Annotated in this window: 98 protein-coding genes, 3 pseudogenes and 1 riboswitch (1 of these 102 running past the window's edge); of the genes and pseudogenes, 24 read left to right on the forward strand and 77 right to left on the reverse strand. The window is 55.9% G+C overall.

Translation table 11 applies throughout. The features are described 5' to 3' along the window. The first annotated feature begins 284 nt into the window (after window positions 1-284). Window positions 285-440: a DUF1540 domain-containing protein gene (locus tag NNL35_RS01165; RefSeq protein ID WP_006677057.1), complete on the forward strand. Its 156-nt coding sequence runs from the start codon at window positions 285-287 to the stop codon at window positions 438-440. A gap of 205 nt (window positions 441-645) precedes the next feature. Here NNL35_RS01165 and NNL35_RS01170 read toward each other — a convergent pair whose 3' ends face one another. Both NNL35_RS01170 and NNL35_RS01175 read right to left on the reverse strand, forming a co-directional pair. After that, window positions 646-1,536, reverse strand: coding sequence for a formate/nitrite transporter family protein (locus tag NNL35_RS01170; protein WP_006677056.1), 891 nt, complete (start codon window positions 1,534-1,536; stop codon window positions 646-648). A gap of 277 nt (window positions 1,537-1,813) precedes the next feature. After that, window positions 1,814-3,244: an NAD(P)/FAD-dependent oxidoreductase gene (locus NNL35_RS01175; RefSeq protein WP_006677055.1), complete on the reverse strand. Its 1,431-nt coding sequence runs from the start codon at window positions 3,242-3,244 to the stop codon at window positions 1,814-1,816. A gap of 108 nt (window positions 3,245-3,352) precedes the next feature. Further along, a riboswitch (purine riboswitch) is annotated at window positions 3,353-3,452 on the reverse strand. Window positions 3,453-3,518: 66 nt separating this feature from the next. Between NNL35_RS01175 and NNL35_RS01180 the strand changes: the two genes are divergently transcribed. From NNL35_RS01180 to NNL35_RS01195, 4 genes are all read left to right on the forward strand, one after another. Continuing rightward, on the forward strand, window positions 3,519-3,791 hold the full coding sequence (locus NNL35_RS01180) for a hypothetical protein (protein WP_254552853.1): 273 nt from the start codon (window positions 3,519-3,521) through the stop codon (window positions 3,789-3,791). After that, entirely contained in the window at window positions 3,781-5,001 is a 1,221-nt protein-coding gene (locus NNL35_RS01185) for a LytTR family transcriptional regulator DNA-binding domain-containing protein (RefSeq protein WP_006677054.1), read from the forward strand. Before NNL35_RS01180 ends, NNL35_RS01185 begins: the two co-directional genes overlap by 11 nt. A 191-nt stretch (window positions 5,002-5,192) precedes the next feature. Then, a complete protein-coding gene (locus NNL35_RS01190; RefSeq protein ID WP_006677053.1) occupies window positions 5,193-6,047 on the forward strand; it encodes an ABC transporter ATP-binding protein in 855 nt (284 codons plus the stop codon). Beyond that, window positions 6,044-6,754 (forward strand): ABC transporter permease, encoded by a 711-nt coding sequence (locus tag NNL35_RS01195; RefSeq protein ID WP_006677052.1) that lies wholly within the window; start codon window positions 6,044-6,046, stop codon window positions 6,752-6,754. The genes NNL35_RS01190 and NNL35_RS01195 overlap by 4 nt, the downstream gene beginning before the upstream one ends. Before the next feature lie 39 nt (window positions 6,755-6,793). Here the strand turns inward: NNL35_RS01195 and NNL35_RS01200 are convergent, their stop codons facing one another. Beyond that, a complete protein-coding gene (locus tag NNL35_RS01200; RefSeq protein WP_006677051.1) occupies window positions 6,794-7,078 on the reverse strand; it encodes a hypothetical protein in 285 nt (94 codons plus the stop codon). 118 nt (window positions 7,079-7,196) lie between these two features. Here NNL35_RS01200 and NNL35_RS01205 point away from each other — a divergent pair, with 118 nt between their 5' ends. Together NNL35_RS01205 and NNL35_RS01210 are read left to right on the forward strand one after the other, a co-directional pair. Beyond that, entirely contained in the window at window positions 7,197-8,459 is a 1,263-nt protein-coding gene (locus NNL35_RS01205) for an MFS transporter (protein WP_006677050.1), read from the forward strand. A gap of 353 nt (window positions 8,460-8,812) precedes the next feature. Continuing rightward, window positions 8,813-9,805: a tetratricopeptide repeat protein gene (locus tag NNL35_RS01210; protein WP_006677049.1), complete on the forward strand. Its 993-nt coding sequence runs from the start codon at window positions 8,813-8,815 to the stop codon at window positions 9,803-9,805. Between the two features lie 54 nt (window positions 9,806-9,859). On the opposite strand, the gene NNL35_RS01215 is transcribed toward NNL35_RS01210, so the two are convergent. After that, window positions 9,860-10,288 (reverse strand): EamA family transporter, encoded by a 429-nt coding sequence (locus NNL35_RS01215; protein WP_006677048.1) that lies wholly within the window; start codon window positions 10,286-10,288, stop codon window positions 9,860-9,862. A 256-nt stretch (window positions 10,289-10,544) separates the two neighbouring features. Here NNL35_RS01215 and NNL35_RS01220 point away from each other — a divergent pair, with 256 nt between their 5' ends. After that, window positions 10,545-11,882: a TrkH family potassium uptake protein gene (locus NNL35_RS01220; protein ID WP_006677047.1), complete on the forward strand. Its 1,338-nt coding sequence runs from the start codon at window positions 10,545-10,547 to the stop codon at window positions 11,880-11,882. 63 nt (window positions 11,883-11,945) lie between these two features. On the opposite strand, the gene NNL35_RS01225 is transcribed toward NNL35_RS01220, so the two are convergent. Further along, window positions 11,946-13,292, reverse strand: coding sequence for a solute carrier family 23 protein (locus NNL35_RS01225; RefSeq protein WP_006677046.1), 1,347 nt, complete (start codon window positions 13,290-13,292; stop codon window positions 11,946-11,948). A gap of 264 nt (window positions 13,293-13,556) precedes the next feature. Here NNL35_RS01225 and NNL35_RS01230 point away from each other — a divergent pair, with 264 nt between their 5' ends. Further along, complete coding sequence (locus NNL35_RS01230) at window positions 13,557-14,534, forward strand: aromatic ring-hydroxylating oxygenase subunit alpha (RefSeq protein ID WP_006677045.1); 978 nt, start codon at window positions 13,557-13,559, stop codon at window positions 14,532-14,534. A gap of 77 nt (window positions 14,535-14,611) precedes the next feature. On the opposite strand, the gene NNL35_RS01235 is transcribed toward NNL35_RS01230, so the two are convergent. From NNL35_RS01235 to NNL35_RS01250, 4 genes are all read right to left on the reverse strand, one after another. After that, a complete protein-coding gene (locus tag NNL35_RS01235; protein WP_006677044.1) occupies window positions 14,612-15,121 on the reverse strand; it encodes a CcdC family protein in 510 nt (169 codons plus the stop codon). A 383-nt stretch (window positions 15,122-15,504) separates the two neighbouring features. Then, window positions 15,505-16,716, reverse strand: coding sequence for a macrolide family glycosyltransferase (locus tag NNL35_RS01240; RefSeq protein WP_006677043.1), 1,212 nt, complete (start codon window positions 16,714-16,716; stop codon window positions 15,505-15,507). A 481-nt stretch (window positions 16,717-17,197) separates the two neighbouring features. Next, entirely contained in the window at window positions 17,198-19,756 is a 2,559-nt protein-coding gene (gene hrpB / locus NNL35_RS01245; protein WP_006677042.1) for an ATP-dependent helicase HrpB, read from the reverse strand. A 349-nt stretch (window positions 19,757-20,105) separates the two neighbouring features. Next, a complete protein-coding gene (locus tag NNL35_RS01250; RefSeq protein WP_138985631.1) occupies window positions 20,106-20,294 on the reverse strand; it encodes a hypothetical protein in 189 nt (62 codons plus the stop codon). A 28-nt stretch (window positions 20,295-20,322) separates the two neighbouring features. Between NNL35_RS01250 and NNL35_RS01255 the strand changes: the two genes are divergently transcribed. Next, window positions 20,323-20,997 carry a YidC/Oxa1 family membrane protein insertase gene (locus tag NNL35_RS01255; protein WP_006677040.1) on the forward strand — a complete coding sequence of 225 codons (675 nt, stop codon included), beginning with the start codon at window positions 20,323-20,325 and terminating at the stop codon, window positions 20,995-20,997. Window positions 20,998-21,119: 122 nt separating this feature from the next. Here the strand turns inward: NNL35_RS01255 and NNL35_RS01260 are convergent, their stop codons facing one another. Both NNL35_RS01260 and pdxR read right to left on the reverse strand, forming a co-directional pair. Beyond that, complete coding sequence (locus tag NNL35_RS01260; protein ID WP_006677039.1) at window positions 21,120-21,629, reverse strand: GNAT family N-acetyltransferase; 510 nt, start codon at window positions 21,627-21,629, stop codon at window positions 21,120-21,122. A gap of 5 nt (window positions 21,630-21,634) precedes the next feature. Next, window positions 21,635-23,059, reverse strand: coding sequence for a MocR-like pyridoxine biosynthesis transcription factor PdxR (gene pdxR / locus NNL35_RS01265; RefSeq protein ID WP_006677038.1), 1,425 nt, complete (start codon window positions 23,057-23,059; stop codon window positions 21,635-21,637). A gap of 125 nt (window positions 23,060-23,184) precedes the next feature. Here pdxR and NNL35_RS01270 point away from each other — a divergent pair, with 125 nt between their 5' ends. Further along, window positions 23,185-23,829, forward strand: a complete 645-nt coding sequence (locus NNL35_RS01270; RefSeq protein WP_006677037.1) for a LysE family translocator — start codon at window positions 23,185-23,187, stop codon at window positions 23,827-23,829. Window positions 23,830-23,981: 152 nt separating this feature from the next. Here the strand turns inward: NNL35_RS01270 and NNL35_RS01275 are convergent, their stop codons facing one another. Genes NNL35_RS01275 through NNL35_RS01285 form a run of 3 tightly spaced genes read right to left on the reverse strand, consistent with a single transcriptional unit; the run spans window position 23,982 to window position 26,015 of the window. Further along, a complete protein-coding gene (locus NNL35_RS01275; protein WP_006677036.1) occupies window positions 23,982-25,202 on the reverse strand; it encodes an MFS transporter in 1,221 nt (406 codons plus the stop codon). 58 nt (window positions 25,203-25,260) lie between these two features. Further along, window positions 25,261-25,425 carry a hypothetical protein gene (locus NNL35_RS01280; RefSeq protein ID WP_254552855.1) on the reverse strand — a complete coding sequence of 55 codons (165 nt, stop codon included), beginning with the start codon at window positions 25,423-25,425 and terminating at the stop codon, window positions 25,261-25,263. Between the two features lie 2 nt (window positions 25,426-25,427). Beyond that, on the reverse strand, window positions 25,428-26,015 hold the full coding sequence (locus NNL35_RS01285; protein ID WP_006677035.1) for a TetR/AcrR family transcriptional regulator: 588 nt from the start codon (window positions 26,013-26,015) through the stop codon (window positions 25,428-25,430). 289 nt (window positions 26,016-26,304) lie between these two features. Here NNL35_RS01285 and NNL35_RS01290 point away from each other — a divergent pair, with 289 nt between their 5' ends. Continuing rightward, window positions 26,305-26,838, forward strand: coding sequence for a hypothetical protein (locus tag NNL35_RS01290; protein WP_006677034.1), 534 nt, complete (start codon window positions 26,305-26,307; stop codon window positions 26,836-26,838). A gap of 25 nt (window positions 26,839-26,863) precedes the next feature. On the opposite strand, the gene NNL35_RS01295 is transcribed toward NNL35_RS01290, so the two are convergent. The 5 genes and pseudogenes from NNL35_RS01295 to NNL35_RS01315 all read right to left on the reverse strand — a co-directional run bounded on the left by NNL35_RS01295 (window position 26,864) and on the right by NNL35_RS01315 (window position 32,955). Beyond that, window positions 26,864-28,057, reverse strand: coding sequence for a hypothetical protein (locus NNL35_RS01295; protein ID WP_006677033.1), 1,194 nt, complete (start codon window positions 28,055-28,057; stop codon window positions 26,864-26,866). Window positions 28,058-28,248: 191 nt separating this feature from the next. Next, the gene (locus NNL35_RS01300) at window positions 28,249-30,045 is read right to left on the reverse strand and encodes a S9 family peptidase (protein ID WP_006677032.1); all 1,797 of its coding nucleotides are present in this window, start codon (window positions 30,043-30,045) and stop codon (window positions 28,249-28,251) included. Window positions 30,046-30,297: 252 nt separating this feature from the next. After that, window positions 30,298-30,393, reverse strand: a pseudogene (locus tag NNL35_RS01305) (DUF2087 domain-containing protein); the annotation flags it as partial. Between the two features lie 84 nt (window positions 30,394-30,477). After that, on the reverse strand, window positions 30,478-31,470 hold the full coding sequence (locus NNL35_RS01310) for a hypothetical protein (RefSeq protein WP_006677030.1): 993 nt from the start codon (window positions 31,468-31,470) through the stop codon (window positions 30,478-30,480). A gap of 192 nt (window positions 31,471-31,662) precedes the next feature. Continuing rightward, the gene (locus NNL35_RS01315; RefSeq protein ID WP_040731356.1) at window positions 31,663-32,955 is read right to left on the reverse strand and encodes an NCS2 family permease; all 1,293 of its coding nucleotides are present in this window, start codon (window positions 32,953-32,955) and stop codon (window positions 31,663-31,665) included. A gap of 582 nt (window positions 32,956-33,537) precedes the next feature. Between NNL35_RS01315 and NNL35_RS01320 the strand changes: the two genes are divergently transcribed. Both NNL35_RS01320 and NNL35_RS01325 read left to right on the forward strand, forming a co-directional pair. Further along, entirely contained in the window at window positions 33,538-34,953 is a 1,416-nt protein-coding gene (locus tag NNL35_RS01320; protein WP_040731352.1) for an erythromycin esterase family protein, read from the forward strand. 64 nt (window positions 34,954-35,017) lie between these two features. After that, the gene (locus NNL35_RS01325) at window positions 35,018-36,481 is read left to right on the forward strand and encodes an erythromycin esterase family protein (RefSeq protein ID WP_040731350.1); all 1,464 of its coding nucleotides are present in this window, start codon (window positions 35,018-35,020) and stop codon (window positions 36,479-36,481) included. A gap of 73 nt (window positions 36,482-36,554) precedes the next feature. Here the strand turns inward: NNL35_RS01325 and NNL35_RS01330 are convergent, their stop codons facing one another. The 5 genes from NNL35_RS01330 to NNL35_RS01350 form a co-directional block, all read right to left on the reverse strand. Next, complete coding sequence (locus NNL35_RS01330) at window positions 36,555-37,094, reverse strand: hypothetical protein (protein ID WP_138985630.1); 540 nt, start codon at window positions 37,092-37,094, stop codon at window positions 36,555-36,557. A 349-nt stretch (window positions 37,095-37,443) separates the two neighbouring features. Next, window positions 37,444-38,190, reverse strand: a complete 747-nt coding sequence (locus tag NNL35_RS01335; RefSeq protein ID WP_006677026.1) for a hypothetical protein — start codon at window positions 38,188-38,190, stop codon at window positions 37,444-37,446. A gap of 14 nt (window positions 38,191-38,204) precedes the next feature. Then, a complete protein-coding gene (locus NNL35_RS01340; RefSeq protein WP_006677025.1) occupies window positions 38,205-39,506 on the reverse strand; it encodes an SPFH domain-containing protein in 1,302 nt (433 codons plus the stop codon). Between the two features lie 225 nt (window positions 39,507-39,731). After that, a complete protein-coding gene (locus NNL35_RS01345; RefSeq protein WP_006677024.1) occupies window positions 39,732-39,995 on the reverse strand; it encodes a hypothetical protein in 264 nt (87 codons plus the stop codon). 109 nt (window positions 39,996-40,104) lie between these two features. Next, window positions 40,105-40,776 carry a hypothetical protein gene (locus tag NNL35_RS01350; protein ID WP_254552857.1) on the reverse strand — a complete coding sequence of 224 codons (672 nt, stop codon included), beginning with the start codon at window positions 40,774-40,776 and terminating at the stop codon, window positions 40,105-40,107. Between the two features lie 560 nt (window positions 40,777-41,336). Here NNL35_RS01350 and NNL35_RS01355 point away from each other — a divergent pair. Continuing rightward, complete coding sequence (locus tag NNL35_RS01355) at window positions 41,337-42,320, forward strand: S66 family peptidase (RefSeq protein WP_006677021.1); 984 nt, start codon at window positions 41,337-41,339, stop codon at window positions 42,318-42,320. Window positions 42,321-42,447: 127 nt separating this feature from the next. Here NNL35_RS01355 and NNL35_RS01360 read toward each other — a convergent pair whose 3' ends face one another. Both NNL35_RS01360 and NNL35_RS01365 read right to left on the reverse strand, forming a co-directional pair. Then, entirely contained in the window at window positions 42,448-42,732 is a 285-nt protein-coding gene (locus NNL35_RS01360) for a hypothetical protein (protein WP_138985628.1), read from the reverse strand. 279 nt (window positions 42,733-43,011) lie between these two features. Beyond that, window positions 43,012-43,179 (reverse strand): hypothetical protein, encoded by a 168-nt coding sequence (locus tag NNL35_RS01365; RefSeq protein WP_006677020.1) that lies wholly within the window; start codon window positions 43,177-43,179, stop codon window positions 43,012-43,014. A gap of 365 nt (window positions 43,180-43,544) precedes the next feature. On the opposite strand from NNL35_RS01365, the pseudogene NNL35_RS30585 reads away from it, so the two are divergent. Next, window positions 43,545-43,763: pseudogene (locus tag NNL35_RS30585) on the forward strand (ISL3 family transposase); the annotation flags it as partial. A 251-nt stretch (window positions 43,764-44,014) separates the two neighbouring features. Here the strand turns inward: NNL35_RS30585 and NNL35_RS01370 are convergent. The 19 genes from NNL35_RS01370 to NNL35_RS01455 all read right to left on the reverse strand — a co-directional run bounded on the left by NNL35_RS01370 (window position 44,015) and on the right by NNL35_RS01455 (window position 66,059). After that, window positions 44,015-44,509 (reverse strand): hypothetical protein, encoded by a 495-nt coding sequence (locus NNL35_RS01370; protein ID WP_006677018.1) that lies wholly within the window; start codon window positions 44,507-44,509, stop codon window positions 44,015-44,017. Window positions 44,510-44,530: 21 nt separating this feature from the next. Further along, complete coding sequence (locus NNL35_RS01375) at window positions 44,531-47,392, reverse strand: type VI secretion system Vgr family protein (RefSeq protein WP_006677017.1); 2,862 nt, start codon at window positions 47,390-47,392, stop codon at window positions 44,531-44,533. Between the two features lie 75 nt (window positions 47,393-47,467). After that, on the reverse strand, window positions 47,468-47,893 hold the full coding sequence (locus NNL35_RS01380) for a DUF4280 domain-containing protein (protein WP_006677016.1): 426 nt from the start codon (window positions 47,891-47,893) through the stop codon (window positions 47,468-47,470). Between the two features lie 26 nt (window positions 47,894-47,919). Continuing rightward, window positions 47,920-48,438 (reverse strand): hypothetical protein, encoded by a 519-nt coding sequence (locus NNL35_RS01385; protein WP_006677015.1) that lies wholly within the window; start codon window positions 48,436-48,438, stop codon window positions 47,920-47,922. Then, on the reverse strand, window positions 48,435-49,640 hold the full coding sequence (locus NNL35_RS01390) for a pentapeptide repeat-containing protein (RefSeq protein ID WP_006677014.1): 1,206 nt from the start codon (window positions 49,638-49,640) through the stop codon (window positions 48,435-48,437). The genes NNL35_RS01385 and NNL35_RS01390 overlap by 4 nt, the downstream gene beginning before the upstream one ends. Window positions 49,641-49,662: 22 nt before the next feature. After that, entirely contained in the window at window positions 49,663-51,078 is a 1,416-nt protein-coding gene (locus NNL35_RS01395; RefSeq protein ID WP_254552859.1) for a phage baseplate assembly protein V, read from the reverse strand. Window positions 51,079-51,082: 4 nt separating this feature from the next. Continuing rightward, on the reverse strand, window positions 51,083-51,739 hold the full coding sequence (locus NNL35_RS01400) for a hypothetical protein (RefSeq protein ID WP_006677012.1): 657 nt from the start codon (window positions 51,737-51,739) through the stop codon (window positions 51,083-51,085). Window positions 51,740-51,776: 37 nt separating this feature from the next. Further along, window positions 51,777-52,556: a hypothetical protein gene (locus tag NNL35_RS01405; RefSeq protein ID WP_006677011.1), complete on the reverse strand. Its 780-nt coding sequence runs from the start codon at window positions 52,554-52,556 to the stop codon at window positions 51,777-51,779. A 29-nt stretch (window positions 52,557-52,585) separates the two neighbouring features. Then, the gene (locus NNL35_RS01410; RefSeq protein ID WP_006677010.1) at window positions 52,586-55,252 is read right to left on the reverse strand and encodes an acetate and sugar kinases/Hsc70/actin family protein; all 2,667 of its coding nucleotides are present in this window, start codon (window positions 55,250-55,252) and stop codon (window positions 52,586-52,588) included. A 283-nt stretch (window positions 55,253-55,535) separates the two neighbouring features. Next, a complete protein-coding gene (locus tag NNL35_RS01415) occupies window positions 55,536-56,237 on the reverse strand; it encodes a hypothetical protein (protein ID WP_006677009.1) in 702 nt (233 codons plus the stop codon). Then, window positions 56,228-57,514, reverse strand: a complete 1,287-nt coding sequence (locus tag NNL35_RS01420; protein WP_006677008.1) for a hypothetical protein — start codon at window positions 57,512-57,514, stop codon at window positions 56,228-56,230. Before NNL35_RS01420 ends, NNL35_RS01415 begins: the two co-directional genes overlap by 10 nt. Before the next feature lie 505 nt (window positions 57,515-58,019). Continuing rightward, window positions 58,020-59,996 carry a SpoIIE family protein phosphatase gene (locus NNL35_RS01425; RefSeq protein WP_006677007.1) on the reverse strand — a complete coding sequence of 659 codons (1,977 nt, stop codon included), beginning with the start codon at window positions 59,994-59,996 and terminating at the stop codon, window positions 58,020-58,022. Window positions 59,997-60,343: 347 nt separating this feature from the next. After that, complete coding sequence (locus NNL35_RS30300; RefSeq protein WP_274380387.1) at window positions 60,344-60,466, reverse strand: hypothetical protein; 123 nt, start codon at window positions 60,464-60,466, stop codon at window positions 60,344-60,346. 23 nt (window positions 60,467-60,489) lie between these two features. Further along, window positions 60,490-61,332 (reverse strand): PP2C family protein-serine/threonine phosphatase, encoded by an 843-nt coding sequence (locus NNL35_RS01430; protein ID WP_238535337.1) that lies wholly within the window; start codon window positions 61,330-61,332, stop codon window positions 60,490-60,492. A gap of 13 nt (window positions 61,333-61,345) precedes the next feature. After that, the gene (locus NNL35_RS01435) at window positions 61,346-61,873 is read right to left on the reverse strand and encodes an FHA domain-containing protein (RefSeq protein ID WP_006677005.1); all 528 of its coding nucleotides are present in this window, start codon (window positions 61,871-61,873) and stop codon (window positions 61,346-61,348) included. A 68-nt stretch (window positions 61,874-61,941) separates the two neighbouring features. Next, entirely contained in the window at window positions 61,942-62,517 is a 576-nt protein-coding gene (locus NNL35_RS01440) for an FHA domain-containing protein (protein WP_006677004.1), read from the reverse strand. A gap of 249 nt (window positions 62,518-62,766) precedes the next feature. Then, window positions 62,767-63,234, reverse strand: coding sequence for a J domain-containing protein (locus NNL35_RS01445; RefSeq protein ID WP_006677003.1), 468 nt, complete (start codon window positions 63,232-63,234; stop codon window positions 62,767-62,769). A 102-nt stretch (window positions 63,235-63,336) separates the two neighbouring features. Further along, complete coding sequence (locus NNL35_RS01450; protein ID WP_006677002.1) at window positions 63,337-63,762, reverse strand: hypothetical protein; 426 nt, start codon at window positions 63,760-63,762, stop codon at window positions 63,337-63,339. Between the two features lie 128 nt (window positions 63,763-63,890). Further along, entirely contained in the window at window positions 63,891-66,059 is a 2,169-nt protein-coding gene (locus tag NNL35_RS01455; RefSeq protein WP_006677001.1) for a hypothetical protein, read from the reverse strand. 579 nt (window positions 66,060-66,638) lie between these two features. On the opposite strand from NNL35_RS01455, the gene NNL35_RS01460 reads away from it, so the two are divergent. Beyond that, window positions 66,639-68,714 (forward strand): vWA domain-containing protein, encoded by a 2,076-nt coding sequence (locus tag NNL35_RS01460; protein ID WP_006677000.1) that lies wholly within the window; start codon window positions 66,639-66,641, stop codon window positions 68,712-68,714. 74 nt (window positions 68,715-68,788) lie between these two features. On the opposite strand, the gene NNL35_RS01465 is transcribed toward NNL35_RS01460, so the two are convergent. The 7 genes from NNL35_RS01465 to NNL35_RS01495 all read right to left on the reverse strand — a co-directional run bounded on the left by NNL35_RS01465 (window position 68,789) and on the right by NNL35_RS01495 (window position 77,312). Then, window positions 68,789-69,829, reverse strand: coding sequence for a serine/threonine protein kinase (locus NNL35_RS01465; protein WP_006676999.1), 1,041 nt, complete (start codon window positions 69,827-69,829; stop codon window positions 68,789-68,791). A 125-nt stretch (window positions 69,830-69,954) separates the two neighbouring features. Then, window positions 69,955-71,757 (reverse strand): MASE4 domain-containing protein, encoded by a 1,803-nt coding sequence (locus tag NNL35_RS01470; protein WP_006676998.1) that lies wholly within the window; start codon window positions 71,755-71,757, stop codon window positions 69,955-69,957. A 179-nt stretch (window positions 71,758-71,936) separates the two neighbouring features. Next, window positions 71,937-73,484 carry a DEAD/DEAH box helicase gene (locus tag NNL35_RS01475; protein ID WP_006676997.1) on the reverse strand — a complete coding sequence of 516 codons (1,548 nt, stop codon included), beginning with the start codon at window positions 73,482-73,484 and terminating at the stop codon, window positions 71,937-71,939. 88 nt (window positions 73,485-73,572) lie between these two features. Continuing rightward, window positions 73,573-73,791 (reverse strand): YwbE family protein, encoded by a 219-nt coding sequence (locus NNL35_RS01480; RefSeq protein ID WP_006676996.1) that lies wholly within the window; start codon window positions 73,789-73,791, stop codon window positions 73,573-73,575. A gap of 64 nt (window positions 73,792-73,855) precedes the next feature. After that, window positions 73,856-74,467 (reverse strand): class I SAM-dependent methyltransferase, encoded by a 612-nt coding sequence (locus NNL35_RS01485; RefSeq protein ID WP_006676995.1) that lies wholly within the window; start codon window positions 74,465-74,467, stop codon window positions 73,856-73,858. A 1,254-nt stretch (window positions 74,468-75,721) separates the two neighbouring features. Next, the gene (locus NNL35_RS01490) at window positions 75,722-76,006 is read right to left on the reverse strand and encodes a hypothetical protein (protein ID WP_006680071.1); all 285 of its coding nucleotides are present in this window, start codon (window positions 76,004-76,006) and stop codon (window positions 75,722-75,724) included. A 31-nt stretch (window positions 76,007-76,037) separates the two neighbouring features. Continuing rightward, a complete protein-coding gene (locus NNL35_RS01495) occupies window positions 76,038-77,312 on the reverse strand; it encodes a Tle-like phospholipase domain-containing protein (protein WP_006680072.1) in 1,275 nt (424 codons plus the stop codon). A gap of 150 nt (window positions 77,313-77,462) precedes the next feature. Here NNL35_RS01495 and NNL35_RS01500 point away from each other — a divergent pair, with 150 nt between their 5' ends. Beyond that, window positions 77,463-77,708 (forward strand): hypothetical protein, encoded by a 246-nt coding sequence (locus tag NNL35_RS01500; RefSeq protein ID WP_006680073.1) that lies wholly within the window; start codon window positions 77,463-77,465, stop codon window positions 77,706-77,708. A gap of 117 nt (window positions 77,709-77,825) precedes the next feature. Here the strand turns inward: NNL35_RS01500 and NNL35_RS01505 are convergent, their stop codons facing one another. The 3 genes from NNL35_RS01505 to NNL35_RS01515 form a co-directional block, all read right to left on the reverse strand. Then, window positions 77,826-78,434, reverse strand: coding sequence for a TVP38/TMEM64 family protein (locus tag NNL35_RS01505; RefSeq protein WP_006680074.1), 609 nt, complete (start codon window positions 78,432-78,434; stop codon window positions 77,826-77,828). Between the two features lie 17 nt (window positions 78,435-78,451). After that, window positions 78,452-79,012 (reverse strand): C40 family peptidase, encoded by a 561-nt coding sequence (locus NNL35_RS01510; RefSeq protein WP_006680075.1) that lies wholly within the window; start codon window positions 79,010-79,012, stop codon window positions 78,452-78,454. An 869-nt stretch (window positions 79,013-79,881) separates the two neighbouring features. Further along, window positions 79,882-81,267, reverse strand: coding sequence for a GMC oxidoreductase (locus NNL35_RS01515; RefSeq protein WP_006680076.1), 1,386 nt, complete (start codon window positions 81,265-81,267; stop codon window positions 79,882-79,884). A gap of 240 nt (window positions 81,268-81,507) precedes the next feature. On the opposite strand from NNL35_RS01515, the pseudogene NNL35_RS01520 reads away from it, so the two are divergent. Then, window positions 81,508-82,032: pseudogene (locus NNL35_RS01520) on the forward strand (VOC family protein); the annotation flags it as partial. A 131-nt stretch (window positions 82,033-82,163) separates the two neighbouring features. Next, window positions 82,164-82,775, forward strand: coding sequence for a flavin reductase family protein (locus tag NNL35_RS01525; protein ID WP_006680078.1), 612 nt, complete (start codon window positions 82,164-82,166; stop codon window positions 82,773-82,775). 125 nt (window positions 82,776-82,900) lie between these two features. Here NNL35_RS01525 and NNL35_RS01530 read toward each other — a convergent pair whose 3' ends face one another. The 14 genes from NNL35_RS01530 to NNL35_RS01595 all read right to left on the reverse strand — a co-directional run bounded on the left by NNL35_RS01530 (window position 82,901) and on the right by NNL35_RS01595 (window position 99,018). After that, window positions 82,901-83,920, reverse strand: coding sequence for a LacI family DNA-binding transcriptional regulator (locus NNL35_RS01530; protein ID WP_006680079.1), 1,020 nt, complete (start codon window positions 83,918-83,920; stop codon window positions 82,901-82,903). Between the two features lie 148 nt (window positions 83,921-84,068). Then, complete coding sequence (gene ebgA, locus NNL35_RS01535) at window positions 84,069-87,149, reverse strand: beta-galactosidase subunit alpha (RefSeq protein WP_006680080.1); 3,081 nt, start codon at window positions 87,147-87,149, stop codon at window positions 84,069-84,071. Between the two features lie 380 nt (window positions 87,150-87,529). Continuing rightward, on the reverse strand, window positions 87,530-87,889 hold the full coding sequence (locus NNL35_RS01540; RefSeq protein ID WP_006680081.1) for a DUF1634 domain-containing protein: 360 nt from the start codon (window positions 87,887-87,889) through the stop codon (window positions 87,530-87,532). Beyond that, on the reverse strand, window positions 87,886-88,722 hold the full coding sequence (locus NNL35_RS01545) for a sulfite exporter TauE/SafE family protein (protein ID WP_006680082.1): 837 nt from the start codon (window positions 88,720-88,722) through the stop codon (window positions 87,886-87,888). Before NNL35_RS01545 ends, NNL35_RS01540 begins: the two co-directional genes overlap by 4 nt. Before the next feature lie 204 nt (window positions 88,723-88,926). Further along, window positions 88,927-89,700: an AAC(3) family N-acetyltransferase gene (locus tag NNL35_RS01550; protein WP_006680083.1), complete on the reverse strand. Its 774-nt coding sequence runs from the start codon at window positions 89,698-89,700 to the stop codon at window positions 88,927-88,929. A gap of 25 nt (window positions 89,701-89,725) precedes the next feature. Next, entirely contained in the window at window positions 89,726-90,517 is a 792-nt protein-coding gene (locus NNL35_RS01555; RefSeq protein WP_006680084.1) for an alpha/beta hydrolase, read from the reverse strand. Between the two features lie 421 nt (window positions 90,518-90,938). Continuing rightward, on the reverse strand, window positions 90,939-92,207 hold the full coding sequence (locus tag NNL35_RS01560) for an IS4 family transposase (RefSeq protein WP_254552861.1): 1,269 nt from the start codon (window positions 92,205-92,207) through the stop codon (window positions 90,939-90,941). A 240-nt stretch (window positions 92,208-92,447) separates the two neighbouring features. Continuing rightward, on the reverse strand, window positions 92,448-94,298 hold the full coding sequence (locus NNL35_RS01565) for an ABC transporter ATP-binding protein (RefSeq protein WP_006676228.1): 1,851 nt from the start codon (window positions 94,296-94,298) through the stop codon (window positions 92,448-92,450). Further along, a complete protein-coding gene (locus tag NNL35_RS01570; protein WP_006676227.1) occupies window positions 94,295-96,025 on the reverse strand; it encodes an ABC transporter ATP-binding protein in 1,731 nt (576 codons plus the stop codon). The genes NNL35_RS01565 and NNL35_RS01570 overlap by 4 nt, the downstream gene beginning before the upstream one ends. Further along, window positions 96,022-96,516 carry a MarR family winged helix-turn-helix transcriptional regulator gene (locus NNL35_RS01575; RefSeq protein WP_006676226.1) on the reverse strand — a complete coding sequence of 165 codons (495 nt, stop codon included), beginning with the start codon at window positions 96,514-96,516 and terminating at the stop codon, window positions 96,022-96,024. The genes NNL35_RS01570 and NNL35_RS01575 overlap by 4 nt, the downstream gene beginning before the upstream one ends. Window positions 96,517-96,657: 141 nt before the next feature. Further along, a complete protein-coding gene (locus NNL35_RS01580; RefSeq protein ID WP_158000436.1) occupies window positions 96,658-96,819 on the reverse strand; it encodes a hypothetical protein in 162 nt (53 codons plus the stop codon). A 46-nt stretch (window positions 96,820-96,865) separates the two neighbouring features. After that, entirely contained in the window at window positions 96,866-97,165 is a 300-nt protein-coding gene (locus NNL35_RS01585) for a hypothetical protein (RefSeq protein WP_006676225.1), read from the reverse strand. Between the two features lie 78 nt (window positions 97,166-97,243). Next, complete coding sequence (locus tag NNL35_RS01590; RefSeq protein ID WP_006676224.1) at window positions 97,244-98,344, reverse strand: AI-2E family transporter; 1,101 nt, start codon at window positions 98,342-98,344, stop codon at window positions 97,244-97,246. Window positions 98,345-98,412: 68 nt separating this feature from the next. Continuing rightward, window positions 98,413-99,018: a DUF1836 domain-containing protein gene (locus NNL35_RS01595; protein ID WP_006676223.1), complete on the reverse strand. Its 606-nt coding sequence runs from the start codon at window positions 99,016-99,018 to the stop codon at window positions 98,413-98,415. Window positions 99,019-99,288: 270 nt separating this feature from the next. Between NNL35_RS01595 and NNL35_RS01600 the strand changes: the two genes are divergently transcribed. Then, entirely contained in the window at window positions 99,289-99,999 is a 711-nt protein-coding gene (locus tag NNL35_RS01600) for an SGNH/GDSL hydrolase family protein (RefSeq protein ID WP_006676222.1), read from the forward strand. 51 nt (window positions 100,000-100,050) lie between these two features. Here NNL35_RS01600 and NNL35_RS01605 read toward each other — a convergent pair whose 3' ends face one another. The 7 genes from NNL35_RS01605 to NNL35_RS01635 form a co-directional block, all read right to left on the reverse strand. Further along, window positions 100,051-102,363: an ATP-dependent DNA helicase gene (locus NNL35_RS01605; RefSeq protein ID WP_006676221.1), complete on the reverse strand. Its 2,313-nt coding sequence runs from the start codon at window positions 102,361-102,363 to the stop codon at window positions 100,051-100,053. 201 nt (window positions 102,364-102,564) lie between these two features. Further along, window positions 102,565-103,140, reverse strand: a complete 576-nt coding sequence (locus NNL35_RS01610) for a TetR/AcrR family transcriptional regulator (protein WP_040730748.1) — start codon at window positions 103,138-103,140, stop codon at window positions 102,565-102,567. Further along, window positions 103,121-103,855: an MBL fold metallo-hydrolase gene (locus tag NNL35_RS01615; protein ID WP_006676219.1), complete on the reverse strand. Its 735-nt coding sequence runs from the start codon at window positions 103,853-103,855 to the stop codon at window positions 103,121-103,123. Before NNL35_RS01615 ends, NNL35_RS01610 begins: the two co-directional genes overlap by 20 nt. 1,090 nt (window positions 103,856-104,945) lie before the next feature. Then, entirely contained in the window at window positions 104,946-106,628 is a 1,683-nt protein-coding gene (locus NNL35_RS01620; RefSeq protein ID WP_006676218.1) for a glycerol-3-phosphate dehydrogenase/oxidase, read from the reverse strand. Window positions 106,629-106,802: 174 nt separating this feature from the next. Continuing rightward, entirely contained in the window at window positions 106,803-108,293 is a 1,491-nt protein-coding gene (gene glpK / locus NNL35_RS01625; protein WP_006676217.1) for a glycerol kinase GlpK, read from the reverse strand. A gap of 54 nt (window positions 108,294-108,347) precedes the next feature. Further along, on the reverse strand, window positions 108,348-109,166 hold the full coding sequence (locus tag NNL35_RS01630) for an MIP/aquaporin family protein (protein ID WP_006676215.1): 819 nt from the start codon (window positions 109,164-109,166) through the stop codon (window positions 108,348-108,350). A gap of 362 nt (window positions 109,167-109,528) precedes the next feature. Further along, window positions 109,529-110,881, reverse strand: a complete 1,353-nt coding sequence (locus NNL35_RS01635) for an aminotransferase-like domain-containing protein (RefSeq protein WP_006676214.1) — start codon at window positions 110,879-110,881, stop codon at window positions 109,529-109,531. Between the two features lie 101 nt (window positions 110,882-110,982). On the opposite strand from NNL35_RS01635, the gene NNL35_RS01640 reads away from it, so the two are divergent. Then, window positions 110,983-111,918, forward strand: coding sequence for a DMT family transporter (locus tag NNL35_RS01640; RefSeq protein ID WP_006676213.1), 936 nt, complete (start codon window positions 110,983-110,985; stop codon window positions 111,916-111,918). A 110-nt stretch (window positions 111,919-112,028) separates the two neighbouring features. On the opposite strand, the gene NNL35_RS01645 is transcribed toward NNL35_RS01640, so the two are convergent. After that, complete coding sequence (locus NNL35_RS01645; RefSeq protein ID WP_254552863.1) at window positions 112,029-113,396, reverse strand: helix-turn-helix transcriptional regulator; 1,368 nt, start codon at window positions 113,394-113,396, stop codon at window positions 112,029-112,031. A 747-nt stretch (window positions 113,397-114,143) separates the two neighbouring features. Here NNL35_RS01645 and NNL35_RS01650 point away from each other — a divergent pair. Continuing rightward, entirely contained in the window at window positions 114,144-115,328 is a 1,185-nt protein-coding gene (locus NNL35_RS01650; protein WP_238535313.1) for an extracellular solute-binding protein, read from the forward strand. 4 nt (window positions 115,329-115,332) lie between these two features. Then, on the forward strand, window positions 115,333-115,343 hold the start of the coding sequence (locus tag NNL35_RS01655; protein WP_006676210.1) for an ABC transporter substrate-binding protein. The gene runs 1,393 nt beyond the window's last position; the window shows 11 of its 1,404 coding nt (coding positions 1-11); the start codon lies at window positions 115,333-115,335; its stop codon lies off the right edge, out of view.

A 115,343-nucleotide genomic window follows, 5' to 3' on the forward strand; every position in this document is an offset into this window, starting at 1 on the left:
CAATAAGGAATGCAATTGGGCCCCTCCGCCCCTGAGCCATTGGGATAGTGGTGCAAAGGCAGAAAAAACAGGGTTTCCCCCGGACAATGCCTAGTTGTAAAGGCGGCCCAATGAGGATTCCGGCCTCGCAAGGGCCTTCCACCAACGTCACCTCGCTGCCCTTTCGTGGAGATGCCAAAAAAGACATGGCTTGCCGATCCATGTCTTGGCGCAGACTTTGCAGCAGCCAGGCGTATAGAACCGCCCGCATCCCGTCAATGCTATTGCAAAGGGGGTGACACGCAATGGCTAAAGACGTGCTGTGCGAGGTAAACAGCTGCAAATATTGGGCTGCCGGCAACAAATGCAACGCTTCTTCTATTTATGTCGTAAATCGTCGAGGAAGACAAGCAAGCAACTCCGAAGAAACTGACTGTAAAACGTTCGAGCCCAAAATTTAACGTATATCCAAGCAGCCTTGCCGGGCTGCTTTTTTCTCTCTGACACTGATAATTATTATCATTTCCTTCCGAATATATGCAAGCCCTGATCACCCTAATGAAAAAAACGGATGCGTTTACGCAACTGCATGCCCCTAATGGCCCCAAGGATCAAGAACCCAGGCCCGACCCGGACCTGGTTCAATATATGCCGCTTAGCGGAAGCTTACCCCGTGACAGAGTGGTCAAGGCTGCCTGAGGAGGAAGCCGGCGTAGCTGGAGCCGCCGATGCGGCAGATGTGGAAGCACGCGTCCCGGAAGTCTGAGCCGGCAGGGCCGCATCCGAACTCGGCCGCAAATAGGCCAGGCAGTATGCGCCGGCCACGAAGACGGCACCGCCGGTGAGGTTGCCGAGCCAAACGGGGATGAAGTTCATCATATATTCTCCCCAGCTGTAATAGCCTTCGAAGATGGCTGCCGGAATGACGAACATGTTGGCCACCACGTGCTGGAAGCCGATGGCCACGAACGTCATCGTCGGGAACCAGATGCCCAATACTTTGCCGCTGAAGCTTTTGGAGCCGTAAGACAGCCACACCGCCAGCGCGACAAGCCAGTTGCAGCCGATGCCCGAGACGAACGCTTGCAGGAAGCCTTCTTCCAGCTTGTGTCCGGCGACGGACACGGTCTTCTCCAGATAGACGCCATCGGCAGTCAGACCGACGATATGCCCGAAGAAGTAAGCGACGAAGATCGCGCCCAAGAAGTTGCTCAACGTAATCACGATCAGATTGCGAGCGACCTCGCCAGTCGTAATTCGACCCTTCATCCGGGCCAATGGAACGGCCATCATATTGCCGGTCAGCAGCTCACCGCCCCCCAGCAGGACGAGGATGAGGCCGATCGGGAAAAGCGAGGCACCGATAAGCCCGGTGATCGTTCCCCACTCCGGCGGCGCGCCCGCCGTCACCCGTATATACAGTAAGTATCCCAGCGCGATGAACGCGCCTGCCAGAAATCCCAATATCACCATGACCGACAGCGGATTGCGGGCCTTGGCCGTCCCTGTCTCCACCGTCGCTGCCGCAATCTCCTGCGGCTTCAAGTATCCTGCCATCCTGCATTACCTCCTTGCACCGCAAGTACCTTGCTGGCATTGTCGCATCCTCCGAATGAACGGAGCCGTCACGCCGTTATGACATGAGGCACCGGATCCCAGGCCGATGTAAAGATGCAAGTTCATTGTATCGAAGCTTCCTTACTGAGGTTGTGCATTTTATCACAAGATAATGTTCAAAATTAACAATCTGACAACATCTCATGGAACAGGTCAAGTTGCCTCCGAAAATGGAAAAAGCCCGCGCACCTTGCGGCCGCGGACTTCCCTGTATGAATTATCCTCTCGCAATAATGCTGCGGGCAATATGAACTCCGGCCGCCCCGGCTTGCGCCAGCCCGCGGGTGACGCCGGCTCCGTCCCCGCCGCAGTACAGTCCGGCAATCTCCGATTCGAGCGTCGCATCCAGCTTCGGGCGAGCCGAGTAGAACTTCGCCTCGACGCCATAGAACAGCGTATGATCGGAAGCGATTCCCGGCGTCACCTTGTCCAGCGCCTCCACCATTTCGATGAGGCTCTTCATTGTATTGTATGGGAGCACGAGACCCAGATCGCCAGGAACCCCTTCGCGCAGCGTCGGCTCCAGGAAGCCTTCCCGGATGCGCTTCTCGGTGGAGCGGCGCCCGCGGAGAATATCGCCGTATTTCTGCACAATGACGCCTCCGCCGGACAGATCGTTGGCTCGCTTGCAGATTTCGCGGGCATATTCGTTCGGCTTGTCGAACGGCTCCGTGAACGTATGCGATACGAGCAGAGCGAAGTTCGTATTTTTGGATCCGAGCTTCGGATCCTTGTAAGAATGGCCGTTCGCGCACATAATGCCGCTGTGGTTCTCCACCACGACGTGTCCGGACGGATTGCTGCAGAATGTGCGCACCCGCGTGCCTACGGACGTGTTGAAGATGAACTTTCCTTCATAGAGATGCTCGTTGATCTCGCGCATGACGACATCCGATGTCTCGACGCGTACGCCGACATCGACCTGGTTGTTGTACATTTTCAGGCGGCGCTTCTTCAAAATCTCCGTCAGCCAAGCGGACCCGTCCCGTCCCGGCACGATAACGACGCGATCGGCTTCGATCGTCTCGCCGCCCTTCAGCTCAATGCCCTTCACGACATGGCGTCCGTCCTGCTTCACGGTGACGAGATCCGCCACTTCGGTCTTATGCATCATATCGATGCGCGTCTTCAAGTATTCAAAAATCGATTGTAGAATCTCCAGGTTCTGCTCCGTCCCCAAGTGGCGGACTTCCGCACGCAGCAGCTTCAGCCCTGCCGCATATCCCTGCTGTTCGATCCGGCGCACGGTCTCCGTCGTCGGGTCCGTTATATTCGTCGTGGCGCCGTGCTCCAAATTGATCCGGTCCACGTATTGAATGAGATCAAGGACCTGCGACGGCGGTAAATAATCGGTCAGCCAGCCGCCGAACTCGGTCGTAATGTTGAATTTGCCGTCACTGTAGGCGCCGGCTCCGCCGAAGCCGTTCGTGATGGAACAGGCGGGCAAGCATCCGGCGAATTCTTTGCGGCCGATAGCCGGAGGGCATAATTGAATTTTCTCCTCCAGAATCGGACAGCTCCGCCGGTATATATCATGGCCTTTGTCCACTAACAATACGTTAAGGTGGGGGGCTTTCAACGTCAGCTCATAGCATGTAAAAATTCCCGCAGGCCCTGCACCAACGACAATGACATCATACTTGCTCATAAGATCAAGATCCTCCTCGTTCATAACACGTTGTATGAATCTGAATGGGGCGAATGACGAATTTCCGTTCCTTTTCTGGACGACAAAAAATCCTGACTTCACCCGGGTATGCGAAAGCACACCGCTCGTAGTCAGGAATTTACGGCTCCTGGTAGAGACCCCCGGACCTTATCTCCGGGAATATACGAACAGGAATAATAGGCAGCATTGTGATCAACTTCATTGCCGTTCCCCCAAGGGAGCGACATGGATATTGTAACGAATTTCCCCGAACGTGTCAACGAACTTCGGTTCTATTGTTCGTTGTTTTTTCGTAAATAGAGCAGATATCCGCATTGATCAGAAAGAAAAACAAGCACAAATCCGAATATTAACGAAAATTGCACACTTTTTCCCATCGGTTTCATCCCTAAGTCCCCCTACTCCCGTACACGAAAAATACGCTATGATGGAGAATGTGTGTCCTGGCCCGAAGCTGATAAGCTTGCCTTTGGATATGACGATCGAAGAAGATTCAATGAAAAGGCGTGAAAATAATGAACTCTGACTCCCCCGCCCGATCGGGCGGACTTGTTCTCGACCATCTCTATGTCGCTCAAGGCAATTCGACCCTCCTGGATGCGCTCCATGTCACGGTGCAGCCGGGCCAATGCCTGGCCGTACAATGCAACCATGTCACAGGCCAGCTCATCATGAATGTGTTGGCCGGCACGGCTGCCATGTCTACCGGAACGGTGAGCTGGAACGGCCTTCCCCTCCACTCTCCCGAAGCGAAATCCCGCATCAGCTGGATCCGTCAGGAGGATGCCGTGCATGAACGGTTGACCGTGCGCGAGGCTGTCGGATTGTATATGAAATTATATAATGCATTCGATAAATCAAGACTGGAATCCGTATTGAAGCTGACCGGACTATGGAACAAGCAGAACGTCCGGCTGGGCAAGTGCACGGAAGCGGAGCAGCGGCGCTTCCAGCTTGCCCGGGCCGCCGCGGTGAAGCCGGAGCTGATTATCATGGAGGACCCCGAATTCCATCTCGACCTGGAGAGCTGCTTCCTGCTGCGCCAATGGACTCGCGAGCTCTGTCAGGAAGGGATCGCCTTCTTCATGACCGTGCCTTCGCTGGAGAGCGCGCTGACGCTGACGGACACCGTCCTGCGCTGGACGCCGGCCGGCTTCAAGGAGGTCATCCTCGACGAAGACGGCTCCAGCCAAGCGGCGGAAGGAACGGCCGTCCTGCCTCAGGAAGCGGCGGACGACCGCTCCTCCGCCGAAGCAGCACCGAGCGCGGCCAAGAAGCAAGCGGACGGCTCCCTGGCTTCCGAATCGGATACCGCTGCCGGCGGTTCGCCTTCAACGGCAGATGCTGCGGACGGAGCCGGCACGCCGCCCGGCAGCCAGCGACACTATCCGCAAATTGTCTTCGACAAAGTGCCGGCACGCGTAGAGGATAAAATTGTGCTCATCGATCCGTTGGAGATGATCTATATCGAGAGCCAGGACGGAGTGGCTCATCTCCATGTCCAATCCGGCGAATATCCGTGCTCCATGACGCTGCAGGATCTGGAGCAGAAATTAAAGCCGTTCGGCTTTTTCCGCTGCCATCGTTCGTATCTGGTCAATCTGCAGCGCGTGCGCGAAGTCATCATCTGGTCACGCAACAGCTACAGCCTTGTGCTGGACGATGAGAAGAAGAGCACGGTGCCGCTCTCGAAGACCAAATATGAGGATATGAAGGCGATTATGGGCATTTCGTAACGAGCAAACGGCGCGTGTCAGCCGGGTACATCGGTTCATTCAGCGCTCGTTCCGTTGCGTTCATCCCCTGAGGTGCGCTTCTCGCCGAACATTTGCAGCAGCCCCCTCCCTCCCGAGATATGATGAGGTCAACCAATTGAACTCGTTCATCTCTGATTGACCCATCAACTACCTAATGGGAGGAAAGCACTATGGAACCTATTATCGAAGCCCGCGCGCTGACCAAAATGTTCGCCAACCAATCCGCGCTGCGGTCGCTCGACTTCGCCGTGTACAGAGGAGAGACATTCGGCTTTCTCGGTCCCAGCGGCTCCGGCAAGACGACCACGATTAAAATATTGACCGCTCAACTGTTGCCTACATCCGGGACAGCGCGCGTATTCGGGCAGGATGTCGCCCGTATGACGGAAGCGGAGCGCTACCAACATTTGTCCCGCATCGGCATCCTGACCGACAACAGCACGCTGTACGACCGGCTGTCGGTGCAGGACAATCTGGAAATGTTCTGCAAGCTGTACCAGGTGCCCGCCAACAGAGTGCCGGAAGCACTGGAACAGGTCAATCTGGCGAACGAACGGCACACCATCGTCAAAAACCTGTCCAAAGGAATGAAACAGCGCGTCACGCTGGCCCGGGCCCTGCTTCATCGGCCGGAGATTCTGTTCCTGGATGAGCCGACGTCGGCGCTCGATCCGGGGAGCACCCGCCGCATTCATGAATCGTTGAAGGAATTGAATCGCGCTGGGACGACCATCTTTCTCTCCACGCACGATATGGAAGAAGCAGAGACGCTCTGCGATCGGATCGCTTTCCTGCACCAGGGGCGCATCAGCGCCATGGATACGCCGCAGCTGCTTCGCCGCCGCTATGCGGACGCCACGATTACGGTCACGACCACGGACGGGTCATACCAGGTGGCCTGCGATGAGGAAGGCGCGCGCCGCGTCTCTGAGTCGATGACATCCGGGAAGCTGGTGTCCATTCACTCCAATGAACCGTCGTTAAGCGATATTTTTATAAAAGTTACTGGGGGAGCCGTATTATGACTTACGCATGGAAACGAATCTCGGCGATTGTCGAGAAAGAATGGAAGGATTGCTTCCGCAATCCCGTTCTGTTAAGCACGGCCGTTTTGCCGATTATATTCGCCTTTCTGTTCCGCGGCCGGGAGGAAGTGGGGACCAGCCTGCCGTCGATGCCAATCAATATGGCGCTGACGATGACAGGGGCCTTCGTGCTCGCGATGATGGTTGCCGAGGAGAAAGAAAAACATACGTTGCGGGTGCTGATGCTCTCGCCGGCCAGACCGTTCGAGGTGCTGATTGGCAAGAGCGTCATCGCTGCTTTAATGACGGTGGCAGCCATTATTTTGACCCTATTGATCGCGGATACGCCCGCCCTGTCTCCGCTTGCCCTTATCATTCTGCTTGTTCCAAGCATCGTGATGTATTTGGCGATCGGCACGCTGATCGGCTTGCTGTCCCGCACGTCGACGGAGACTTCCTTCCTCGGCATGCCGCTGCTCCTTCTCTTCCTGATGGGGCCCATGTTCGGCTCGCTGCTGAACCATCCGGCGGTCGACTTGATGATCAGCTATCTGCCGACGGAGCAGCTCTCCCTGGCTTGCTTCAAGCTGTGGAACGGCGGGACGCTGGCCGACGCGCTGCCGCATGCCGGCATCATCGTCGTCTGGATGGCCGCCTGCCTGCTCCTGTGCTACACGACGTACCGCGCAAAGCGGTATGACGCGTAGGCGAGCGAGAGCACGCGCCACATCTCTCGGCAAGAGGAGCTATTTCCCGAGAAATAAAGACAGCATTCGGCGGCGGCTCGACAGCCGTTCCCAAGAGGCAACAAAAAAGGATATATGCCGCCCTGTTCCGGCCTGCCGGCTTGCTTCCGCAGGCTGGCTTCGCGTTGTCCTGCCAAGCGGATGCTCCCTTGCGATATCCAGCGCAAGACCGCTTCCGGCGGCGGGAAAGCCCGGATTGCGCTCCGATATGCGGAATAATTTTGGATTGCGCCCCGTGTCAAAAACTTGTATCGTAGCATCATCCCGATGAACGTTGCGGGACATGGCTTTATCTTCAGAACGGTCATTGAACGGCCCATTCCCGTCCTTTCCATCCGTTGTCCCGGTTGGGAGGGACGCAAGGCCGTTATTACGATAAAAAACGCCTAGAAAGGAGCTGCACATGAACAGCAAACCGATAGCCGCCTCGCGCCCTGCGCCCGATCTGCTCAAGCAGGCAAGCCCGCAGCAGGATACGGTCTTCCGCATTCTGCTGGCCATCAGCTTCGTCCATCTGTTCAATGATTCGATTCAAGCCGTTATTCCCGCGATTTTTCCGATATTGAAGGATACGATGCGGCTCTCGTACGGACAGATCGGCTGGATCGCCTTCGCGATCAACTTCACCGCTTCGATTATGCAGCCGGTTGTCGGCTATGCGGCCGATCGGCGGCCGACGCCGGCGCTGCTGCCCATCGGCATGACGTTCACGTTCTTCGGTGTGCTGCTCTTGGCGCTGGCGCCGAATTACGGGCTGGTTCTGCTGGCCGTCATCCTCGTCGGACTCGGCTCGGCCGCCTTCCATCCCGAAGGAATGCGCGTTGCCCATATGGCCGCCGGACATCGCAAAGGCCTTGCCCAATCTATTTTTCAGGTGGGCGGCAACACCGGGCAATCCCTTGCCCCGATGCTGACCAAGTGGGTATTTATCCCCTTCGGTCAGATAGGAGCGCTCGGCTTCACCTTCATCGCGGGGGCCGGCATCGCCGTGCAGATGTACATCGCACGCTGGTACCGCGGCATGCTCGACGCCGGATACACCTTCGCGAAGCGCCATCAGCAGCGCAAGATGGACCCGGCAAGGCGCAAAAGCATTACCTGGGCGACCCTGATTCTCGTCGTGATCGTCTTCGTCCGTTCCTGGTACGGGGCAGCCATCGGCAGCTATTACGCATTCTATTTAATGGAAGACTATAAGCTTACGTTGGATCAGGCCCAATTGTATATCTTTCTGTTCCTGGGAGCAGGTGCGGTAGGCACCTTCTTCGGCGGGCCGCTGGCGGATCGGTTCGGCCGCCGCAATCTCATATTGGCCTCGATGCTCGGCACCGCGCCCCTGGCGCTGCTGCTGCCGTTCGTCAATCTGTTCTGGGCCGGGGTGCTGCTGGCCCTTACGGGCTTCATCCTGCTCTCCAGCTTCTCGGTGACCGTCATCTACGCGCAGCTCCTCCATCCGGGCAATATCGGCACGGTCTCCGGTCTTATCACCGGGTTCGCCTTCGGCATGGGCGGAGTCGGGGCCTTGGCGCTCGGCTACTTCATCGACGGCTTCGGCATTAGCCAGATTATGATCATCTGCGGCTTCCTGCCGCTCCTGGGCGTTCTCGCTCTGCTGCTGCCCAAGGATCGCACGCTGAATGAATGGGCGCAAGATGCCGAAGCATAATGTACCGACAGCACCGCAATTTCGCCGTGGCCACCGCCGCTGCTCCGGATTGCGGTGCTTCACCGTTTGGACACATTTGTCCGAGCTTCCCCTCTTTACACTTGCTCCTCGCGCTCACTAGATCTACAATATGATGAGCTTGCAAATCGTTGCTTGCATACGCCGAGCGGCAGCATCTCGTATCAGACCCGTGAACGAACCCGCTATCCCGGCATGTCCCGCAGTTGGATGAGGAGCTTGTGGAATCCGCCCCGATTCGCCAGCCATCAAGACAATCACATGTAACCGTGGAGATACGGATCACATATCCATCGTTCTAGACAACATAAGAAAATACTTGGAGGTGATGGAGGATGACGCGGAATGCGCATCAAGAGCCGGTTCAGGACACGCCAGACACCGAACCATGTCCTCCGGCAGCGCAGGAGCAGACCCCGGCGGCAGACGAATCGAATTCGGCCTGCGGCAGGGAAGAGTACGATCAACATACGATTCGATATTTGCAGCAGGCCATCCAGCGCATCAACCAGCTTTACCAGAAGCAGAAGTATCAGGAAGCGCTGCGGGAAGCCATGCAGCTGCAGTTGGAATACCCGGAGCATCCAACCATTATGTCGCTGGCTGCCGTCGTTCATAAGCCCGTCGATCCGGACAAAGCTCTCGATTGGGCGGGAGAAGCGCTGCGGCGGGATATTCATCAGCCGGACGCCTGGCGGGTGCGGATGGGCATCTATTATGACCGGGGAGAATGGGTTGCCTTCGAAACGGCAGCGAGGCAGCTGATCGCGATGGCGCCGGACGATCCGACGCCGCATCTGCTGCTCGCGCAGCACCAGATGCGCAAAGGCGCGCTGGAGCAGGCCGTCCTCTCGCTGGAGCGGTGCATCGATATCGAGCCGGCCGGACTCGCTTACGCCACATACAGCTATGTACTGGCGCAGCTGGAACGGACGGCGGAGTCGAAGGAAGCCGAACGCCAGGCATTGGCGATGGAAGAGGAGCATGCGTACACGCTGATGCAGCTCGCCTGGGCAGCCGACCAGCGCGGGGAGAAGAACCATTCGCTTCGCCTGATGGAGAAGGCGGTCCGCCTGGATCCGGACGATTCCCAAGTCCGTGAGGAGTATATGGATACGCTGCAGAAGGCCAACCTGGCCTTTCGCCTCGTCTGGCTGCCGGCCCAGTGGTTCCAGAAGCTGAACCCGTGGATATTGTTTGTGATTTGGGTCTTATTTGCTTATCTTAAACCGGTACTGCTCGTTGCCTTTGTCCTGCTTCATGTGTCGACACATTGGATTAGCCGGTGGTATGTCAATTGGAAAGTATACGGGCGGCCTTGGGCATAATACCTTGGGCCGCTTCGCGTATGTACGGCTGCCAATTCCTTCTCCTTGTTCCGCTCAGCCGAGCGCCGTCATAATCACTCCGACGGTAATCAGCAGCACGCCCAGGCTGGCGACAAGCGACAAGCGCTCCCCCAGGAACAGAAAAGCAAGCCCCACGGCCAACACGACGCTGAGCTTGTCGACCGGCGCCACCTTCGACACTTCCCCTTTCTGAATCGCAATGAAGTAGAACAGCCATGACAGCGCACCCGCTACCCCGCTCAGCACGATATAGAGCAGCGCCTTCCGGTTGGCTAGAACCTCCCCCACCTGTGTCAGCTTGCCCTGAATGGCCAGCACGCCCAACAGGAACACGGCCATAATGACCGCCCGTACGGCGGTGGCGGTATCCGGATCGACATTCTTCATGCCAAGCTTGCCGAAGAGCGAGACGAGCGCCGCCATCGCGGCGGACAGCAGGGCGAACCATAACCAGCTTCCCATTATTCCCCCCCCTTTTTCTAAAACATATCAGCACATCGTCCATTATACGGCAAAATGCGTCAGCCTTCCGCCGGCAAAAGCTTGCATTCCATTCCACAGAAGAGGAAAATGTTCAGTAAATCAGGGAACGCTTGTTTACAACGGGAGCGGAGAACGATATACTAGTCTTCGTTTTAATTTCCAATCCGATTCGGCGCCGTACTGGCGTCATTACGCTCATTATTTTTTCGTTATGGACCAAAAGGAGACCTTCTGTATGACCCTGTTGAAAAAAAGAACGCTGCACTGGACGCCCGCCCGCGTGCTGGTGACGGGTTTTCTCTTTATTATTTCAATCGGAACCCTGCTGCTGAAGCTGCCTGTCTCGCTGGCGCCGGGTCATTCCATTTCCTTCGTGGACGCCTTATTTACAGCGACTTCCGCCGTCTGCGTAACCGGGCTGGTCGTCGTCGATGTCGGCACGACCTTTTCTCCCTTTGGGCAGGGAGTCATTATTTCCCTCGTCCAGATCGGGGGCATCGGCTTCATGTCGGTGGCCCTTCTGTTCTATCTCATGCTGGGCAAAAAAATATCGCTCCGCGAACGCCTGATCCTGCAGGAGTCGATCAACGCCAACAGCATGGAAGGGATTGTGCGCACGATTCGGCGGGTCATCATCTTCGTCGTCATCATCCAATCGTCGGCCACCGTCGTACTGACGCTGCATTGGGGACAGACGATGCCGCTCGGCCAATCGTTCACGTATAGTCTTTTCCATTCGATATCCCTGTTCAACAATGCGGGCTTCGACCTGTTCGGCGACAGCTTCCAGCAGTTCGCAGAGGATGGCGTGACCAATCTCGTCGCCTTCTTCCTGGTCATCGCGGGCGGTCTCGGCTTCATCGTGCTGGCGGAGCTGTATGACTACCCGAAGAAGCGGCGGCTCTCTCTGCACTCCAAGGTCGTCCTGTCGATGACGGCGCTTCTCGTCGTGGGCGGCGCGGTGCTGCTCTTCATCTTCGAATTCTCGAACAGCTATACGCTCGGATCGATGAGCTGGGAAGGCAAGATCTACGCTTCCTTCTTCCAGTCGGTCTCGACCCGTTCCTCGGGCACCGTAACGCTGGATGTGGCGGATATGCGCCAGGTGACGCAGTTTTTCCTGATTATGCTCATGTTCGTCGGCGCTTCGCCCGGCTCTGCGGGCGGCGGTATTAAGACGACGACGTTCGCGATTCTGATGGCGGCCGTCTATGCGATGCTGAAGGGACGCGAGGATGCCGTGCTGTTCCGCCACCGCCTGCCGAAGGATCTGATCATCAAGGCGCTGACCGTGATTTTCCTGGCGCTGTTCATGGTGCTGTCGGTCTCGATGCTGCTGGCGGTCACTGAGGATGTGCCGTTCATCAGCATTCTGTTCGATACCGTATCGGCCGTAGCGACGGTAGGCATGTCGATGGGACTGACCCCCGAGCTGTCTCCCTTCGGGAAGCTCGTCATCGCCATGACGATGTTCATCGGCAGAATCGGGCCGATGACGCTCGCCTACGCGCTCGGCAACCGCCGGGAGCAATCGCTCTATCGCTACCCGGAAGGGAAAATCATGATTGGATAACAACAACCCCCGCTGCCATAAGGGCGCAGCGGGGGTTAGTTTTTTTCTGAATCCTGTCAATGGCTATGCCGCCGTATCCGTTGGCGCTTCCTTCGCGGAAGCGGCGCGCCCGCCCGGAATGATCAGGTTCAGCACGAGCGCAGCAATAGCGCCTACGGTAATGCCGGAGGATAAAATATAGACGGCGAAGTCAGGCAGACCGACCAGCGCGTCCTTCGGCAGCACCGTCACGGCCATCGTCAGCAGGACCGGTACCCCGATAATCATCATCGCGCGTTCATCGAGGTCAATCAGTTGGATGACCTTGAGGCCGTTCACGACAATGGCTACGCAGACGACGCCGAAAATGCCGTTGATGACCGGCTCCGGAATGCAGGTGATCGCCGTAGACAGCTTCGGCACGAGGCCGAGCAGGAGCAGGATGAAGCCACCCGCCATAATCGCCATGCGGCTGCCTACTCCCGTCACCGCGATCAGGCCGGCGTTCGAGGAGTAACCGGTCATCGGCGTGCCTCCGAACAGGGCGCCGGCGAAGCAGCCGAGTCCCTCGCCGGCGGCAGCGCGGTTCAAGCGCTCGTCCGTCAGCTCTTTGCCGGTAACTTGGGAGATGACGAACCAGGTTCCGGTCGTCTCGATCAGAATAATGAAATAGACGAAGACCATCGTCAAGATAGCGCTTATGTCGAAGACCGGAGCTCCGAACGGGAAGAAGCTCGGAATCGCCAGCAATTCCGCCTCAGCGACCGGGGTGAAGTCGACCGTACCGAAGAACGAAGCGGTAATCGTGCCGACCACGATCGCGACGATAACGGAAATCAGGCGCGACACCGTGCCCAGCCCCTTCGAACGGCGGCCGAGCAGCATGCAGATAATAAGCGCGCCCGCGGAGACGGCGGCAATCAGCACATTCGTCCACAGATCGCCTTCCGCCCTATAAATATTGCTCATGCCGACCGGCATAAGCGAAATACCGACAATGAGAATAACCGTACCGCCGACCAGCGGAGGAATGACGCGGCGAACCGCCTTGGCGAACCATTTCAACGGCATGCCCAGCAGGGCAATAAGCAGTGCCCCGGGAATCAGGCTTCCGGTCATCGCGCCGAGCCCCAGCTTGCTGCCTATCGCGCCCATAGCCCCGATAGGCACATAAGACGGTCCCTGAACGACAGGCAGACGGAGCCCGAAGCCGGTCTGGATCAAGGTCGCGATGCCTGTTCCCAGAAAGCACATTTGAATAAAAAAGGAAGTGTCCGACGCACTGAGACTGAGCAGACCGGCGATAACGATTGGTGCAATGTACAAATCCATAGCCAATACATGCTGCAAGCCCAAAATAAAAGCCTTCCCGACGCCGATCTTATCATCCACTCCAACGATAAGGTTGTTCGACTTGGTTGACGGTTCCATAAGTGTACTGTTCCTCCCATTGCGGTTCGAATGTAGTCCTTGATGTGATCTAGCTCACAACTCCAGATTATAAATTCAATTCCCCGATTTGTATAGGTTATTTACGAATATTTTTACTATTTACCAATGTATTGTTCGTGTTTTTAGTTGACTGACTCAAATGTATCTCCTAAAATAAGAGATGGATAGATTGATTATCGAACTTTCGGACCAAAACTCTCATAGATTCATAACACTTCCATAAAAAGGGGATATACCAAGATCATGATCATCCAGGATGAAGTATTGCGCAAGGAATGGATTGTCGCCTGCCGGGCGGATGAGGTGAAGGAGAAGCCGATTCAAGTCCATATCATGGGAGAGCGCGTTGTCGTGTTCCGCACGGGGGACGGCGTGCATGCGTTCAAGGATCTGTGCATCCATCGCGGGGCGGCGTTATCGTTGGGCTGCGTCAAGAACGGGCATCTCGTCTGCCCGTATCATGCGTGGGAATTCGACGCTTCCGGCGCCTGCGTGCATATTCCGCAGCTGCCGGCGGAGCAGGCCATTCCGAAGAAAGCGCAAGTGACTGCATACGGATGTGAAGAGCGTTACGGCTTCATCTGGGTTAACCTCGGGGGCAAGGACGCGCCGTGGTTCCCGTTCCCGGAATATGAAGCGGAAGGCTGGCGCCATGTCGTCTGGGGGCCGCAGACCGTCGAAGCGAAGCCGCCGCGGATCGTGGAGAACTTCCTCGATGTCGGCCATCTGGCCGTCGTGCATGAAGGTTATCTCGGGGTGGAGACGCATACCGAGATCGGAGATTACCGGGTTCATCGCGTGCCGGAGGGAATCCGTTCGGAGGAGATCGAGATTTTCCAGCCGGATCCGGATGGAAGCGGACAAGCGAAGCATGTCTACTACACGTATGAGATTGCGCGCCCGCTCACGGTCAAGTTCGTCAAGCGGGACAAGGAGACCGGGCAACGGATGTCGATTCTGCTGACGGTTCGTCCGCAGGACACGGCGACGTCCGTAGCTTACGGCGTCATCTCGTTCAGCTACGATCCAGGGTTGAGCGACAGCGAGATTACCAGCTTCCAGGATATGATTTTCGCGCAGGACAAGCCGGTCGTCGAGAATCAGAAGCCGGAGGATCTGCCGCTTGACCTACAGGTGGAGCTGTCGCTCAAATGCGATCGGGTCAGCATCGCTTACCGTCAATATTTGAAGGAGCTCGGTGTCGAGTGGGGAACCGCTTGAGCCATGGAAGAAAAAAAGTCTGGGACCTGTACAGGTTGCCAGACTTTTTGGTGTTTGGGTCCGTCTGCCGCCATGATCTACGTGGAGCGGTTCTCTTCCGCCCCTGTATCCGCAGAACCTGTCAGCTTCCGGTATTCCATCAGCATGGCCACACGCCAGGGAAGCAGCATCCCGAACGCCAGGATGAAGAAGATGGACGCGCTCTGCATCATCGAGACATACTGCTCCACGACGTCATGCAGAATGAGCCGCAAAATCAACAGCGCGACGATGACCACGATGAACATATTCGAACGCTTCAGATACACTTGCCCGTCGTTCACCTCGAACCGCGATGTGCGGATAAGCGGGTACGAGAAGCATAGCGCGCCGGCTACAAAAGCGGCAATCCCCCATGTCCACGGGATCCGCATCGCCGGAACGACAAACATCAGAAATCCGGAGGCCATCCCGACAGGCGGCATAATAATCTTTTTGGCGGATGTCGGCTTATGGGACGCGCGCAGGCGCAGCACAATGACCGCCGTCCCGGCCGCGAGCGATACAAGCAGTGACATCAATTGCGGCGACACCAGGGCATGTGACATGGTCATTCACCTCGATAGACTAAAATAGAACCGAGGGCAACCACATCGCCCTCGGTCGTCTATGACTTATTTTACATGAGTATGCCCTCGCTTACAAAAGATACTCTCCTGCTTCTCCCGCAGTTGGCGCATCCGGGTTCCGCCAATATGTTAGTGCGCACGAACATACGGTTCTGCCCGCTACGTCCGGTCGGCATCCACTTTGGTTGGTTCTTTTGCTCGCTATCCCATCGAGTCAGGTTCGATTCGAGAGCTTAGCCGCGTCAAACAGTAGGTTGAGCAGTTAGCGATTCCGCTACCTAGCCTCTCCAATGCGAAGCATCCGGATCTAGCCTAAACATTGTAAGAGTCAAGAAGGATCAGGGCTGGCGTGATGCTGCATTTTATACTTTTGAAAATAAGGACATGATCCGATTTGCGGCTTCTGTGTACCCGCCAGCGTTGCGCAAGGAATCCCCTACCTGCTTGGCATGCTCTTTATAAGATGAATCATTCAACACTTGCAGCAAAGCCGACTTCAAAGCTTCAGGCGTAAGCCGGCTCCTATCTAACGCAATGCCGGCTCCTAACTCCTCCACCCGCTTCGCAACAATAGGTTGATCCGAGCTTAATGGAATCATGACAAGGGGCACGTCATAATATAGAGCCTCACTTGTACTGTTCATGCCGGCATGTGTAATAAAAGCATCAGCTTGCTGGAGCACTTCCAACTGGGGAACATATGGCTCGATAATGAAATGATGCGGAATAAGGTCACCCAGCGAATCGAGATCCGTGTCTTTGCCGCAGGATAACACAAATTGAGCCGGGATATCTTGACACGCTTCAAAGCAAAGCTTGTAAAGCTCCACATCCTTGGTCAAAATGCTCCCCATTGATATATAGACCACTTTATCATATCGGGATCGAAGCTGTTCGAACGGAAATGAAGGCGCGTCAGGACGTGACGTAATGGAAGGTCCGATAAAGATATAGCTATCGTCAAGCTTGTCCGCATCCGGTTGGAATTCACGGCTAGTAAATACAATCTTGGACTGCCCATACTGGCGGGTAATATCTTCAAGGGCAGGGACAGCTACGTTACATGCCTGAGCGACGCTCTCCGCCGTCTTCGTCAGTCTGGCATACAGAGCGTCCACATCTACATCATCGGCATCGAACACCTCTATAATATTGCTTAGAGGCTCAGCGAAAGCCAGGTTGGTAATGGAGCAGAACGTCGGGATGCCTAACCTTTCCCCTAGAATAGCCCCTCCCCAACCGAACAAGGAGTCAAATATCAGGTAATCAAATGACTCGTTCTCGGTCTGCCTTAAAATTTCGGGAATGTGAGGTTCAATAATGCCTCGCAGTATAAAATTGGTGAAGTGAAGCGGGTGTGTATATTCCGTTGGATTAAAACCAAGCTCTCGAAAGACGGTTTCATCCATTTGATAGGCTCGGAACTGCGCTCCGGTCTGGGCAAGCCTCGACCGATATTCTTCCGAGCACATATAGACGACTTCTTCTCCGTTGTCGACCAGTTGCTTCACTAATCCTATCGTAGGATTAACGTGACCTTCTGCTGGAATTGTTACGTACAATACGCGTGCCACTTACTCCACCTCCAAAATTATACTTAAATAGAATATGACCCCATTTCCATTATAAATGAGGTCACTCACAGGGTCAAACAACACTTGAAACCAGCCTTCCCTTGCACAAGGGAACAACGGGGCTACAGGAATCCATATAATCTCTCTACTTGTTCAAAAGCTGAGACAAAGACTTGATAGCGCTGCCCCTTCGCCTTATGTCCTTCAATCCTCGGTTTGAACGCTTACGAAATGGATCGATGGCAGACTTCCATTAGGCGCAGCAGAGAGAAAAAGTCTTAGGGTTGATAACGACTCTATGTTTCCCTCTGAGCGAAGGGGATATTGGCCAAAAGGAGGCTAAGGGGCATACGCCCTATTCTGTAAAAAAGGAATAGAACGCCTCAGGAATTCGTTCAATTCGTTCCTGTGACGATTCTATTCCTTCTAACTTTCTTCCCTGTCCCTTCTATGAACAGTCTACCCGGAGAGTCAGCTCTGCTTATCCGCGCGGCGGCTGCGGCCTCGTCCGGCGTGTCGCGATTGCTTCATGCGGATCATCCGGCCAATAATGCTTGGGGTAGCGGCCTTTCAGATCTTTTTTGACTTCGAAGTAGGTATTATGCCAGAAGCTTGCCAAGTCCTGCGTGACTTGCACCGGACGCTGGGCGGGCGAGAGCAGGTGCAGGGTCAGCGGCACTGCGCCGTTCGCGATGCGCGGCGTCTCCTTCCAGCCGAACACTTCCTGGAGCCGAACGGCGAGCACCGGCCGATCCGGATCGGTGTAATCGATCGGGATCCGCGATCCGCTCGGCACCGTCATATGGGTCGGCGCTTCCCGCTCGAGCTGTTGCCGCTTCTCCCACGGGAGCAGCGCTTCGAGCGCCCCCGCGAGGTTGAGGCTCTGCAGGTCCGCACGGCTTCGCATTCCGTAGACGTGCGGGCCGAGCCACTCCTCCAGCTTCGAGAGGAGGGCTTCCTCCCCGGCATCAGGCCAATCCGGCTGATGCCGGTGCATGAATTGAAGGCGCGTCTGCCATTGGCGCGCCTGCTTGGTCCAGGGCAGCAGGGCCAGCCCTTCCCGGGCGATGCCCTGCAGAAGCGCGCGCTGCACCGCCTCCGCATCGGGGGCCGGGTGCGGCGCATCGGCAAGCGTGAGCGCGCCCAGCCGGACGCGCTCGCGCGCACGGACGGCTTGGGCCGCCGCGTCCCAGGCGACCTGCGTGTCCCGCACGAGCTGCTCGGCGAAGTGCCGCTCCAGCAGGGCGCGATCCAAAGCCGCCGCCAGCAGGATGCGGCTGTCCGCGCCAGTGTCGTCGAGCTGCAGGGCGACGAGATAAGGCTCGCGCGCCAGCGGGGCGCTGCGGGCCACGGCGGGGGCGAACGCCGCCCCGCGCCCGTTCGCGAGCAGGTAGCGGCCGTCCGCCCGGCGCTCCGCGATGCGGTCCGGGTACGCGAACGCGGCCAGCAGGCCCGCCTCGGCGGCGGATGGCGGCGGCGCGTCCGCAGGGGCGCCGAACGCCTGGCGGTAGCGCTGCGCCTGCTCGCGCACCTGGCGGACGGCGCCTTCGTCCAGCCGTCCGCCGGCTGCAGCCGCCTGCGAAGCGCGGCGGGCCGCGAGCGCCTCTAGGCGCAAGGTCAGATCCGGGCTAAGCGGCGTCTCCGCCGCGCCCGGGGCCTTGCGGAAGAGGTCGCGCTCGCCGAGCAGCGCCGCCAGATCGCAGGCGGCGGCGCGGAGACCGAGCGGCTCGGCCCGCACGATCATGTGCGCGAGCCGCGGGTGCAGGCCGTTCGCGGCCAGTTCGCGCCCGTGCGCCGTCAACGCCCCCGCCGGCGTCAAGGCGCCGAGCCGTTGGAGCAGATCGGCGCCCTGGGCCAGGGCGGCCGCGGGCGGCGGGGTCAGCCACCGCAGGTCGGCGGCGGCACTGCCCCAGGCCGCCAGCTCCAGCACGAGCGGGGCCAGGTCCGCGTCGAGAATTTCCGGCGTATTATGTGCCGGAAGCTGGGCGTGCCGCGCTTCCGGCCAGAGCCGGTAACAGACGCCGGGGCCGAGCCGGCCGGCCCGGCCGCGCCGCTGGTCGGCGGACGCGCGGGAGACGGGCACCGTCTCCAGGCGCGTCATCCCAGTGCGCGGCGAGAAGCGCGGCACGCGCATGAGGCCGCTGTCGACGACGATGCGGACGCCTTCTACCGTCAAGCTCGTCTCGGCCAGCGCCGTGGCGAGCACGACCTTGCGCCGGCCGTCCGTTCCGGGCGCGATCGCGGCGTCCTGCGCTTCGGCCGAGAGCTGGCCGAACAGCGGGGCGACCCGCACTCGCCCGTCCATGCCGTGCGAGCGCAGCTCGGCATGGAGCGCCTCCTCCGTGCGGCGAATCTCGCCCGCGCCGGGCAGGAACGCCATGAGGTCGCCGTCATGGCGCTGCAGCGCAGCGGCGATCATCCGGGCGACCGCCCGGTCGAGCGGCACGCTCTCCGGCTGCGGGGCATAATGCGTATCCACCGGATACGTCCGCCCCGGGCTATGGATGACGGGCGCGCCGCCCAGCAGGGCGGCGACCGGCTCAGCATCCAGCGTGGCGGACATGACGAGGATACGCAGATCGTCGCGCAGCAGCGCTTGCGATTCGAGCGCCAGCGCCAGGCCGAGATCGGCGTGCAGATGCCGCTCATGGAACTCATCGAAGATGAGCAGCCCCACGCCCTCCAGCGCCGGGTCCTCCTGCAGCATCCGGGTCAGGACGCCCTCCGTGATGACTTCCACCCGCGTCGCGGCGCTCACCTTCGTATCGAGGCGGACCCGGTAGCCCACGGTCTCGCCGGGCTTCTCCCCCATCGTCCGCGCCATATAGCGGGCGGCCGAACGGGCCGCCAGCCGCCGCGGCTCCAGCATCACGATGCGCTGGCCCCGGAGCCACGGCTCGTCCAGCAGCGCCAACGGCACGCGCGTCGTCTTGCCCGCCCCCGGCTCGGCGACGAGCACCGCCCCGCGGGCTGCCTCAAGGGCATCCTTCAACGCGGGCAGGGCATCCTCTATCGGCAATCGGTTCTGTTGCTCCACCATTCCTTCACTCCAACTCCATGTCTGATTCCGTTCACGGCCGCGTCAATCGGCGGCGTAATAAGTCCAGGAGGTCGGCGCATGAGGCCGTTCTCCTGAGACGGGCTTTAACGAACGTGTTCCATGTTCCTGTCCCGTCTTCCCTTCGTCCATCATAGAGGAGAGGAGGCGCGGTTGGCAATGCGGCAGGACAGCAGCCTATTATTGGACGAAACGCATTTTCCGTTTGTTCGTATGTAACGGTATATCTAAGCGGAAGGGGGTGAGCGGAATGGACATCGAGTTGTCCATGGATTGGTCGCTGCTGCTCATGATGATCGGCATGTGCGGCTTGTTGGCCGGCTACTTCTTATCAGTCCGGCTGCAAGCCCCGGGCCTGCAGGCGTACCGCTCGGCGTGGATCTCTGTCCCCGCTCCTCCCGAAGGCGAGACGGCGGTTCATCCCCTTCTGGCCGGTCTGCGGCGCATTCGGAGCAAAATTCCGCGCCGCAGCGGGAACCGGACCCTGGATGAACCGCAGCCTCTCTCTGTGAATCATCAACAATGTACATTCACAGGGAGGGATTACGATGGCTCTGTTACAAGGGATAGCAGATATATTGTATATGGTATTGAGGGGGCTGTACGGCCTGATCGGGGATTGGGGCATCGCCGTAATTCTATTGACGCTGGCGGTGCGCGGCCTGCTCTTCGCCGTGAGCCTGCACACGTCCAGACAGCAGCTGCGGCAAGCGAGAATGCAGAAGGAGCTGCAGGCCGTTCGCGCGCAATGCGGCGAGGACAGTGAGCGGCTGCTTCAGGAGACGGGCAAGCTGTATGCGAAATACGGCATCCGCCCCATCTCTCAACTGGCATCGCTGCTCGTGCAAATGCCGATTCTATACGCGCTGTATCAATTGTTCTCTGCTCACGGAAGCGCAATGAGCTCCTTGCTCGTACCATGGGTCGCCTCCTTCGCGCAGTCCGATCCGTGGCATATCGTCCCGATCGCCTATGCGGCGGTGTCGTTCGTCAGCATGCTGATCCCGCTGACAGCCGAGCTGACCGGAACCGGCAGCGGCCTGAGCCGCAGCCTGCTGCCGCTGCTGGCGACCGGGCTGTCATTGCTGTTTCTGTGGCGGATGCCGGTGGCGCTTGGGCTGTATTGGACAGCGAACAAGCTCTATTTTATTCTGGAGCGGCTGTTCTTCCGTACGGGCTGGGGACATCGCCTCCTGTATAAAAATATACCGGAGGCATCCTAAGCGGAAGACTTGGGGAACCGTGACGGTTCGGACAGATGGGAGCCCCTGACACAACATTCCAGATAGACTGCAACGAACAGGGAGGATGCCCCGGCATCCTCCCTGTTATTTCATTCGAGCGGTTATCCCTTATATTCAGGTCTAAGGATCGACATAACCGATAGCGATTCGAACTGTTCTCCGTTGAAAAAGCAGTCCCGCAATATCCCTTCGTGGACGAAGCCGACCGCTTCATAGACGCGGCGCGCACGGTGGTTCCCTACCTTGACATCCAGCCATATGCGGTGCGCTTCCGTATGCTTCAAGATCCATTGCACGATAAGCCGCATCGCCTCGGTCCCGTAACCCCGGCCCTTCTGCTTCAACGTGATGCGCTTGATGCACACTGACTTATTGGCATCCGCCAAGCCCGTTACAATCATATAACCCGCAGGCTCGCCCTGCTTGTCACTAATAATGGCATGGAGCACATCCTCCTCCGTCAAGGCAGCCCGATGCTGCTCTGCCGTCCATTGCCCGATGAAGGGACGATTGTCCGGGTCATTTTCGATCTCCATGACAAAGGTCAGATCCCGCTCTTCCGTCGTCCGCAGATCCAGCTTGGGCGACTGTATGATGATTCCCTTGTTCATTTTCCTCATCCTTTCGAAAACCAAGCCTCATAAAGCCTGCCGATTCCGTCTTCAATCTCCTGTTCGCTTACCCCACCGAAGCCGAGCAGCAGGGTGGCGTCTCCGGCGTCCGCCGCTTCCCCCCAATAGTTCGAAGTCGGATACACCTTCACCCCGGCGCGGGCCGCCGCCTGCAGCAAAGCGGCTTCCGTCATGCCGTTGCCGATGCGAAGAAGGACGTGAAGACCGGAATCCTGGCCGATGACGCGGACCTGTCCGCCCATCGTTCCCTTCACGGCAGCCAGCAGCGCCCCATGCTTTTTTCGGTAAATTTTGCGTATTTTCCGCACATGCCGATCCCAATGTCCTTCCTTCATGAACCGTTCCAGCGTCAATTGATGCAGCTTGGATGCCGTCTGTTCATACACGGCAAAGTCCGTCCGGTACCGCTCCAGCAGCGTCTGCGGCAGCACCATATAACTTATGCGGATGGATGGCAGCAAAGACTTGGAGAAAGTCCCCATATAGACCACCCTCCCCCCCGAATCCAGACCTTGCAGGGCCGGAATCGGCTTCGCGTGATACCGGAATTCGCCATCATAGTCATCCTCGATGATGAGGCCGTCCCGCTCCTCCGCCCACTGCAGCAGCCGCAGCCGCTTCGCCACCGGCATGACCATGCCGCATGGAAATTGATGGGACGGCGTAATATAGACCGCTTCGGCCCCGCTCGCCTTCAGCAGGCCGACGTTCAAGCCGTCCCGCTCCATCGGAACCGAGACGAGGCGCAGCCCGTGGTTACGGAATATCGCCCAGGCGCCGTCATAGCCGGGATTCTCTATGGCAACCGTTCGGCGCTCGCTGGCGATCATTTGGCTGATCAGCATCAGCAGCTGCTGAATGCCTGCGCCGATGACGATCTGCTCCGGTTCGCAATCGACTCCCCGCGACCGGCGCACATAAGCGGCAATCTGCTTCCGCAGCCCGGGCTCTCCCTGCCGATCCCCGTATTGCAGCGCTTCGACCGGCATTAGCCGCCAGACGTCGTTCGACAGCTTGCGCCAGAGCGGAAGCGGAAAGCCGGCGACATCAATATTGCCGTGCCGGAAATCAATATCATACTCCATGGCAGCGGCCGGATCGGCTGGCGGAGGCGCATCCCGATGGCAGCCTGGCGGAGGAGGCAGCTCTGCGTCGCTCTCCAACTCACAGACGAACAAGCCCGCGCGGGGCCGGCTGTCGGCATAGCCTTCCGCCTGCAGCTGCTGATAGGCGGCCTCTACGGTGTTGCGGCTAAGATGCAGACTGTCCGCGAGCTGCCGGATCGAAGGCAGCCTCGTGCCGGCAGGAATGGCGCCGCTCAAAATCTGCCGCTTCATATACCGGTAGATCTGCTCGTATTTCGGTTCCCCCGCCTTCTCGTCAATGTATGGGATCAGGTCCACCCGCATCGCCCCCCTTCTGTCCCCATCAAGAACCATGAATCTGTAACTTATCATCAGGACAGTATTTGCCTATGATTATAGCAGACTTTCAAAGCTTTGATTACCTGGAGAAAGGAACATCGAGGATGAGCATGTGGTTCAGTTATATGCTGCTTGGCATTTCGCTGTCGGCCCCGGTCGGCCCCGTGAATGTTGCGCAGATCAAAGCCGGCCTGAGAGGAGGGTTCTGGAACGCCTGGTTCGTCGGCATCGGCGCGATGTGCGCCGACGTCGTGTTCATGCTGCTGATTTATTTTGGGGCTGCCGCCTATGTAACGACGCCGCTGGCGAAGCTGATCATCTGGATCCTGGGCTGCGGCGTGCTGCTGAAGCTCGGGTATGACAGCATCCGCGACGCCCGTACCGTCATCGATAAGGGGGACAGCGGCGGCCCTGCCCGGAAGGAATCGATCGGATCGTCGTTCCTGTCCGGCTTCCTCATCGCGATCGCCAATCCGATGAATATCGTATTCTGGATCGGCATCTATGGATCGGTCATGACCAAAACGCTGGAATCGTCGGGGAATGGCCAAGCGTTATGGTTAAGCTGCGCGATTTTTGCCGGAGTGTGCCTATGGGACTTCACGGTCTCGCTCCTCGTCCATCTGAGCCGAAGAGCAGTCTCGCCGCGCCTGATGAAATGGATCTCGATCGTTGCCGGGTGGTCGCTTATCGGGTTCGGCGTCTACTTCGGTTACTCCGCGATTCAACAAACGATACTGCTGCTGCGCGGATAACGGGAACAGGCCGCTTCGATGTCCCAGAACCGGAGTTGGCAAGGCGGTTCCAGACACAGCCGACTTTTCTCCATGCCTGCAGGCAAATCGGTATTCGGAGGATAGCGGGGCCGCCCGGCTATTGCTGAGAAGCCCCGATTCATGGGAAAATCCTATGAAGTTGTCCCTTGAGCCGTCTCCGACAGGGAAAATAGGCGCGGGTGACGCCGCACGAACAGTCCGCCTCCGATGGCCGCCGCCAGCAGAACGAGAGCGACCGCCGCAAGTGCCGACGCGATCGGAAGAATGTCGGTCAGCACGCCCCCGACCAGTGGACCGAGCATCATGCCGACGGCATGGATCATGTTGAAGAGCGCATAGGCGACGCCATAATCTCCTTCGTCGCCTTTGTCGACGATGGCGCCCAGAGTCGGCAGCGTCGGGGACAGCGTGAAGCCGACCGCCGCCCCGATCAGGCAGCCTGCCGCCAGCACGAGCACGGGATGCCCCGCCACCGCAATGAACGGCAGCACGACGGCCATGGCGGCAACCCCGATGACCATGAGGCGGAACGGATTGAAGCGCGCCGACATCGCTCCCGCCACCGGGGCGATGAAGCCGTAGCACAATGTCATCAGCCCGAACAGAAGACCCAGCGCGAGCGGATCCATCTGGAAGCGCTCGGTCAGATAGAGCGGCAGCAGCGGCTCCAGCATCGTCAACGTCGTCTCCGCAGCCAGGATGACGCAGGCGATGAACAGAACCGTCTTGTGCCGCAGCAAGGAAAAGGTTCCTCCTTGTGCCGGCCGGTTCGTCCGGACCGGCTCCTTCAGGAACAGGAGCACCAGCAGGAAGATCGCCGCCGTCAGAGCGGCCGCGAACCAGAACGGCGTATGATGATCGCCGATGTTGAACAGCCAGCCTCCAATCGGCGCTCCGAGCAATGAGCCGGAGGAGATTCCGGTCATCGCCATGCCCATCGCGGCTCCCCGCAGCTTGCCGGGGAACAGATCGGCGAGCAAGGCCAAGGCTGCCGTCCACGAGGCGGCTGCGGCGAGGCCTTGAATGAAGCGGGCCCCGATAAGCGCCAGCGGGGAATTCGCGAAGACGAACAGCATCGTCGCGCCCACCATGCTCGCCAAGCCGAGAATGATGGTCTGGCGCCGGCCAATACGATCGGTTATCCGGCCGAAGAATGGCGTCAGCAGGAACAGCGCGGCGGCGTAGCTGCCGAACAGAATGCCCACCATGGTGGAAGACATCTCATACCGCTCCGTAAAATAGGGAACAACCGGTATAAATAGACTGTATAAGAGCATGTCGACAAATAAAATACTGATAACCAACCCGAATCCAATCCATTGGGTACGGGTCAGTTGACGCATGAATGACATATTCCCACTCCTAAAACTATTTCGTTTTTATTAGTTTTCACAGAAAAATCCGCTTCCGCTACGCTCCTTCGGCTTGCCCTACCTTGATGGAGGGCTGAGGCGGACTCGCCTTCTGCCTCGCCAAGGTCCAGCGCCCTTCTCCGCATGCCGCATAGGATGCATGCCGGGCCGGCCGCAGCCGGCTCGTTCCCGCCGCTTCGCTCGTCTCGGGTGGACTGCCCAAGTTCACTCCCTCGCTCCCCCGGCTTGGTCTGCCTCGCTTCGCGGCACGAGGCCGAACAGGAGCACATCCGCGATCGCATCCATCGCTTCGGGCAGAGCAATGCGCTGTCTGGCGAAGAAGCGCTGGTCCAAGGTGGAATTGACCGCATCGGTAATGACTTTCATAAGAAGCGGCACGCTTTGCTTCCGAATCAAGCCCTGCTCCATGCCTTGCTCGATCAGAAAGCGCAGCGTAGCCCAGTCGTCCTTCAGCGATTGGTCGATCTTGGCCCATTGCTCCGGAAATACGCGCTTCATCTGATCCAGAATCCGGTTATCAACCAGCTCGAAATGATTCGGCAGCACCGTCATAACCGCTTTGATTTTATCCAGCAAGGGCATGGAGGCATCCTCCATAATCGCTTCCGTCTTCCGGTCCGCTTCCTCCAACGCCTGCACGATGATGGTATCCAGCAGCTCCGCCTTCGAGGAGAAATGCTCATACAGCGTGCGCTTGCTGATCCCTAGCCGGCCGGCCAGATCGTCCATCGTAAATTTCATTCCTTTGTCCAGCAATTCTTCTATGAATGCCTTCATAATGCGCTCACGCATTCTTATGGCCACCTCATCTCTCCATGCTGTAAACTCATAAAACATTTATAGTTTTCTTAGTTACGTTACTATGATTATACTCGAAGCCTTCTTTTCCTACAACTGCGGAAAGGACTGCTATGAAGCGATAGAGGGGCAACGAGGTGCCCTTCTTTACAATCCGGCGGTTCTCCATGTACACTGATTTCGTTCGGAATATCGTTCGAGGAATACGATTCAGCTGCCCCTGTATAGGGTAAACAACATAAAAACTGCGTATAAAAACAATGTATCGGGAGGACGCCGCTTTATGACCTTTTATCCGGAATTGCTTGCGACGCCGTTCCATGGGATCGCGATCGCCTTATGGATAGTCGCCGTCATCGGCATGCTCGCCGGAGGCTACGACCGCAAGACCGTGCTGAAAAGTTCGGCCGGAGCTGCCCTGGTGCTGTACGGCGCCGCCAGCATCTTCATTTACGCCGTGTCCTACGATTCCCACCACATGGAGGCGAGGATGCTCGAGTCGTTGGATGACCTGCATACCGAGACCACCAAGGATTTCCATCTGATTCGGCCGGTTGATCATATGGTTGCGAAGGTCGGTTCGTTCCGTGATGACGACATCTACCGGATTACGGTCTATGCCGGCAATTATAATGAGGACGTGGCATTCGATGGCAACCTCAATGTGAAAATGTATGATGCGCAGGGCAACATGCTGGAAGAGAAGACATACAAGGGACTTCATCTGCAGCCTGGGGAGAAAAAGGAGCTCGACCGGATGACGATGGAGACCGAGGTCGATCGATATGAATTTGCATACGAAGCTGATCTTCCTTAACCACAGACAAGCGGCACATCCGGAGCTACAGACCCGGATGTGCCGCTTGTTGTTGTTCGGCACGGTTCCGCCGATTGCGGAAGATAAGATAGGGAAGCCATGATATTGCGATGTACAGCAGCGCCGCCGTGGCGATTTCATCCCATGCCCCGTAGGACGGCGTTCCCTCGTCGCCGCACAGAATGGCCCCGCCCACCAAGTACAGGGCAAAGTTCAGCAGCGGGTAGCTGATGAGCTGCATCCAGTGCTGGATGCGCACGCGTTGATAGAAGAGGAAGCCGAACAGCAGCATGATGCCGGCGGCGATGGCTTTATAAGCGGCGTGCCGGTACATCTCTTCGGTAAGATACCCTTGATCCGCGGCTGCCACAATGCCGTACAGCAGCACGCCCTGCAACAGCAGCATCCCGTATGCTCCCCAGCCAATCTTGCCGAAGCGATACGTCTGTGTGATGGAGGAAGCGGACGCCCCATCCGGGGCAGGCTCCTCCTCTTCCACCGGCTCCAGACTGTCCACGTATTGGTGGAACCCGCAGTCCACCTGGCAGAGATCTTCCGGCCATGCCGCTTCCGCGCCTGCCGGGCCTTCCTCCTCGATCAGGTCCTCCTGTCCTGCGACGAACATGCCTTTCAGCCCGTGAACCGTCGTGCTGTAGTACAGCGGAATATGGCCGGATCGGAACTGGGCCAGCCAGGCCAGGATATCGTCGTTCCGCATCATCGGAATCGACAGCTTCCCGGGCTTCCAACCATCGCTGTATTCCAACGTCAAGGTCCGCACCATACCGAACTGCGGCACTTGCTCCGTGAACTTGGACGGCTTATACAAATGGTATCCTTCCAAGACCGAATACCCGTACCGGACGCGCCGAATGTCCGCCAGCGCGATCGCTCCCTCCCGCTTCTCGCGGGAAGCCAGGTCCCATGCCTCATACTCTACCCGATCCGGGTAGAGGCGGTATGTATCGCGATGGCGGTTCATCCACAGCTGCTCTCCCCACAGGCGGACCGTACCGCGCACGATGAAGAAGCCTGGCACGGTGAGCAGGAAGCTGGCGTATACCCAGCCGTTGCGCCATCCGTACAGGAGCAGGAACGGTCCGATCAGCATCGCCAGCCCGGCAAGGACGACGACGAAGTACACTTCCCACATCAAAATCCAATACCACGGCTGAATCTTCGGCTGCCGAAGTTCATGAATGAGTTCAGTCGTCCTCAAGCTGCAATCTCCCTTCCCAAGACGATTCCATGTTCCATCATATACGCATCGGCGCAAAACAGGAATACTACGTTCCTTACCCCATTTTTCCTGCGATCAATCAAGGCTGAAGCATGGTTTTCTTAACATCCGATCAAAAAACTGTCCCCGGGCCTCTTCGGCCCCTTGGGGACAGTCTGTTGTGCTTACGCCTACCCTTGGTGGCGCTGCAGGAAATCGACCATAGCGCGGTACACCCGCATCTCGTTCTCTTTCTTCGTGAATCCGTGTCCTTCATCGTCCAGCACGATATACTCGACATCGCGCCCTTGCTGGCGAAGCTGCTCGACGATCTGGTCGGATTCCGCCTTGACGACCCGCGGGTCGTTCGCGCCCTGGATGACCAGCATCGGGTTCGTCATGCCTTCCAGATATGTAATCGGGGAATCCTTGATGAAGCGCTCCTTGTCGCGCTCCGGTTCGCCGACCCAGCGATCCATCATCGGCTTCCAATGCTCCGGAACCGAATGGTAGAAGGTGAACAGATTGCTGACGCCGAAGATATCGACCGCCGCCCGGAAATAATCCGCATGGCGTCCGGCCAGGAGCAGCGTCATATAGCCGCCGTAGCTGCCGCCTACGATGAACAGGCGCTCCTTCGATGAGATGCCCCGCTCGAACAGCCAATCCATCCCGGCCACGCAATCGAGACGCGGGCCTTCGCCCCAATCGCACTCGACCAGCTTCACGAACGAGCTGCCGTAGCCGGTGCTGCCCCGGAAGTTCGGGGCGAAGATATTGTAGCCCTGCGCGAGGAAGTACTGGAACATGCTGCGGAATTGCTTGCGCTCCGCCGCCTGCGGACCGCCATGCGGCCAGAATATCGTGTAGCCGTTGGCCGCTTCTGGCTTCGCCCGGAACAGCAGCGCCTCTATCTCCATCCCGTCGAAGGAGGAATAGGTGACGACCTCCGGCTCTACCATCTGCTCGGGCGTCAGTCCGGTCGGCATGTTCCGGGTCAATTGCTTCCAGCCGCCGTCCGCTTGCTTGTAAATATTCGCCGGAGATGCGGCTCCACGGGCGAGCAGGTAGACGGTGCCCGACTTGGCGACATGAATCTGGTCGATAAGCGCGTTCGGAAGCTCCATCGGCTCCAGCTCCCGCGCATCCAGCGAGAACCGGTATAGGCGATCCTCCACGCCTTTTTCCGTAACGAAGTAGAGCGTGCGGCTGTCCTTGTGCCACTTGATCTCGATGATGCCTTCCTGCGGAATCCGGCACAGCTCGGACAATTGGCGGCTCGGGATATGGTACGACGCCGCGTAGGCATACTCCGCTTTGTAATCCGTGGTGAAGACAACCGTGTCTTCATCCACAAAGATGGCGCGACTGCTTCGGTGAACCTCGCCTTCTTCAGCGGGTACCAGCGGAAGATCGCCTTCTTCGGTGCGGACATAGAGCACGCGATATGTATTGCTATAGGAATGGCCGTAGACGAAGCGGCCTTCGCCCGGGCTGACCGCCTCCAGATCCGTTGCCGCACCCTGCCCCTCAATCAGAAGCTCATCCTGCTTCGTCCGCAAATGATATACGCGGCTGTTCAAAAAATTCGGATTATTCCGGCTCGTGCAATAATATAATCTCTCCCCGTCCTCTGACAGGTGGGCGAAATACATCTTGTCCTTCTCATCCGCCTCGATGAGCGGAATCGGCTTGCCTCCGGCTGGCGGGAGCGCATAGATATGGTAGTTCTCGTCTCCGTCGCGTTCGAAGCCGCACAGAATATGACGCTGCTCCGGGTCGATGGCAATGAAGCTGTTGACCTGATTCATGTACGTCAGCGGGTAAGGGAAAGCGGTCCCTTCCATCTCTATCGCCCACAGATTGTAATGGCCGTTCAGGTTGCTGCCGAACACGATTCGGCTCTCATCCCGGCTGACCGCGAACTGGCGAATGACCGTCGTCTGGAAATACTGCTCTACATCAGGCTTCGGAAACTGTAGCAACATATACCCTCCTTCTTGGTGCCAAACCGGGAGTTGGAACCGCATAGCATTCCAAAGTTTGGCATATGAATACGTTCATCATATCTCGATTCCCGCTACCGTGTAAAGTGGGCCTTCTGATGCGCAGGCCGCGCCAGCCCTGACCCCTCAAGTACGGATCGCCTGCTGCTGTATGAGAAGCGCGATGCTGCAGTGCAGTCCCGTTCCGTTCCGGGAACCTCATTTATTTAACCGGTGTTCTTCGATAGGGTAGGCTTACTTTTTCACCCCATAGGCGCTTTCGTTGGGCTGCCGATTCAGGAAGCCGTATTCGATGAGGTAACGGCGCAGCGTAACATAATCGGCATGCATCGCCGGGGCAGCCGAGAGAAGACGCAAAAAGGCCGCTCCGCCAGCTCATGCCGAGCCGGGCGGGCAGCCCATTCCTTGGTTGCTTTATTCTGCTATGCCTTTTGCCGGCTGGATTGAAATCGCGGTGAACTTCCCTGAGGAAGACAGGATTCCGTATATCGACGGCTGGCCTTTCTTCGTGTATTCGAACATCATCGGATAGTCCTGGCTCCAGGACACGGTATATCCTTTCATATCGATTCCGAAAATTTTCTTGACGACGGGCGAAATGGCGGAAATCTTCTTCTCGTCGCTCATCTTCTTGGCCATTTTTTCCATTTGATCATAATCTATGGGCTTGTTGTCTAATACGGAGACGCTCCATATTTTCCCCGTCTTTGTCCCTACGACTACGGAAGCCTTCCCGTCACTGTCGTTGAACATCCAGACATCTGCCTCCACGGCTTTGGTGCGGATGGCCTCCGTCAGCTTCGGAGCGGACACGCCTGCCGCTTTGGACATCTCTTTGAGCGCTTCCTGCGCCCGGGACAACGCCTTTTTGTCCGCTTGGGCCGCCGGGTAGTCAATCCCCGCGAAGGCAACGGCGCCATTGCTGACCACTACGCTTGCATCATCGCTATTGAGATAATAATTGATACTCTTTTCTGCTGCCCCTTTCGCCGTATAGACATCGGTAAAATTGAATTTTTTCTTCCCATCCAGCGCCGTGAGCGCCTTCTCCGCAGCTTGACTCTCCTTGTTCGGCACTTCCTTATAGGAAATGGCCGCACTTACATACAGGGAATTATCGATATCCTCGATAAGGAAGCTGGCAAAGTCGTATTCGTTCGCGCCTGTAAGATAAATCATCTCATCCGACTGATAAGCATGGGTCAGTTCAATCTTTTTCCCCGCGAGCTTCTTCATTTCCTGCTGCACCCGCTGAAGGAGAGCAGCATCGATATCCTCCATATTCAGTTCGACGCTCTCTTCTTCCCAATCCCATTCCTCGGCCTGCGCATGCGCCGGAACCGCGCTTAGGAGCAATGCGGCCATCCACAGCGGCGCGATCCATTTGACCCATTTGGTCCATCTCATCGTCGTGTCTCCCCCTATGTATTATTGGACAAGGAACAGGGACGCCGTACGCCCCTGACCGCCCTCCTAATTATACGAAGGAAATACAGGATCAGACAATGAAGAATTATCCATATATAAAAAAGGGCCCGGCGTAGTCAGTCAACGCCAGGCTTGGGCGAGTGCCCCTAGCAGGCCGTGCACACAGGCCCCTTAATGCGCCGGGAAAAATACCATCTGCAGCGCGAAAATGACGCCGAAGACATAAAGGATCGGGTGCACCTGCCGTCCTTTGCCGCTGAACAGCTTGATGAGCGGATAGGTAATAAACCCAATCGCGATTCCCGTCGCGATGCTGGATGTCAGCGGCATGCTGATCATAATCGCGAACGCCGGGAATGCATCATCGAATTGCTTCCACTGGATGCGGGCCAGCCCCTCCATCATGAAGCAGCCGACAATGATCAGCACCGGAGCGGTAATGGCCGGGAGCGACGAGATCGCTTCGATCACCGGCGAGAAGAAGAGCGACAGGAAGAACAGCCCGGCGACGACGGCCGAGGTCAACCCGGTACGCCCTCCTGCCGCAACGCCTGCCGACGATTCCACATAGGCGCTGGACGGCGTCGTCCCCATCAGCGAGCCTGCCGTCGTCGCCAAGGCGTCGGCCAGCAAGGCCTGCTTCGCCCGCGGAAATGAGTTGCCCTTCATCAGACCCGCCTGCTCCGCGACGCCGATCATCGTGCCGGTCGTATCGAAGATCGTCACCAGCAGGAAGGCAAAGACAACCGTGTACAGCCCGTGCGTGAAGACGCCTGAAATATCGATATCGAACAACACCGGAGCCGTCGGCAGCGCTACGACACCCGTGAACTTCATCAAGCCCATGAAATAACCGATGACGGCCGTCACCGCCATCCCGATAAATAAGGCGCCATGCACCTTGCGGGCCATCAGGATAAGCGTGATGAACAGGCCCGCCAGCGTCAATAACGTGACAGGCTGGTGCAGGTCGCCGAAAGCGACCATCGTCGATTCGCTGGCTACCACAATGCCGGATGATTTCAAGCCGATAAAGGCGATGAATAACCCGATGCCTGCCGTGATGCCGAACTTGAGCGGCGCCGGGATCGACTCAATCAACGTCTCGCGCAGCTTCGTAAAAGTAAGCAGCAGGAATAGAATCCCCGCCAGAAATACCGTGCCGAAGACAGTCTGGTAGCTGACGCCTTGCGAGGCGACCACGGAGGTGAAGTACGCATTCATTCCCATGCCCGGCGCGACGGCAATCGGATGGTTCGCCGCCAATGCCATGGTCAATGTTCCGATAATGGCGGAGATGACTGTCGCCGTGAACACCTGTTGGAACGGCACCCCTGCCCCCGACAAAATAGCCGGGTTGACCACGACAATATATACCATAGTCAAGAACGTGGTAAGTCCCGCTGTCATCTCGGTGCGGGCGTTTGTGCCATGTTCTTTTAATTTGAACCACTTTTCTATCATGAACTCTGCTCCTTCCTTGCCTTGCGCATCGCGCACTTTCGTATCCTAGTCCAAAGCCGACATTTTGTCAATGACATTGTCGATTCATTCGCCTTTTCGTCGAAAATTGCCCGGGAAATGCCGTTTCTACTCTTTCCCCCGCCCCGAAAACGAACAATATGTCGATAGGCACGATTTTTTACACTTACCAGCTAGACTCGTCCTCTGTTGAAAGTGGTTAGTCTAGTATTCCATGTCGCAACGCAAACCCATTCATTCCGTAGTGTATACTACCACATCCTCTTGTCATTCGACCTCCAAGGTGCACCGTTCACCCCCGAGATCGCTCCGTTCATCGCATAAATAAGGCGACCGCATGCATTCCGTTATAAGATAAATGCATCACATGGGGAGCAAGGAGTGAGCGACCATGAGCAAAACGGCGAAAACATTGCTGCAAATGGTATTCGCCTTTGGCTTCGGCCTGCTGGCCGTTATCGTGTTCCATATGATCTAATAGTAAAGCATCGGTCCTCGTGACCATGATTCATATGTAAAAGTAAAGAAACTTAATTAGGGAGAGATGATATTTTGAAGCCTCACATGACAAAATGGACCAGACGTTCCGTACAGCTTTTCGCAGCATCCCTCATTTCTGTAAGTGCCCTGTTCTCTTGGGCACCTGCCGTCCATGGGGAAGCCAACCCGGCTGCGGCCGGATCGACGGCCACCGTCAGCGGCACGGCATCGACGGAATTCAGACAGCAATGGGAAGACTGGCTCCGCACGAATGCGTATGCGCTGGACACGATTCAGCCTGCTCCGACGAAGGACGGCCAGGCTGCCGAGGGCAGCTTCGCCGACCTGGATATGCTGAAGCCGCTGCTGCTGGACAAGCGCATCGTCTATCTGGGCGAGAGTTCGCACGGAGTCGCTGAGTTCAACTCGGTCAAGACGCGGTTGATTCAATTTCTCCATCAGGAATTGGGCTTCAACGTCGTGGCCTTCGAAACTCCGCTGGGCAATGCGGCAGCCGCCTTCGGCAACGTGAATATGAAGACGCCGGAAGAGATGCTGAAGACCTCCATTTTCCCGCAATGGCACACCAAGGAGACGCTCCCGCTGTTCCAATATATGAAGGAAACCCAAGCTACGGAGCAGCCGCTGCAGCTGGCAGGCTTCGATATGCAGCCGATGGGGCCGATTCTGGCCGGGGATTGGATGAAGGATGAGGATCTCAGCACCCGGTATACGGAAGCCGAGCGCTCGATGTGGAAGTGGATGAGCTCGGAGGATCTGGCAGCCTATGCGAAAGAGAAGCCTAATTTGTTGAAATTATACCAGGATATGAAGGCGAAGGTGGCCGAGCAGGAGAAGGACTTGGTGAAGCTGTACCCGGACAACCTGCATCTGATTGCGATGATGAACCGCATGCTCGACGATCGCATCCGCCTGGTCGACGATTACATTGAGCTGAGTATCAAGGCGAATGTGACGGCTCAGGAAGGCGACTATTCCGGCATGATGAAGATGATGGAATGGCGCGACCAAGCGATGGCCGACAATCTGCTCTGGATGGCGACCGAAATCTATCCGACGGAGAAAATTATCGTCTGGGGCCACAACACGCATATCAGCAAGGCGACTTCGCGAATGGAGCAATCATTCATGCCGGAGGCGAGCTTCATGGGCGAACTGATGCAGGACACGATGTTCGGGCCGTACAGCTATGCGATCGGCTTGTATATGGGCAGCGGAACGAGCGCCGATAATCTGGGAGAGACCTTCGAGGTGCAGCCGCTTCTGGCCAATTCAATCGAGTCGTTGATGAAGACCGCGAACCGTCCTTATACCTTCGTCGATCTGCGCTATGCGGAGAAGAGCCCAGGCAGCTCCTGGATGAGCGAGCCGCGCTCCGCCCTCTACTTCGGCATGCTGCCGGAAGTATTCGTGCCGCGGGAGCAGTATGACGGCATCTTGTACATTGATCAGGTAAAAGCACCGGCATTTCTACAATAATGGCCTTATCTATGAAATAGAGAGACAGATTACTTACGAAACCTAGGAGGATATGACCTTGAATATGACATTATCGGATTGGACACGCCGGGGAGCCGCGGTGCTCCTCGCCTCCGTGATTGCCTGCGGCACGCTGCTCTCCTTCGGAGCGACAGCGCACGGGCAAGCCGCAGCGGAAACCAAGCAAGGAGAGGGCAAGGCAGCAGCGCAGGCGTCTGCCGGTACGGCGGATGCCGTTCCGGACCGGGCTCGCACGAGCACCGAGGCTCGTCTGGAGTGGAAGCAGTGGATGAAGGATAACGCCATCGCGCTTGATTCTATCCAGCCGGAGGCAGCCCCGCAGGCCCTGATTCCTGCCGAACGCTTCGCCGATCTGGACGCGCTGAAGCCGCTGCTGGAAGACAAGCGCATCGTCTACCTGGGCGAGAGCTCCCATGGCGCGGCGGAATACAATTCGGCCAAGACGCGGCTGATTCAATATTTGCATCAGGAGCTGGGCTTCAACGTCGTCGCCTTCGAGACGAATCTTGGCAATGCCGCCTCCGCATACGGCCATATTCGCACCCGGGAGCCGGTCGCGACGATGAAGGATTCGATCTTCCGCGTCTGGCAGGCACAAGAGACCGTCCCGCTTTTCCAATATATCAAGGATACGCAAAACACGAAGACGCCGCTGGCGCTGGCCGGCTTCGATATGCAGCCGCAGGGTGCGCTGTTCACGGGCGAGTGGATGGGCGACGCCAAGCTGGCCAAGCAATTCCAGGATGCGGAGCAAGAGCTGGATGAGTGGGAGATGACCGAAGATGTAGAAGGTTACCGCAAGGCGAAGCCGAAGCTGCTGAAGGTGTACCAGCAGGTGCGGGCGCTGCTGCCGAAGCGCGCCGAGGAGCTGCAGCGGCAGTATCCGGATAATCCGCATATCGTCAAGCTGATGGAGCGGGCCCTGGACAACCGGATTCAAGTCGTCGAGGAGTATATGGAGATCTCGATTAACGCCACGGCGTTCCTGAACGGGAAATCGATGGACTACATGTCCGTTATCCAATCCTCGGAATACCGCGATCGGATGATGGCCGACAACCTGAGTTGGCTTGCCACCCATGTCTATCCGAACGAGAAGATTATCGTCTGGGCCCATAACGGCCATATCGCCAAAGCGTACTCGCAAGAGATGAATTCGCTGCCGCGCGTCCATATGGGTGAATTGATGCAGAAGACCGAATTCAAGGATCAGAGCTACGTAATCGGCCTGTATATGGGCGGTGGCCGCAATGCACATGTCACCGGGGGCGCTTCCGACGCGCTTCCTCCGATGCCGCATTCGATCGAGGAAGTAATGAAGGGAGCAGGGCATCCGTTCGCCTTTGTCGACCTGCGCTATGCGAAGCGCGCGCCGGGCAATTCGTGGATGACGCAGCCGAATATCTCCTACTATGACGGCGTCATGCCGGTCAGCAGCATTCCGGCGGAGCAGTTCGACGGCATCCTGTTCATCGATGAAGTAAGCGAACCGGTTTATTTGAAGTAATCCGCGATCAGCACAAGGCTGCGCCGTTCAAGCAGGCATTCTGCTTGGGCGGGCAGCCTTGTTCGCTTTCTATTTACAGGTTGGTCAGGGTGGAGCCGCAGTATTCGCAAGCGACGCTTGCTTGGGCCGGGACGGTGTTCTGGGCGCCGCATCCCGGACAGATCATCCTCCGCGGAGGCGAAGGCGGAGACTGGGCGCTTGCCGTCTCCTTGGCCGCAGCGGCGGTAGCGGTATAGGCCGACCGCTTCGGGATGGGCTCCCGGCTGTACTTTTTCCACTCTTGATCGGTAGTCCGGCCCGCTTGCGATGAGCTTGCCTTCCCTTCCCCGCTGAACCCGTTCGGGGCCGATTGAGCTTGATCCTCCTTGCGGTTCAGCCTCGTGCCCGCCCAGTACATGAGACCGCCTGGGAGGCAGAACAGAATGAAAAAGATGATCAGAATTTCCAATTCATTTTCCTGTTTTGATAAGGCAAGCACCAGCACAACCAACCCGAAAAAGATAAGGAATATCAAACCGATAACCCGCAGCATATTGCCAAGACGGAACCATCGTTTCAGGAACATCCATGGACGATGCGCCGCTGGTGCGGCTTTCAGTTCTTCCCACTTCATCCACCGAACTGGAGCCTCCTTTTCCGCTGACTTGATGACTCTGTTACCGGCGTGTATCATGGACAACCCGGGCAACAAGTACAGGACACCAGCTATGAGTAACACTTGAGAGTAGGGTGGTGGAGTCGGACTCTGGAACAATTGTCCATAGACCATAAGAACAAATATGGAAATCGAAATCCCGCCCGCAATACGTAATCCCCGACTTTTTCCCCGTTTACTCTTATCATCATATTTGCTGCGAAGGATACCCAACGCAATTCCCGTAGGCGGACAAATAAAAAACATAAAGGCAACCCCGGCCACGCTGAGCCACAGGCTTCGTCTTTCCCTGGACATGGCGCACCTCCTACTTCATCACCGTCATGCGTTCATTACGGAGACGAAGGATCTTCGCAATATCCAGCATCAGTTGACGCAGCTCGTCAGAGGAATGCAGCGTCGGCCGTTCGCGAACGAACGAACGCACCCCGCTGTCCAGCTGCCGCACCTTCTCCATCAGCTCGGCCTCTTCCAATACCAAGGCCGGATGCGATATCGGATCGCTGTATTTCAGCTGCTCCTCCAGACTGGACAGCAATTCCCGCAGTGTGTCGCGGTCCGCATGCTGACAGCTGTCCAGCTCCATTCGCGCTCCGTGCAGGATGATATAGAGCTGCTTCATCGACTGGATTCGGATCTGCTCGTCCGCTTCCTGGCTGCGAATAAATATTTTGGCCATGCCGAGAAGCAATCCCACGATCAGCATCGCTGCCAAGGTCAAGATATGAATGAATAAATAGATTTTGAACGGAATGTCGAAAATAAGCCAGAATAGCACGATATGCAGCAGAACGGCGGCATCATAAATGGTGATGACCGCAGCCAGCGACATGTAGGCCGGGACGGAAGCCTTGAATTCGTGGCCGCTCTCAATCATGTGGAACACGAATCCGTAGCTGATGACCTCCGCCAGCACAAGGACGCCTAACGACAACCACCAGGAGGCGTCGCGCGTATCGGTCTCACTGAACGAGAAGAACAGCGAGAGCGTAACGATAAGGATGATAGCGAAAATCGTCGTCGTAATCCCTTTGTATGAGGTAAGCTGTCTCATCCGTACTCCCCCCCCTATGTCAGCTTATTGCCGCATTCTACGCAAAATTTCTGTCCCGGCTGCACTTCGTGGCCGCATTGGCCGCATGTGAGCGCAAGCTCCTGACCGCAATGCGGGCAGAACTTGACTCCGGGCTGCACATTCTCCCCGCAATGGCGGCAAGGAACCGGCATATCTTGCCCGCATTTCATGCATTGGGCTTGGCCCGGCTGATTGTCCGCCCCGCAGTGGGGGCATGGATTATACGGGTCGCCGCAATGCGGACAGAACTTGGAACCCCGGGACATCGAACGGTTGCAGGCGCCGCACCGGACTTCTTCCGGGGGAGCGGCTTCGCCGGATGCGGCAAATGCCGTGCCGCATCCCGTGCAGAAGGCGGCATCGTCCGGATTGCGGCGCTCGCACTTCGGACATGTTTTCTGCCGGGCCGGCACAGCCTGCAGCTCATCGGTCAGCCGCGTCATCGTGCCGCCGATGGCCCCGCCAACGCCATAGCCCATGCTGAGGCCAATCCCCGCGCCCATCAGATCCGAATGGGTGCCGCCCTCGTTCTTCGCGGCCTGCTCGAGCGTATCGAATGTGCGCTCCTGCTGATACGTGAACCCGATAATATCCATCTCCGCCCGCTTCGCGAGCGCTTCCCGCAGGCGCTGCGTGGCCGGATCGTCCTCCGGCGTATTCACGGAATCGACCGTGAAGTTCAACAAGCGGATGCCATATTCCTCAAAGACGGGCGCCACTCGTTCCTGGATATGCTTGGAGATATCTGATATGTATGCGTTAATTTCCAGTATGCTAACTTTCCGGTGAATGAAATAAGACGAAATTAGCTCATGAATATTCATCATCAGCACGCCGCGGAAATATTCGCTTAGCGCGTCCTGACTGAATATGGGCATCGTGCCGACAAGCTTTCCCAGGAACTTGCGGGCGTCATCGATCTGAATGCCGAATTGGCCGTAAGAGCGCACCAGCACGAACATCTGATATTTCGGATCCTGAAGCTGCAGCGGCGCTCGCGTCCCCCATTTGATATTGAGAGAATGAAGCTTGTTGACGAACCATACCTCCGCCGTGAACGGCGACTTGCCGCCGAACGGCAAATTCACGATATTGCTGATAATCGGGATATTTGCGGTACTTAACGTATGCCGGCCGGCGGTGAACCGATCCATCGCCTGTCCGCCTTTATAGAGAATCACTTCCTGCGATTCATTGACGATAAGCTGCGTCCACGTCCCCATCTCCTGGTTCGGATGCTTCCACGCGAATACATCCGGTGGACCGTCGTATTTGATCACATCAATGATTGCCATCTTCCTTCTCCCCCCGCTGAATATATCTGTCCATTCTATCGGTTATATGTATAGAGGCTTGCAACGAAACCTCCCAAATACAAAAAATACAGTCACATCTCTATTATAGGAAATATTAACTAGGAAATATATCATAAATATCGTGTCGGAGCGATCATTTTGTATTCTAGCCTATGAAGCCGAAGCGCAAAAAAACACCCTCATCGGGATGAGGGCGGAACGCTCTTATAAAAATCTTCTTCTCGGAACGCGGCGTCTTCTCTCCAGCAACACGATGGCCAGCAGGTCGAACAGGACGAGCGGCAAGATGAACGGAGCAAAGGAGGTGTGCACTTTGTTCGCATGCTTCACGGAACTCACCTTGAGGTAAACCCTCTTTTTGTCCACCTTCACGATCTTCCCGACATAGATATTGCCATTCTTCGCTGTGATGCTGACCTGCTTGTTCAGGCAATGGACGCATTTTCTGTACTTGGATACGGCAGGCATCGATTGACCTCCCTTGCGCTTTTGTCGAGGCCAGTGTATGCCGGCTGCCGGGGTAGCGTGTGGGCCGGGCTATTGCCGGGGTCCTGCTTTGCCTGACCCTTTATAAGAATTAGAACACTTTATCCAAATCATATACCTCATCCGGTTCGAAATAATTTCTCGCAATTTTCAGCGTAAACCAATTTTGGCGGATAATCCAAGACGGGGTCACGTAGTAATTCTTCACTCGAATCACTTCGTTGCTCATCTCTTGATTGATGCTGAGAGCGGCTTCATCGGCATCGCCGAATGTGCGAAGCTTTTTGTAGACAGGGTGACGCTCCCTGTCCATCATTCTGTACAGCGCCCTTATCAGATTGAAGACGGCAAACAGGAAAACAGGAGTCATGATATAGAAAATCTGCGTCACCTTTTTCTGCAAAGCGCCTGTCATATCCAGCATAAAGGGCAGGACCTGCCGCTCACCGTCTATCAACTCATTGGCGATTCCATAGACATCTGCCGGGACGCGGAATAACGCCCCCTCTAGCACACCATCGAGAGGCTCATCAACGTTGTGTCTGATTACGACAAAACGATCTTTCAACTGGGCCAAAGAATACTCGTATACTGCCTTCTCATCGCTTCGCACCATTCCCTGAAAAGCGGTCATCCACTCGACTTGCTCCGCAATCGGCTCATATATCGTGTCGGCCTGGAAACGAACATGGAATTGATAGACTTCCTCCGGATCAACGACGGACAGCAATTGTTCTCCTTCCACCTCGAACGGCCCGTTCATGTAATTATGGATAGTTCGAAAAGAGCCGCTGCACATGAGGATAACGACAACCATCAGGATTAGATTGCTTATTAGAAAATTTCGATTGCAGCGTTTTATCTGATATTGTAGAAAAGTATCCGCCATGTTATCATCCCCGAGAAGTATCCGTATCGGTCTTACCTTTTTCACTAAGATCAGTCAAGGAGTAAGTTTCATTGCACGTGCTGCATCTGTAATAGATGCCAAGCTTGTTGACTGACCCGACATACCCCTTGCCAAGCTCCGCACGCTGCAGCATTTCTTCACAGCTCGGACATCTTTTTTCCCTGAAAAGAAAGTAAGACAGCTCTTTGGCCGAAAATTCTATCTCATAGGAAGTCATCGTTGCGTTCTCCTTTAATTTTTTATGCATCCGTTTTTTCATATATCGGCATAACCCCCGCATCATTTCATAAAATAAGGAAAAATATTAATTTCTACGTGAGAAAGGAAGTCCCTTGCTTCCGTTAGGAGCGTTCGGATCGATCACCAATTCGCTCCATTTGATGATACAATGTCTGGAAAAGGGGGATTCAACAATGCATGCACCTAAACTGAAGCAAGGAGACGAAATTCGGGTTATCGCGCCTTCCAGAAGCTTATCTCTCATTTCCATGCCGCAGCGAGAGCTGGCGAAGCGCCGCCTGGAGCAAATGGGGTTTACCGTGACCTTTTCCATCCATGCGGAAGAAATGGATGACTTCATCTCGTCCTCAATTGAATCCAGAGTGAATGATCTGCATGACGCGTTCCGAGATCCGGGAGTAAAAGCGATCTTGACCGTTATCGGCGGATTTAACAGCAATCAATTGCTCCGCTATTTGGATTATGAACTGATCCGGCGCAATCCGAAATTATTCTGCGGATATTCCGACATCACCGCGTTGAGCAACGCGATATATGCCAAAACCGGGATGATCACCTATTCCGGGCCTCATTTCTCGACCTTCGGCATGGAACGAGGCATCGAGTATACGGCGGAACATTTCCTCGCGGCGATGACGACGAATGAAGTAATAACGGCGAAGCCTGCGGAGCAATGGAGCGACGATGCTTGGTATCGCGACCAGGAACGGCGGGATTTCATCCTGAACGAAGGGTGGGCCATCCTCCAGACTGGAGCTTGTGAAGGAACGATCATCGGGGGCAATGTATGCACGTTGAATCTGCTGCACGGCACGGAATACATGCCCGATTTGCAGGGGGCTGTGTTATTTCTGGAGGATGACGAGGAAACCGATCCGGCGACGTTCGATCGAGACTTGCAGTCGCTCCTTCACCAGCCTGGCGCCGATGCGGTGCGCGGCTTAGTCATCGGCCGCTTCCAGAAAGCATCGCGCATGACGCTGGATTTGCTGAAGCAAATTATCGCCAGCAAGCAAGAATTGCGGGGCATCCCGGTCATCGCCAACGTAGATTTCGGCCACACCACGCCGCAACTTACGTTCCCGATCGGCGGCCACGCCAAGCTGGACTCCAACCCCGAGGCGCCGCTGCTGCAGTTCGGGGAAGAGGCTTTTTAAAGGCGAAAGAGGAATACGGATGGATAGAAGAGCGTGCTGCAAACTCGTGAAGCGGTTTGCGGCATGTTTTTTCGCCAGAACTGTTCCAGACTTTTAAAGTATTTCTGTTCTTCCCGATTGTAATCAATCATAGCCAGGAAGAATTCAATAATGCTGTCGAACGATCGATTTCCTCTACCGCAAACCAGATAACGGCTCCCGGGCTCGGCAATTTTGGCTTGGCAAGCACGAGTAAATCTTTATCGATGCTTGTCGCGGCAAGCGGGAGAAGCTGATCTGTCGTAAAGCCGAAGCTTTCTAACACCGAATCTTCTAGTGCGTCTAACGTAACAACGGCATAACTCATTTCAGAGGAATTAGACAATTCACGGGTGCCGAATTTAAATCCACTGATTGGTAATAGCTCTTCCACCCATTCGCATGCTTAAAAATTCTAATCGCATTGCTTTAAACATAATAGTCACAAGTTATCCAAAAAGAGCTAAATATATTCCAAAGAACGGAAGAGGAAAACATTTTTGGTAACCCCTAAAATTAGTGAAAACTTCCTACAAGTAGAACAAAGGTTATATTGTTGCTGTTGAGATAAAGAGATTCATTCGCCACTGGGTAGCCCTACCAAAACTCAAGAACTCAATTAAGACTCGAACGCCGTTCTTTCTGGAAACTTTCCGCCTTCTCTAACTAGACACTAGAACTTTGCTGGAATACTTGGGTCGGGTACACCTTCTAACTCAGAAAATTTTCTGGTTACTTTGTTTACCTCGATTTTTCCCATTACATTTTTATTTGGTCCAAATTTGTAGACAACCGTTTCATTATCTTCAAATTCTTTTAGTAACAGTACATATGAAGCCAAGATTACTCCTCCTCTGGCGGATACCAAGGACGACCAGAATCTACCGTTCTGTCGTGGGCAGTCCTGTAATCCGTCTTAAATATACCTTCAAATTTAGATTCAAATAGTTCATGATTCAATAAGTCGATGTCATTCTTTTTATACGTCCCTTTTTGAAGCCTATCCCGGGCTTGAGCAATTTCATAATCAGGGTCAAAACGTCAACACCATGCTCCTTTATGTGTTCTTTGAAGAATAAATGGTCTTTTATCCTTTGTGCTCTATGTTCAGCCATTTCTGTATTTTTGGGGCTCTTCGCCGTTATAAATGTAAACATCCGTTAATACTGGAAATCAAGAGACCAGTAGAAGATGAGGTGTTTTCATATATTTGTCAATCTAAAGGAAGGGCAACTGGAGGAGCTTCTTCATATTCCGGAACCGTGGTACATTCGTCAGGTGGAATTCAGCCTGGAAGCCAAGCAATTGGACGTATACGTCAAGTTTAGAGAGCGGGCGTTATTTCCATGTGCAAAATGTGGTGAGCCCAATCAACCAGTTCGGGATATCGCTAACCACGACCGTACGTGGCGTCATCTCAATTTCGTTTTGAGTCTATCAATTTGCGGTTTCCATTTATTATCGACGCCTTCAAAATCTACAAAAATAAAGCCTATTCCTATACTAAAGATTCAAGTTGGAATAAGCTTTTTTGAAAGGTTATCAAGTGTGTTTGTTAAGTTGTATAGTGTATAGCTCTTGAATGTATTGTACAATCTGTTGGCTGGTATTGTAGTTGGTTTCATCTCTTGATTTTCATAAAAAGTTCTCTAATATCTTTATCTCAAAAATTTAGTTCAAAAAACTTCCTTCACCATAATCCCTTGATCTTTATATTCATCTAAATTGTAACTTAACCAACTTTTCTCTTCAGGTCTTTCTTTATAAAAGCGTAAAGTAGCATATTGGTCATCGCAACTCAAAACTATAAGAAATTTATGTCCAGGGAAACATTTTCTCAACTGATCTTCCCATCCTTCCATTATCTGAAATGCACAAATAAGAATATTGTTCTTTGTCATATCAATATCCTTAATGTAATCATTAACCCTGAGTTCATTACATGATGCTTCGTAACCTGTTTTATCTTTATGAAACTTCATTACCATATCCCAGTTGATATTTTCAGCGTTTAATTCTCCCTCTAAATCAAGAATAAAACACCCTCGAATTTCGACTATATTTGGATATAGTACCTTTTCTGATGGAAGAAAATTTTTGTTTGTCATGCTGATTAGACTTCTGAATAAATCACTTTTTAAATCAGACATATTTCTGTTGTTATACTCCATATCTTATCAACTCCCAAAACCCTATTTGAATATAGTGCTTTCTCCTAAAAACTTTAGCCCTTTATCAATCGCCTTTTGAACATCTTTATCTTTAAGAAGTTTTTGTATTTTACTAGGTGCCTTCTCACCAGTCTTTTGATTATAAAACTCTTTAGATTTTACATCAAAATACCACTTGGTATTATTTGGCTCATGATAATGAATTTGTCCATCTCTCTGGCCGGGATTTGGATTTTCAACATCAATTCTCTCTGTTTTACCATTTTGCCATGTTGTCTTACTTTCAAATTGAGTACCATTTTGTCCAAATGTTTTTTTAGCTTCACCCGTTCCCCCAGCGCCACCCTTACCCTGAGGCGTCTTCCCTGAATTACTCTCCATAACATTCCAGTAATTCTTCTGGGTCTTTGTCAGCTCAGATGGTTTTTTTACCGTGCTTTTATTTGAATATATATAACCACCAGCAGGGGCCACCTTCAAACCATAATTATTATTATCGGCCATTTTTTCAAGAGTATTTCTTATCCCTTGAATCCCATTCTTGAAGCTCTCTTTAACCATTTTTTGGCCAACTTTATACTCAAAAAACTTATCGCCTGTCCACACTCTTAGCTTCCCATTGACTATTTTCAATGGGCTTATTGCACTTTTTATAAATTTGGGCATTCCTATTCTGAATCCCGGCGGAATATCGTACGTCGTGCGCTCTCGGACAAAGAAGAAGTTCAATTGTCTGACATTCGGCTCATCATGAAACTGATTCTCAAGGTCCTTCGCTATCATTATTTTATCTTCTAAGGACAACCTATTGTCTTCCCAGGCATTATAATGCTCAGGGTCGGTGATTCTGCCAAATAGGATGTCCCTCATCCCCTGCTTCCGAAGCTGGTTCGGGAGGTGCAGAGTATCAATGGCTTGAAACCGCTCGATTAGCCGATTCAATCGGTTATTCGTTTCCCATACCTCGTCGGGGATTCGGCTTGCGCCAATTTCCACGGACCGGCTGAAATGAATCAGAAAGTTCACGAGCGTCTCTTTCGTTTGCGGTTCTCTTAGACCTTTGGCGCCGGTAAAAACTTTCCCCAGCAAAAACGTGAATTCCCCGTACATTTGACGGTTCAGTTCCTTTTCTTCATTCGTCAAGTGGGCATTCTTCATGCCTCGGATAACCGCATTGATAATGCTTGGACCAGTACTGCCGGAAGCAACCGGCATCATAGCGAGAGTGCCTAGAGAACTCTGTGCCAAACGCCCGGTGGTACTAGCAATAGGGATCATCCCCAGGACAGTCAGCGCGGCGGCCATCATTTTTCCGATCTGGGCCCCGTTGATAGAAGATACACTGGAAGCCTGAGTCTTCGCTTCCTGTGCAGCCGTATAAGCCTCTACCGTCATCAACGGGGGTTCAGGCACCGGTTCCAGATCGGTGACATGCACTGGCGCTTTGACGCTTCCTTCTTGGGTAAGAAGGCCGGAGCGCAGATCCGACTCGCCATCCAGAACCAGACTGCTCTCCCCGCCTCGTAAATAGATCGCTTCGCCAGCTTCCATGTTCCACCGCTGGCCTGCTTGAGCGGAGAAGCTGCCGCCGCGGATGGCAATGCTTCCCGAACTACGGATCTTCACTCCGCTCTGTTCATCGAGCCGAATGACCATGCCGCTCCCCGCATGCAGACGCAGTTCGTTGGCCACCAGCTCGAACCCGTTGCCTTGTTTGTTATGCCAAGCTTTCGCTTCCGGCTTCCGACCCGGATCCCGACTGCGCAGCGCTCCCCGAACGACGGCTTCCGCTTCTCTCGCGGAAGGCAGGTACAGCTGCACGCGCTCCCCTAGATCAGGCATGCTGTACCATCCGGTGTGTCCTTCTGCAACGTAGGTTGTCATATAAGGGAACCAGCAGCCATCTTCGGTCACATCATGCTCTTCATCGAGATCAAGCTTCAGTTGGACGCGATCTCGCTCTACCCCGCATACGGCAGCTCCCATGACAGCGCCTGCGGCAAGCGAATTCTCTTGGCGAGACCAGACGGCGTTCTCCTCCAAGCATAATTGATATGTATGAAGAAGCAACCCTTGTTTCATTTCACTTACCGCCTCGATCACTACCGTTAGCGCGCCGTCTGGGAGGCGTAGACGGTCACCCAATGAACAATAATATTCCAGTTCAATTGAATATATTGTTACCGGAGTAATCATGTTCTCCCCGACAGCAGGACTCCCGCTCAACCCTTCCTGCCCATGCAAAATCTTTTTTCTCCGATAAGGAATATGGCGATCCAGCTCCCGCAACCTTCCCTCAGGCAGCCCAAAGAAGATCTTTGGAGCGTCCGCCATAACTTCAGGCACTAAGACCGTCCCGAATCGGGAAGCCATTCGCTTCAGAAAAACCCAATCTGTCTCCTTGTATTGCAGTGTAAAAGCTTCTAACGGTGCCGCTTCACTCGCAGTATCAATGACATCTGCTCCCTTGTAATTCTCGATTACACGCTCGATCAGTTCCTCATAAGATACATCCGTTGGATGAAAGGAACGGCTCTTGATTTGCACATCCAGTTCATACGTCCACGAGACCGCTTCCAAGGTTACATAATATATGCCGCGGGCCATACGGACTGTTCGAGTGAGCAGTTGTCCCTGGAACAATGTCCGCAGGACGCTGCCGTCATTCGTGATCTGATGCACCGCGACAGATTCGCCCGCGTCTGATGAATCAATCACCCGCTCTCCTTGTTCCTCACTCAAGATGCCGCTTAGTACCATTCGGGCATGATGATTAACCCGCTGCTCGATTCGCAGGTCCGTAATTTGCTGTACTCCGTATTTCCATGAAAGGCGCACATTATGATACCCTGCTAATTCTATAAACTCCCCCGTCTGATTCATCTTCTCCTCCTCCCCGGATAGCAGCAGACGCGCTACGGCAGCGCATTGAGCTCCTGCCGCTTGACCGCTTATCCATCAATCCAGGTCCTGCCCATCGTTCTCGATCCGAATCGTTCCGCAATACAGGCATTGATGGGTGCAACGGCTTAGCAGGGCCGGTTTCCCATCTACCAACACATCTCCTTTTCCATTAGCCCAGGGAATCGTCACTACAGGAACACAAGGCGCTTTCTTCACGCCATAGATATCCACCATATTGCTGGCCTGTACGGCTGGATTGAGCGGACTGAAGCAGTTGCCGAAGGAAGGTATGGTAATTCCGGGCAAGAAGTCTCCCGTATTCAACTGAGCCTTGCCTTTGAGATAGGTGCCATGGCTTTGCAGCATTTTAAGCCGTCCCGGCTGAGTCCCGTAACTGCAGCTAACAATCGCTCCTGCCACGACATAGCTTTCTTTGGCGCCTTTGCCCGGTTCGATGCGAATTTCCTGTGGTTTGCTCATTTATCGCACACCCCTTTCCTCATCGCTTAATCCCTTTCCACTTCTTCAAGGCAAATTCCGTAAAAATCCCTTCTCAGCATGCTCTCGGCCACAGCCAAGTTCACAATCCATATCGTTTCGCGCACGCCATCCACCTGGAAGAACGGTTCGTATGTTTTGTTGCCTTCTAGCACGAGCCGTTTCAATGCCCCGTCCTTAAAATATTCGCTCCGGACAGAGAGACAGCGAGTTCGGGGAGGAGAGGCGTTCCAGTACACTTCCTGATGCACCCGTCTGACATCGGTCAGAATGACTAGATTCCAGCGCATATCAGGCATATACTTCTCAAGCAATTGCTTGAATTTATCCGAAACTAACGGCAATGGCCGTTCTAAAAAATCCACGTATTCCACATGTTCCTGCTCTCGAATCGGAAAGGACAGAGAGGTTGAATCCCCCTCAGTCTTTCCATTCTCCGATAACTGGAAGAGAGAATTTGATAAACCGACCGGAATAGCACGGCCCTCAATCCGACCGTCCTCGGCAAGCTTGAAGTACCGGTTCATGATGTACTCCCCTTTCCTTGAGACAGTGACAGACAAGCCTCTCGTCCCGGAAATATTGCACCGTCCAGACTTGAATCGGAGAAATCCGTATCTGTCAAATCGGCCTCACGGAAATCCGCATTTGTCAGATCCGACTTCTGGAACCGGACACCTCGAAGAGTGGCTCCACGGAAGTTGGCTCCCCGCAAACAGGTCCTCACAAAGACGGCGCCATCCAATTTAGCCCTTGTAAAATCGGCTTCCTCCAAGTCGCAGTCCGCAAAACGGACGCCTTCCACACCAGGAGGCGCCCAATCCGGTACCGGCATGCCCGCCTTCCCCTGCACACAGTGAAAGATCGAAGCCTTCATGGAGCATCCGCTATATTTGGCCCCTTGGACGAGGCTGTAGGCAAAATCGGCGCTATCCAATTGGCAGTCATTCCAAACCGTACCCAGCAGAAACCCTTCACCCAATCGGCTGCTCTTCAGATCGCAGTTCCGGAACGAGCTATAGCGAAAATCAAGCGCATGATAGTCACCGCCTGATAAATCAAAACCATAAAAATCCTCATATGTATATGCAGCCGAATCATTCTTCTCCTGAAGCCAAGCTCTCACTTCCTCCGAGTCCCGCTCCCGCTCATCCAATCGGAATATACATTCGCTATGGGAGAGATAATCTCCGACGCGCACCTCAAACACCGCTTCCTTCTTCAGCTCCTTGAACTCAGGCAGGGCAGCCGCCTCCATCAAAGAGAGGCGAATCAGATTTACAACAAAGCGATGGAAATGCTCCGCTTCCAGGAGTCGAATCCGATCAAGCTGCGGCAAAGTGACCGCTCCGGAATAGTCGGTAGCTGCCCGTGTCAGTTCACCCATGAGGCGGTCCAAATAACAAAAAGCCCAGGAGGCATCATAGTTGTCCTCAACCGGACGGAAGTCAAACAACCATGACGCATCAGACGCTTGAACAAGATAGCTGGCACGGCCATGCGCAATATCGGTTCTTAGCATGGAGTACGTAATAAAGCCAATACGTCCCTTCTTTCCTGCAAGCTGCTTCATACGGATAGACATACACAGTTCCTGAAAAGAATGGACGAATTCTCTCATCCATGCCGTCTTCTCTTCCTTCCAGCACTCCATGAACTCACGAAGCACTTTCTGCCGTGCCAGGGGTACCTGCTGTCTGAAATGCGCCAATGCTTCCTCTCTGCTCACAACGCTCCCTCCCCTCAGCCGCTCAGTTCGAGTTGACAGTGGCGCCTGTCAGGCTTGCATGTCCGCCCAGATGGAGCTGGCTTCCCTTGCAGCTAAGGTTCATCTCGCTTCCTGCAGATAGTACCACTTTCTTCGCAGCGTTCATCGTAATATCTCCGTCCGCTGTAATGCTGATATTTTTACTGCTGGCAATGTGAATGCCCTCTTGCTCATTCAGCCGAATGTAAATGGCTCCCTCTTTACCTGTAATGACAACCTCGTCAGGAGCCAGCATAATTTCCTTCCCATAGGGAGTTCGGAAGATTTTGACTTCCGGGTTATTTAGTTTATCGTTTTCCCCGGTTCGGGTCTGTTGCCTCGCGGCACCGCCCGCAATGCCTTCTTCCTCCTTGCTGCCAGGAAAATATACCGTTACCGGGTCTCCTATCTCGGGCATGACATACCAACCGGTGCTTCCTTCAGCCGTATACATGGAGGAATAACGGAACCAGCGTGCCTCCTCGATGTTCTGTTCCGGATCGAATTCGAAATGAACTTTTACCTTGTCCCCAGCTACACCGATAACCCGCCCATGAATCGAGGCGCCAATCAGATTTTCGTTATCATATGCCTTCTGCCGCAGCCCTTTATGAGAACAGAGTACATAATGATGCTGGACAATGCCATCCGTCATAGCCGTGTACGCTTCGCATACGAACAAACTTTTGCCCTTGAAAAAAACATGGCTTCCCAATTCAAGCACCCTATCTGTCTCAATCTCATAAGTGATAAAGTCATCTTCGATCACTTTCGCCATCTCATTCTCCGTAAAATAACGGAAAGGCTCTACACGCTTCCTGACAATATAATTGACCTGCTCCATGCGGACGGCGGCGTCGCCCTCATAGATGCCAAAATAAAATTTGGGCTTATCAAATTGAGAAGCCGGCATAAGGCTCGTATGATACCGGGAGGCCATTCTCCTCAAAAACTCCCAATCGGTCTCATTGTACTGGAGGGCGAACCGGCTCAACTTGGCTCCGCCTGTCGCTTCATCCATCACATCAAGGCCGGGATAGTCCGCGCCGATCTGCTTCAGCATATCCGGAATCGTAATGTGAACATTCTGGAAGGAGCGAGTCTTCTGCTTGACATCCATCAAATAAGTATGGGAGACTGCTTCCACTTCCACATAATAGACGCCCCGCACCACATTTATCTCAATAGAGAGGGCCATCCCACGGAACAACGGCTTGCTTCCGCCGTCCTCATCCACTTGATACAGCTCGACGGGAGTATTCGCTTCCGTCATCTCCACATAGCTGTCCTTCTTCTCCTCAGAGACAATTCCAGTGAAGCGTAACCGGGTATGCTCATTGATCTGCTTCTTCATGGACAGATCGCTTAAGCGAACTAACTCATATGGAAAAATTTTTAGGTTGTCATATGTTAAGCTCATTCCTCTAGACCCCCTTTTGTTCCTCTTCCACTTGAATGGCCTTCAATATGCTCTTCCCTACCGGTTTCCATATCTTCGACTCCGCCTCTGAGCAGTTGAAGGAACATAATAATGCTCTCCCGTTCAGCTCGGTGAATAGCATGTAATGATACAAGTTGCCATCCAATGAACCTGTAATGAACTCGCAATACCCTGCAGGCTTGCCTTGATTGGTTGCCGTCATGCCTTGTCCTATCCAGGAGCGAACTGGCTGTACTGATCGCAGGACATGTATCATTGTGTCTGTGAAAAATTCAATATCCCGATTGGGAACAGGGTCGGGTGTGTAATGAAAGGCCAGGCTGACCGTTCCGGTATCGTTCGAATAAATCAGGGAAGGCCGATGTTCAGAAGGATATTTGATACTGGCCTCCTGCCTCGTCAGCAGGCGGAAGGTTCTGGGCAAAGGCGCATAAAGCGTATCCTCGATCAATTCGATAAGGAAAAAAGGTACAAGTTCGTCGGCAATTCGCACGAGCGGTTGACTCACGTCAATCGAGGCCTCCTCGCTGATCTCTGCTGTATCCACCGGAGGTTTTTCCTCTTCTTCAGCAGTCAAATCGCTCCTCTCTGCTTCGAGCTCTTTCATCATCGTGATGATCTTCTCATCCATATGCTCCACGATGCACCCCTCCTGGCTGTATAATTCAAAACATGGTTCAATCCACAATCACCCGCTGCCGCCCGCCGGGACGCATGTCCGGCGCCATGGCCCGGCCGCTGCCCGCTTCGCTCAGCACCCGGCGGAGGCCGGCGTAGAGCCGATCGTTAGTCAGCTCACGGTAGCCAGTGCCGAGCCGCTGGCCAAGGTAGTGCTGGATAACGTCCCGCTCCACCGCGCCGCCGTTCAGGCACAGCATGGCGAAGGCCGCGTCATGCGCATGCTCGATGCGGGTCTTCAGCAGCTCCTGCGCGAAGTACCGCAGGATGAAGGGCGACAAGGTGCTCTGCCCGATGCCCGCATGCGGCACATGGATGACATTCAGCGTGTTGAACTCGGTAGACAGGTCGGTGAAGCTCTGGTAATCGTCCCGCAGCCGCGCGCCCTCCTTCAGCTTGAAGCGGCCCAGTTCCATCTCGTTCGCCTTCACCTCGGCCGTGTCTTCGTCCAGCACGATCTCCCCCGGGAGCGTCGTGAAGTCGCTCGACGGCTGCTCCGCATGGAACCGGATCTTGAGCACAGTCTCCCTCCCGGTCGAGCGGTAAGGCAGCTCATGCTCCTGCTCCAGCATATAGATGAGGCCTCCATGCTTGACGATGCCTTTGCCGACCGTCAGGCTGCGGGGGCCAACCTGAACCTCGGTCCCGGCCAGCACCCCGCTCGAATAGGACTGATAGGCGATGTCGACGAATTGCCGCGGGAAGTCCCGCAGATTCTCCAACATGTCCGTCTTCAGAATCCGGCCCCGATGGAAATGCGGCACCTGATGTTTGAACAAGGCGCAGCCTCCTTTCCGTTCTGTCTCGATTATTTCAAGCCGTCGAAGAAATCCAGCTCCGACAGATCATTCTCGAAGGCATAGAACTGCTTCGCACCGATATAGAGCTGCTCGTTCAGCCGCGCGACCGGCACGGTGTCGAAGCCCCAGCTGCCGTCGCCGGCGAAGACGAACCATTTGGCCTCGCCGTTGGCAATCGAGTCCGTGTCATCCTGCGGAATCCGATCGCCGTATTCCGCAGCAATCTCCTCGTACCGCACCGGGCGGTACGCCGTGAAATCATTGGCGTACACCGCGATATAGCGCAGCTGGCCGTCCGCGTTGCGGATGTTGAACTCGATCTCATGCGCGCCCAGCGGCCGCGAGATCGAGCCGCGCGCCTGATCCAGCCGTTCGTAGCTCGCGATCAGCAGCTTCTCCTGCCCCGTATGGGTCAGGGCGCTGACCGAGTACGGCACGATCGGCGCCTGATTTGTCAGCCGCGCTTCAATCAGCCCCGCCTTCCGGGCGCTCAGGTAGCGCAGCGCGCCGCGCAGGCAGGCCAGCTTCAGCTCCGGCACCTTGCCGGAATCATCCGCCTTCTGCCGGAACTCGATCGCCCGCCCGGGCACGAACTCCTTCAGCGCTTCCCGGAACACGTCGATCCGGCACGATTGGCCGGTCAGCTTGATGATGGAATAATCCTGCAGCCGCCCGTCACGGAAAAACTCGTCCAGGAACTTATGCACGATCGCATAGATGTCGGCCCGAATGAGATGGTTGATCTCCTGAATGTTGAACACGACATCCGGCGGCTCGTGCACGTCCCGGAACTGCCCTTTCTCCCGCAGCGACAGGCACCACCGATCCAGGACCGTCAGATGCAGATCATCCTCCGCCCGGCTGCCGCGCCCCGAATCGAAGCGGCTCCGCAGAATTCCCGTCCGGCGGAAAAATTCCTTCTTCATCCCGTCCGCCATCTCCCACAGGACGTAGAAATTGTTCCGCACCCGCTGATACTCATCCCGGGAGCGGTGCTCATATTCCTTATACCGGGTCGGAATAACCGCCTCCGCCTCGCGGTAAGCGGCGTCGAATGCCTCATAGACCGCCTCCGCCCCGAATTCATCCACATGGCGGTACAGGTCGGCCGCCGGGATATCGATCAGCGAATCGATGTCCGGCACCGTTCCGGCCATCGCTCCGCCGCCGCGGTAATGCCCGGCGAAGACGATTTTCATGAATTGCATGATCCGGTACGTAATGTTGTTGCCGCCGAAGTTCGTATCCCCATTTTCATAGGACGTATGGATGTCCAGCTTGTAGGCAATGTGGCTGTCCTCGATGCGGAAGCGGCAGGAGGACAGGTCGGTCGTCCCTCCGCCGCAGTCGATGACCAAGGCCTTGTATTCCTCCCCATCGAGGAATCGCTGCTGCTCCATCTGATTGGCAATCGTGTTGTACAGCACGGCCAGCCCTTCGTCGAGGGCATCGTCAGACTCGATCCGGTATTCCGGCAAAATATCGGCGAACATCTCGATGAACTGCTTCTTCAGCTTGACCGGGCCCGACAGATGCAGATGCCGGAAGCGGCATTTGAACTGATGCTCCGCCATGCGGATGACATGGAGCGTATAAGCCCGGATCAGCTCCTGCCGGGACACGGATGCCGCATTTCCCTGCGCATCCATCACATCTTCCCGCTTCTTGTAGTTGTTCACCCACCGCTTCATGCCGTGGAAGACGGTGGCGCTGCCGCTGTAGCCGTTCCTTTTCCGGTCTCGCAGCGCATCGTAGCCGAAATGATAACGGATGCGCTCCGGATCGGAGCAATCCGCGACGCCGATGACAGTCGGAAGCACCTCGATCCAATCCGCATCCGCAGACGTCGTGTCGGGGAACGCCACATAGTTGATCCGATCGAGGCGAATGCGTCCGCTCAGCACATCGTTCGTATTAGGCGAAGCGATATAGCCGCTGTCCAAATACGCTCCGGCCGTCGTATTCGAGGTGCCGAAATCGATCGCCAGGATGGCATCGGTCTCCTCCAGCTCGCGGATGTCCAGATCGGTGACCGGAATTTTGTAATAATACAGATGCGCCGGAGGGAGCGGCGTATCGCGGTAATACGTGCGGTACACGTACTCGGACACCGCCCGCGGGAAGAAGAGCAGGCTGTACTGGCGGTTCGCCGTCTTCTTCACCTCGGCCTCCTCGGCCATCGCCAAATAAAAGCTTCCCCGCGCCGAACCGTCCTTCACCAGATTGAGAATCGCGCACAGCTCCAGATTTTCATTGACGAGCAGCACGTTCGATTCAGCAATCTCCTCCCCCGCCTCTACCCGGTAGCCGTCGAACCGGTCCAGCTTCAAGCCGGAGTACAGCGTAATCTTCGCCGGAATCCGGATGCCTCCGGCATCGGTCATAGGCGTGCCCAGATACTTTTTCATGGCCGCCTCGACCCGCTCGAATCCGCCCGGCCGGACGCCAGTGATGAGCAGACTCTCGTCTGCGCCCCGGTATTTCATGATGGTCGCGATCAGTTCGTCCCGATCCAGCGTGTGGATCAGCCCCTCGATCAGCTTCTCCCGCTGGCATATGTTCCGGAGCTGGAACGTCGTCATTTCCAACAGTTCCTCCCGGTGATACTGCGCCCGCTTCCGGGCATCCTCCCGGCGTCCCGGCTGCGTGTACAGCTTGTACGAGTATCCGGCCATAAGTTACCTCTCCCTCCGGCTGTCAACTTCGTGACCTGCCCTATCATGAACGGCCCATCCTTGCCTGCAACCATTGCGATGAACCGATAGCTTAACGTACATAACAATGCCATCTCATTTCTTTGAAAAAACCATCGTTCACCCCGGGCAGCCTGCTGTTACAGGGAAATCTGCCACGACAGAGCAACCTGCCACTACTGCAGGGCATCTGTCACTTGCAGAGCACTCTGCCCTACAGGACCGTCTGCCACTCCCGTGCAGTCCGCTTAGAGAGCAGTCCGGGCTAATACAGAGCAATCCGCCCCAACTGCATCGTGTCGTCCACCTCGATAATGCCGAAGTGATCGCGCCAATACACTTCCGTATGGAAGCGCGCCGGCAGGAACAGATCCGTAATCAACTCCACCTTCGCCCGGACCGCCTCCGACTTTTCATGCCCCACATAGATGAGCAGCTCATCCTTATCTTCACAATTCACGTAAATGGTCGAACGGCGGAAAATGCGCCGCATCGTATCCCGCAGCAAATAGACGGCTTCGCCCGTCTCATACAGACGCAGCACATTGCACGCGACCGCCTCCTGCTCATCGCGGGTGAACAGCGGGATCGCTTCACTCACGCGGGGGCCGAACCGTCCCTCCGCCATATCGCGCAGCACGAACCGGATGTAGTACTCGCGCCGGTTCATCCCCTGGTAGCGGTCAATTCCGGTCAGGAAGTGCAGAATGATGTCGAACAGCGCATGACGGAGCTCGGTATCCTCTTCGTTGTTAATATCGAACAGGTCCTTGAACAAGTCGTAGAAGCGGTAGTACGGATTGACCTCGACCTTCTCCAAATGCTGCAGCGCGCGCGTGTTGAGATCCTGGAGGCTGAGCTCCATATAGGGCGAGTAGACGCGGGCCGGAGCGAACCGGATATCCTTCGCCTCGATGCCGGCTTGTTCCGCCTGGATGACCAGATCCCATATATAATTCACGCCCATTCCCCTTCACACTTGTATTCCGGAAAAAACATCTGCACTTCCGACACGAGGAAGCTCATCTGATCCTGTAGAAGGAAGCGCTCGTCCTCTTCCGCCTGGCGAGCCCGGAAGGCGAGCCGCATCACCTTTTTGTCCCGTTCCGTGCGGACATTGTCGCTGACGAACGGATTCATCTCGTACGTCTCGGGCGATCCGTCGCTCCGATCGCGGATATCGACCCGCTCCAGCACAAGCAGGCGAGCCGCATCAAAAGCATGCACGATGCGGATGATCTCCCCCGTCGCCCGGACGATCTGTCCCTGCCGGCGGGCATATTTCCCGATGAAGCCGTCCGTTCTCCGGTTGGAGACGAGCGGATAGCTCAGGCTGCCGAGGCGGGCGGCGACGGGCTGGGCGATTTTCAGGACGCTCCAGGTGCCCGCCTTCTCCTGCGGCGACACGATGGTCAGCTCATCCCGCGAACGCTTGATATAGCGGATGTTCTCCTCGTCGCCCTCCACCAAATAGCCGTGCTCGCTGCCCGTCTTATGCAGCGACAGCACATGCTCGTAGTTGATCCGATCGGAGGCCGGAACCGGGAAGCCGCTGTTCTTGATGGCCAGCCGCTCGATATTCCAGAGCGGAACGACATCGACCCGCTTATGCGGCTCGTATTCCTCCAGATCGACCGTAATCTCGCTGATCTCCTCATCCTCCTGCGGCACGGCGTCGCAATGCGTCAGCAGCACGTCGACGAACTTGTAGGCGTACGGATGATTGACCGTCTTCCACGGCACATTGTTCTGCTGGAACACGTGATACAGCTTCTCGATCTCTTCAATATAGCGCCTGCTCTGCACAAGCCGGACCGAGATCGGGTAGCATCCGCCGGACGTGATCATCTCCCCGCGGAACGTTCGCTCCCCGTCCAGTAGCCCCCGCAGCGCTGCATAATCGCACTCCAGGAACAGCGTGAACAGCAGCGCCTCTTCCTTCCGCTGCATATGGTCCAGCAGCCGGCTCATGTCGAGCAGCTTCGGCGCCGCGTCCTCCGGCAGCATCGGATGCAGGAAGTCATGAATCGGGTCCAGCTCGTCGCGGCGGCACAGCGAGACGAAAACATCATGCTTCTCTTCGCCGTCCTCCACCTCATCGAACACTTTGCGCTCCATCTTCCGGTTCATCTCTTCCTGATACTCCACTAGATTGAGGAACAACCCGGTCATCAGCTGCTTGAGCTGCTTGCGCTGCTCCAGATCCTCCATTTTGCTTAACCGATCGGAAATGATATCCTTCATGGCGATGATTGACCCTCCTTCTCCTCAGCTTCCCCGGCGTGGGCATGCTCCCCGGCTGTTGCCGCTACTGTAGTGCCCGTCCGGCACGGCACGGCTCCCTGCCGGAGCGTCCGTGACCCGGCAGGGAGTGCCCCCGGCGGGGAGTACCCGCGGCAAGCACCACTGACGGCGCGGCTGTCACGATAGTGCCCGCGGGAGCACACCTGACGGCGCCTGCCACGATAGGGCCCGTGGGAGCACCACTTACAGCGCGGCCCGCCACGATAGTGTCCACGGGAGCACACCTCCGGCAGAAAATCCTGTAAAAATACAGCTTTGTTTGCTGAGCACTGCCCTCTCCGCATCAATCCTGCAAAACTGCAGCATTTTGGCGGACTATCCCGGGATTTGGCCCGCTATGGGCAAAATTGATGTAGTTTTGCAGTATTTTCCACTTTCCAGCGCTTATTCCAGCAAAAATCCTGCGCGTGTGCAGGAATTCTTGATTAGTTCGCCCGAATTGGCATTATCGAGTTGGGCCGTCTCCCGCTTCTCCGGAGTCCGCCCCCGAATTCATACCTGGGTTCGCGCTTGAGCCACCGCCGGAGTTCGTCCCGGAGTTCGTCCCGGAGTTCATCCCGGAGCTCGTTCCAGACTTTGTGCCAGATCCAGCGCCAGAGTTCTCGTCGGATTTCCTCCCGGAGTCTGAACCCGAACTCGCACCCGGGCTTGTATCCGGGCTCTTCCCCCGGCCCGCGCCCGAACCGTTGCCCGCAGCCGCGCCCCCATTCGAGGCGCCTGCGGTTCCCTCCGCGCCGCTTCCCGTACCGGACGCGGCTGCGCTGCCGCCGCCGGAACCTCCGCTCTGGCTGGCGGCATTCGCCCCTGCCGCAGGCGGCGCTTGCCCGGTCCCGGCTGCTGCCGTTCCAGCCGCGGAACCATCCGTGCCGGCGGCAGGTTGAGGCGGCGGATTGAGCTTGTCGACCGCCTTGTCGATCTTCCGCTCCATACCCAGCACCCGCTCCAACATGTCAATCTCTTGATAAATCTGCTGCGCTGCCGAATAAGCATCAATCGCCCCGACATAATCCTGGGCGGCGAACTGCTGATCGCCCTTTTTCTCAAGCTTGTCGCCCTCGAGCAGCCGCTTCTCCTTCTTCAGCCCGGTTACCTTCTCCTCCGCGTCCTCCAGCTTCTTGCGAATCTCCTTCTCGCCGTCGACGAAGCCTTCCTCGATGGCCGCCCGGCGCGCCCTCTGATACGAGCTGCGGGCACCGACGAAATCCTGCGTCTCGAACTTCATGTCCCCTTCCTGCACCCAGCTCATAATCTGCATATACAGGTTGGTGCGTTCGATTTTGTCCTCGAGCTCCTTATGATTGAACTCCTTGTACGGCTTCGCTTCCTCCTGCGCTTTGATGTATTTGTCCAGCGCCTTCGCATAATCCCGTTCCTTGAAAAAGCCGTCTCCGTCCACCATCAGCTGCATCAAGCGCTGCTTCTTGTCGAACAGATCGCGGTGATAGCGGTCCTTCAAGCGCTTGGCCATATTTCTCGCCTCGCTGTACTCGTTCACGGCCTTCGCATAATCGCCTTCCTTCATGTACGTGTCGGCATTCTGCTGGAACTCGATCATATTCGTAGCCGCCTCCGCCTTGCGCGAGACTTCCTTCGCGTAAAGGTAAATGGCGCCGCCTCCCGCCACGGCCAGGATGACCAGCGCGATCAGCCATTTTTTCAGCTGCCGCCACTTCTTCTTCGGATCCTCCTTGAACGCCTTGTTCACGTAGACGGCAACGGCGGTATAATTATTGACCGTGCCGCGCTGCTTGCTGAGCAGCACGTCCTCGAGCGTATCCGTGAAGTCCTCCGGCTCCTTCGCTTCCTCGAGCGCATCCAGCATCTCCAGGCGGTGCACCTCTTCCCACAGGCCCGGCGTGCACAGCAGCAGCACATCGCCGTCGGAGAGTGGCACCTTCTTCGAAACGAACGGCTCGAAGGCATCGGGACGGCCCATATAATTGAGCAGGTTATGGCGCTCTGCGTGATGGTCGATCGCCGCATCCGAGATCTCGCCGCTATTCGCCATCGCCTGCGCCAGACTCTGATCCTGGCTGCGCCCGAACAGGCGCCCGCCGCGGAAATGGTACAGGCGCGCATGGCCCGCCACCGCCCAGACCATCTTCGAATAGTCAGTGACGACCAGGATCAGGCTCGCCTTGAGCCGCACCCGGCGGCTCTCTTCTCTGAGCCATTCATGCGCTTCCTGCATGTACCGTTTCAATCTCAGCGGAGACATCGTCGGCTTCTCAGTGAACCGCCCCAGGATGCTCTTCACGACCATCTCGGCGCTGTCCGCCTCCCGATCCGCATCCAGGCCGTCCGCGACGACCCAGCAAGCCATATCATCGAGCTCGACATAAGCGAAATAATCCTTGTTATGTAGAAAAGAACCGGCTTCCGACACGAAGCTGGTCTTGAAATCGCTGTTCTCCTTCCTCATCCGTACCCCCGCTTTTCCCCTATTCCGCACGCAGCTCTGCAGGCTCTCCTTCATGTGACGGGAATGATGCCCCCGACTCGCCGACCGAACCGCTTCTTCGGCTCCTTATATTCCGACGCAGCGAATGCCACGGCCCTCCGGCCTCTTAACTTCCGACACACCGAATGCCACGGCTTATCCAGCCCCTTAGCTTCCGACGCAGCGAATGCCACGGCCCTCCGGCCTCTTAACTTCCTGCACACCGAATGCCACGGCCCTCCGGCCTCTTAACTTCCTGCACACCGAATGCCACGGCTTATCCAGCCCCTCAGCTTCCGACGCAGCGATTGCCACGGCTCTCCGGCCTCTTAACTTCCTGCACACCGAATGTCACGGCTTATCCAGCCCCTCAGCTTCCACCGCAGCGAATGGCCGACTTTCGTCGTGACGCAGGCCCCAGCCGCTTCGGCCCCGCAGGCTCTGGCTGCCATCGCTCCCTCCGGCTCGCCCACACTCAGTCATGATCGACGATGACGATCGTCGCGTTGTCCTGATTCGCCAATCCCTTGGCTTCGATGGCCTCGATAATCTCCTCGGCCGCATCATTCGGCGATATCGGCTGGGACAGAATCGCCTCCAGCTCCACCTCGGTCATCGTGTTGTAGACGCCGTCGCTGCACAGGATGACCCGATCCCCGGGCCGGAGGTCGAACGGTTCGCTGCCCATCTCCATCCGGGCGAAATGCTCGTAGCCCAAATAATTGACCAGCCGCTTCCGCAGCGGATGATCGATCGCTTCCTCCTTCGTCAGCTCCCCTGCCAGACAGCGCTCCTGCAGCACGGATTCCAGCGTATGCTTCTCATTCATCCGGATGAACTCCCCGTCCCGGAACACCATGATGACACTGTCCCCGACGGCGGCCCAATACAGCCAGTCCCCGGCAATGACGCCGGCGACGAGGGTCGTTCCCCCGGGAGCGCCCTGCAGTTGCTGCAAAATCTCCGAATTGCTGACCTTGGCCGCCTTCGCGAAATAATCATGAACGTCCCGGATATCGGACAGCTTCAGAAATTCCCGGATGAACACGGTCACGGCAATCGTGCTCGCCAGACGCCCATGGGCGAGGCCGCTAATGCCGTCGGCCAGCACGGCGGCGGTGCCATGCGGAGTCGTCACGCTGGAGAAATAATCATCCTGCTCGTCCCGCGCGCCGATCGTCTGCCCGTTCCCGATCGGAACTCCCGGCTTGTCGGGAGCGGCGTTCGCCAGCAAGCGGCGCCGCGCCCCGAGCAGCAGCAGAATCGCCGCCGCCGCACCCAGCACGATGATATACGGCACCCATTCCTGTAATTCCATCGGGATGCCCATATTAACCTTCGTTATGGTCCCACTCGAAATGGACCCCACAAAGCGGAATAAAGATGAACTTGCTCCGGCCGAGCTGAAGGACGTCGTAAGCGGCCAGCTCTACCGGCGTATATACCGCTTCGTTATTGTGATAGGCCAGGCCGGAAGCGTCGCCCGGCAGGAGATAGAAGTTGCGCTTCTTCGGGTCGTACACGATGACGGCGTGATTCCGCCGCGAGATCGCATTGTCGCCCAGAATGCGGATGTGCATGTCCTCGGAGCGGCCGATGAAGTTCTTCTCGGCGCGAATCCGGTAATCTTGGCCGAGCTGGGGACCCTCGATGCAGACGAGCCACCCCGTTACCGGGTCAATGCCCGTCGTCTCGCCCAGATAAGGCATCGTCTTCTCGTCCTCTTCCGGCCGCACCGGCTTCTTCGCCGCGGCGTCGCCGCTCGGCGCCGCCTCCACCGAGATACTGCAATAGGGGCAAATATTGCCGTGCTTGCGCGTGCTGAACATGTGCCCGTTGGCGCATCTTGTCAGACTCATCCTGTTCATTCCTCCGTTACTCGATTCTTTATAGAGGTCTTGCTTCTATCGATATAGCGCTCATGGCGCTATTTCACCACGATTCGCGTATTGGCAATGCAAATAATATCGCCGGATTCGATCCGGTGCGGCCCGTCTTCCTCCAGCTGCACCGCCGTCCTGCGTCCGGCCGGCTGAATGCCGACGCCGTTGCGGGAATCGAGGTCCTCCACGTACCAGCTTCCCGAAGCATAGTTCAGCACCGCGTGATGCTTGCTGATCAGCGACGCGTATTCCGAATCCGACAGATCTATGTCAACCTCGCTTTGCGCAGAGCTCTTGCCGATAAGCAAGGATGTTTCCCCATGGATGTACCATTCCTTCACGCTCTCCCCTTCTTCGTCCAGGAGAACGAGCTTGGCAATGGCTGCGCCGTCCTGCCGGCGCTTCATGCGGCTTCGAGCCCTCCAAGCGGCATAGACGACTGCCCCTGCGGCAAGCAGGACGCCGACCGCCACCTTCAATACCAGATCCGCATTCCATATGTATACGTAGAACAGCGCTGCCGCCGCAATGCCGGCAATCAGCACATCGATGACCACAATCCAGCCGGAACGGTGCTTCCGGTCGGGATGGGCTTCTTCATAATCCGCTTCATACCTCACATTCGATTCCTCCAACAGTCCAAGGATCCCGTGCCAAGACGGAGTCCGTCCAGAATCAATATGCCAATGTACCGTCTGTCTAACTTCAATGAACTCAATGAATCCTGCCTCTGACTGATACGCATCTGGCCGCCGCTGCGGCGGCCCGCCCGGTTACCGGGGAGCCGGATGCGCTTCCGAATACGCTCAGGCACAAGCCATGCCTGCGATGAGGCGAACCGCTTCCATTCGGATCGTCGCCCCGCCCCTTCACTTCTTCCGCATGCCGAAATACCGCTGGAACATCGCCGCCGCGTCGATCGGCTCCGACGCTTCCTTGTCCGCGCCCTTCATGCCGGTCGGCTTCTTCGTCTTCGGATCGAAGCCGAAGAACCGGGCGAAGTTCGCCTCCACATTCCGCGGATCGAACGGTTCCTGCGCGGACATCCCCGCGGCCTCGCGCGGGCGTTCCGGCCCGGCTCCCCGCTGTCCGCCATGGCCGAATGCCTTGTCGGCCTTTCCTTTCCCGTCCAGCTCTTCATCATACGCGGAGCGCGCAGCTTCATCCTGGAGCACCGCATACGCTTCATGAATCTGCTTGAACCGCTGCTCGGCCTCGGTGCTGCCGCCGTTCACATCGGGATGATGCTGCTTGGCGAGCCGCCGGTAGGCCTTCTTGATCTCGTCCGGCGCCGCATCACGCCGCACGCCCAGCACGTCATAGTAATTCGCAGCCATCCGCATCCTCCCCGCCACTCGCTAAGAAATAAAATTTAAGAGGCACGAAGCCTCTTAAACTTGGATTGCATGTTCCGATACGCCGCGTGTCCGGGAACCCGATTACATCGGGTAACCGCCGTCGATCGTTGCGAGCTCGGTTTTGTCTTTCTTCTGCTTGATGTAGAGGCTGAATGTTCCAACCCCTTCCGTGTCGCCGTACGTCTCGGTGTAATCGACGACGAACGCGTTAGGGAAGTACACCTTGCGCACGACTTGATCCGCGGCGATGACTTCCAGCGTCACTTTGCGGTAGCAGTCCGCCTTCTCGGCCGGAACGAGCGACCACAGCGCCAGCTTCTTCGTGTCGTCGGCATTGTCGCCGTCGGTCGCCGTGATGATTTTGCCGGAGATGCGCATGGTCGCGCCAACGTCCGTCGATCTTGCGTTGGAGTCGTCCGGCGTGTCGGTGTCATAGACGACCTTTTGGATGTTGTCCATGCCGAGCTCGATTGTTTCTGCACCTTCTACTCTGAGAATGAATCCCATGAATACTACCTCCTTGAATGTGGATGAGATTGATGCCGGAGGCGATGAACGCTTCCGGGATTTATGTAGAGAGGCGAGCTTGGTTAAGCACACCTCCAACATACGTTTCCAAAATCCGGCCATACGGGTCACGCCTTGACCGGCGTCGTGCCTTTCGTGATCATGACTTCAAGATTTTTCACATTGCCATTGAACACGAGATCGATGTGGCACAGATTGCTCTTGTCATCGATGATATAGGACATGTCGTCGCCATCTTGAATGATGGAGTTGACATAGCCGCGCGTACCGAGCCATTTGCTCTTTTGGCTGCTCGGGTTGTTGCTGAAGAACTTGACGATGTTCTCATGCTTGAAGTCGCCCGTCTGGAAGCGGAGAATGCGCTCGATGTACGTGCTGACCAGCGTCTTATAGAGCGGATCGAAGCCGCCCTCCGTCATCGCCATGCTTCTCGCCTTGTACACCGTGATGCGCTTGATGTCCTTGTCCTGCAGCTGCGCATTCTCGGAAGAGAAGACGAAGCCGAAGTTTTTCCGGTTAATCGCATCCTTGATGTTGTTCGTGAAGCCGGTAATCTCCTTCGCCATCGTCGTGACGGCGCGGAGCGCATGGTCGCTTGCCTCGATATCGAATCTCACACCCGGATATTCCCGACTTACGTTTTTGAACGATTCACGCAAATATTCCGGACACTGGTATGCAGCCACGATGCCGGCGGCAACGTAAGCGGCCCCAATATAGACGCCCTCGATCCACAGCTTGAGAATATCCTCCTTCTCCTTGGACAGCTGAACGCCATGCTCCGTCTGCAGCATGCGGCTGTCGATGACGACGCCGGACTTGTCCTTCGGAATAACCGTGAAGTTCGGGACGCACGGAATGGCGAATTCGCTGTAATCCTTGCGCACCATGACGCTGCACTTGTCGATATATTTGTCGAGACCGGAGGTCGCCATGCTGCTGAAGGTCGTCTCTTCGCCCGATTCGAAGCTGAAGAAGACCTGAACCTTGTAGTCCTTGACGACTTGAAGCAGCATCGTCAGCGACTCCATCGTGTTCCCTTCCTGCTTCACGGCCTTCCCGTTGCCCCGGAAGCGCTCGCGGGTCACCTTCACCTTGCCCGCCGATTCCAGCTCAACCGAAGGCACGATGCCGAACCAGATCGTGTCGGCGAATTCGTTCTTGGAGTTCACCGTGTTCAGGTACGTCTCCAGGCGCGGAATATTATTGCTCTTCACCGTCATGTCGAGCGTTGCGTTCGTGATGAGCATCGACGGCTGCATCCCTTTATTCTTGGTCGCATACTGGTCGAAGAACATGCGGACGCCCAATAATTTCTCCACGAGCGGTTTAACCGTTTTCACGAAATCGTCCTTCGCATTCTTGTAAAACTCGAGATAGGTGTTGTAGTTCTGCACTTCCGTCTCGACATCCACCTCGGTCTGCACCACAGGCAGCGGGCAGAACGTGCGGACGACCAGGTCCTTCACGTAGGAGGACGGCGTCTCGGAGATCGACTCGTAATCTTCCTCGAATACGGTAGCCAGCCCGGTGCTGCTATTGTCATCCATCAGCATCAGCTCGGTGCTCTCGCTCTTCGGCGCCTCGATAATTTTCAGTTCGCCCGCGTCTCCGATCGTCAGCATCCCGATCTGAATCGCTTCCGCCTGATTCTCTTCCCGCGAGCCGCCGAGCAGGAGGCGCGTCTTGATATCTTCGATCGCGAGCGGAAGCATCGCCATCACGTTATTGTAATTTTTGCTCGCATCCTCGAACATCGTGTTCAGCTTGTCGCCGAGATCGAGCTTCTTCGGATCTCCCTCGTCCAGCTTGTCATACTGGGTGTACAAGTAATGAATCTCCTTCCGCACCTGGCGGATGTCGTCCATCACCTTCTTCGGCGAGATCATGTCCAGCAGATTCTCGAATTTGAAGTCGACGTTGGTGATGCCCTGGCTGCGCTTCGTGTCAATGAGCGTGAACAGCATTTTCAGAAAATCATTGCTCTGGTCGATCTTGATCTCCGAAATGCAGTCGTCCGCGATCCCCTCCGGCTTCTTCAGCGTGTACATCACCTTCTGGTTCGCAGCATTGAAGAATGAGTATACGCTTGGGGAGAACTTGTCCAGGAACTCGTCGAAGCTGCGGACAAGCAGATGCTCGTTGACTTCCTTGATTTTGTCGTCGCTCAGACTGTCAATCCCTCTGACATCGCCTACGATGGTCAGAAGATCCAGCTTCTCCGGGTTGATCTCCTCGAAGAGCATGGCACGGTTCGTTTGGTTAATGATGTCCATGTCGTTCAGCAACATGATGTCAAGCGGTTACGGCGTGGGCCGCAGCCGGCTTGCCAATCATATGCTCCTCCTTTCTATCGCTTGATGCATGTATTGCTTCGGGCGAAGCGGACACCGCCCTGCCGGGCAAACGTCCTGTCCCGCAAGAGGAAGCGGCCGGCATAAGGCAGGAGACGCAATTCCCCTCGGATTCCAATTGAGTATAAAGGCTCTTTCCGTGAACAAACAGGATTCACGCCCCATGACGAATTGGACAATAATGACTAATCTCAGGTAATCGCATGGAACTACATTTTTCGAGCGGCAATCTTTCGCACGAACGAAAAAATATGGAAATCGAGCTTATTCGACTTTATCTTAAAAATATTTTCCTCAATGTGTCAATGAGTCTTCGAATCGGGACTTTTGGACCAAAAATCTAGGCTTTCTTTGACAACAAAAGTCGAATCGTGGAAAAGCTATTTAGAATTGCCTGCGAGAAACCGATTCTATTATTTGGAATTGTAAGGATTGCTGCGAGGTTCCTAGATGACCATAAATCTACCATTTACAGGAAAAGGTGATAGGATGAATAAAACGATGTCTACGCACAGCGGACTGTTCAAGGGGCTGGCGGCTGCCATCGCATTGCTCGTGCTGTGGAGCAGCGGGGGCGGCGCAGTGCCCGCATTCGCCGCCGACAAGGACGCAAGCCCGGCCGCCAACGCGGCCTCGCAAGGGATCGACGCCGTCTTCGTCCTGGACGTCAGCTACTCGATGAACGAGACCGACAAGGACGGCATCGCTGCCGAGGTCATTAACATGTTCATGGATATGAGCGATTCCGCCAAGACCCGGATCGGCTTCGTCGCCTACAACGACCGCATCGTGGAGACGCAGCCGCTGACGTCCATCGCTTCGCCCGGGCATCAGGCGAAGCTGAAGCAGAAGCTGCAGCATATGCCGCGCTACGGCTATACCGATCTGGGGCTCGGCCTGCGCACGGGCGCGGAAATGCTCGCCTCCGACAAGGAGAAGAGCGGCGTGCCGTTCCTCATTCTGCTGTCCGATGGCGGCACCGACTTCGGCTATGCGTCCCGGGGAAGAACGGTGGAGGATTCCAACCGGGACGTGAAGCACGTCATCAAGCAAGCCCAATCGCAAGGCTATCCCATCTACACGATCGGCCTGAACCACGACGGCTCGGTCAACAAGGAAGAGCTGGAGCGGATCGCCAAGCAGACGGGCGGAACATCATTCATTACCGACAGTGCGGATGATTTGCCCGATATTTTCAATCAAATCTTCGCCCACCAGATTCAGTCCGTTCTCGTAACGGTCGCAGCGGTAACGGCGACCGGCGAGCTTCAGGAGGTGAAGGTGCCGATTCCGAATTCCAGCATGAGCGAAGCGAATATTATACTGCTGTCTTCGCATCCGCTGCGGGAATCCCAGCTGTATTACAGCTCCAAAAACGTGCGCCTGTACGAGTCGAATAAATACCGTCTGATGAAAATCATCCGCCCCGAACAGGGTGAACTGGTGATTAAGCTGCGGGGCAAACCGGGAGATTTCGTCAAAGTGAATCTGCTCGGGAACTATAGTTTGGGACCGGAACTGGTTCTTGAGTCCCAGGAAATTATAAAAGGGCAAAATACGAAATTTTTATCATACCTGCAGCATCCCGACGGTTCCCGGCTGGAGGATCCGCATGTATTCGACACGATGCAAGCGGAACTTGTCGTAACCTATCTTGACTCCGGCGAAGAGGAACGGACTCCGCTGGCAAGGAAGGGGAACGGATTCGAAGGGGACTATGTGTTCCGCCAATCCGGTTCGTACCGCTGGCATGTCTATTTGCATGGCCCGGACTTCTACCGCATGAGCCCGGAGATAGAACGGAAGGTGGAGAACCTGCCGCCGGAAGCGGTCGAAGCCTCGCCCCTCTCCCTGACCAAGGAAGATGGGGAAGTGCGCATCGATCTGAGAGAATGGTTCCGCGATCCGAACGGGGATGCACTGACCTTCCAGCTTCAGCCGCCAACGGATAATAAACTGGAAGGCGCTTATATCGAGGATAATTGGCTTGTTGTAATGCCGCGGAAGACAGGCGATGCCTCGCTTGCCGTGCAAGCCTCCGATCCGGAAGGCGGCACCGCCGTCTCGACGCTGGCCTTCACGGTTAGGTCCTATTGGGAGCGGCCGCTTCAGATCGGAGCCGGCATCTTGATCGCGGCGCTGATCGGCGGCGCGGCCTACCTGTGGCTGCGGCCGCGGCCCAAGTTCGCCGGGCGGCTGGAGGGCTACTTCCTGAATACCGCCAGCGGCAATGACATCCCGGTCGCCTTCTGGCCGCTGTCCTCATTCGACAAGCGCCGGGTCAGCCTGGCTGATCTGTTCCGCAGCCTCGACATTCATGAGCCGCTGCCGGAAGCGGACCGCATCTTGCTGGAGCCCGGGAAGGAGGGCGTGCTGCGGGTCGTTCACCATACATCCTGCGCGGTGGACAAAGGGCGGACGCCGATTCCGAAGGGCAAGAAGGAAGTTGTGCAATATAATGAGAAAATCTATGTGACGTTCGAGGACGGCATGACCGAGATCGAGCTTCGTTATAAGCCGCTCAAGTCAGGCGCCGTCTCCACAGGACGTTCGCATTCACTGCCGGAATCGAGCTGATATGCGGATAGGGGAAGAGCCGGGGCATCCGCCCCGGCTCTTTCTGTTATCGCTTCATAAGTATCCGCTGCACGCTAGCTCCCGCCCCGGGACATCGACTCTTGGTCCGCCGCCTGATCCGGTAGGCGTTGACCTTGCAGCCTCTCCTTCAGCGCCCATTTGAGATGCTCCGCATAGAGCGCGATCCGGAACGGATTCAGCGAGGCCGGGCGCTTGCGGGCGTTGATGGCCAATCCCTTCGTAACGACCCGGGCCAGCAGAGGGGTCGTGCCCCGGCTCCGCTGCCGGATCGGCTCAACCTGATCCCGGAACAGCCGCTGAGTCACATCCAGCGGCGGCTGGCCGCACAAGCAGAAGTACAGCGTCGCCGCCAGGCTGTATATATCGGCAGTCGGATCCTGCCGCGCTGTCTCGGAATACAGCTCCAGCGCCGAATAGCCCGCCGTCGTGAAGATCGGCTGCCTCCCGCCCGCTTCATAATGCACCGCCGATCCGAAATCGATCAGCTTCGGTCTTCCTTCCCGATCGATAATGATATTCCCCGGCTTGATATCCCGGTGAATCAGGCCCTGTCTATGTATATATTCCAGCGCATCAATGATCGGCAGCATCGTCTCCTTGTAGAAGCGGGCCTGGGACGGCGCCTGGCCTTCTCGAATATATTGTGCAAGCGTCATGCCCGGGCAATAGGCCGTTACGAGGTAGACTGTTCCGCCCTCTTCGAATTGATCGACATAATCGACGATGCACGGATGACTCAACCGCTCCAGCAGCGGCCCTTCCTTCGCGAAGATATCCCGCTGCTCCTCGAATTGCGCCCTCGCTCCAGGCACACGGCAGCGAACGGAGCGCCGATCCCGATCCCGGCGTGCCAAGGCTTGCGGGAAAAATTCCTTGATCACGCACCATGACCCGCTCTCGATATGTCTCGCTTTATAGACGATGGACAGCTCGCCGCTCGACATCACTTTTCCTATCCGATACTTGTTCTGCAGCCTCGTATTCCGCTTCAAGGCCGACTCGTTGACCGTCTGTGCCACCTGATTCCCCCGCTCCGCCGTCCGCGCCTGCATGCCCCTGCCAATATCCGGCGCTGTGCCTGTACTTTCCTCCATTGTAGCAAGATCTCCTAACATTTGCTATTTCCTTGTCAACATTCCGCTGATTGCTCCCTATTCCGACAAAAACATCCTGCCCTGCCGGGCAAGATGCCTTCTATGGCAGCTTCGCCTCCGCCTGTTCATCCTGGCGGGCCGTTCCCCTGCATCCTCACGCGGTTACGCCCGTCCCTCTTCGCCGCATACAATCCCCGATCCGCCATCTGCACGAGGGCTTGCGGATCAGGACAATGCTCTTGCTGTCCCGGGATCCAGGTGGCCGCCCCGAGACTGCAGGTCACAAAATGGCTCACCTCGGACGCCTCATGACGAATGGTCAACGACTCCACCTGCAGCCGGATCGCCTCAGCGGCAATGGTCGCATTCATAGCCGGGGTATGCGGCAGAAGGACGGCGAATTCTTCGCCGCCATACCGGGCCGCGATGGACAGCGGCTGGGTGACCGCGGCCTTGACCGCCTGGGCCACCTGCCGGAGACATTCGTCCCCCGCCAGATGCCCGTATGTGTCGTTATATCGCTTGAAATCGTCGATATCGAGCAGGATGAGCGACAGCGGACGGTTCTCCTGCTTCATCCGCTCCCATTCCTGCTGCAGCATCAAGTCGAAATAGCGGCGGTTGTACACGCCCGTCAAGCCATCGGTGTAGGAGAAATCGGTCAGCAGCCGATTCGCCATTTGAAGCTTCTTGTTCGCTTCCTTCAACTTTCCCTCGGCGGCGATGCGGTCAGTCACGTCGCGGAAATAGACCGACACGCCCTGCCCCGTCGGGAAAATCCGAAACTCCAGCCAGCGCTCCTGCTGCTTGTCATACTCCGTGAGTTCCGCCGGCTCGCCCCGCTCCATCACCTGATGCGACATCGCATACATCTTGCTCTTCAACAAGAGAGGGTTGACGGTCCAGATCGAGCGGCCCTTGACCGCCTCGAAGTCAAGACCGGTATATTTCTCCGCTTCCTTGTTCATATACGTATATTCCCATTTCTGATTCACGGCCAAAAAGGCATCCGTAATGCTGTCCAATATCGTCTCCACCCGCTCCTGCGACTGCTTCAGCGCCGTCTGCGAATGAATCAGCCGGACATACAGCTGGTTCAGCTCGTGGAAGAACACGGTCAGCAGCGCCGTCGAGGAGATGAAGGAATTGATGCGGGCGGCATACCAGCCGATGCTGTACCGCTCTCCGGCGAACAGCGTCAGATTAATGTCCATCCAGAACATAAACGCGGACATCGTCAGCCACAGATGCAGCAAGCTCTGCGCGCGCGTGGCGATATACAGATAGACGAGGGCAAGAAGATTGAGAAGCCACAGCACGGGGCCGATTCCCGAGCTTATCACCAGGCGGTAATGATTCTGTTCGATAACAACCGGCAGCTCGTCCCGGAACTGCCCAAGCAGGTACGCCAGAACCGCAGTAAGCAGCACCACAGCACCGAAGATGGCTGCGACCGTCGCCTTCTCCCTGCGCTCGGTCTGGGCCGATTTCCATTTCCGGAGACTATAGGTGTACAGAATAATGCCCAGCGGAAAGCCGGCATGCCAGATCACCCAGAACCAGACCGATGTCTGAGGTCCTGCATGCAGCAGACCCGTAGCGGAGAAAATGCCCGGAAAGGTCAGCAGATACGGGATCGTAATCAAGCCGGCGAACAAAAAGGCAGCCGCGAGCAGAAGAATCGGCTTATACCCCGTCGCCCGGAACTGGACATACAGCAAGTAAGCCGTCATTAAATTCCCGAACACAATCCAGGCAATAAAAATGGGAAGGAACGGCCGGACCTCGGGCAGCGGCATGTCGACATAGGGGCTGATCAGCAGCGAGACGGCGAACACCCCGATACTGATAGACAGGGCGGTCTTTCTCTGCACCGCTGTTGCCGGAATGTTAATCAGACTCGTTAACGGGTCACGCATGCGCAGCATGGAGTGGAATCAACCTTTCGTCAGTCAATGGCTCATTTCGTCGAATCGTGTCACATCTTACTCTCATAGTAACATACTATCCGTCTGTGAAAAGGAAAAACCGGGCCCCCAATCGCTGGAGCGCCCGGTCCGGCATCCATCCTATGCAGTTCAGCTTGGGCGCCGCCCCACAGCGCGCATTACTTCCGTCTGCGCGGCGCTTTCCCCTTCTTGCCCGGTCCTGGCGCGGCCTTCCGCCCGGAGCGTTGTCCAGCCGCGGACGAACCCCGCTTCCCCCCGCCCGCGGTGACCGGCGCATGGCCGCGGCGGGCAGCCTGGGCCGCCCCACGGCCGCCCTTGCCCCGCTCGGCTTGCGCCCGGCCGTCGGCCTTCCGCCGACGGTCTGCCGGACGCTCTGCGCCGGCTCCCGCGCGGGCCGGGTTCGGCCGCTGCGTTCGTTCGCCGCGGCCTTCCTCCTGGCCGCGGCGCGCTCCAGGTCGGCCGCCCGTGCCGCCACCGGCTCTGCGGCGTTCCGGCCCCGCATCTGCCGCGCGGCGTGCACCGATGCCCCGTTCGCTTCCGCGCCGTGCGGCTCCGCGTCCGCTCTCGCCGCGCTCGTTCTCGCTGCGCCCGCCGGACGGGCCGCCTCGGCTCTGCCGGTGCAGCTTCATACGGATGACCTGCTCGATGAGAGCGAGATAACTCTCATCCCGAGGCGCGGCCAGCGTAATGGCCCATCCGGCTCCGCCCGCACGGCCCGTCCGGCCGATCCGATGAATATAGCTCTCCGCATCATGCGGAATATCATAATTGAACACATGCGTAATTCCTTCCACGTCCAGTCCGCGTGCGGCCAGATCGGTCGCCACCAGCAGCTGCACATTCGCCCGCCGGAACCGCTTCATCACCTGCTCCCGCACCGCCTGGGTCAGATCGCCGTGCAGTTCGTCCGCATCGTATCCCTTCGCCTTCAATGCCTCATACAGCGTCTGGGCCCGCCGCTTCGTGCGGCAGAAGATGACGGCCTGATAAGGCCGATGCTCGTCGAGGAGGCGGAACAGCGTTTCCTGCTTCGCCCGATCCGTCGTCTCTACGACGAGCTGGCGAATGTCCTTCACCGTCACCTGCTCCGCCTCCACCCTTATATCAAGCGGCGACCGCATGAAGCGCGCAGCGAGCGCGCGGACCGGCTCCGGCATCGTCGCCGAGCAGAGCAGCGTCTGCCGGCTGGACGGCGTGTGCGCGATGACGTCCTCCACTTCGGGAAGGAAGCCCATATGCAGCATCTGATCGGCCTCATCCAGCACGAGAATACGGATGCCGGAGCCGTCGAAGGTGCCCCGGCGCAGATGATCGGTCAAGCGGCCCGGCGTGCCGATAACCAACTGGCATGCTCCCTGCAGCTTGCGGATCTGCTTCTCCACATCCTGGCCTCCGTAAGCGGCCAGCACATGAATACCTCCGCTTCCATCCGGGGCGGAGTCCGTCAGCTTCTTCGCCTCTGCCGTAATCTGCAGGGCCAGCTCGCGCGTCGGCGCGACGATAAGCGCCTGCGCATGGGGCTGCCCCGGATCGATCCGCTGCAGGATCGGGAGCAGGAACGCCAGCGTTTTCCCCGTTCCGGTCTGTGCTTGCAGCACGGCATCCCGGCCAGCCAGCGCGGCAGGGATCGCTTGCATCTGAATCGGCGTCGGCGCCGTAATGCCTTGCTTCGTTAATCGATTCGCCCACTCTTGGCGAATGCCCAATGGTATAAAGCCTGACAGACAGGCCACCTCATTTCTTCGCTATGCTTACGCATCGGTTTCTCTGTTGCTATTCATTGATTCATTGATTTCACTGTGCCGAATCGCCGGATTCGATAATCCGCTTCACCCGGCCGACCTGCCCGTCCTGCAGGCGAACCTTGATGCCATGCGGATGATAGGCCGAATTCGTAAGAATATCTTTGACGACGCCCCGGGTTGTCTTGCCGGTGCGCTGATCCTGCTTCAGGACAATATCCACCTCGAGGCCGGGGCGGATGCTCGCCCGCTGCTGACCGCTCTGCTCCATATGCTTCCCTCCTTCACGCACGCATCCACCCGGTCAGACCGGGCGCCTCTTCAGATGCGGCCCTCTACTTGCGGCACACGGCGACACCGATGAAATACCGCACCCCTTCCCGCGGCTTCTCGAACGTGACGCCGCGCTGATAGTAAATATCCGTCTCCGCGAACCGGGTGAACAGCTCCGCGAATTGCTCCGGCGTCAGCTGATGCACATGGAACGGCTCGTTCGTCGGCATTCCTCTCCCCCTGCCGAACGGACTCGACAGCACCAGGACGCCGCCCGGATTGAGCATCCGGTACAGGTTGTCCATCAATTGCCGATCGTCGGCCACATGCTCCACTGTCTCGAAGCTCAATATCGTATCGAAGGTGCCCAGCTTGCCGGGCAGCTCCGGGTCTGTCGCATCCCCTTCGACGTGCGTCACCTTCTGATGATGGTACTCCCGCCGTGCATATTGCAAGGTCGGAAGGTCATTGTCGACGGCGACAATCTCCGCCACCTCCCGCTTGCGCTCCTTCGCGACCAGATGGGAACCGTACCCGGTCCCGCAAGCGATATCGAGCACCCTGCCCCGGGCATACGGCGTCGCGAAATAATAGCGGGCGATATGCTCCAGCAGCATCCCGTTCGTCGGCTTCATCAGCTTGGGGATAATCCGCTCCCCCGTCCATTCCAGCATCTATTCACGCTCGATTCCGTTTTATTTTCCCCATGTTACAGGAAAGCAAGGAAAAATGCCACTATTCAAGGTGCGAGGGCCGGCTGGCAGACGGCAAATTAAGAATGACTGGCTGTCCTCGCCGCCCTTGGACGGATACCGTCCCTTTCTTCCCCTGCCCCGGCATTTATTGAACCCGCCTTTACATTCAGCTTCCCCCAAAAGCTTTAAAAATGCAGGATCTTCACTGGAACCGCTTTTTGAAAAGAGCAATCCTGCAAATGTGCAGGCTGTTGGAAAACCCCTGTTTTTATCATGGGGTGGAGATGTCCCTTTATACAATCAAAACTTGGCACTCAGAATTTTTTCTACGGAGAGACGAGCTCTACTCTATAAAAAATGAAGTGGGGAAATGTTCCTATAGACTTCTCAATGGCCTTATTTTACGGATCCAAGAGAACGCGTCGGATCCTGGGGGCATCATCGCCTTCAGGAGTCATCATTGCCTCCTGGGACTTGAACGTGTGGAGGGATTGCTGCTATTTTACAGGAATTTCGGCTCAATGAGTCCACATCCCAAGGAATTGCTGCAAATCTGCATCATTTTAGGCCCTTTTGCTTCAAGTCGGAGTGAAACGGGTGAAATTCCTGCAGTTTTGCAGGATTCCCATTCTGGTAAAGTCGTCCGTATCGAATTGCTGTATTTACGCAGGATTTCGCTTACCGAACAGGCGTGTCTGGAGAAATCGTGCAGTTTTGCGGATTTCGCCTACCGGATAGACGTGTCTAGGGAAATGGTGCAGTTTTCAGGCTGTTGGAAACCCCCTGTTTTTACGAAGGGGGGGAGATTATCCATTTTCCTACCCAAAACTCGGCACCCATAGCGTTTTAAATTGATTTTTTCTACGGAGAGACGAGATCGACCACATAAAAAACATGAAGTGCCACAAGATCCCTTGGACTTTCTCAACAGCCTGAAATGTGCAGGAATTACGGCCATTTGAGCTAGAATTTCGGATAAACGAGAGAAAAGCTGCCGTTTTGCAGAAATTTCACCGAATATACCCGCTGCAGGAACAAAATGATGTAAAATTGCAGGATTCCATATTTCCCCTTGTTCTTCTGCTCATTAAGGCTCTAGCGCGGCCACTCCCCAACCCAACACACCAAAAGGACCCGCCGCCATGACGGGTCCTTCTCTATCTTACTCGCGCTTTTCCGGGGCCATCGTCCGCTCACCCCGATACAGCCCATCCGCCCGGCAGCGGATCGAGGCTAACCTAGCCGTCCGACAGAGGCGTCTGCCCGCTCCATGTCCGCGATATAAGCGGCAATCTCCTGCTGCCGTAGGCGCAGTGTCTGCTGCCGGGCCGCCAGCTCCTGGCGGAACGCCATGAACCGCTCCCGGAGCTCCGCCGCGGATTCGCCCTTCCAATCGGCAATCCGCTGCAGCTGCCCGTGAATATATTGTTCATTCTGGGCCAGACGCTGAATGAGCTGCTCCATCTCCCGGACAGAGCGGCGCAGGTCATTCAGCTCGGCCAATATGCGATGCTGCATCGATTAGCGCCTCCTTCGTCAGTCCTCATGGTTACGCCAGGCCGGTATCGGCCTGATGGAACTCCTCCGCCTTGCGCCCAATATATTCCGCCATATCGCGGGTCGCTGCGGCGTACCATTCCTTCGTGCTGCGCAGATCCTGGCTGGCGGCCTCCGTAATGGCCGTGAGCCGCCGGCTCTGGCTCGTATGCAGCAGCTGCGCAATCGTGCAGAGCGCCGCCCCCGCTTCATGATGGAACTGCTCCACATGGCCCTGCAGCGTGCGGGCGACCTGCATCAGCTCCTGCGGCCGCAGCTGCAATAGCCCGCCTCCCGATCCGCCGGGCAGGCCGGACGCCTGGAGGGGAGCGAAGAGCGGATGGCCCATCGCGCTCGCGAACAGGGCAGGCAGCGCATCCGGGGCGAGACGATCAATCAGCGGAAGACGAGGCGAAGCATTCAGCCGCTCCCCTGTCAGCCGGTTCACCAGTTCATTGCTGATATTGCCGTCCTCGTCGAATTTATAGTGCTTCATGGAGTGATGATTTACGCCGAAGGGCGTTTCCTTCAGACGCCGGGCCGCACCGATCGCCCCTTCATATTCCTGGTTGGCGGCGGCGTAGTCATCGTTGATATAGTAGGTGGAGCCGACATGCCGTTCGTACTCGCTGAGCGCTCCCGCTCCGATCGCATCCTTCGGGTTGACGTAATTCGTAATCAGATCGTCGAATCCCCCTTGCTTGGCCTGCTTCGCCAAATCTTCCGGCAGCAGGTTCATGACCGACGGCGCGCTGTAGGTGACAGCTTCGACCTGATGCTTGGCTGCCGCGTACTGGGCCAGCGCTCCGCCCAGCGAATGGCCGGTCAGGGAGATCTCCGCATTCGGATACTTCTCCTTCAGCGCCTCAACCAGCTGATCCGCCCGCCGGAACTGATTCGTGCTGTATTGAATATGCTCCGACCCCGCGTTCCGGAACGGGTTCAAATACGCCACGGCCGTCTTGACGGGAGAGCTGTACGTCTCCTCCAGCTCCTTGAAGCGCCCCTTGACGATATCGTGATAATCCGTCAGCACGTCGGGAACGGTGCGCGATAATCCGCCCGTCGGTTCCGTCCCGCGGAAGGCGACCACAATCTGATTCGTATCCTTGTTCCGGAAGACGGCCGCATCGAATCCGGAGTAGGAGTCATGAAGCTTGGCGCCCTTCGGCTCGATGACATTCCACGATCCTGCGGCTCCGTCGTAGCGGCCTGGGGGAAGGTCATCATAGGCGGAGCCGGACATGCGTACATAATCCTTGTCAGAAATATGGTTTCCTTTCGCCATATACGCTCCTTTTATTTCATAAAATTGGATGTTATAATATTTTATTATAGAAGATTTCCTGTAGGAGTGAAGCCATTGGTACGAAAAAATTTCCTCTTTACAGGTTTTTTGTTCCTGATGTTTGCATTTCTTATAGGATGTGGTGCGCAAATGAAACAGCCTGCAGAGGAGCAGCGGCAAGCGGAGGCAGACAAGGCGATGGCCGTCGGGACGCAATATTTCAAGGAGAAGTACGGCCTGGAGGTCGACTGGACGAGGCATGAGTTCCAGCCTGAATATGTGTCCGACTATCTCGCCCTGTACGGGAATGTTCACGGCAAGCCGGATCAGGAAGTTTATGCCCAGGTGGATTATAAGACATTCGAAGTGATTAGTACGGTTAGACCGGAAGAATGAGGGCCCTGACTAGGCCCTCATTGAATTTTACGGAGATAGAAGAACAAGCCTGAACCTTCGAGAGGCGGCAGGCTTGCGGATGTTGAATGTGATCAAGATCGGACGACGTCCGCCCGGTTATTGGATTTGATAGCGCTTTTCGACCTTTTTGCCAAGCAACCACAGCAGGAACAATCCCGCTGCCGCCACGAGCAGACGCCACGGATGAGAGATGAAGCCCTGCCAATCATGGCCGACGAAGGACATCATGAATACCATAACCCCTTTGCCCAGCACGACGGCGGCGACAAATATCCGCTTCGGCACATTGCTTACGCCCGAGGCGATATTGACGAAGAAGGAAGGGGTGAACGGAAAGCAGTACAACAGGAACAGCGGCGTAAAGCCTTTGCGTTCAATCCAGGAGAAGAAATGCTCCGCCTTCGGGTATTTCGCTGACAAATAGGTGCTGAATCTCCCCCCGAACCGGCGCGCGGCCAGGAAGACGAGCAGCGCCCCCGCGACCGTACCGATCCATGAATAGATAAAGCCGAGCCACAAGCCGTATGCGGATGCATTGCCCGCGACGATGATGAACAGCGGCAAGAAGGGCAGCAGTGCCTCTACCATTGGCAGGGCGATGCCCGGGATGGGGCCGAGCGAAGAATATTTCTCCAGCAAGGCTTGAATCTGCTCCATATCAAGCTGTGACAAATAGTGATAGGTACGTTCCAACCATTCCAGCATGATGACTCCTTTATCTTCTATGAGTACTTCCGCCTCTTGTGACGCACTTTGGTTCGCAGATCGCCCCGATAGACGAGCTGCAGGGAAGGAGAATGACGGAAATCCTCCGGCGTCACCCATACCCAGCTCTTGTCCACCACGTACATTCCATGCTCCTGCAGCATGGAGGCAACGAATTGGGAGCAGAAATACGCATTCTCCCGGCGGATGTGTATATTAAAAATGATGCCGAACAGGCCCAGCAAATTATATTTGTACTGCTCCGGATTCTGCTCCATCTGCTTCAGGCGCAGCCGGATCCGTTCATATGTTTCCGTGCTTACGGTACAAGAGTAGAGCGCACATTGCGTAGGACGAGCCTCGGTCCGAACGAGGTAGCCCTGCACCCGCTCCTTGACGAAGCCGCCATAGAACGGATTGAGAGGATGCTTCCTCCCGAAGCTGTACACCTCCCGCAGCTCGGAATCGAGCGCGATCGACGCGTGATTAAGCGGCGCCTTCGTATAGAGCCGGATAAGTTTAGAGAAAATCGTGCCCGTGTCGGTAAGAAGGATATAAATCTTTCTCTCTTCCACCATGCTCACCAACCTGTTTTAATTTCAAAAATAGAATGAATAAAGAGCTCCTGCCGGCGTCTGCTCACGAGGAGCGGCCGTGCGAACAGGACGTTTTTCCATATCCGGTACATGCAGAATAATACCGCTCGTGAACTGGTTTCCTGACAGTGAGATGCCCTGCCAGCGGCCCGGCCCAGTGTATCATCCTCTTCTATTGTATTGGAGTGGCGGGTGCAATAACACAATCCCGCGACCAGATTCGACCTAGACCATTGTCGGGGACGAGTTGGAAGATAGTATAACAATCATACACTCACTGATCTCGCAGCATGCTTGCCGCAAGCTCGCATTGGCGGGCCAACCTCCGGCCCTGAGACGGCCCGCAGCGGCCCATTCCTGCTGCTGCGCCTATTGGCTGCTGTGGAGATTATAACATTAATCACAGGCCCCTTGCTATATATTACGGTAAGGATCGCTGTAACTGCTTAGACAGAATCTGCATCCATAGTGAGACGGCAGGCTCTCGGGCAATTGGCTCTAATCTTGCCATGCCGCTCGCCGCTTTGCCACGAGCCGAAGCTTGTACACCTGGCGGCCAGGATAGTAGAACTCCACATTTCTTCGGCAGGTCATTTATGTTATCGGGATCTTACGGTTATAGCAAGAGCATTCCAGCAGTCCCTCACAGGTGTACCGGGAAAGATGTTCTCCATAAAGCGTATGATCTACTGAAGATAGATTAAAGGATATGCGGCATCGTTCAACGCCCCAATCTCAATGTCGATACTATCATAAAGAAATCTTCCCGGATACCGGATTCTTCTCGTATGATTCTTCAAGCCAAGCATGCGAGAGCGGCCGCTAAGCGAGGCATGCCAACCCTATTCCGTCTACCTGCTGGTACGGACAATATGATCGGCCAATCGCATCGCCAAAGCGACCGTAGCATTGGTCGGATTCGCAGCGGCAAGCAGCGGTATGGTGCTATTATCGGCCACATAAAGGCCGGGAACGCCGTGAACCTGCCCATACGGGTTGGTGGCCGAGGTTGCCGGATCCGTTCCCATTCGGCATGTGCAGGATTCATGCACATCGCTTCCCGGCGGCAATAAGGCCGGCTCCCCGTCCAATGTGACTCCCATTGCATTGGCGGATTGAATAATCCCGTCGCGCATTTGTTGAATCACTCGCTGATCTGTGCTGCTGTAGCTGAACTCCACTTGGTTCAAAGGCACTCCGTACTCGTCCCGCTGATTCGGATCCAGGTACACTCTGTTCTCCGGCCGCGACTGTACCAGCCCGAAAGCGGCATATACTATACTCACTTGATCAGGGAGCACCTTGTCCTCGAATTGCTGGTATGAGAAAAATTGGTTCGGTCCCAAGATTTGAATTTGATAGGGAGAATGCCTCGTTTCACGCTTCAAAATCGCAAGGTTGCCGATGTTTTCTGTAAACTCCCGGCGGCTTATTTTACCGGTTCCCAATACAAAGGAATGATTGGTCAAATAACGCCCGATTGCCGGTCCCTGGATGCCCGAATTGAGCAATATGCGGGGCGTTTCCAACGTACTGGCGGACACGACCACGTTTTTTGCGCGAATGACATGCTTTCTTTTATCCGGGGACGCGACAGTAACGCCGGCGGCCCTTCCGTTTTCAACCACGACGCTCGTCGTATAGGCATTTAAGGCAAGATCGAATGGCTTGTCGTTAAGGGCATACGCGAGAAAATGAATGGAGCTGAACCAAGCGTTGGAATGAATCTGCCCCATATGAGAACCGCTCATATCAATGGCAAGCGGCATATTGGTCGCTTCCAGTATGCCATGCGCATGAAGCCGGTTCATCAACACCTCCTGCATGGATGAACCGTCGGCATAGGCTGACGTACAATGCAGCACGCGCTCGGCAAGCCGGAAATATACATCCAATTCTTCCGTGCTGATAGGCCAATATTGGAGCTGGAATTCCGCCGGCCGAGGGCATGCCGCATTCCAGAACAATGTCCTGCCCCCAAGAGCAAACGTTAGCCTGGCACCGGAAAAGCTGGGAAGCCGCGCTCCGATATGCGTGGAATTATCAGGCCACAATTGATCGCGCATGCGGTCGACATTCATGGTTGGTACATTTAATGCGTGGGAATGAAGCAATTTATCTCCTTTTTCGAGGATACCGATGCGCCTTGCCCCTTGATTCCTCCATAATTCGCATAACCGGTAAAGCGTCGCTCCTCCGCCGGCGCCGCTGCCGACAATCAGAACGTCATAATACATAGCGGCCATCTCCTCAAGTGATTTGGCCGGTATCCAATTATTGGGATACACCCACATGTAATCCGCTCCCTTCACAATAAGAATTCTATTCCAGTCCATCTTTATGACCTGCGCCTTGTCTCGTATACCCCATTTTCGTTGTATGACCTTAGCTTACGAACTTCCAAGCCCCCAGTCCCGGTTCATCGAAAATGAAGGAACAGGAAACCATAAAAATAAATCAGCAAAGGAGCATGTCTTATGAAAAAACAGACAACCGGAATTCATCATATTACGGCGTTTGCCAGAAATGCTCAGGAAAATGTAGATTTTTACGCAGGGGTATTGGGTATTCGTCTCGTTAAAAAAACGGTTAACTTTGACGCCCCTGAGGTGTATCATTTTTACTTCGGCAATGAAGCGGGCAGCCCGGGCACCATTATGACATTCTTTCCTTGGGAAACGGGACGAAAAGGGCGGGTCGGCGGCGGGCAAGTTGGCGTAACCACTTTTGTCGTGCCTGTAGGCTCCATGGATTTCTGGGAAGAACGGTTGCGAACATTCCATGTATCAACGACTCGTGAAGCAAGATTCGGGGAACAGTACGTGCGTTTCTCGGATCATGACGGGCTGCATCTCGAAATCGTGGAACGGGAAGAGGGCCCGAACAGCAAATGGTCTTTTGGCGGCGTTCCCGTCGACAAGGCGATTAAAGGCTTCGGGGGAGCGGTGCTGTATAGTATCGATCCGAAAGCAACCGCCCAATTGCTCGAGAATGTGATGGGTCGGAGCCTGCAGCGCCTACGCTCATTCCTCGGATATCCGTCGATTGGGAGCAGTACAGTCACCAATTGATGCGTTCCGGGTTAACGCGGCCGCTTGTAGGTTAAAGAATATTCTCGATTAGGGGTGACACGATGCTGACTATCTATCCGGAGACGCAAACAGAGCGGGAGAATTATAAGCTGCTCATCGGCAGCATTATTCCAAGGCCGATTGCGTTCATAACGACGCTGTCCAGGGATGGGGTGCTAAATGCAGCGCCGTACAGCTATTTCAATATCGTCTCGGCCAATCCTCCCATGGTATCCGTATCCGTTCAAAGAAAGAACGGCATATACAAAGATACTTCGAGAAACATTATAGAGACGGGATCGTTTGTTGTTCATATTTCGGATGAGGATTACATTGAAGCGATCAATCTGACGGCGGCCAATCTTCCGCCCGAAGAAAGCGAGGTAAGCTTGGCTAAGCTTACTTCGCTTCCAAGCAAGAAGATTGATGTGCCGGGCATAGCAGAAGCCAAAATCCGCATGGAATGTACGTTGGAGCAATCGATTGCGCTTGGGGGCACTCCTTCGTCCCCCGCATGCGATTTGATTATCGGAAGAGTTGCGTGCTTCCATATTGCGGAAGAACTGTACGAGAACGGCCGGATTGATGCACGCCAATTAAAGCCCGTAAGCCGACTCGCTGGCCACAACTATTCGAAGTTGGGCGAAATCTTCACGATTGAGCGACCTGAATAATTCATCCAGTGTTGCTCTTGCGAGGCTCCCCATTGGGTATGCAGGTTGCCATCTTATCGCCTGTTGCTGGGTTGGCCGCTTTTTTTCGGAGGCGCTGCCGGAGGTATAGTAATCCGACGTTGGCCTTATCGGACGGCCGCACAGCTCTCCCGTATCATCAGCTCCGTCGGAATAATGACCTTCTTGCTGATAGCGCGCTTCGTCCGGATGCGCTCGAGCAGCAGTTCCAGCGCCGTGCGGCCCATGAATTCGCTGTGGAGCTTCACGGTCGTCAAGGATGGCGTCATGAACTGGGCGACGGTAATATCATTGAAGCCGGCGACGCTGATATCGGCGGGCACCTTCAGCCCCGCTTCCCGAAGCGCCCGCACCGCGCCGATCGCCATCGAATCATTTGCGGCCAGCACCGCCGTGAAGCGAACGCCCGCTTCGATCAGCTGGCGGGTCAGCCGGTAACCGTCTTCTGCGGAGAAGCGCCCGATGCGGACCCGATGCGGGTCATACCATCCCCGCTTCTGCATCCACCGCTCATACGCTTCTTCCCTTCGATCCGCGCCGTCATATCCGTCGTCGTCCCGCCCGCCGATGTAGGCGATATCCCGATGGCCCAGGCTGTGCACATACGCCAACATCTGCTCCATCGCATCGCGAAGATCCGCGATGACGATATCGAAGCGGTTGTCCCACGGCACCGGCTCGACGAAGACGAGATTCGGCGTGACGGCCGCAAGCCGGCTCACCTGCTCCTGCCGCACCGGCCCGATGACGATATAGCCGTCAGCCGCGCCGCTGTCCAGCTCCAGCTCGTCCTGGAAGCCGGCGAACCATTGCACCTGATACTCCCGTGCCGCCGCCTCGATCGCCAGACGCATCGTCAAATAATAAGGATCGTTCAATTCCTCGCTGCGCGGGTACGTCATCAGCAGCCCGACGGTCGCAGCTGCGGCCGATTCCCCGGGCGAAGCGGCGGATTCCTCTGTCCGCGCCCCCCGCTTGTGCTTCGTATATTCCAACTCCTCCGCCACTTCGAAGATGCGGCGCCGCGTCTCCTCCGACACGGAGAGCGTCTCATCGTAATTCAATACTCTGGATACCGTCGAGACGGATACCATCGCCTTCTCCGCGATATCCTTCAATGTTGCCATCCCGTTCACTCCCTGTCTATAAGCCTGCTATCCCTCATTGTACTTCGATATTTAGTAAATATACAATCATTTTAGTAAATAATTTGCGGTTGCCGCGGCATACAAGCAGACAACCCGCTATCTAGAGGATAGCGGGTTGCGCGGCTGCTTACAATATGATTTCCTTCCCTTTGCGGGCATCGGAGATGAGTTTATTGGAATAGACGGACAGCTTCAGCTTCAGATGGAACGGCTCGAAGCCGCAGCGGTAGCGGGCCAGCTGGTTCTGTCCGCATGAATTGGAGCCGAGTCCGTTCTGCTTGTCGTCCAGGTTCAAGACGATATAGTCGCGCTTCTGCAGATCGATGGTATGCTTGGCCGCGTCCAGATCGCCGGCTTCATAATAGGAAGCGCTGAAATCAACGCCCGGATACCCAACCGCCATCAAGCCGATGCCGTACCGGTCCGCCAGCCGGACCCAACGGGTCTCCGTATGATTGCCGTTCTCCTGCGGCGTCACGTACGGGGTGAACATGCCGTCCACCGTCTGTTCGAATACGCCGAACCGGTTCGCTTCCTTCGAGTCGGCGTACGATTCGCCGGGGCCGCGCCCGTACCATTTCGCGAACTCGCATTGCTTGTTGATCTGGAGCTTCACGCCGATGCGGGGCAGCATCTCCGGCGCATTGTGAAGATGGCCGCCGGGAACGCCCCGCACCTCGAACAGGACGTCGCCGTTCCCATAGATGCGGTACTCGTACACCGACCGGTAATGCCATGAAGCGTTGGTCGGGGCGTTCATCGTATGCACCCGGACATGAACACACTCTTCCCCGCACCTCTCGAAGGCGACTTCCTCCACGACTTCGTGCATCAGATGAAGGAAGGTTTTCTGCTTATAGTCGGCCACCAGATACATGTCATTATCGATCGCCGCCCGCCAGAACTGGAGCCGGGGACCGGCTTCGACCACGCGGCAGCCATTGTACGTCCAGGAGGCGATCTGCCCCTTGACGGTATCGAACGTAATGGCGAAGTCCTCCCCCCGCACGATCAGCTCGCAATGACGCTCCTCCAGCTCCAGCAGGCCCGACGGCCGCACCATGACCGCCTCCGCTGCCAGCGGCAGGAGGAATTGGGCAGTGGCCACCTCATGTCCCCGGGAAGCCCAGGCCGTGTCCCGATTCAATACATAGGACAGGTTAAGATAATAATCGGTGCCCGCCTCCGGCTCTACATCGTCGAGCGAGTAATCAAGCGCAAGCTCCCGTGCCGACCGGGCGGCAATGCCGGCCACCGAAGCCCGGCCCGTCCGGATCGCTTCTCCGTCCTTCACGATGCTGTAGAACAGATCGAGATGGTCGAGGGAGGCGAAGTCGTATTTATTCTCGCAGCGGATAATGCCCCGCGCCAGATCGACCTCGGCCGTTCGCACCGGCTCGATGACCTTCTTATACTCCAGCAGGCCGGGCGACGGCGTTCGATCCGGCATGACCAGGCCGTCGATGCAGAAGTTGCCGTTCGTCGGATCGTCGCCGAAGTCGCCGCCGTAGCGGTAATAGACCCGCCCGTCCTCCGCTGCGGTATGAATTCCGTGGTCGATCCATTCCCACACGAAGCCGCCCTGCAGCTTATCATGCGCATCGAACAAATCCTGATACTCGCGCAGATTGCCCGGACCGTTCCCCATCGCATGCGCGTATTCGCATAAAATATGCGGCTTGTCCGAGTTCTCGATAATATGCTGCATCGTTTTCCGCTCCGGATGCTCCAGCCAGGTGTACATCGTCGAGTAGACATCCGTCACTTCCGCCTCCCGATCCCCCTCGTAGTGAATGAGACGCGTCGGATCGAGCTCGCGCGCCCGGGCCGCCATCGCGCGGAAGTTGCAGCCGAAGCCGGACTCGTTGCCAAGCGACCACATGATGATGCTCGGATGGTTCTTGTCCCGCTGCACCATCCGCTCCAGCCGGTCGACATAGGACCGCTCCCATGCCGGGTCGTCGGAGATCCAATTGTAGTCCCCCGTCAGCTCGAAGCCGTGGCATTCCAGATCCGTCTCATCGATGACGTATAAGCCATACTCGTCGCACAAATCGTACAAATACGGGGAGTTCGGATAATGCGCCGTCCGGACCGCATTAATGTTATGCTGCTTCATCAGCTTGATGTCCTGCTCGATATCGTCCCGCGACACGACTCGGCCGGTCAACGGATGGGCGTCATGGCGGTTAACGCCTCTGAACTTGATCGCTACGCCGTTGACGGTGAAGGTGGAGCCGCGCCGCTCAATCTGGCGGAAGCCGACCCGCTTCGGAACGACCTCGATGATGTCATTCCCCCGCTTGACGGTCAGCAGCAGCGTATACAACTCCGGCGTCTCGGCGCTCCACAGCTTCGGCTGCGCAACTTCCGCCTCGAACCGCACTTGCTCCGCTGCCGCCGGCACCGCGCCTTCCGCCACCATCCGCTGCCGCTCGTCCAGCAGCTCGTAGCCGAGCGTGAAGTCCTCGCCGGGATGGCGAAGCTTGGCCGTCACCTGCAAGGCGCCTTCTGTATAGGTGCCATCCAGCGCCGTGACGATGGCCACATCCTCGATGCCGCTCCGGGGCTGGACATACAGATCGACATCGCGGAAGATGCCGCTCAGCCACCACATGTCCTGATCCTCCAGATACGTTCCATCCGACCATTGGTATACGCGGACCGTAAGCTGGTTCTCCCCCGCCCGCACGAAGCCGGTAATGTCGAACTCGGACTGCAGGCGCGCGCCCTTGCTGTATCCGACCTCCGCCCCGTTCACCCAGAGGTGGAAGGCCGAATCGACGCCATGGAAGCGCAGGATGACCTGCTGCCCGTCGCGCAGCCATTCCTCGCCAATCCGGAAGGAACGCTTATAAATGCCCGTCGGATTATCGGTCGGCACATAAGGCGGATGGATCGGAAAGTTGTACCACAGATCCGAGTAGTGCATATTGCCGTACCCTTGCATCTGCCAGTTGCCCGGCACGCGGATATCGTCCCAGCCGGCCGTGTCATACTCGGCGGCCTCGAAGCCGGGCGGCGAATATTCCGGCGCGGGCAGGAAGAGGAACTGCCAGATGCCGTTCAAGCTTTTGAAATGATGCGTATACGCCGGCTCGCCCGTCAAAGCCCGTTCCCGGCTTGGATAAGAGTAGAAATGAGCTCTCGCCTCCATCCGGTTCCGGTGGGCGATATCAATGTCTTCCCATACTTTTCTGCGACGCATAAATGAACCCTCCCCCATAAGATTGATCAAGCGGTGATCGTAAACAGAAGATTCCTACAAATTCCGCCTTCACAACGTAAAACGAAAAACCTGAAATAAGTTCGCTCTTATCATCGGATACACAGTAAATGTATCACTGAAGTAAAACAAAATCAATTTATTTTACTAAAATATTTACTTCGAAATTTGACAAAATTGTCTAGGGTACGTCAATTTATTTTACTAAAATTCAGCGGCTGAGCAGTCCATTTTCACTTAAATGATGAGAAAGGTCGAAAGAAGGAAAGAAAATGAGGGAGAAGAAACAGAACCGGAGGATGACAAAATTCCGCAAAAAAGAGGAAGAAGCGAGGAACGGCTTCTTCCGAATAGTGTCCCGATTAGTGTCCGGCCCGCCCGAGCACGAAGCTGATGAGCAGAATCGCGAGCACGAGTGCCGTGATGCCCGCGTATACCTTGTCGCCCTCCTTGAGGAAGACCAGAATGGACACGGCGACGCGGAAGACCGGGGTTAAAATAAGCAGAAGAAGCCCGAGCGATATAAATGCATAGGGCTTGAAGCCGGCCACTCCTGCGGCGACGCCGGCAACGGTTGTCGGGAATCTGGCGTCCGGATACCCGCTCTCGCCCGTTGTGAGGTAGAGAAGCAGCCCGAAGGCAATGAACAGCCCCGCCGCCACTACGCCGATCCGCAGCAGCCGGCTGACCGTCAGCTCGACATCTTCCGCCTTCGAATTCATATCCAGCCCACCCCCTGCAGAATCATTTCAATGGCGACATAGCCCAGAATCGGTATGAACAGCAGCCTGATCGTGCGGCTCTTCAGCTTCTGCATCAGACGCGCTCCAAGCGTTGAGCCGGCCAGGACGCCGATAGCGACGGGAGCGGCAATGCTCGGGTCGATATCCCCGCGGAAAAAGTAGATTCCGGCGCTCGCCGCCGCAGTCACCCCCATCATGAAGTTGCTGGTGGCGCTGGAGACCTTGAGCGGAAGCTTCATAAATACGTCCATCGCCATCACCTTGAAGCTGCCGCTCCCGATGCCGAGCAGGCCGGAGATAACGCCAGCCGCGTACATGACGCCGAATCCGCCGTATACATTGGCCACCTGATAATCAACCTGCCTCCCCAGCGCTTTATCATAGTACGAGCCGTTCATTCTCAGCTTGGCCGCGAGCGGATGCGTCTTCGCATTCTCGGGAAGCTCGGTGTTCACCTTCTTCACCATGCCATAAGCCGAATTCAACAGGAGCAGGCCGAACAGAATGAACAGCACGTTCGGCGCGATCAGGTTCGCGACGAAGGCCCCCGTCACCGCCCCTATCGTCGTCGCCACCTCCAGGAACATGCCGACCCGCAAATTCGTCAGCCGGTCGCGCAAATACGCAATCGCCGCCCCGCTGGATGTCGCGATGACCGAAATGATGCTGGCTCCGATCGCATACCGGATATCGACATCGAACAGAAGCGTGAGCGCAGGCGTAATTATAATGCCGCCTCCCAGGCCGAGTATGGCCCCTACGGTGCCTCCGACCAGGGAAATGAGCAGCAGTTGTAGCGTCGTCATGATCATTTCATCCGATGCCCCTTTCGCTCCCCTATCCCCTTAAGATGTCCCATAAGATGCCAAGGAATGCGAAATCACCGCTCTTTTCCATGCCCAAAAAGCGCCGCGCCTGTCGGCCGCAGATCGGAGCAAGGGAGCAATCGGAATCGGAGAACGCTGATCAATACGACAAGCCGGCACGCGAACGTGCCGGCTTGCCGTCTTGTTGATTTACTTTGCGTGTGCGGCGTTCAACGGTTCATTATCGGAGAACAGATCCGGATTGGCCTGGAGCATCCGCGTCAGCACTTCCGTCAGCCTCACGGTATCGCAGATCCGCACTTCCGCATCGCCGAACCGTCCGAGCGTCATCGCGCCTTCCTCTCGCAGCACGTCATCCACCTTCCAGAAATGCTCCGACCAGTTCAGTCCGCAATGTCTGCGCGACGGAACGGAGATGGCGGTTCCATCGGGAAGCACCGTATAGAGCTGCTCGCGCTCCGCGGTCATTCTTCCCGGAATATCCCCCCACTCCTCAATGCCATGGATAAACGTATTGCGGCGCAGATCGACGCCGACCAGCATAATCGTGGCCTGGCGATCGAGCAGCTTCCCCCAGGCGGATCCGCGGGCGCACGGCGTATCGAACCGTTCGTCACCGGCCGTGAACGCTGCGGCATCACGCCCAAGAGCGGCGACCGAATGAGTTGGATGCCAGGATCGAATGACGCCTGGCCGCTTGCGGAATCGTTCCGGCAGCATGCCAATGCATACCGGAGTATTCTCGACGTCGAACCGCGGATTCTCCGCATTGATGTTGGCCCAGGTATGCGTCGGCAGCACCAGCAAACCTTCCTCCATATAAGCCGACAACGCATCGAGCACCGTATCCGGGCCGCCCTCCACGCCACCAATGCTTTTGTAGGAAGAATGCACCAGCAGCGTGCCCTGCCGATCAATTCCGAGCCGCTCCAGATCGGACATCAGACTGTGTATCGTATGCATACTCTCTCCGTCTCCTTCTCTGATGTTATGCCTCCCGCTGCTCTTGCGGCCCGAGAGGAAGCCACTCCAGCACATCCTGGATACGGGCATCCCAATACTCCCACGTATGGTCGCCCGGGCCTTCGCTATAGGTATGCTCGAAGTCGGTGCGCCGAACCGCCTCCCGGAAGCGGAGATTGTCTTCATAGAGGAAATCCTCCGTCCCGCAGCATTGGAACAGCTTCGGCTTCGGTCCCGGATGCCGGTCCGCCTGCTCCAGCAAACGGAACAGATCGTTCGGCGTCCCGGCGATGCCGCCTTCGCCGTAGATCAACCGGGCATCCTCCCGAATGCGCTCCCGCAGCGCGGGGGCGGCGACATCCAGGCTGCCCGACAGGCTGGCCGCGGCCGCGAATCGCTCCGGATAGGAGAGCGCCCATTTCATGGCGCCATATCCGCCCATCGACAGGCCGGCCACATAATTGTCCTCCCGCTTGGCGGACAACGGGAAGAAGCTGCGGGCCTTGGCCGGCAGCTCCTCCGTCAGGAACGTCCAATAGCGCAGCCCATGGGCCATATCGGTATAGAAGCTGCGATGAACCTGCGGCATGACGACCGCGATGCCCTTCAAGGCGGCATAGCGCTCGATCGACGTGCGGCGAACCCAGATCGTATGGTCGTCCGACAAGCCGTGCAGCAGGAACAATGTCTTATGAACCTCCGTCGATTTGACGTTGTTCATCCCGTATTGTCCCGCCGTCGTCTCCGGCAGGATGACTGTCATCGCCGTGCTTAAACCCAGCACTTCCGAGAAATAATTGCAGGTAAGCAGTGCCATTCGTTCCCCTCCCTAATCCAGACCTAACATCATCTGCTATGTACAGTCCTTTGCTTTATTCTCATTATAGTCCCTTCCCTGGCAAAAGGTAAGCAAGCGTTTTCCAGCCATAACCTGACTGCGGGAACCCGCATTTTGCGTTCATCGTCTGGAATTTAACCAAATCCCGCTTCTATTGGAACGAAATACTGCACCAGAGCAGCTTTTTATCTATGACACGCCGAAAACATCAAAAAAGACGCACCCGAAGGTCAATGTCATTAAGTTTAGCTCAAAGACAAGAGCCGAAAACATAGGAATCTGAAACGGCATGGGAAAAGACCCTGTGCCGTTTCTTTTTTTGTATACAAGCAAGGAAAAAAGTGTACAGCAAACAAAGCGGACGGAATATCCGCTTAAAAAAGTGTTCATGTGAAACGAATTATGCTACTCTATAGACGAAGCTAACAACTGATTTGTAGCGTATTTTGCGCGTATTCTGCTGCCCTGGGCGAACGGGTCGAATCGGCAAAATGTTTTTGCGGATCAGTGCTTCAACATCGGGCGGGGGTTCATCGTGCCGTGAGCGCAGGAAATGTCTACAAACGTGAACGGCAACCGTGAAGTTGACTTGGTATGGGTGCCGTTTATCCATTTGGGAAATGACGACGTGCGAGGTCATCATTTCAGCGAAATTGTACATGATCATTCTTGCGAAAATCTCTTGGGTGATGGACTCTCGTCTCTTTGCGTGAAAATTCGTCAGACCGACGGTGTACTTTAATGCCCGGAATGAAGTTTCAATGCCCCATCGCCTGTTATACATAGACTTGATTTCATCGGGTGGGAAATCAGCGGCAGAAAGATTCGTAATGACGGTCTCAAAAGCGCCACTCGGCAGGACGAAACGAACAACCCGAAAGGAAATCGGGTAAAACAAGTTCTCATGCAAATCCAAAAAATCAAAGGTTGACGTGGAAGGAACGAACTTGTAAATCTCGGGATTAGCCTTGACCTCTTTGGTTTGTTTTTTGGTGAGTGTCAGATGAATGTCCCGATCAAACTCTCCGTCAACGGGCAAATGCAATCCCGAAAGAATACCATTGGAATTCAAATCCTTTACCCGGATGACATAGCTCCACCCTTTGCGTTCAAGATGCGCAAAATTGTTGTAACTTTCATAACCTCTATCGGCAATCACAATGGTTTTTCCCTTGATCGGGGAACGGTCGACCATGGTCGCCAGCGCCCTTCCCTCGTTGCACAACCTTCGTGGCTGAACAAGGGCATCCACGTACAGTCTGTTGCACAAGTCATAGGCAGCGTTCAAATGCAGAAGGTTATAGCCTTTCGTGTTCGGTTGACTTTGAAAATAGGTGTCCGTGTCCGCAGAGTCTGTGGCGATATGTAAATCCGAACCGTCAATGGCAAGTAATCGATATCCTCGGTAGTCCTTGATATCGGTAACCGATTGCGTAAACTCGTGAAACAAGAATTCCAAAGCAGACGGCAGAATTTTATTCCGCTGTTGGACAAAAGCAGAAGTGGTTGCAGTGTTTACGTCATAGCCTTGTGATTCCAAAAGTTCCTTATATAGGCTGTTCCCTCCCATGGAGATAAGGAGTTGCATCACCGTTTCAAAAGAAAGCTTTTTCTTTCGGGTAAAGTCTTTTTCAGGATTTTTGACATAAGGTGCTGGTTCGGCTGACATTTCTCGTATGAGGGATGTCAGCGTTTTTTTAGCGAATTCGCATACTCATTCATGGACGTGGCCTCCTCGTGTTTCAAGGGTCTTCGCCACACATATCCATCTACCTGTTAAGTCTTGATTTTCTTTTGAAACAAAAAAAGAGCGGGCTATCTTTTCGATAACCTGCTCTTGTGCTTGATTATGGTTTCCGCGCCTTATCTTAATGACATTGACCCGAAGGTGCGCCTTTGCTCAGCAGTGTTACCCGACATCGACTAGACGACCGGTAAATTGGCTGTTGTACAGATCCGCATAGAAGCCGCCCTGCTGCAGCAGTTCCTCATGCGTGCCCTGCTCGATCACGGATCCCTGATTCATGACGAGAATCAGATCGGCATCCCGAATGGTAGACAAGCGGTGGGCAATAACGAAGCTGGTGCGGTTCTTCATCAGCTCCTGCATAGCCTTCTGGATGTACAGCTCCGTCCGCGTATCGACGCTGCTCGTCGCTTCGTCCAGAATCAGTATCGCCGGATCGGCCAGAATGGCGCGGGCAATCGTCAGCAGCTGCTTCTGGCCCTGCGAAATATTCGATGCTTCCTCGTTCAGCACCGTATCGTATCCATCCGGCAACGTGCGGATGAAGTGATCCGCATGCGCGGCTTGGGCCGCCTGCACGATCTCTTCTTCCGTCGCGCCCAAGCGTCCGTAAGCGATATTGTCGCGGATCGTGCCGTTGAACAGCCACGTGTCCTGCAGCACCATGCCGAACAGGCTGCGCAGATTGCCGCGCTCCATGGCGGTAATGTTGACGCCGTCGATCGTGATCGCTCCGTCGTTAATCTCATAGAAGCGCATCAGCAGGTTGATCAGCGTCGTCTTGCCGGCCCCGGTCGGCCCGACGATGGCGACCATCTGTCCCGGCTTGACGTCGATGTTCATATCGTCGATCAGCACCGCATCTTCCTTGTAGCCGAAGCGGACGTGATTGAAGCGGACTTGGCCCGCCGGATGAGCAATCGTCTTCGCCGGAGACGCCTCCGGCACTTCCTCGGCTTCATCCAGCACTTCAAATACCCGTTCCGCCGAGGCGACGGTAGATTGAATGATATTGGCAATATTGGCGGTCTGCGCAATCGGTTGGGTGAACTGCCGCGCATATTGGATGAACGCCTGAATATCGCCAATCTGGATGGAGCGCTGGGTAACCAGCACGCCCCCGACCACGCAAATGAGCACATAGCCGATGTTGCCGATGAAGTTCATGAGCGGCATGATCAATCCGGAGATGAATTGCGCCCGGAAGCCGGACTCATACAGCTTTTCATTGATGCCGTCGAACGCGGCCACCGATTTTTCCTCATGCCCGAAGGCTTTGATGATTTTATGGCCGGTATACATTTCCTCGACATGGCCGTTCAATTCCCCAAGGGACGTCTGCTGCCCCTTGAAGTGCTTCTGCGAACGCTTCGCGATCACGATCGTGACGACGAAGCTGAGCGGCAGTGTCAGCAGGCAGATCAGCGTCATCAGCGGGCTGATGGTCAGCATCATCACCACGACGCCGACCAAGGTCACGATCGAGGTAATCAACTGCGTCAAGCTCTGCTGCAGCGTGCTGCTGATGTTATCGACATCATTGGTCACCCGGCTTAAAATCTCGCCATGCGTCCGAGCGTCGAAGTATTTCAGCGGCAGCCGGTTCAGCTTGTCATTGACCTGCTTGCGCATCTCGTACACAATATTTTGCGCCACGCCGGCCATCAAAAATTGCTGAAAATAGCTGAACAGCGCGCTAACGACATACAATCCCATTAATTTAAGCAGAATATTCCAAATAAAAGCAAAATCAATAGCGGTTCTTCCCATCAAGCTCTCGAACAGCGAGGTGGTGGCCTCCCCCATAATCTTCGGGCCGAGAATCGTGAAGACGGTACTGAGTATCGCCATCACCAGGACCGCGATCAGCTGATATTTCCGCGGCTTCAAATAGCCGACGAGCCGCTTCAGCGTGCCCTTGAAGTCCTTCGCTTTTTCCATGGGCATCCCCATCGGCGGCCCGCCCATCGGGCCCCTGTGTCCGCCCGCTTTTGGCCGATTATCTCTACTCATGCGATCTCCTCCTCTGACAGCTGGGAGGATACAATCTCGCGGTACACCGGACACGTCTCCATTAATTCGCGATGCGTGCCTATTCCCGCGATCTTCCCTTCATCCAGCACAATGATTCGATCGGCATCCATCACGGTGCTGACCCGCTGGGCGACCAGCAGAACGGCCGCATCCCGGGTCTCCGGCCGGAGCGCCGCGCGCAGCTTCGCATCGGTCTTGAAATCAAGCGCCGAGAAGCTATCGTCGAAGATATATATTTCCGGACGCCGCACCAAGGCCCGAGCAATCGACAGGCGCTGCTTCTGCCCGCCGGATACGTTCGTTCCGCCCTGTGCGATCGGAGCGTCGAAGCCTTCCGGCATATGAGAGATGAATTCCATCGCCTGGGCAATCTCGGCTGCATGCTTCACCTCTTCGCCGGTCGCATCCTCCTTGCCATAGCGGATATTGTCCGCCACCGTTCCCGTGAACAGCACGGCCTTCTGCGGCACGAGTCCGATCTTCTCCCGCAGCTCCTCCTGCTTCCACTCCCGGACGTCAACGCCATTCACCCGGATACTGCCACTCTCGATATCATAGAAGCGCGGTATCAAGCTGATTAGCGTCGACTTGCCAGCCCCGGTTCCGCCTATAATCGCGGTCATCTCTCCCGGACCGGTCTCGAACGAGATATTCGACAGGGCCGGCATCTCTGCCCCCGGGTAACTGAAGGTAACATTGTCGAATTGTATATGGGCCCGTTTGTCGGCCGATGCCCGTTTCGGCTCTGCAGGATCGTGAATCTCCGGCTCCATGCTGAGCACTTCGTTAATCCGGGCCGCAGACGCGGATGCTCTTGGAATCATCACAAAAATAATGGAAACCATAATGACAGAGAACATGATTTGCATTGCATATTGAATAAAGGCCATCAAGGAGCCGACCTGCATGCTGCCGTTGTCGATCCGGATGCTTCCGAACCAGATGATCGCGATCGTCGAGAAATTCAGGGTGATCATCATGATCGGCATCATCGACGACATAATGCGGTTCACCTTCAAGGCCGTGCCGGTCAAGTCGGCATTCGCCTCGTTGAACCGTGTCTTCTCATGGTTGATCCGGTTAAAGGAACGAATGACCCGGATTCCAGTCAGATTTTCGCGCAGGACAAGGTTCAGCTTATCCAGCTTCTTCTGCATCGCCTTGAAGAGCGGAATCCCTTTGCCGGCTACGGCAAAAATCGCCAAGGCCAGCACCGGAATGACGACCGCCAGCACGAGCGTCAGCTTCGCATCCTTCGACACCGCCATAATAATGCCGCCGATACACATCATCGGCGCGCTGATCATCATCCGGAGGATCATGACCAGCACCTGCTGAACCTGGGTAATATCATTGGTCGTCCGCGTAATCAGGGATGCCGTCCCAATCTTGTCGAACTCCTGCAGCGAGAAGTTCTCCACATGGGTGAACAAGCGCCGCCGCAGATTGCGGCCGAAGCCGGACGCCACCTTCGCGGACAAGTAGCTGCCCCCGATGGCGCATAACGTGCCGCCTGCGGCGACCAGGAGCATCCACCCGCCCATTTTCCAAATATAAGCCGTATCTCCGCTAACAATGCCGATATCGACGATATCCGACATCAGTGTCGGCAGATACAGCTCGGCCAGCGACTGGAAGAAAACCAGCCCCAGCACGAAGGCCACCGGAAGCCGGAACGGCTTCAGGAAGCGGAATAATTTCATCATTCATGATCATCTCCACTCGTGCGCTTCTCTATCTCCCTCCAAGGGATTGGAGGATTGTCTTGAAAATACGTATGCACTTTGGTGAGCAGCCCGGCCAGCTTCTCGCTGTCCTCCTCACCCAGGTACTCAATCAACCCGTTGAAATATTCCGTCATGACGGCTTTCGCCTTTTTCGTTACCGCGATGCCTTTGTCGGTCAGCGCAATCCGTATGACCCGCCGATCCTCGGGATCGGCGTTCCGGGTGACGAGCCCTTTGCTCTCCATGCCCTTGATTAGTTGCGTTATCGTCGGTGAAGTGACATGCAGCATGTTGCTGATCTCGGACACCATCAGCCCTTGCTTCTCCCGCTTCATCGAACGAATGAGAACCATCATGACATGCAGCTCGCTCGGCTTATGTCCTTCAATCGAACGGCGATGCCATTCCGCCTTGTTGAACAGCTTGAAGGCCCTCATCAGCCGCTCGGTTGTCGTTCCCTCCTCATGCATCTCGTTTACCCCCTCGTTACCTAAAATTCAAATTAATTAGGTAACCTATTTATTTGGTAACCTAATTATATTTTCGCAGCTAACCGATGTCAAACTCCAAAAAAAGGAGCTGCCCCTCCTTTATAGGAAAAGAGGAACAGCCTACTTTTTGAGTCCTTGCAGTTGTATCTTGACTGATTGCGCGCCGGTGAGCTCTTCTTCCAGCACGGTGTACCAGACCGCCCCATATGACGATCGAATGACCGGCGCCATCTTGATATCCATGACCTCTTGTTGTTCGTGGCGGGGAATGCGAACCTCCACATTGACGACATCCGGATCAGTAACGAGGCCGTAGAGTACGACCAGGTCAGTGCTGCCGAATGTTATAGCTTATCGATTCGGGAGGAGCGGGGTGGGGGAAGTCGTTGCGCACCCACCCGTTTATTTTCAACCCGCTTGATTGTAAAAAGGCGATGTTCATCTCTTTCAGATTCAAATCATGAAAAACGATAATGTCGATGTCTCCAGGTATAGTCTCCTGATGCAGCAGCTCGGCATCAAACCCCTGAGGCGTCAACCATTCTTCGGCCGATTCGGCTTCCGGACGAAACAGTAAAGCTGCTATCAAACCGATAAGCAAGAGCGCAGCCGCAACCCATCTTTTCATTAGAATCCGCTCCTGACCGCCTAGAAGGCACACTCATACATATTGAATATGCGCAGCCCGGCTCCAAAAACAACCGGGTTACATCGACGACAAGCGGCGCTCGATATAGGAATCGAACGCGGTCTTGATGACCGCCACCACAGGCACCGCGATGAACATCCCGATGAGCCCGAAGAAGCCGCCCCCGATAATAATCGCGAAAATAATCCACAGCGGGCCGATGCCCACCTTGTTCCCGATGACCTTCGGGCCAATATAATAGCCGTCCAGCTGCTGGATAATGAAAATAAACAGCACGTTCCACAGCGCCTGCATCGGGGACACGAGCAAGGTGATCAGGCCGACGAACAACATGCCGATGAACGGTCCGAAATAGGGAATGACATTCGTGACGCCCACGACTAGAGCGGCTAGCAGCGCGAACGGCGATTGTAGAATCAGCAGCCCCACAAATACGATAGAACCGATAATCATCGCATCCAAAATGACCCCGACAAAATATTGGGAAAAGGTCGTATCGATCCGCTTGACGAAATCAACCACCGATGACGCCCGCCCCTGTCCCAACAGGGCAACCAGAATCTTCTGCGTGCCACGGCCAATCGCTTCCTTGTCCTTCAGCAGATAAATCGATACGATGAAGCCGATAACGAGATTCAGCAGCGTCGTCGTTAGCGACAGCAGGCCGGACAGTAAGTTGTTCAGGATGAGCCGGACGAACTCGCTGATCTGGCTGGAAGCGGACGAGAGGAACTCCCCTAGCTTGGCGTCGATCCCGGATTGGGCGAACCATTCCTGCTCCAGCACATGGCCGCGTATCCATTGCTCCGTCCCCGCGATATATTGAGGCAATCCCGCGAGCAGCGTGCTGACGCTGTCAATAATTCTCGGGGTGATTACCGTAATAACGATGAAGATCAATCCGAGGAACAGCGTATAAACAATAAGAATGCTGTACAGCCTGCGCAGCCGCTGCCGTGAGAACAGCTTCGCCTCCAGCGCGTTGACCAGCGGCCGGAGCAAATAAGCGATAAAAAAAGCAATGAAAAAAGGCGTCATCAAGGACATCACCGTAGAGAAAAAATGCAGGACGCCCCCAATATTGTCCACCAGCTTGTACAGCAGCAGCCCCGCGGTGAACAGGCCCAAATAGTATAATGTTTTGCGATCCCTGAACATCGTTCCCTCCTGAACTTCTTCGTGGTGTAGGTTGCCGCATGTTCCGGACGGCAGGCCGGTATAGCGAATCAGGAGGACTTTTTGCCCTTCTCTTTGTCTTTATCCTTGTCCTTCGCCATTTGCTTCTCCAGATCGTCAATCATCTTCTCGGCCAGACGCTTATACGTATTCGCCTGATGAATGAAGGTCAATACGGCCAGCAGCGTAAAGGCCTGGCTATCCCCGGCCGAGGCCACCGCTTCGGTCTGGGCCGCCACGGCACTCTCCAACTGAAGAGCCTGCTCCTCCTTCAGCCGCAGGAACTGCTCGTACACCTTCCATCCGTCGACATCCTCCCGATGAAGCGTACCCTGGAACAGCGTCTTGATGTCACCGATGGACAGCGTCTGCTTCAAATGATAGATCAGCGCCATTTGAATGATATGCTCGGGAGAATACTTCTTATTCTTCGCCGGAAGCAGCAGTTTGTCCTTGGTATAATTATTGATCATCGTCTTCGTCAGCAGCTTGTCCTCGGGATGCCGTTTCGTCGGCTCCAGCACGCTTTCGAACAACGTGATGACCTGATCCATATAGAGATCGAGCTTCGGGATTTCCGCCGGCTCGATGTCCGGCATGCCCGCGATGCCCCGGTACAGGGCTTCGATATGCTCCTTCGCGGTTGCGTCTTCCATGTCTTCCTCTCCTTCATGCCTGGGGGCGCAACTGAAAATGATGCTGTCCCGTTCATTTCTCCATACTAACATATGCAAAAGACAAGAGGCTACAATGCAAAAAACTCTTCTATTTACTTCTCTGAATCACATGTTATAATTTATATATAACACCATGTAGTTTTCATTACTACATAACATTTTTTGTTAACACATCTAATGCGCGGGCACGCGTTAATCATAAATAGGGCAGGATAGCCGGATACTAGTTCATGGGAGGTTCGATTGAAGATGGAAAAGCCATGCAATATCGTCTTGTACGGCGATTCGATTGCGAAGGGGATCGTGTACGATGAAGAGAAAGGCAGATACGCCAAGCTGGCCGACAGCTTCGGGCAGCTCGTTCAGCGCCGCCTGAACGGGATCGTGACGAACGCGGGTCGCTTCGGCTGCCTCGTTACGAAGGGAGCCGAGAAGCTGAAGCAGGATGTCCTGAGCCGGCGCCCGGATATCGTGCTGCTGGAATTCGGGGGCAATGATTGCGACTTCGATTGGGACAAAATCGCCCGGCAGCCCGGGGATCTGCATGAGCCGAACACGGATCTGGAGCGCTACACGCAGACGTTGAAGGACATGATTCGCACCTTGAAGGACCACGGGATCGTTCCGGTGCTGATGTCCCTGCCGCCGCTGGATGCGGATCGGTATTTCCGGTGGATCAGCAAGAACGACGACTCCGCCGCCGCGAACATCCTTGCCTGGCTGGGCAGCGTCAGCCGGATTTATTGGTGGCATGAACGCTACAATGCCGCCATCATCCGGGTCGCAGAGGAGATGAATACGCGCTGGATCGATGTGAGAGGCGCGTTCCTGCGGGCATTCGATTACCGGAATTATCTGTGCGCCGACGGGATACACCCGAACGAGCAAGGCCATCAGGTGATTGCCCAGGAGCTGATGAGCTATTTGGAGAGCCGATACCGTCATTTGTTGAAATGCTAAATGAGCAGGCCGGATGACTGTCTATTCAGGCAATCACCCGGCTTGCTTGGCTTATTCGATATCCGGCCCATCCGATCCGGGAAGCCGATAATTCATCCACTCCCCCGGGAGCAGCTGCCGGTAGGGCGTCTGCAGGAAGCGGTCGTCGATCAGTACGAGCGTCCCGGTGTCGCGCTCCGAACGGATCAGCCTTCCTCCGGCTTGAAGCACCTTGTTCATCCCGGGATAGACATAGGCATAGTTGTACCCGTTTTTCCCCGTGCGGTTGACGTAGTCGCGAATGATGTTCCGCTCCAGGCCGAGCTGAGGCAGGCCGACGCCGACGACGATGACGCCCGTCAACCGGTCTCCCTGGAGGTCTACCCCTTCCGAGAATACGCCGCCGAGCACGGCGAACCCGACCAGCGTGCCTGTCCGATCCGGCTGGAAGGCATCCAGGAACCGCTCCCGCTCCTCCTCTGTCATCCGCGCCTCCTGCACCAGCATTTCGACCGGGCTTCCTTCTGCCATGAAGGCTTCGTATACCTCGTGCAAGTACGGATACGAAGGGAAGAACACCAAATAATTGCCGCCCCGCTCCTCTACCACGCGCCGAATCGCCTGCACGAGCGGCAGCTTCGTCCGTTCCCGATCCCGGTACCGGGTAGACAGCGGGTGCAGCCGCACATCCCACTGCGCCGGATCGAACGGGGAAGGAAGAGAGAGCGTGTAATCCTCTTCCCGATTGCCGCCCAGCAGGTCCATATAATAGGACATCGGCGTCAAGGTCGCAGAGAAGCGCACAATCGATCGATACCGCTTGCCCGCCTGAGCGAGCAGGAAGGACGGATCGAGACAGAACAGCTTCAGCCGGACCTCATTCCGCTCGACTTCGGCATACGTCGTGAACCGCTCATCGTAGAGCTTCGCGATGCGGACGAAGCTTGACGCAGCGAAATAGGCGTCGAGCAGCATCGTATGGGCCGGCGATCCGCCGCCGCCCAGCAGGACCGGTTCGGCTTGGGCGATGAACCCGTCCAGCAGCGCCAGCAGTTCTTCGGGCAGCTCCATGTCCGTCAGGCCGCCCTGATCCGCACACTGCTTCCGCAAGGCGATGAAATAGGCATTCACCGCTTGAGCCGCGTCGTGGATCGGGCGATTCACTCCCTTGAACTCGCGCTTCAGCTGCAGGAACGCGGACTTGACCAGTTCGGCCGAATACATATCCCGCGCCCGGTCGACGAGATTATGCGCCTCATCGATCAGGAGCCCCGTCTCCTTCTTCTGCTCTTCCGCCCACCGCTTCATCGAGACGCGCGGATCGAACACATAATTATAATCGCAAATGACCGCATCGGCCGCATACGCGAGATCGAGCGAAAATTCAAACGGGCATACCCGGTGCTTGCGGGCGTACTCCTCAATGACCGGACGGGTCATCTGCGTCTCATGGGACAATATATCCATGATCGCCCCGTTAATCCGGTCATAATAGCCGTCGGCATATTCGCAATAATCCGGCTGGCAGCGGGTCTCCTCCTGGAAGCAGATCTTGTCCTTGGCGGTCAACGTAACCGATTGCATGCAGAGTCCCTTCGACGCCAGCCGCGCGCAAGCATCCTCGGCAGCCGCGCGCGTCGTCGTCTTGGCCGTAATATAGAGAATCCGCCGGATCAGCCCTTCCCCCATCGCCTTGACCGCAGGGTACAAGGTCGACATCGTCTTGCCGATGCCGGTCGGTGCCATGGCGAACAGGCCGCTGCCCTGAGCAATCGACGTATATACGGCGCCGGCCAGCTTCCTCTGTCCTGCCCGGTACGTGTCGAACGGGAACGGCAGCTCCCGGATGCTCTCCTGCCGCCGCTGCTCGTGGTCCCGCCGCATCGCCGCGTACGGCGCATACCGTCCGATGACGTCCAGCACGAAGGCCTCCAGCTCGGCGAAGGTCAGCACCCGCTTGAACCGCTTCGCTTCTTCCGTGCGGACATGGACATAGGTCAACTGCACCGCCATCCGATCGCGGCCATGCTCCTTCGCATACATATAGGCGTAGCAGCAGGCCTGCGCCCAATGCACAGGATACGCATCCTCCGTAATCAAGCTGACGTCCCCCGATGTCGACTTGATCTCGTCTATCGTCTCCTCGCCGGACAGAAGCAGGCCGTCACAGCGGCCGTCGATCTTGAAGCTTAGATCGCCGTACCGGATGTCGGCCTGCAAATACACTTCCTTGTGGTCCGTCTCTCCATAGCTTTCCTGCACCCGCTGATGGGCCTTCGTCCCGTCCGTCATCGAGCTGGCGGCCCGGAAGCCGCTGTCGATGCTGCCGCTGAGGAACACATGCTCCACCAGCGAACGTACGGATAATTGTATCGTATACGTCATCGCATTCTCCCGATTCCTGTCATTGCCTGAATCTGTAACTCATTATACCGATTATACCGCAATTCAGGCCACAGTGCCGGGTGCACAGCGTTCATGACCTCGCCGCCAATTTCGCGAGTCCCCCGCAGCCGCCTGCAGCAAGCCCACCTGCATCCAGCCGGCCTGCAGCAGATTCGTGTTCAGCGAGCAGAACCGAACAGCTCACTTCGTTCCCTGGCCCGCTGCTTCCAATCCGCGCACATACGTATGAAGCATCCGCTTCAGGCTCTCATCCCGCTCCAGCTCCATGCGGAAGCCCTGCTTCATCTCCAGCGTAGCGAAGCCATGCAGCAGGCTGCGCAGACCGCGCACGACATGGAAGGCGTCGGCCTTCTCGTACTTATATTCGCCAAGCACAGCGAGCAGCAGCTCCAATATCGAGTCGGATGCGGCTTGAATATCCGGGTCATTGAAATCCGGCGGCGACATCGTCGCTTCGTATACTCCCGGATGCTGGCGGACGAAGTTGACGTAAGCGAAGCCGATCGCATCGATGGCCGCCTCGCCCGACTTCCCCACCGCCGCGCGCGCCAGCGACTCTCTCAGTTGCAGCAGGCCGTAATGAGCCAGCCCGGTGCGCAGCCCCGGAAGCCCCTGAACATGATTGTACAGCGAGGGCGACTTAATGCCGAGCCGCTCCGCAATCGCGGCCAGCGTCACTTGGCTGAGCCCATCCGCATCCGCAATCTCTGCGGCGGTGTGCACTATTAATGAACGATCAATGGATTTCCTTGGCATGATGCTGATTCCTCCATACTTGTTCTACTTCTTGAATCGCCTTGTCGATCGCTGGCGCCGGATGCGGCAGCATCGGCCCATGGCCGACCGCCAGCAAGGTCGGCTCCAACGCGCGCAGCTTGCGCGCGCTCGCGATCGATTCCCCCAAGTTCCAGGTGGCGAACGCCGGGAACGGGAACCGCAGCTTCATCTTGCCGGACACGGCCACGCCGCCCTGCGTCTGGAAGGCATCTCCGGCGATAAGAGCCCGGCTGCGCGTGTCGAGGAAGGCCATCAGCCCCGGCGTATGCCCCGGCGCGGCGACAGCGAGCAAAGAGCCGATGCGATCGCCGTCACACAGCAGCCGATCCGGCACCGTCTTGACCGAGGCCGGCACCCCGCCGCGAATCGGCATCGCAGCCTCTCCCGGCTCCAGCGAGCGGTCGCCGCGCAGCAGCTTGGCATCCCGCTGCGAGATGGATACCTCCGCGCCCGGCAGCGCGTCCTTCAAAGCATCCAGCGAACCGACATGGTCGTCATGGGCATGCGTCAAGACGATGCGGGTAATCGGCTTGCCCAACTCGGCGGCCGTTCTCAGGATGCCCTTCAGACTAAGGGGCAGCCCGGCATCGATCAAGGTGAGCTCCTTCTCTTCTTCGACCAGATATACATTTACAGGGAACAGTCCCGGGAACCACGTTAATTGATAGACATGCTCATGGCGGGTTACGCGCATGGCAATCACCTCCGATTGCTTAACTAATTATATTAGTATAATAACTAACTATATTAGTTTTTGCAATCTTTATTTTTGTCTCCTCCCACATTTTGAGCAAATACCTTTCCCGGAGAGTCATCACTGCGCCATTGCAGACTTAAAACAGCGGGATTCATACAGGCCGGACAACAAAAAACACCCGCGCAGGGTGTTTTTTGGCGCTGTGCTCCGGGATGGCTTCCATTTGTGGGGCGTGGCGAGCTTAGTCCACTCTTCTCCGGGGGGTCATGTTCGTCGTAGCGATCTTGTTCTGTCTATCTTGGCTGGTCAGGTTCGACGTTTCGAGCTTGCTCTGCCCTATCCTGCTTGCTCAGGTTCGACGTGGCAAGTTGCTCTGCTCTATCCCGGTTGTTCAGGTTCGACGTTTCGAGCCTGCTCTGCACCTATCCTGATTGCTCAGGTTCGACGTGGCAAGTTGCTCTGCACCTATCCTGATCGGTCGGGTTCGACGTGGCAAGTTGCTCTGCTCTACCCCAGTTGCGCAGCAGGTCCGCCTGAAAGTCCGGTTGGTCCAGTTAGGTAAGTTAGTTAGTCCGGTTAGTTAAGTTAGTTAATTCAGTTAGTCCAGTTAATTCAGTTGTTTCGGCTAGTTCAGTTTGTGGAGTTGAGTGAAAATCCTGCATAGCCGCATCATTTTACGCCAGATAATCATATATTCGACAGAATTCCTGCAAAATTACATCTTTTCGCCCTACTTTGTCTGCTTTTCAGTCGATTAGGTGGAAATTCCTGCACTTTTGCAGTATTCCGATCAAGACATAGACGCCGACATGCAAATACTGCACTTTTGCAGTTTTGCCGCGGCGTTTCCGAGCCGCTCGATGCAACAAGGGATAATCGGGGCAGCTCACGCGCCCCGGACAAGTCCGCCACTTCCCCCTATCCCCTTAGTATCCCTAGGTTATCCTGAGTTCCCCTTGGTTTCCCTTGGTTTCCCTTGGTTTCTCTGAGTTTCTCTGGGTTTCTCTTGCTTTCTCTACTTTTCTCTGGGTTTCACTGAGTTTCCCGGGTTTCCCTGAGTTCCCCTGTCTGTCCCCATTTGTTCCCCTTATGGTTCCACTGCCGCTTCCACTTGCGGGACGACCGCTTCATGCAGGTAGCGGTCCAGCTCTGCGGCGCCGCTCGCCTTTTGCTCCGGCGTCCAGCCCAGGTGAGCGGCCATCCACTCGATGGCCGGCTGCTTCCATTGCCGGACCCATTCGATGTCGAAGAAAAGGGCGCCGGTTCTTCGAATGAAGAAGTCGGCCGGCTTGAGCGCCATCTCTTCCTCCACCGCGTATACGAGCGGAATGAGGACTTCAAGCGGGAGGCCGCCGGATGCGGCTTCGTCGCGGTACCGCTCCGCCAGCGCGAAGAGGCGGTCCGCATTCGAGCCGTACATGCGAGCCCACCGCTTGGCCAACGCGGCATCCAGACCGCGGCGGATGCCCTCCTCCATCTTCGCCTCCACGAAGCCCGGGAAGGCGGAGGAGCCGCCGACATCGCCGCCGGCGATCGGCATCTGCTTCGTCTTGACCGGCACGAACGGGCGGTCGTCTTCCTTGGCCAGCCGCTGCATGACGCGATCGACGACCGTCTCCGCCATCTTGCGGTATCCGGTCAGCTTGCCGCCGGCGATCGTGATCAGGCCGGAAGGCGACTCCCAGATTTCATCCCGGCGCGAGATCTCGGATGCGCTCTTTCCTTCCTCATAGATGAGCGGTCTGACCCCGGCCCAGCTCGATTCGATATCGTCGGCGGTCAGCCGCACCGACGGGAACATGAACGCGATAGCGTCCATAATATAATCGCGGTCTTCCTTCGTCATGACGGGATGGGCGGGGTCACCCTTGTAGAACGTGTCGGTCGTGCCGACATACGTTTTGCCGTCACGCGGAATCGCGAAGACCATCCGCCCGTCAGGCGTATCGAAATAGATCGCTTGCTTGAGCGGGAACTTCGCCTGGTCGATGACGAGATGCACACCTTTGGACAATTGCAGATGCTTGCCCGTCTTCGAGTGATCCCGCTCGCGAAGCTCATCCACCCATGGGCCCGCCGCATTAATGATCGTCTTGGCATAGAACTCATACTCCTTGCCATCCGCCTGATCCACGACGCGCACGCCGCATAGCTTCCCATTCTCATAGAGGAAGGACTCGGCCTTCATATAATTCAGCGCCATCGCTCCGTGGCGGACGGCTTCCTTCATGACTTCGATCGTCAAGCGCGCGTCATCCGTCCGGTACTCTACGTAATAACCGCCGCCCAGCAAGCCTTCCCGCTTCAGCAGCGGTTCACGCTCTACCGTCTCTTGCGCGGACAGCATGCGCCGGCGCTCGCTATGCTTGACCCCGGCGAGGAAGTCGTAGACACGCAAGCCAATGCCGGTGCTGAACTTGCCGAAGGTCCCGCCGCGGTGAATCGGCAGCAGCATCCATTCCGGAGTCGTCACATGGGGGCCGTTCTCATAGACGATGGCCCGTTCCTTGCCGACCTCTGCTACCGTGCTTATATCGAACTGTTTCAAATACCGGAGCCCGCCATGCACCAGCTTCGTCGAACGGCTGGACGTTCCGGCCGCGAAATCCTGCATCTCGAACAAGGCCGTCGTCAGTCCGCGGGTCTCCGCATCGAGCGCGATGCCCGCTCCGGTAATGCCGCCGCCGATTACAATGACGTCCAGCGGCGTCTGGCCCATAGCATGCGCGATCCGCTCGCGATGTGCAGAAGAGAATGTTGCAGTTGTCATAGGTGAACCTCCTCGTTGCAGTAACGTCAAATATTAGGTCGTCTCTCCGAAAGAAAAACTGCAACAACACCACAGCCTCAGACTGTCATGCGATTGCAGTTCCCCCCGTTCTCCAACTGAATGATTTTATTAACTTGTGCGCAAATATAAACCAAGAAATCCGATACGCCCGGCTTATTTGAATGCTTTGGTCGCCGCAATGGCCGTCTTCCAGCCTGCGTACAGCGCTTCCCGCCGCTCCTGCGGCAGCGCCGGTTGGAAATCGCGCTCGATGCTCCAGAGCGAGTAGATCTCCTCCCGGCTCTCCCAGTAGCCGACCGCAAGCCCTGCGAGATAAGCGGCTCCCAACGCGGTCGTCTCGCTGACTTGCGGGCGTTCCACCGGCACGCCCAGCATATCGCTCTGGAACTGCATCAGGAAATTATTTTGCACCGCGCCCCCGTCCACGCGCAGCGTCGTCAATTCTATCGAAGAGTCCGCCTCCATCGCCTGAAGCACATCCAGCGTCTGATAAGCGAGAGACTCCAGCGTCGCCCGAATCAGATGCTCCTTCGACGTGCCGCGCGTCAAGCCGAAGACGGCGCCCTTCACTTCGCTGTCCCAATATGGCGTTCCCAGCCCGACGAAGGCCGGCACGACGTATACGCCATCGGTCGAGCCGACGCGGCTCGCATATTGCTCGCTGTCGGCGGCGTCTTTGAACATGCGCAGGCCATCGCGCAGCCACTGTATCGCCGAACCGGCCACGAATACGCTGCCCTCAAGAGCATATTCCACCTTGCCGTCAATCCCCCACGCAATCGTCGTCAGCAGTCCATGAGAGGATTGAACGGCCTGCTCGCCCGTATTCATAAGCATGAAGCACCCGGTTCCGTACGTGTTTTTGGCCATGCCGGGCTTGAAGCAAGCTTGCCCGAACAGGGCGGCCTGCTGGTCTCCGGCGATGCCGGCAATCGGAACCCGCTCGCCGAAGAAATGATAGTCGGCCGTCTGGCCGTAGATCTCGGAGGAGGAGCGCACCTCAGGCAGCATCTGCTTCGGAATATCCAGAATTTCCAGCAGCTCGTCGTCCCATTTCAGCTCATGGATGTTGTACATCAGCGTGCGGGACGCGTTACTGTAATCCGTCACGTGCGCTTCCCCGTCGGTCAGCTTCCAGATCAGCCACGTATCGATGGTGCCGAACAGCAGCTCCCCGCGTTCCGCTCTCTCCCGGGCGCCCGGGACATGATCAAGGATCCATTTCACCTTCGTGCCGGAAAAATAAGAATCGATCAGCAGCCCGGTCTTCGATCGGAACAGCTCACTATGCCCCGCCGCCTGAAGCTCGTCGCAGATCGCTTTCGTCTGCCGCGATTGCCATACAATCGCATGATAGATAGGGCGGCCTGACTCCTTATCCCAGACGACGGCCGTCTCGCGCTGATTCGTAATGCCGATGCCGGCGATCTGACTCGGCTTCACGCCCGATTCAATAAGACAAGTCGCAATGACAGCGAGCACGGTTCCCCAGATCTCCTGCGCATTATGCTCTACCCACCCCGGTTCAGGGAAAATTTGCGTAAACTCTTTTTTGGCCATATGAATAATCTCGCCGGATCTGTTGAACAAAATCGCCCTGGAACTGGTCGTCCCCTGATCAATCGATAAAATATACTTCTCCATCACCGATTCCTCCAATTCATCTAATGAACTGCGCCATGACCTGCGCATAAGCCCCTATAATCTCGCCTGGGCCGATACTTTGCCGTCTCGCCGGGAAGTGAGCAATGCAATGATCACGATGACGAGAACGATGCCGGATACGACCCAGACGAGGGTATCCGCTTGCCCGAGGAACACCGTTTTGTAGAAGAGTCCGCCCAATGCGCCCCCAATCATCGGGCCTGCGACAGGAACCCAGGCATATGCCCAATTGGAACCGCCTTTGCCTGGAATGGGAAGCAGCATATGCATAATTCTCGGGCCGAGGTCGCGCGCGGGATTGATCGCGTACCCGGTCGTTCCGCCCAGCGACAAGCCGATGCTCACAATAAGAAAGCCGACAATGAACGGACCGAGCCCGGCCGTAAGCTCATTGGCGCCAATCGCCAAAATGACGAGAACGAGAATAAACGTCCCGATAATCTCGCTGATCAGATTTCCGAAAAGATGCGGCGCCGCCGGCCCTGTCGCGAAGACGCCCAGCTTGGCGGCCGCGTCCTCCGTCAGCTTCCAATGCGGCAAATAATGCAAATACACGAGGGCCGCTCCCGCCATGGCACCGAGAAGCTGTGCCGCGATATAGGCGGGCACATCCGCCCAAGGGAATTTGCCGATCAGCGCCATCCCTACCGTAAGCGCCGGATTCAGATGCGCCCCGCTAATCGGACCGACCGCATAGGCCGCCATCGCGACGGCCAGCCCCCAGCCCATCGCGATCACGATCCAGCCCGAATTGGCCGCATAGGACCGTTTCAAGGCTACGCCCGCACATACACCTCCTCCAAGCGCAATCAAAATCATCGTCCCAATCAGTTCCCCCCAAAATGCCGACATCCCAAGTCCCCCTTCATTTCTAGTCCATGAAAAGCATTATTCGACGGGAACGCAAAAAAGACCTACCTATCCATCCGCGCGACAACTCTCCAATTCGAGAGCGATCAGCGCGTCTGCAAGTAGATCTCCATGTCTCCGCAACATCATTAACTTAGTTCACAGTTTATTCTATTTTGGAAACGGTGTCAAATGATTTTTATCATTTCCTGAGCCTATTTTTTTCGGAACGGCACCGCCGATCAAGAAAAGGCGAACGCGGAATTCACGCCATCGTCCGTCAGTCTATATTTCGGAGCGGGCTTGGACCGGTTAATTCGAATACCGGGAAATTCATCTGCGAAGGCTTGCTTCACTGTACTAAATCATCCTCGCAGCACCCTACTCAATTCGTCGGCAATCAGAGCCACGCCCGATTCGATCCGTTCCTCCGCCACTTTGGAAACATTCAATTTCATGATTTTCTCGGGGTAGTAGCTCTCCAGATAATGCTCCTTCATGTCCCCCACAAACACATGCCGCTGCCGAAGGTTGCGCAGCAGCGCCCCCATATCGATCCGGTTCGGCAGCACGATATGCGCCTTCATGCAGACGGACGCGGGATGCACGAACGTCCCCGGCTTCAGGAACGGCTCGACATGCTTGCTTAAGGAAGCGTATAGCCGTCTCGATTTGCTGATATACGATTCCCTCACCTCGTCGCGATGCCGCCGGAACATGCCGCTCGTAATATACAGCTCCAGAGCGGCCTGGGAGATCATCGAGCTGTCGATATCGGTCGTCAGCTTGTGCTGCTGGAAGGAGCCGACAAGCGCATCCGGCAGCACGGCGACGCCGACGCGAAGGCCGGGGAACATGATTTTGGAGTAGCTTTTCAAGTAGATGACCCGCTGATTCGTATCGTAATAGTACATCGGCATCTGACCCGCATCCTGCTCGAAATCGGCCAAATAATCGTCCTCGATAATATAGACGTCGTACCGGTCGGCCAGCTCGACAATCCGCTGCTTGTCGGCATTGCTCAGTGAGGTCCCCAACGGATTGTGGAAGCGGGGCATCGTGTAAAAATAGCGGACATCGTCGCGTTGGAACAACGCTTCCAGACGGGCAAGATCGATTCCGCGGGCCGTCCGCTCCACCCCGATCGCCTGCGTCCGGCGGAGCTTCAGAAGCGCCAGGAACAGATGATATCCGGGCTGCTCGACGACGACCTTCGTCTTCCCGTTCGGCAAAGGCATCGCAGTGAGCAAGGCCAGCGCCTGTTGAACTCCGGACGTAATGGCGATATTGCGCTCGCTCGCAAAGACCTGATACGACTCCAGCTGGGCTCGCACCGCCCGAATGAGGGAGGGCAGCCCGTTCGGCGTCCCGTATACGAACAATTCATCCTGATACAGATTGATCGCCTGATTGATGCAATGCTGAAAATGAACATACGGAAACTGCCGCACATTGGGCGCGGAGGTGGCAAAGTCAAAGCCTTCCACACCCTCGGCCGTTCGCGGCTGCGCCTTGTCCACGACATAATGACCGCTGCGCGGAATGGAGTAGATGACATGCTCCGTCTCCAGCTCCTGCAGCGCATGAATCACCGTGCTGTTGCTGCACTGGAAGGTCTTGGCCAAGGCGCGAATCGACGGCAGCTTCTCCCCCGGCCGCAAGGAACGTTCCTCGATTCGCCGCTTGATGTCCCGCATGATGGCTTCATATTTGGTCACGGTCCCACTCCTATCTGTATCGGTACAGTACGCGAATACGGCTATTGTTGCCTCTTCTCCCGCTCCGTACAATAAAGGCACAAGACAGGAGGGAAACAAGTATGAAGCAACACTTGATCAAAGCTTACGCAGCCGCGCTTATCTATGCTTGTATTATCGGCTTTTCGTTCCTATTTGTCACGATAGCGCTGGAGAGCGCCGATCCGCTTGACGTATTGGCTCACCGGTTTACGATCGCCTTTGCCGCCGCAACGCTGATTCTCGCCGTGAAGCGGCCGTCCATTTCGATACGTTGGTCCGACCTGCTCAAAATCATGCCGCTGGCACTGCTCTATCCGACCGGGTTCTTTGTCTTTCAGACCTTCGGCCTCGTCTATACCACCTCATCCGAAGCCGGCATGATCCAGGCGACTGTGCCCATCATGACCGTATTCCTGGCGTCCTTCCTGCTGCGCGAGCGCTCCAACGCCATGCAAAAAATCGCCCTGATCGTCTCATCCGCCGGCGTCATTTTCATGCTGCTCATGGGAGGAATGAGCGGAGCCAGCTTCAGTCTGATCGGAATCACACTGATTCTGCTATCCACCCTGTGCGCCGCGCTGTACAATATATTCGCGCGCTCCTTGACCAAGGCGTATTCGCTGCCGCTGCTGACCTACGTCATGACTGGCTTCGGCTTCATCGCGTTCAACGGACTGTCCATCGGCTCTCATCTTGCCGAGGGCACCTTGTCATCATGGTTGGCTCCGATGGCAGAACCGCGGTATTTGCTGTCGGTCCTTTATCTGGGCATTCTCTCTTCCTTGGTTACGTCTTTCATGTCGAACTATGCCTTGTCCGTCCTCGAGGCGGCCAAAATGAGCGTGTTCAGCCATGTCGCCACCCTGATTACGATCGTCGCCGGCGTGCTGTTCCTGCATGAAAGTCTGGAATACTATCATGTGCTCGGCGGCATCGCCATCCTCGGGGGCGTCATCGTCACGAACCTGCCCGCGGCCCGCAGGGCGAAGGAGCATGCTTCCCGGTCGGCATTATGACAAATAGTTGGCATCAATGGCCAAAAGAGCCATCCTGGAAATCGGTTTCGAAAATCGGTTCAGGCATTGTAAATTGAGCAGGGCCTATGCATATCCGCATAGGCCTGCCTTCAGGATATTAACGATTCCTTCCTCGCCTTCTCCACCGCCTCATCACGGTTGCTTACATTCAGCTTCGCATAAATAGACGGCATGTAATTCCGCACCGTGCGTTCCGACAGATGCAGCCGGGACGCAATGGCTTTATAACGAAGTCCCTGCATTAATCCCTTCATAATATCCATCTCCCGGCTTGTCAACGAGAACGGATTCTCGCCTGATACGCGAACGGATGGGGCGAGTCCACTTCCGCTTTGCCGGCCTGCCGGTTCATGTCCTCCTTCCGTAATCATCTTGCCGCCGCAATGCACGAATCGGATGGTAGCCGCTAATTCCTTCGCGCCCGCCTGTTGCGATGCATATCCGTCAACCGTGCCGCGAAGCGCCTGCACCGCCTTAACACGTTCCTCCCCTTCCTTAACGATAACGATAACGCGGGTGTTTTTTCCCTTCCCTTTTTCCCTGAGGCGTCCTATCCAATCCCTCCTGTTTGTTCCATCCAAATTTACGGACAGCAAGAGGATATCGGGTTGCGTCTTCTCCACGACTTCTGCCGCTTCATCTTCATGCTCCGCCGTGACGGCCCGGAAATCCCGTTCTTCGTTCAAAAGACTTGCGACCTGCTCGCGCCATGCAGGGGGATCTCCCAATGCTACAATCTCAATCCGTTCGACGGGGGCTGCCGCTTCGCTCGGTACCGTTACGGTCATCACCGTTTCTCCGTCCACACCGGTATAAAGATGCATATCGCCTCCCAACATGTTCAGACGTTCTTTCACAGGAGACATATCCGAGCCGAATGGCAGCCAATCGGGCCGTTTTCCATTATCCTCTATCTGCAGCGTAATGTGCGTGGGGGCATATTGCATGGACATGTGGACAGAATCTGCTTGGCCGTGCCAACAGGCATTGGCCAACGCCTCCCATGCACAGCGGTACAATAACTGCTGCGTGTCCTGATCGACCGGATAGGCGCTGCCAAGCTTCCGGAAGGATACGGGAACGCCTTCTTGCCTGCTCCAATCGTCTGCGACCGCTTCAATAAACGCCTCTAACGGCAGTTCGTGTCCCGGCTGCTCCAGACGCCGCAACTGATCCTGAAGCTGATTCTGCTCTTCCACTATAGATGCTCTCAGCGATTCTAAGCGCTTCAGGCCATCTTCTGAAGCGACATGCTGGCGAAGCGCATCCAGTTCAGTCTCTGCGAACGTAAGCAGATGACAGACCGTCTTCGTGGTCTCGCGTGCCGCCTGGCAGCGCTCCTCCAAGCGCCGCGTCCGTTCCGCCTGGAACGGGTGCTTTTCAATAATCTCGTATTGCTCCTCAATGACGGCAAGTTTACGTTTGGCCGTGCGTATGACATCTCCGAGCTTACGCAAGCCGAAACCAATGAAGTAGAAACATGCCGCTAAAAACAAAGTGTTGAACACCGATTCTCCCCAAGACGAATTCGGTGAAAAGCATGCTGCCAAAGGGGGAGTCGCAATGGCAACCATAGGCACAACCCAGTTCTTCGTATTCCGATGAAAATACCCCATCGTGAACGCGGCCGGAAAAAACATATAGTTAAAACCGAATTCTAGCGCGGTATAGATCGAAAAACCGCCGGCAATCAATACATCGGCAATGATATACGCCCGATTGCGAAATGCTAACAAGATAATAGGAACTTGAAGATATAGCATAATGAATAGGACAGCATCAATGGTAAGAAAAGATCCCAAATGCTCGTTTTTAAAATAATGAAGAGTCCAAACAAAAAATAAGATGCGTGCCAGGATTACCAACCCATCCAGCTTGGAAAAGCGTTTGTTTTTCAAATTCATTCAAAACAACCCCAATAGAATAGATAGAATGTCGTGTTTGAATAGATTTCTAAATTCATATGTACCATGAAAATACGGAAAAAGAAAGCTCTGGAAGGCACGATTTTTTCGAACTTTCAACTTCGGGACATTTTGACCCTACCGGGCAGGACAATGTGTATGCTACCTTAACGTGGTTGCTTGCTTTTATACAATAAGAAGGAGGAAATGGAATTGAAAAGAAAGCTGTTGACATGGACGCTAATTTGCAGCGTTCTTATGCTCATGCTCCCTGTCCATGCGGACGCGGCCAGCGAGAAAGTGACCTTGAAGGTGTTGGACTACTCCCAAGAAGATTTTAACGATAGGTTCGGGGATGCATTTACGGCCAAGTACCCGAATATTGAAATCAAGGTCATCCCGACACTAAACGAGAAAAAGAGAGTCGTGCTTCGGGGGGATGAACTGCGTAAGCTGGAGGATAAGGAAAAGCCGGATCTGCTGCTGCCCGATCAGGATAGCTTGGAGAAATATGTGGCTGAGGGCAGACTGGTCGATTTAGAGCCCTATATTGCCCAATCCAAATCCATCAAGCTGGCCAATATGAATCAAAATATCGTGGATTCCATGAAAGTAAAAGGCAAACTCTACACGCTCTCGCCGACATTTATGACCAAAGGCCTGTTTTATAACAAAACCCTATTCGATAAATACAAGATCAAGTACCCGAAAAACAAAATGAGCTGGGCGGAAGTGATGGATCTAGCCGCGGAATTCAAGAACAAAGCGGGCTCGGATAAGGTTGAAGGGTTTGATTATGACCATAATTTATTCTCTTTGGCCGATACAATCTCACGCTCCTATAATCTGACATATCGGGATGTCAGCAAGGGCGGCAAGAACATTACGATCAACACCAAAGAATGGAAACCGATCTTCGAGATGGTGCTCAAGGCTGCCAAAAAAAATGCAATCACGACAAAAAAAGAGGCCTTTCTAGCAGGCAACGCGGCAATGACGGTAGATGATTCTTTCTTTCTTCGCTCGATTAAGCTGCAAAACATCAAGTTCGAGTGGGGCGTTGTATCCGAGCCCGTTAATCCCGCTCGTCCGATAAGTTCGGCAGCTGGAGCCAATCATATGTTCGGCATTAGCACCGAGTCGAAGCATGCGGATGCGGCTTGGAAGTTCATTGAGTTCGTCAACAGTGAGGAGTTTGCCAAAGGGTACCTAAAGGATGGCGAATTTATGTCCGGAGTACCGACGAACGAATGCTGCAAGAAGTGGAACAATAAAGTCGACCTTAGCGGCCTCTACCAGCTGGCTCCGATCAAAACGATATATGATCCGAACCAACCGGATATCTGGCAAGTGTATCTTAAAGAAGGGGATGCGGCATTCAAATCCGCCTTGAATGGCACACAGAGCCTTGATTCCATGTTGGCCGGACTTCACACGAAATTACAGTCTGAACTAGATCAAGCATGGGCCAAGAAGGGAAAATAAGGCCATGAAGAACCG

Origin of the sequence: Paenibacillus dendritiformis, from assembly GCF_945605565.1 — a bacterium.
Classification (GTDB): Bacteria; Bacillota; Bacilli; order Paenibacillales; family Paenibacillaceae; genus Paenibacillus_B; species Paenibacillus_B dendritiformis_A.

Coding starts and splice junctions, on each gene's coding strand:
- NNL35_RS01555 (WP_006680084.1), bottom strand. CDS start 90,517: ATGGCACTGCTTACCTGCAATTATTTCTCGGAAGTGCTGGGTTTAAGC.
- NNL35_RS01375 (WP_006677017.1), bottom strand. CDS start 47,392: ATGAATCAGACGGGGGAGTTTATAGAATTAGCAGGGTATCATAATGTG.
- NNL35_RS01515 (WP_006680076.1), bottom strand. CDS start 81,267: ATGTATTATGACGTTCTGATTGTCGGCAGCGGCGCCGGCGGAGGAGCG.
- NNL35_RS01260 (WP_006677039.1), bottom strand. CDS start 21,629: ATGAACAAGGGAATCATCATACAGTCGCCCAAGCTGGATCTGCGGACG.
- NNL35_RS01315 (WP_040731356.1), bottom strand. CDS start 32,955: ATGATAGAAAAGTGGTTCAAATTAAAAGAACATGGCACAAACGCCCGC.
- NNL35_RS01435 (WP_006677005.1), bottom strand. CDS start 61,873: ATGAGTCTGACAAGATGCGCCAACGGGCACATGTTCAGCACGCGCAAG.
- NNL35_RS01495 (WP_006680072.1), bottom strand. CDS start 77,312: ATGGCGAAAGGAAACCATATTTCTGACAAGGATTATGTACGCATGTCC.
- NNL35_RS01350 (WP_254552857.1), bottom strand. CDS start 40,776: ATGAACGGGCCGTTCGAGGTGGAAGGAGAACAATTGCTGTCCGTCGTT.
- ebgA (WP_006680080.1), bottom strand. CDS start 87,149: ATGCGTCGCAGAAAAGTATGGGAAGACATTGATATCGCCCACCGGAAC.
- NNL35_RS01165 (WP_006677057.1), top strand. CDS start 285: ATGGCTAAAGACGTGCTGTGCGAGGTAAACAGCTGCAAATATTGGGCT.
- NNL35_RS01185 (WP_006677054.1), top strand. CDS start 3,781: ATGAACTCTGACTCCCCCGCCCGATCGGGCGGACTTGTTCTCGACCAT.
- NNL35_RS01220 (WP_006677047.1), top strand. CDS start 10,545: ATGACCCTGTTGAAAAAAAGAACGCTGCACTGGACGCCCGCCCGCGTG.
- NNL35_RS01310 (WP_006677030.1), bottom strand. CDS start 31,470: ATGAGATGGACCAAATGGGTCAAATGGATCGCGCCGCTGTGGATGGCC.
- NNL35_RS01355 (WP_006677021.1), top strand. CDS start 41,337: ATGCATGCACCTAAACTGAAGCAAGGAGACGAAATTCGGGTTATCGCG.
- NNL35_RS01210 (WP_006677049.1), top strand. CDS start 8,813: ATGACGCGGAATGCGCATCAAGAGCCGGTTCAGGACACGCCAGACACC.
- NNL35_RS01485 (WP_006676995.1), bottom strand. CDS start 74,467: ATGCTGGAATGGACGGGGGAGCGGATTATCCCCAAGCTGATGAAGCCG.
- NNL35_RS01545 (WP_006680082.1), bottom strand. CDS start 88,722: ATGATCATGACGACGCTACAACTGCTGCTCATTTCCCTGGTCGGAGGC.
- NNL35_RS01510 (WP_006680075.1), bottom strand. CDS start 79,012: ATGGTGGAAGAGAGAAAGATTTATATCCTTCTTACCGACACGGGCACG.
- NNL35_RS01560 (WP_254552861.1), bottom strand. CDS start 92,207: ATGTCAGCCGAACCAGCACCTTATGTCAAAAATCCTGAAAAAGACTTT.
- NNL35_RS01525 (WP_006680078.1), top strand. CDS start 82,164: ATGCTGACTATCTATCCGGAGACGCAAACAGAGCGGGAGAATTATAAG.
- NNL35_RS01235 (WP_006677044.1), bottom strand. CDS start 15,121: ATGTCACATGCCCTGGTGTCGCCGCAATTGATGTCACTGCTTGTATCG.
- NNL35_RS01605 (WP_006676221.1), bottom strand. CDS start 102,363: ATGACGTATACGATACAATTATCCGTACGTTCGCTGGTGGAGCATGTG.
- NNL35_RS01455 (WP_006677001.1), bottom strand. CDS start 66,059: ATGGACATCATTAACCAAACGAACCGTGCCATGCTCTTCGAGGAGATC.
- NNL35_RS01275 (WP_006677036.1), bottom strand. CDS start 25,202: ATGTCATTCATGCGTCAACTGACCCGTACCCAATGGATTGGATTCGGG.
- NNL35_RS01610 (WP_040730748.1), bottom strand. CDS start 103,140: ATGCCAAGGAAATCCATTGATCGTTCATTAATAGTGCACACCGCCGCA.
- NNL35_RS01330 (WP_138985630.1), bottom strand. CDS start 37,094: ATGAAGTGGGAAGAACTGAAAGCCGCACCAGCGGCGCATCGTCCATGG.
- NNL35_RS01420 (WP_006677008.1), bottom strand. CDS start 57,514: ATGAAGGATATCATTTCCGATCGGTTAAGCAAAATGGAGGATCTGGAG.
- NNL35_RS01540 (WP_006680081.1), bottom strand. CDS start 87,889: ATGAATTCGAAGGCGGAAGATGTCGAGCTGACGGTCAGCCGGCTGCTG.
- NNL35_RS01505 (WP_006680074.1), bottom strand. CDS start 78,434: ATGCTGGAATGGTTGGAACGTACCTATCACTATTTGTCACAGCTTGAT.
- NNL35_RS01450 (WP_006677002.1), bottom strand. CDS start 63,762: ATGGGATTCATTCTCAGAGTAGAAGGTGCAGAAACAATCGAGCTCGGC.
- NNL35_RS30300 (WP_274380387.1), bottom strand. CDS start 60,466: ATGGCAGCCAGAGCCTGCGGGGCCGAAGCGGCTGGGGCCTGCGTCACG.
- NNL35_RS01270 (WP_006677037.1), top strand. CDS start 23,185: ATGTGGTTCAGTTATATGCTGCTTGGCATTTCGCTGTCGGCCCCGGTC.
- NNL35_RS01600 (WP_006676222.1), top strand. CDS start 99,289: ATGGAAAAGCCATGCAATATCGTCTTGTACGGCGATTCGATTGCGAAG.
- NNL35_RS01460 (WP_006677000.1), top strand. CDS start 66,639: ATGTCTACGCACAGCGGACTGTTCAAGGGGCTGGCGGCTGCCATCGCA.
- NNL35_RS01200 (WP_006677051.1), bottom strand. CDS start 7,078: ATGTCCCGCAACGTTCATCGGGATGATGCTACGATACAAGTTTTTGAC.
- NNL35_RS01230 (WP_006677045.1), top strand. CDS start 13,557: ATGATCATCCAGGATGAAGTATTGCGCAAGGAATGGATTGTCGCCTGC.
- NNL35_RS01325 (WP_040731350.1), top strand. CDS start 35,018: ATGACATTATCGGATTGGACACGCCGGGGAGCCGCGGTGCTCCTCGCC.
- NNL35_RS01290 (WP_006677034.1), top strand. CDS start 26,305: ATGACCTTTTATCCGGAATTGCTTGCGACGCCGTTCCATGGGATCGCG.
- NNL35_RS01395 (WP_254552859.1), bottom strand. CDS start 51,078: ATGAGCTTAACATATGACAACCTAAAAATTTTTCCATATGAGTTAGTT.
- NNL35_RS01570 (WP_006676227.1), bottom strand. CDS start 96,025: ATGATGAAATTATTCCGCTTCCTGAAGCCGTTCCGGCTTCCGGTGGCC.
- NNL35_RS01530 (WP_006680079.1), bottom strand. CDS start 83,920: ATGGCAACATTGAAGGATATCGCGGAGAAGGCGATGGTATCCGTCTCG.
- NNL35_RS01385 (WP_006677015.1), bottom strand. CDS start 48,438: ATGAACCGGTACTTCAAGCTTGCCGAGGACGGTCGGATTGAGGGCCGT.
- hrpB (WP_006677042.1), bottom strand. CDS start 19,756: ATGGTGGAGCAACAGAACCGATTGCCGATAGAGGATGCCCTGCCCGCG.
- NNL35_RS01465 (WP_006676999.1), bottom strand. CDS start 69,829: ATGGAGGAAAGTACAGGCACAGCGCCGGATATTGGCAGGGGCATGCAG.
- NNL35_RS01430 (WP_238535337.1), bottom strand. CDS start 61,332: ATGGAATTACAGGAATGGGTGCCGTATATCATCGTGCTGGGTGCGGCG.
- NNL35_RS01415 (WP_006677009.1), bottom strand. CDS start 56,237: ATGGGCGTGAATTATATATGGGATCTGGTCATCCAGGCGGAACAAGCC.
- NNL35_RS01345 (WP_006677024.1), bottom strand. CDS start 39,995: ATGCCTGCCGTATCCAAGTACAGAAAATGCGTCCATTGCCTGAACAAG.
- NNL35_RS01595 (WP_006676223.1), bottom strand. CDS start 99,018: ATGGAAGACGCAACCGCGAAGGAGCATATCGAAGCCCTGTACCGGGGC.
- NNL35_RS01575 (WP_006676226.1), bottom strand. CDS start 96,516: ATGCATGAGGAGGGAACGACAACCGAGCGGCTGATGAGGGCCTTCAAG.
- NNL35_RS01190 (WP_006677053.1), top strand. CDS start 5,193: ATGGAACCTATTATCGAAGCCCGCGCGCTGACCAAAATGTTCGCCAAC.
- NNL35_RS01195 (WP_006677052.1), top strand. CDS start 6,044: ATGACTTACGCATGGAAACGAATCTCGGCGATTGTCGAGAAAGAATGG.
- NNL35_RS01300 (WP_006677032.1), bottom strand. CDS start 30,045: ATGTTGCTACAGTTTCCGAAGCCTGATGTAGAGCAGTATTTCCAGACG.
- NNL35_RS01565 (WP_006676228.1), bottom strand. CDS start 94,298: ATGAGTAGAGATAATCGGCCAAAAGCGGGCGGACACAGGGGCCCGATG.
- NNL35_RS01170 (WP_006677056.1), bottom strand. CDS start 1,536: ATGGCAGGATACTTGAAGCCGCAGGAGATTGCGGCAGCGACGGTGGAG.
- NNL35_RS01370 (WP_006677018.1), bottom strand. CDS start 44,509: ATGGAGTATAACAACAGAAATATGTCTGATTTAAAAAGTGATTTATTC.
- NNL35_RS01640 (WP_006676213.1), top strand. CDS start 110,983: ATGAAGCAACACTTGATCAAAGCTTACGCAGCCGCGCTTATCTATGCT.
- NNL35_RS01500 (WP_006680073.1), top strand. CDS start 77,463: ATGAAACAGCCTGCAGAGGAGCAGCGGCAAGCGGAGGCAGACAAGGCG.
- NNL35_RS01480 (WP_006676996.1), bottom strand. CDS start 73,791: ATGGAGCAGAGCGGTCAGCAGCGGGCGAGCATCCGCCCCGGCCTCGAG.
- NNL35_RS01630 (WP_006676215.1), bottom strand. CDS start 109,166: ATGTCGGCATTTTGGGGGGAACTGATTGGGACGATGATTTTGATTGCG.
- pdxR (WP_006677038.1), bottom strand. CDS start 23,059: ATGCGGGTGGACCTGATCCCATACATTGACGAGAAGGCGGGGGAACCG.
- NNL35_RS01585 (WP_006676225.1), bottom strand. CDS start 97,165: ATGAAAAGATGGGTTGCGGCTGCGCTCTTGCTTATCGGTTTGATAGCA.
- NNL35_RS01175 (WP_006677055.1), bottom strand. CDS start 3,244: ATGAGCAAGTATGATGTCATTGTCGTTGGTGCAGGGCCTGCGGGAATT.
- NNL35_RS01425 (WP_006677007.1), bottom strand. CDS start 59,996: ATGAGGAAGGAGAACAGCGATTTCAAGACCAGCTTCGTGTCGGAAGCC.
- NNL35_RS01335 (WP_006677026.1), bottom strand. CDS start 38,190: ATGAGACAGCTTACCTCATACAAAGGGATTACGACGACGATTTTCGCT.
- glpK (WP_006676217.1), bottom strand. CDS start 108,293: ATGGAGAAGTATATTTTATCGATTGATCAGGGGACGACCAGTTCCAGG.
- NNL35_RS01550 (WP_006680083.1), bottom strand. CDS start 89,700: ATGCATACGATACACAGTCTGATGTCCGATCTGGAGCGGCTCGGAATT.
- NNL35_RS01590 (WP_006676224.1), bottom strand. CDS start 98,344: ATGTTCAGGGATCGCAAAACATTATACTATTTGGGCCTGTTCACCGCG.
- NNL35_RS01410 (WP_006677010.1), bottom strand. CDS start 55,252: ATGGCCGGATACTCGTACAAGCTGTACACGCAGCCGGGACGCCGGGAG.
- NNL35_RS01445 (WP_006677003.1), bottom strand. CDS start 63,234: ATGGCTGCGAATTACTATGACGTGCTGGGCGTGCGGCGTGATGCGGCG.
- NNL35_RS01470 (WP_006676998.1), bottom strand. CDS start 71,757: ATGCTGCGCATGCGTGACCCGTTAACGAGTCTGATTAACATTCCGGCA.
- NNL35_RS01225 (WP_006677046.1), bottom strand. CDS start 13,292: ATGGAACCGTCAACCAAGTCGAACAACCTTATCGTTGGAGTGGATGAT.
- NNL35_RS01620 (WP_006676218.1), bottom strand. CDS start 106,628: ATGACAACTGCAACATTCTCTTCTGCACATCGCGAGCGGATCGCGCAT.
- NNL35_RS01615 (WP_006676219.1), bottom strand. CDS start 103,855: ATGCGCGTAACCCGCCATGAGCATGTCTATCAATTAACGTGGTTCCCG.
- NNL35_RS01285 (WP_006677035.1), bottom strand. CDS start 26,015: ATGCGTGAGCGCATTATGAAGGCATTCATAGAAGAATTGCTGGACAAA.
- NNL35_RS01255 (WP_006677040.1), top strand. CDS start 20,323: ATGGCTCTGTTACAAGGGATAGCAGATATATTGTATATGGTATTGAGG.
- NNL35_RS01215 (WP_006677048.1), bottom strand. CDS start 10,288: ATGGGAAGCTGGTTATGGTTCGCCCTGCTGTCCGCCGCGATGGCGGCG.
- NNL35_RS01490 (WP_006680071.1), bottom strand. CDS start 76,006: ATGCAGCATCGCATATTGGCCGAGCTGAATGACCTGCGCCGCTCTGTC.
- NNL35_RS01320 (WP_040731352.1), top strand. CDS start 33,538: ATGACAAAATGGACCAGACGTTCCGTACAGCTTTTCGCAGCATCCCTC.
- NNL35_RS01380 (WP_006677016.1), bottom strand. CDS start 47,893: ATGAGCAAACCACAGGAAATTCGCATCGAACCGGGCAAAGGCGCCAAA.
- NNL35_RS01340 (WP_006677025.1), bottom strand. CDS start 39,506: ATGGCAATCATTGATGTGATCAAATACGACGGTCCACCGGATGTATTC.
- NNL35_RS01205 (WP_006677050.1), top strand. CDS start 7,197: ATGAACAGCAAACCGATAGCCGCCTCGCGCCCTGCGCCCGATCTGCTC.